The sequence below is a fragment of the Acidovorax sp. genome, assembly GCF_021287135.1.
Classification (GTDB): domain Bacteria; phylum Pseudomonadota; class Gammaproteobacteria; order Burkholderiales; family Burkholderiaceae_C; genus Acidovorax.
Window position 1 is genome coordinate 1 of sequence record NZ_JAJTBB010000085.1, and the last position, 114,288, is coordinate 114,288.

94 protein-coding genes and 1 tRNA gene (1 of these 95 only partly in view) are annotated in these 114,288 nt (G+C 68.4%); 55 read left to right on the top strand and 40 right to left on the bottom strand.

Annotated elements, in window-relative coordinates; all coding sequences use genetic code 11:
* Positions 1-350: 350 nt before the first annotated feature.
* The 4 genes from mtgA to LWW96_RS19685 form a co-directional block, all read right to left on the bottom strand.
* Positions 351-1,085, bottom strand: coding sequence for a monofunctional biosynthetic peptidoglycan transglycosylase (gene mtgA / locus LWW96_RS19670; protein ID WP_291489554.1), 735 nt, complete (start codon positions 1,083-1,085; stop codon positions 351-353).
* A gap of 144 nt (positions 1,086-1,229) precedes the next feature.
* Positions 1,230-2,078 carry a shikimate dehydrogenase gene (gene aroE / locus LWW96_RS19675; protein ID WP_291489555.1) on the bottom strand — a complete coding sequence of 283 codons (849 nt, stop codon included), beginning with the start codon at positions 2,076-2,078 and terminating at the stop codon, positions 1,230-1,232.
* Between the two features lie 76 nt (positions 2,079-2,154).
* A complete protein-coding gene (locus LWW96_RS19680; protein ID WP_291489556.1) occupies positions 2,155-3,015 on the bottom strand; it encodes a TonB family protein in 861 nt (286 codons plus the stop codon).
* Positions 3,016-3,046: 31 nt separating this feature from the next.
* Positions 3,047-5,125 carry an RNB domain-containing ribonuclease gene (locus LWW96_RS19685; RefSeq protein ID WP_291489557.1) on the bottom strand — a complete coding sequence of 693 codons (2,079 nt, stop codon included), beginning with the start codon at positions 5,123-5,125 and terminating at the stop codon, positions 3,047-3,049.
* Positions 5,126-5,221: 96 nt separating this feature from the next.
* Here LWW96_RS19685 and LWW96_RS19690 point away from each other — a divergent pair, with 96 nt between their 5' ends.
* Complete coding sequence (locus LWW96_RS19690) at positions 5,222-6,793, top strand: Wzy polymerase domain-containing protein (RefSeq protein ID WP_291489558.1); 1,572 nt, start codon at positions 5,222-5,224, stop codon at positions 6,791-6,793.
* Positions 6,794-6,833: 40 nt separating this feature from the next.
* On the opposite strand, the gene LWW96_RS19695 is transcribed toward LWW96_RS19690, so the two are convergent.
* Entirely contained in the window at positions 6,834-7,421 is a 588-nt protein-coding gene (locus tag LWW96_RS19695; protein ID WP_291489559.1) for a YqiA/YcfP family alpha/beta fold hydrolase, read from the bottom strand.
* 99 nt (positions 7,422-7,520) lie between these two features.
* Here LWW96_RS19695 and LWW96_RS19700 point away from each other — a divergent pair, with 99 nt between their 5' ends.
* The 11 genes from LWW96_RS19700 (at position 7,521) to LWW96_RS19750 (ending at position 20,144) form a co-directional block, all read left to right on the top strand.
* Positions 7,521-9,923 (top strand): serine/threonine protein kinase, encoded by a 2,403-nt coding sequence (locus LWW96_RS19700; protein WP_291489560.1) that lies wholly within the window; start codon positions 7,521-7,523, stop codon positions 9,921-9,923.
* Positions 9,924-9,971: 48 nt separating this feature from the next.
* Positions 9,972-11,144 (top strand): rod shape-determining protein RodA, encoded by a 1,173-nt coding sequence (rodA, locus tag LWW96_RS19705; protein WP_291489561.1) that lies wholly within the window; start codon positions 9,972-9,974, stop codon positions 11,142-11,144.
* Positions 11,145-11,243: 99 nt separating this feature from the next.
* Positions 11,244-12,728 (top strand): metalloprotease TldD, encoded by a 1,485-nt coding sequence (tldD, locus tag LWW96_RS19710; RefSeq protein ID WP_291489562.1) that lies wholly within the window; start codon positions 11,244-11,246, stop codon positions 12,726-12,728.
* A 94-nt stretch (positions 12,729-12,822) separates the two neighbouring features.
* Positions 12,823-14,046 carry a sialate O-acetylesterase gene (locus LWW96_RS19715; protein ID WP_291489563.1) on the top strand — a complete coding sequence of 408 codons (1,224 nt, stop codon included), beginning with the start codon at positions 12,823-12,825 and terminating at the stop codon, positions 14,044-14,046.
* A 55-nt stretch (positions 14,047-14,101) separates the two neighbouring features.
* Complete coding sequence (locus LWW96_RS19720) at positions 14,102-15,931, top strand: carbamoyltransferase (protein ID WP_291489564.1); 1,830 nt, start codon at positions 14,102-14,104, stop codon at positions 15,929-15,931.
* Positions 15,932-15,935: 4 nt separating this feature from the next.
* Complete coding sequence (locus LWW96_RS19725) at positions 15,936-16,349, top strand: SxtJ family membrane protein (RefSeq protein ID WP_291489565.1); 414 nt, start codon at positions 15,936-15,938, stop codon at positions 16,347-16,349.
* Positions 16,349-16,501, top strand: coding sequence for a DUF5989 family protein (locus LWW96_RS19730; RefSeq protein ID WP_291489566.1), 153 nt, complete (start codon positions 16,349-16,351; stop codon positions 16,499-16,501). The genes LWW96_RS19725 and LWW96_RS19730 overlap by 1 nt, the downstream gene beginning before the upstream one ends.
* Before the next feature lie 4 nt (positions 16,502-16,505).
* On the top strand, positions 16,506-17,654 hold the full coding sequence (locus LWW96_RS19735; protein ID WP_291489567.1) for an SGNH/GDSL hydrolase family protein: 1,149 nt from the start codon (positions 16,506-16,508) through the stop codon (positions 17,652-17,654).
* A gap of 91 nt (positions 17,655-17,745) precedes the next feature.
* Positions 17,746-18,297, top strand: coding sequence for a hypothetical protein (locus tag LWW96_RS19740; protein ID WP_291489568.1), 552 nt, complete (start codon positions 17,746-17,748; stop codon positions 18,295-18,297).
* A 298-nt stretch (positions 18,298-18,595) separates the two neighbouring features.
* Positions 18,596-19,717, top strand: coding sequence for a 3-deoxy-7-phosphoheptulonate synthase (locus tag LWW96_RS19745; protein WP_291489569.1), 1,122 nt, complete (start codon positions 18,596-18,598; stop codon positions 19,715-19,717).
* 115 nt (positions 19,718-19,832) lie between these two features.
* A complete protein-coding gene (locus LWW96_RS19750; protein WP_291489570.1) occupies positions 19,833-20,144 on the top strand; it encodes a hypothetical protein in 312 nt (103 codons plus the stop codon).
* A 52-nt stretch (positions 20,145-20,196) separates the two neighbouring features.
* Here the strand turns inward: LWW96_RS19750 and mpl are convergent, their stop codons facing one another.
* Positions 20,197-21,621: a UDP-N-acetylmuramate:L-alanyl-gamma-D-glutamyl-meso-diaminopimelate ligase gene (gene mpl / locus LWW96_RS19755; RefSeq protein WP_291489571.1), complete on the bottom strand. Its 1,425-nt coding sequence runs from the start codon at positions 21,619-21,621 to the stop codon at positions 20,197-20,199.
* 171 nt (positions 21,622-21,792) lie between these two features.
* Here mpl and LWW96_RS19760 point away from each other — a divergent pair, with 171 nt between their 5' ends.
* From LWW96_RS19760 to LWW96_RS19790, 7 genes are all read left to right on the top strand, one after another.
* Positions 21,793-22,392 carry a hypothetical protein gene (locus LWW96_RS19760; RefSeq protein ID WP_291489572.1) on the top strand — a complete coding sequence of 200 codons (600 nt, stop codon included), beginning with the start codon at positions 21,793-21,795 and terminating at the stop codon, positions 22,390-22,392.
* Positions 22,389-22,979: a TlpA disulfide reductase family protein gene (locus LWW96_RS19765; RefSeq protein WP_291489573.1), complete on the top strand. Its 591-nt coding sequence runs from the start codon at positions 22,389-22,391 to the stop codon at positions 22,977-22,979. The genes LWW96_RS19760 and LWW96_RS19765 overlap by 4 nt, the downstream gene beginning before the upstream one ends.
* Before the next feature lie 148 nt (positions 22,980-23,127).
* Positions 23,128-23,589 carry an acetyl-CoA carboxylase biotin carboxyl carrier protein gene (gene accB, locus LWW96_RS19770; RefSeq protein ID WP_291489574.1) on the top strand — a complete coding sequence of 154 codons (462 nt, stop codon included), beginning with the start codon at positions 23,128-23,130 and terminating at the stop codon, positions 23,587-23,589.
* A 168-nt stretch (positions 23,590-23,757) separates the two neighbouring features.
* Positions 23,758-25,107 (top strand): acetyl-CoA carboxylase biotin carboxylase subunit, encoded by a 1,350-nt coding sequence (accC, locus tag LWW96_RS19775; RefSeq protein WP_291489575.1) that lies wholly within the window; start codon positions 23,758-23,760, stop codon positions 25,105-25,107.
* Between the two features lie 147 nt (positions 25,108-25,254).
* A complete protein-coding gene (gene prmA / locus LWW96_RS19780) occupies positions 25,255-26,166 on the top strand; it encodes a 50S ribosomal protein L11 methyltransferase (RefSeq protein ID WP_291489576.1) in 912 nt (303 codons plus the stop codon).
* 174 nt (positions 26,167-26,340) lie between these two features.
* Complete coding sequence (locus LWW96_RS19785; protein ID WP_291489577.1) at positions 26,341-27,939, top strand: DUF3426 domain-containing protein; 1,599 nt, start codon at positions 26,341-26,343, stop codon at positions 27,937-27,939.
* A gap of 47 nt (positions 27,940-27,986) precedes the next feature.
* On the top strand, positions 27,987-28,883 hold the full coding sequence (locus tag LWW96_RS19790) for a carbohydrate kinase family protein (protein ID WP_291489578.1): 897 nt from the start codon (positions 27,987-27,989) through the stop codon (positions 28,881-28,883).
* Positions 28,884-29,072: 189 nt separating this feature from the next.
* Here LWW96_RS19790 and LWW96_RS19795 read toward each other — a convergent pair whose 3' ends face one another.
* The 8 genes from LWW96_RS19795 to ccsA form a co-directional block, all read right to left on the bottom strand.
* A complete protein-coding gene (locus LWW96_RS19795) occupies positions 29,073-29,594 on the bottom strand; it encodes a histone (RefSeq protein ID WP_291489579.1) in 522 nt (173 codons plus the stop codon).
* A 185-nt stretch (positions 29,595-29,779) separates the two neighbouring features.
* Positions 29,780-30,976, bottom strand: a complete 1,197-nt coding sequence (locus LWW96_RS19800) for a ribonucleotide-diphosphate reductase subunit beta (RefSeq protein ID WP_291489580.1) — start codon at positions 30,974-30,976, stop codon at positions 29,780-29,782.
* 135 nt (positions 30,977-31,111) lie between these two features.
* Complete coding sequence (locus tag LWW96_RS19805; RefSeq protein WP_291489581.1) at positions 31,112-34,057, bottom strand: ribonucleoside-diphosphate reductase subunit alpha; 2,946 nt, start codon at positions 34,055-34,057, stop codon at positions 31,112-31,114.
* A 418-nt stretch (positions 34,058-34,475) separates the two neighbouring features.
* On the bottom strand, positions 34,476-35,117 hold the full coding sequence (ampD, locus tag LWW96_RS19810) for a 1,6-anhydro-N-acetylmuramyl-L-alanine amidase AmpD (RefSeq protein ID WP_291489582.1): 642 nt from the start codon (positions 35,115-35,117) through the stop codon (positions 34,476-34,478).
* A complete protein-coding gene (locus tag LWW96_RS19815) occupies positions 35,101-36,639 on the bottom strand; it encodes a sigma-54 dependent transcriptional regulator (RefSeq protein WP_291489583.1) in 1,539 nt (512 codons plus the stop codon). Before LWW96_RS19815 ends, ampD begins: the two co-directional genes overlap by 17 nt.
* An 11-nt stretch (positions 36,640-36,650) precedes the next feature.
* On the bottom strand, positions 36,651-38,327 hold the full coding sequence (locus LWW96_RS19820; RefSeq protein WP_291489584.1) for a HAMP domain-containing sensor histidine kinase: 1,677 nt from the start codon (positions 38,325-38,327) through the stop codon (positions 36,651-36,653).
* A 69-nt stretch (positions 38,328-38,396) separates the two neighbouring features.
* Positions 38,397-38,624, bottom strand: coding sequence for a PP0621 family protein (locus LWW96_RS19825; protein ID WP_291489585.1), 228 nt, complete (start codon positions 38,622-38,624; stop codon positions 38,397-38,399).
* Positions 38,621-39,418, bottom strand: coding sequence for a cytochrome c biogenesis protein CcsA (gene ccsA / locus LWW96_RS19830; RefSeq protein ID WP_291489586.1), 798 nt, complete (start codon positions 39,416-39,418; stop codon positions 38,621-38,623). The genes LWW96_RS19825 and ccsA overlap by 4 nt, the downstream gene beginning before the upstream one ends.
* Before the next feature lie 99 nt (positions 39,419-39,517).
* Here ccsA and ffh point away from each other — a divergent pair, with 99 nt between their 5' ends.
* Positions 39,518-40,897 carry a signal recognition particle protein gene (gene ffh, locus LWW96_RS19835; RefSeq protein WP_291489587.1) on the top strand — a complete coding sequence of 460 codons (1,380 nt, stop codon included), beginning with the start codon at positions 39,518-39,520 and terminating at the stop codon, positions 40,895-40,897.
* Between the two features lie 140 nt (positions 40,898-41,037).
* Here the strand turns inward: ffh and mdoH are convergent, their stop codons facing one another.
* The 12 genes from mdoH to LWW96_RS19895 form a co-directional block, all read right to left on the bottom strand.
* Positions 41,038-43,041 (bottom strand): glucans biosynthesis glucosyltransferase MdoH, encoded by a 2,004-nt coding sequence (mdoH, locus tag LWW96_RS19840; RefSeq protein ID WP_291489588.1) that lies wholly within the window; start codon positions 43,039-43,041, stop codon positions 41,038-41,040.
* Complete coding sequence (locus tag LWW96_RS19845) at positions 43,014-44,585, bottom strand: glucan biosynthesis protein G (RefSeq protein ID WP_291489589.1); 1,572 nt, start codon at positions 44,583-44,585, stop codon at positions 43,014-43,016. The genes mdoH and LWW96_RS19845 overlap by 28 nt, the downstream gene beginning before the upstream one ends.
* A 182-nt stretch (positions 44,586-44,767) precedes the next feature.
* Positions 44,768-46,183: a sigma 54-interacting transcriptional regulator gene (locus tag LWW96_RS19850; protein ID WP_291489590.1), complete on the bottom strand. Its 1,416-nt coding sequence runs from the start codon at positions 46,181-46,183 to the stop codon at positions 44,768-44,770.
* A gap of 34 nt (positions 46,184-46,217) precedes the next feature.
* Entirely contained in the window at positions 46,218-46,934 is a 717-nt protein-coding gene (locus tag LWW96_RS19855) for a hypothetical protein (protein WP_291489591.1), read from the bottom strand.
* On the bottom strand, positions 46,924-48,384 hold the full coding sequence (locus LWW96_RS19860) for an ATP-binding protein (RefSeq protein WP_291489592.1): 1,461 nt from the start codon (positions 48,382-48,384) through the stop codon (positions 46,924-46,926). Before LWW96_RS19860 ends, LWW96_RS19855 begins: the two co-directional genes overlap by 11 nt.
* A gap of 56 nt (positions 48,385-48,440) precedes the next feature.
* Positions 48,441-49,799 (bottom strand): tRNA (N6-isopentenyl adenosine(37)-C2)-methylthiotransferase MiaB, encoded by a 1,359-nt coding sequence (gene miaB, locus LWW96_RS19865; protein ID WP_291489593.1) that lies wholly within the window; start codon positions 49,797-49,799, stop codon positions 48,441-48,443.
* 118 nt (positions 49,800-49,917) lie between these two features.
* Positions 49,918-50,361, bottom strand: coding sequence for a hypothetical protein (locus LWW96_RS19870; RefSeq protein ID WP_291489594.1), 444 nt, complete (start codon positions 50,359-50,361; stop codon positions 49,918-49,920).
* Between the two features lie 221 nt (positions 50,362-50,582).
* Positions 50,583-50,659: transfer RNA gene (locus tag LWW96_RS19875), tRNA-Met, on the bottom strand.
* A gap of 25 nt (positions 50,660-50,684) precedes the next feature.
* On the bottom strand, positions 50,685-51,464 hold the full coding sequence (locus tag LWW96_RS19880; protein ID WP_291489595.1) for an enoyl-CoA hydratase: 780 nt from the start codon (positions 51,462-51,464) through the stop codon (positions 50,685-50,687).
* Positions 51,465-51,622: 158 nt separating this feature from the next.
* On the bottom strand, positions 51,623-53,485 hold the full coding sequence (locus LWW96_RS19885; protein ID WP_291489596.1) for a peptidase M61: 1,863 nt from the start codon (positions 53,483-53,485) through the stop codon (positions 51,623-51,625).
* Between the two features lie 93 nt (positions 53,486-53,578).
* Positions 53,579-54,313 carry a DsbC family protein gene (locus LWW96_RS19890; RefSeq protein WP_291489597.1) on the bottom strand — a complete coding sequence of 245 codons (735 nt, stop codon included), beginning with the start codon at positions 54,311-54,313 and terminating at the stop codon, positions 53,579-53,581.
* Between the two features lie 48 nt (positions 54,314-54,361).
* Positions 54,362-55,498 carry an FAD-dependent monooxygenase gene (locus LWW96_RS19895; protein ID WP_291489598.1) on the bottom strand — a complete coding sequence of 379 codons (1,137 nt, stop codon included), beginning with the start codon at positions 55,496-55,498 and terminating at the stop codon, positions 54,362-54,364.
* A 103-nt stretch (positions 55,499-55,601) separates the two neighbouring features.
* Here LWW96_RS19895 and LWW96_RS19900 point away from each other — a divergent pair, with 103 nt between their 5' ends.
* The 3 genes from LWW96_RS19900 to LWW96_RS19910 all read left to right on the top strand — a co-directional run bounded on the left by LWW96_RS19900 (position 55,602) and on the right by LWW96_RS19910 (position 59,224).
* Positions 55,602-56,471: an MOSC N-terminal beta barrel domain-containing protein gene (locus LWW96_RS19900; protein ID WP_291489599.1), complete on the top strand. Its 870-nt coding sequence runs from the start codon at positions 55,602-55,604 to the stop codon at positions 56,469-56,471.
* An 81-nt stretch (positions 56,472-56,552) separates the two neighbouring features.
* Complete coding sequence (ychF, locus tag LWW96_RS19905) at positions 56,553-57,647, top strand: redox-regulated ATPase YchF (protein WP_291489600.1); 1,095 nt, start codon at positions 56,553-56,555, stop codon at positions 57,645-57,647.
* Positions 57,648-57,997: 350 nt separating this feature from the next.
* Positions 57,998-59,224, top strand: coding sequence for a GGDEF domain-containing protein (locus LWW96_RS19910; RefSeq protein WP_291489601.1), 1,227 nt, complete (start codon positions 57,998-58,000; stop codon positions 59,222-59,224).
* Between the two features lie 19 nt (positions 59,225-59,243).
* On the opposite strand, the gene LWW96_RS19915 is transcribed toward LWW96_RS19910, so the two are convergent.
* Positions 59,244-59,726 carry a YqaA family protein gene (locus tag LWW96_RS19915; RefSeq protein WP_291489602.1) on the bottom strand — a complete coding sequence of 161 codons (483 nt, stop codon included), beginning with the start codon at positions 59,724-59,726 and terminating at the stop codon, positions 59,244-59,246.
* 180 nt (positions 59,727-59,906) lie between these two features.
* Between LWW96_RS19915 and LWW96_RS19920 the strand changes: the two genes are divergently transcribed.
* The 4 genes from LWW96_RS19920 (at position 59,907) to purH (ending at position 63,648) form a co-directional block, all read left to right on the top strand.
* Positions 59,907-60,479, top strand: coding sequence for a D-Ala-D-Ala dipeptidase (locus tag LWW96_RS19920; RefSeq protein ID WP_291489603.1), 573 nt, complete (start codon positions 59,907-59,909; stop codon positions 60,477-60,479).
* Between the two features lie 190 nt (positions 60,480-60,669).
* Positions 60,670-61,716, top strand: coding sequence for a tRNA dihydrouridine synthase DusB (dusB, locus tag LWW96_RS19925; protein ID WP_291489604.1), 1,047 nt, complete (start codon positions 60,670-60,672; stop codon positions 61,714-61,716).
* Positions 61,713-61,946: a Fis family transcriptional regulator gene (locus tag LWW96_RS19930; RefSeq protein WP_015015597.1), complete on the top strand. Its 234-nt coding sequence runs from the start codon at positions 61,713-61,715 to the stop codon at positions 61,944-61,946. The genes dusB and LWW96_RS19930 overlap by 4 nt, the downstream gene beginning before the upstream one ends.
* A gap of 97 nt (positions 61,947-62,043) precedes the next feature.
* Positions 62,044-63,648 (top strand): bifunctional phosphoribosylaminoimidazolecarboxamide formyltransferase/IMP cyclohydrolase, encoded by a 1,605-nt coding sequence (gene purH / locus LWW96_RS19935; RefSeq protein ID WP_291489605.1) that lies wholly within the window; start codon positions 62,044-62,046, stop codon positions 63,646-63,648.
* A gap of 308 nt (positions 63,649-63,956) precedes the next feature.
* Here the strand turns inward: purH and pobA are convergent, their stop codons facing one another.
* Positions 63,957-65,141, bottom strand: a complete 1,185-nt coding sequence (gene pobA, locus LWW96_RS19940; RefSeq protein ID WP_291489606.1) for a 4-hydroxybenzoate 3-monooxygenase — start codon at positions 65,139-65,141, stop codon at positions 63,957-63,959.
* 218 nt (positions 65,142-65,359) lie between these two features.
* On the opposite strand from pobA, the gene LWW96_RS19945 reads away from it, so the two are divergent.
* Positions 65,360-66,139: an IclR family transcriptional regulator C-terminal domain-containing protein gene (locus LWW96_RS19945; RefSeq protein ID WP_291489607.1), complete on the top strand. Its 780-nt coding sequence runs from the start codon at positions 65,360-65,362 to the stop codon at positions 66,137-66,139.
* A gap of 48 nt (positions 66,140-66,187) precedes the next feature.
* On the opposite strand, the gene LWW96_RS19950 is transcribed toward LWW96_RS19945, so the two are convergent.
* From LWW96_RS19950 to LWW96_RS19960, 3 genes are all read right to left on the bottom strand, one after another.
* Positions 66,188-67,936 (bottom strand): alkaline phosphatase D family protein, encoded by a 1,749-nt coding sequence (locus LWW96_RS19950; protein WP_291489608.1) that lies wholly within the window; start codon positions 67,934-67,936, stop codon positions 66,188-66,190.
* Positions 67,937-68,086: 150 nt separating this feature from the next.
* On the bottom strand, positions 68,087-69,397 hold the full coding sequence (gene hemL / locus LWW96_RS19955) for a glutamate-1-semialdehyde 2,1-aminomutase (protein ID WP_291489609.1): 1,311 nt from the start codon (positions 69,395-69,397) through the stop codon (positions 68,087-68,089).
* The gene (locus LWW96_RS19960) at positions 69,381-70,337 is read right to left on the bottom strand and encodes a bifunctional hydroxymethylpyrimidine kinase/phosphomethylpyrimidine kinase (protein WP_291489610.1); all 957 of its coding nucleotides are present in this window, start codon (positions 70,335-70,337) and stop codon (positions 69,381-69,383) included. Before LWW96_RS19960 ends, hemL begins: the two co-directional genes overlap by 17 nt.
* Positions 70,338-70,431: 94 nt before the next feature.
* On the opposite strand from LWW96_RS19960, the gene LWW96_RS19965 reads away from it, so the two are divergent.
* The 7 genes from LWW96_RS19965 to LWW96_RS19995 all read left to right on the top strand — a co-directional run bounded on the left by LWW96_RS19965 (position 70,432) and on the right by LWW96_RS19995 (position 81,905).
* Positions 70,432-70,605 carry a rubredoxin gene (locus LWW96_RS19965; protein WP_291489611.1) on the top strand — a complete coding sequence of 58 codons (174 nt, stop codon included), beginning with the start codon at positions 70,432-70,434 and terminating at the stop codon, positions 70,603-70,605.
* 65 nt (positions 70,606-70,670) lie between these two features.
* The gene (locus tag LWW96_RS19970; protein WP_005796099.1) at positions 70,671-71,069 is read left to right on the top strand and encodes a response regulator; all 399 of its coding nucleotides are present in this window, start codon (positions 70,671-70,673) and stop codon (positions 71,067-71,069) included.
* Entirely contained in the window at positions 71,069-71,434 is a 366-nt protein-coding gene (locus LWW96_RS19975; protein ID WP_291489612.1) for a response regulator, read from the top strand. The genes LWW96_RS19970 and LWW96_RS19975 overlap by 1 nt, the downstream gene beginning before the upstream one ends.
* Positions 71,435-71,449: 15 nt before the next feature.
* Positions 71,450-71,977: a chemotaxis protein CheW gene (locus LWW96_RS19980; RefSeq protein ID WP_291489613.1), complete on the top strand. Its 528-nt coding sequence runs from the start codon at positions 71,450-71,452 to the stop codon at positions 71,975-71,977.
* A gap of 21 nt (positions 71,978-71,998) precedes the next feature.
* Positions 71,999-74,278 (top strand): methyl-accepting chemotaxis protein, encoded by a 2,280-nt coding sequence (locus tag LWW96_RS19985; RefSeq protein WP_291489614.1) that lies wholly within the window; start codon positions 71,999-72,001, stop codon positions 74,276-74,278.
* 46 nt (positions 74,279-74,324) lie between these two features.
* Positions 74,325-80,624: an Hpt domain-containing protein gene (locus tag LWW96_RS19990; RefSeq protein ID WP_291489615.1), complete on the top strand. Its 6,300-nt coding sequence runs from the start codon at positions 74,325-74,327 to the stop codon at positions 80,622-80,624.
* Positions 80,625-80,732: 108 nt separating this feature from the next.
* Positions 80,733-81,905 carry a PilT/PilU family type 4a pilus ATPase gene (locus LWW96_RS19995; RefSeq protein ID WP_291489616.1) on the top strand — a complete coding sequence of 391 codons (1,173 nt, stop codon included), beginning with the start codon at positions 80,733-80,735 and terminating at the stop codon, positions 81,903-81,905.
* 54 nt (positions 81,906-81,959) lie between these two features.
* Here LWW96_RS19995 and LWW96_RS20000 read toward each other — a convergent pair whose 3' ends face one another.
* The gene (locus LWW96_RS20000; RefSeq protein ID WP_291489617.1) at positions 81,960-83,444 is read right to left on the bottom strand and encodes a deoxyribodipyrimidine photo-lyase; all 1,485 of its coding nucleotides are present in this window, start codon (positions 83,442-83,444) and stop codon (positions 81,960-81,962) included.
* Between the two features lie 21 nt (positions 83,445-83,465).
* On the opposite strand from LWW96_RS20000, the gene LWW96_RS20005 reads away from it, so the two are divergent.
* The 7 genes from LWW96_RS20005 to LWW96_RS20035 all read left to right on the top strand — a co-directional run bounded on the left by LWW96_RS20005 (position 83,466) and on the right by LWW96_RS20035 (position 89,856).
* Positions 83,466-84,065: a YqgE/AlgH family protein gene (locus tag LWW96_RS20005; RefSeq protein WP_291489618.1), complete on the top strand. Its 600-nt coding sequence runs from the start codon at positions 83,466-83,468 to the stop codon at positions 84,063-84,065.
* Positions 84,062-84,496 carry a Holliday junction resolvase RuvX gene (gene ruvX, locus LWW96_RS20010; protein ID WP_291489619.1) on the top strand — a complete coding sequence of 145 codons (435 nt, stop codon included), beginning with the start codon at positions 84,062-84,064 and terminating at the stop codon, positions 84,494-84,496. Before LWW96_RS20005 ends, ruvX begins: the two co-directional genes overlap by 4 nt.
* On the top strand, positions 84,493-85,023 hold the full coding sequence (pyrR, locus tag LWW96_RS20015) for a bifunctional pyr operon transcriptional regulator/uracil phosphoribosyltransferase PyrR (RefSeq protein WP_291489620.1): 531 nt from the start codon (positions 84,493-84,495) through the stop codon (positions 85,021-85,023). The genes ruvX and pyrR overlap by 4 nt, the downstream gene beginning before the upstream one ends.
* Before the next feature lie 12 nt (positions 85,024-85,035).
* On the top strand, positions 85,036-85,998 hold the full coding sequence (locus tag LWW96_RS20020; RefSeq protein ID WP_291489621.1) for an aspartate carbamoyltransferase catalytic subunit: 963 nt from the start codon (positions 85,036-85,038) through the stop codon (positions 85,996-85,998).
* Between the two features lie 274 nt (positions 85,999-86,272).
* Positions 86,273-87,568: a dihydroorotase gene (locus tag LWW96_RS20025; protein WP_291489622.1), complete on the top strand. Its 1,296-nt coding sequence runs from the start codon at positions 86,273-86,275 to the stop codon at positions 87,566-87,568.
* Positions 87,569-87,601: 33 nt separating this feature from the next.
* Positions 87,602-88,339 (top strand): lysophospholipid acyltransferase family protein, encoded by a 738-nt coding sequence (locus tag LWW96_RS20030; protein ID WP_291489871.1) that lies wholly within the window; start codon positions 87,602-87,604, stop codon positions 88,337-88,339.
* A gap of 284 nt (positions 88,340-88,623) precedes the next feature.
* Entirely contained in the window at positions 88,624-89,856 is a 1,233-nt protein-coding gene (locus LWW96_RS20035) for a Yip1 family protein (protein ID WP_291489623.1), read from the top strand.
* An 85-nt stretch (positions 89,857-89,941) separates the two neighbouring features.
* On the opposite strand, the gene LWW96_RS20040 is transcribed toward LWW96_RS20035, so the two are convergent.
* Entirely contained in the window at positions 89,942-91,009 is a 1,068-nt protein-coding gene (locus tag LWW96_RS20040) for an ABC transporter ATP-binding protein (RefSeq protein WP_291489624.1), read from the bottom strand.
* Between the two features lie 118 nt (positions 91,010-91,127).
* Between LWW96_RS20040 and LWW96_RS20045 the strand changes: the two genes are divergently transcribed.
* Positions 91,128-92,753: an iron ABC transporter permease gene (locus LWW96_RS20045; RefSeq protein WP_291489625.1), complete on the top strand. Its 1,626-nt coding sequence runs from the start codon at positions 91,128-91,130 to the stop codon at positions 92,751-92,753.
* Between the two features lie 43 nt (positions 92,754-92,796).
* Here LWW96_RS20045 and LWW96_RS20050 read toward each other — a convergent pair whose 3' ends face one another.
* From LWW96_RS20050 to LWW96_RS20075, 6 genes are all read right to left on the bottom strand, one after another.
* On the bottom strand, positions 92,797-94,377 hold the full coding sequence (locus tag LWW96_RS20050; protein ID WP_291489626.1) for a PepSY domain-containing protein: 1,581 nt from the start codon (positions 94,375-94,377) through the stop codon (positions 92,797-92,799).
* A gap of 19 nt (positions 94,378-94,396) precedes the next feature.
* Complete coding sequence (locus LWW96_RS20055) at positions 94,397-96,664, bottom strand: TonB-dependent receptor (protein WP_291489627.1); 2,268 nt, start codon at positions 96,662-96,664, stop codon at positions 94,397-94,399.
* Positions 96,665-96,805: 141 nt separating this feature from the next.
* On the bottom strand, positions 96,806-97,165 hold the full coding sequence (locus LWW96_RS20060; protein WP_291489628.1) for a DUF2946 family protein: 360 nt from the start codon (positions 97,163-97,165) through the stop codon (positions 96,806-96,808).
* Positions 97,166-97,361: 196 nt separating this feature from the next.
* Entirely contained in the window at positions 97,362-98,801 is a 1,440-nt protein-coding gene (locus tag LWW96_RS20065) for an aldehyde dehydrogenase family protein (protein ID WP_291489629.1), read from the bottom strand.
* Between the two features lie 72 nt (positions 98,802-98,873).
* Complete coding sequence (locus tag LWW96_RS20070; RefSeq protein WP_291489630.1) at positions 98,874-99,824, bottom strand: 2-hydroxyacid dehydrogenase; 951 nt, start codon at positions 99,822-99,824, stop codon at positions 98,874-98,876.
* A gap of 152 nt (positions 99,825-99,976) precedes the next feature.
* Positions 99,977-100,711 carry a FadR/GntR family transcriptional regulator gene (locus tag LWW96_RS20075; RefSeq protein ID WP_291489631.1) on the bottom strand — a complete coding sequence of 245 codons (735 nt, stop codon included), beginning with the start codon at positions 100,709-100,711 and terminating at the stop codon, positions 99,977-99,979.
* 121 nt (positions 100,712-100,832) lie between these two features.
* Here LWW96_RS20075 and LWW96_RS20080 point away from each other — a divergent pair, with 121 nt between their 5' ends.
* The 7 genes from LWW96_RS20080 (at position 100,833) to LWW96_RS20110 (ending at position 108,242) form a co-directional block, all read left to right on the top strand.
* A complete protein-coding gene (locus LWW96_RS20080; protein WP_291489632.1) occupies positions 100,833-101,651 on the top strand; it encodes an NAD(P)-dependent oxidoreductase in 819 nt (272 codons plus the stop codon).
* 73 nt (positions 101,652-101,724) lie between these two features.
* On the top strand, positions 101,725-102,714 hold the full coding sequence (locus LWW96_RS20085) for a TRAP transporter substrate-binding protein (protein ID WP_291489633.1): 990 nt from the start codon (positions 101,725-101,727) through the stop codon (positions 102,712-102,714).
* A gap of 78 nt (positions 102,715-102,792) precedes the next feature.
* Positions 102,793-103,311: a TRAP transporter small permease gene (locus LWW96_RS20090; protein ID WP_291489634.1), complete on the top strand. Its 519-nt coding sequence runs from the start codon at positions 102,793-102,795 to the stop codon at positions 103,309-103,311.
* 2 nt (positions 103,312-103,313) lie between these two features.
* The gene (locus LWW96_RS20095; protein WP_291489635.1) at positions 103,314-104,597 is read left to right on the top strand and encodes a TRAP transporter large permease; all 1,284 of its coding nucleotides are present in this window, start codon (positions 103,314-103,316) and stop codon (positions 104,595-104,597) included.
* 6 nt (positions 104,598-104,603) lie between these two features.
* Complete coding sequence (locus LWW96_RS20100) at positions 104,604-105,632, top strand: lactonase family protein (protein ID WP_291489636.1); 1,029 nt, start codon at positions 104,604-104,606, stop codon at positions 105,630-105,632.
* Positions 105,633-105,648: 16 nt separating this feature from the next.
* Positions 105,649-107,226 carry a galactarate dehydratase gene (garD, locus tag LWW96_RS20105; RefSeq protein ID WP_291489637.1) on the top strand — a complete coding sequence of 526 codons (1,578 nt, stop codon included), beginning with the start codon at positions 105,649-105,651 and terminating at the stop codon, positions 107,224-107,226.
* Positions 107,227-107,309: 83 nt separating this feature from the next.
* A complete protein-coding gene (locus LWW96_RS20110; RefSeq protein ID WP_291489638.1) occupies positions 107,310-108,242 on the top strand; it encodes a DMT family transporter in 933 nt (310 codons plus the stop codon).
* Between the two features lie 90 nt (positions 108,243-108,332).
* On the opposite strand, the gene LWW96_RS20115 is transcribed toward LWW96_RS20110, so the two are convergent.
* Positions 108,333-109,265: a LysR family transcriptional regulator gene (locus LWW96_RS20115; RefSeq protein WP_291489639.1), complete on the bottom strand. Its 933-nt coding sequence runs from the start codon at positions 109,263-109,265 to the stop codon at positions 108,333-108,335.
* A 127-nt stretch (positions 109,266-109,392) separates the two neighbouring features.
* On the opposite strand from LWW96_RS20115, the gene LWW96_RS20120 reads away from it, so the two are divergent.
* From LWW96_RS20120 to LWW96_RS20140, 5 genes are all read left to right on the top strand, one after another.
* Positions 109,393-110,184, top strand: coding sequence for an SDR family oxidoreductase (locus tag LWW96_RS20120; RefSeq protein ID WP_291489640.1), 792 nt, complete (start codon positions 109,393-109,395; stop codon positions 110,182-110,184).
* A gap of 92 nt (positions 110,185-110,276) precedes the next feature.
* The gene (locus LWW96_RS20125; protein WP_291489641.1) at positions 110,277-111,821 is read left to right on the top strand and encodes a DegQ family serine endoprotease; all 1,545 of its coding nucleotides are present in this window, start codon (positions 110,277-110,279) and stop codon (positions 111,819-111,821) included.
* A gap of 122 nt (positions 111,822-111,943) precedes the next feature.
* Positions 111,944-112,603, top strand: a complete 660-nt coding sequence (locus LWW96_RS20130) for a response regulator transcription factor (protein WP_291489642.1) — start codon at positions 111,944-111,946, stop codon at positions 112,601-112,603.
* Complete coding sequence (locus LWW96_RS20135; RefSeq protein WP_291489643.1) at positions 112,603-113,976, top strand: ATP-binding protein; 1,374 nt, start codon at positions 112,603-112,605, stop codon at positions 113,974-113,976. Before LWW96_RS20130 ends, LWW96_RS20135 begins: the two co-directional genes overlap by 1 nt.
* A gap of 164 nt (positions 113,977-114,140) precedes the next feature.
* On the top strand, positions 114,141-114,288 hold the start of the coding sequence (locus LWW96_RS20140) for a 2-dehydropantoate 2-reductase (protein WP_291489644.1). 845 nt of this gene lie beyond the right edge of the window; only the first 148 of its 993 coding nucleotides appear in the window; the start codon lies at positions 114,141-114,143; the stop codon falls past the right edge of the window.

Here is a 114,288-nt window from a genome sequence, read left to right on the forward strand (position 1 = left end):
GCCGTGTGCATCTGCGGTCTCGGGCAGTCTGCTGCGTTGCAAATCCTCGCAATAGCTGCGGCTATTGCTGCGTTTTGCGCCTTGCAGCCCCTCCCGATCCGCAGCGCACACTTGCCGCTCGATTTGTGCAGAGGATCCCTAAGAGCCTGTTCACAATCTCGCAGGGGTCGCGTTGAAGCGCAATCGGGACGAGTGGGTGCTGCGGATGCGCCGCATGGGCTCATGCTCCTGCAAGCAGCCGGGGCGTTCAGTCGCCCGATTTCGCTCCAACCCTTCGGGCAGCGACTCCTGGGAGATTGTGAACAGGCTCTCACGGCGACCCCGGTGGGCGGTCTGCCGCGTCGATGCCGTCAGGGCAGCTCCGCGCTTCCCATGCGGCCCAGGATCGTCCGCGTGCGCCCCGCCAGATACGCCGACCCCGGCGCCTTCTCGAACCGCTTGGGGGCGGGCAGCATGACGGCCAGGCGGGCAGCCTCGGCCGGGCCGAGTTTGCCGGCGCTCTTGCGGAAGTAGTGCTGCGCTGCGGCCTCGGCGCCAAAGACGCCTTCGCCCCATTCGACGTTGTTCAGGTAGATCTCCAGGATGCGCTCCTTGGAGAGCAGCTGCTCCAGGGCCAGGGTCAGCACGAATTCCTGCCCCTTGCGCAGCAGGGTGCGCTCGCCTGAGAGCAGCAGGTTCTTGGCGAGCTGCTGGGTGATGGTGGAGCCGCCGCGGATCTTGGGGGCGCGCTGGGGCCGGTCGGGGGCGCGCGCCAGGGCCTTGGTGGCCTGCGCTTCGGCCTTGGCGTTGCGTTCCCAGGCCTTCTCGATGGCGTTCCAGTCCACGCCGTCGTGGTTGACGAAACCATCGTCCTCCGAGGCGATCACGGCCCGCTTGAGGTGGTCGGAGATCTCGGCATAGGGCACCCATTGCTGGCGCCAGGGCACATGGCCCGTGCCGGACAGCAGCGTCCAGGCCTCGGAGCGCTGGAAGGTGGTGGACTGCGGGTTGACCACCACCATGGCCGCGATGCGCAGCACAAAGAACAGCTGCAGCGCCACCAGGGCGAGCACCACCAGTCCCAGCCAACGCAGCACGGCTTTCATGGCGGCGTGTCTCCCCTTGTTTGGTTTTGTGTCTGGGCCGGCATGAACCCACTAGAACCGTTCACGCTGAGCCTGCCGAAGCGCGGCGCGGGGCTTCGACAGGCTCAGCCCGAACGGTTTTGCAGCTTCATGCTCGCGCATGGTTCAGGCGCCCTGCCGCATTTCCTGCAGCACCTGGCCCGAGGGCGGGCGCACGCCGCGCCACAGCAGGAAGGCTTCCGCGGCCTGTTCCACCAGCATGCCCAGGCCGTCGCGCGGCACGGCGCCATGCCGGCGGGCCCAGTCCAGAAAGCCCTGGGCCGCGGGGCCGTACATCATGTCGTAGGCCAGGCTGCCGGGCCGCAGAACGTGGGCGGGCACGGGGGCTTCAGCGCCCGCCAAACTGCTGGCCGTGGCGTTGATGATCACATCAAAATCAGCCTCCAGCGCTTGTGGGGAAAGCGCAAGCAGCTCTGCTTTTTGTAGCGCAGCCAGGGCGCTGTGCGATTGCACCAGGGCCTGGGCCTTGGCCAGCGTGCGGTTGGCCACGGTCACATGGACGGCCCCGGCCTGGAGCACCGGCCCCAGCACCCCGGCGGCCGCGCCGCCCGCCCCCACCAGCAGCACCCGCGCGCCTTGCAGGGGCACGCCGGCGTTGCGGGTGATGTCGGCCACCAGGCCCAGGCCGTCGGTGTTGTCGGCCTGGATGCTGCCGTCCGGCTGGAAGCGCAGGGTGTTGGCGGCCCCGGCCAGATGCACGCGCTCGCTGCAGGTGGTGGCCAGGGCCTGCGCCTCGAACTTGAAGGGCACGGTGATGTTGCAGCCGCGGCCGCCCTCGGCCCTGAAGTCGCGCACGGCCTGCGCAAAGCCGTCCAGCGCCACCAGGCGGCGCTCGTAGCGCAGGCGCTGGCCGGTCAGTTCGGCAAAGCGGGCATGGATGGCGGGCGAGCGGCTGTGGGCCACGGGGTTGCCCATCACGCAGTACAGGTCGGTGGCAGAAGGCGAAGAGGTCATGGGAAGGGGTGAGGCCGGCGCCGCCGCGGAACTGGGGGCCCCCTGAGGGAAGGCGCCGCAGGCGACTCAGAGGGGGTTACCGCACACTGGTTTCAAGGGTCTGTTCGCGGGTGAACTTGAAGCGCGCCACCATGGCGATCTGGTCGGCCTTCTTGCGCATGTCCGGGGAAAAGGTGCCAAACGGACCGGCGGCGCGTGCGATGGCCTGGGCGCGGCGGTCCAGCGTGGCGTTGCCGGAACCCTGCACGACTTCGGTGTCCAGCACGCGCCCGTCGTGGTTCACAGTGACGATCATGGTCAGCTCGCCGTAGAGCTTCTTGCCGCCCTGCTCGGGGAAATTCTCCGTGCCCTTGTCTTCCACCTTGTGGCGCAGCGCGTCGTAGTACAGGGCATAGGCCTCTTCACGCGTGGCGGGGCTGATGTAGCGCTTCTTGGGCCGCGAGTTTTCTTCGTTGATGCGCTTTTCAATCTCGGCCAGCAGCTTGACCAGCTGGCGGCGCTTTTCCTGCTCGCTGGCCTGCTCGGCGCTCTGGGCGGCCTGGCGCGGGTCGGGCACCGGCATGGTGGCCAGCTGCTTGCGCAGCTGCGCGAGCAGCTGGGCCTGCTGCTCCTGCATCGCATCCATCTTGCGCTGCGCTTCCTCGAAATCATCGCCGAGGGTCGTGAGCGCCGTGTACGGCAGCGGACTGGTGGCGCGGCCCTTGTCGGCATCGCCGCCGCCGGCCAGATTGGCCTGGGCAATGGCCTGGGCCTTGTCCGGCCGGTCGTTCGACTTGGCGTTGACCAGGATGACCTCCAGCGGCGTGTCCTGGAACACGCGGTTGAAGCCCTCGGGGTCGATGAAGCGCACGGAGATGAGCGCGGCATGCACTGCCACCGAGACGCCCAGCGCCAGTTGCAGCGTGCTGAAGGTGCGGAGGAAGGCAGGAAGTTTCATCGGCCGCGATTATCAGGGGGGATCCGGGGGCTCAGGCGGCGTTGGCAGCGGCCGCGGCGTCGGCAGCCGGCGCTTCGTTCACATCCACCGCAATGGCGATGGGGCCGGCCACGGTGTCGTCGTCCTCGGCATCGTCCACCGGGCCATCGTCGCTGGCGTCCTGCGGGTCGTCCAGGCGCTCGATCACGGTGCCGTGGATGTCCAGCGTGATCTCGTCCACCTCGCCCAGCTTGACCAGGAGGCGCGCGCCGCGCGGCAGGTTCTGCGCGCCCAGCACGGGGAAGACCAGCGGAATGTCATCCGCCCGCACCAGGAAGCTGCCGCCAGGCCCTTCCTTGAAGACGGTGGCGTTCAGCTCGGTGATGCCGTTCTGCTCCACGTACTTCAGCGTCCAGAAGCGCTCCATGCCGGCCTGGTAGCCGTTGTAGGCGCTGTAGGCCGCGTCAAAGCTGCTGATGATGGAGAACAGGTCGGCGTCCTTGGGCTTGAACGGCGCGGCCAGCGCGGCGGTTTTGCCGTGGCGGGCGCAGGCAATGATCTGCCACTGGTTGACCAGGTCGGTGTAGCGGCGCAGGGGCGAGGTGGCCCACGAATAGGCTTTGACGCCGATGCCCGCATGCGGCAGCGCCTTGGTGCCCATGCGCACCTTCACGCCCGGCGCCATGCTGGCCTGGCTGCGGTAGATGCCGGGCACGCCCAGCTCGGCCATCCAGCTGCCCCAGGTGCTGTTGGCCACGATCATGGCCTCGGCCACGATCAAATCGAGCGGCGCACCGCGCTGGCGCACGCTGATCTGCACTTGCTCGTTGCCGGTGGGCTCGGCGCCATCATTGCCGACCAGGCGGAAGTTGTAGTCGGGCCGGTTGAAGTTCTCGGGCTTGCCGCGCACCACCTCGCGGCGGGCCTTGAGGTCCCTGGCGAGGCGGTATAAAAAGGATAGCTGCCCGCGCAGGTCTGACAAGCGCTGCGGGTCGTTTTGGTGCTCAAACGCCGGGTTGGTGAGCCATTCTTCCGTCACCACGCTGTCGAGCTGGTCGTGGCGCAGGTTGGCGGCCACGTGCACGCGCTCGAGCCGGGTCTCGGAGCCCTTGAACTCCAGCGTCGCTTCGTCGATGGTCACGTACAGCGACACGGCCGGGTTGGCGCGGCCTTCGTCCAGCGTGTAGGTCTGCACCACGTCGTCGGGCAGCATGGTGATTTTGTAGCCCGGCATGTACACCGTGGACAGGCGCGCGCGGCCGAGCTGGTCGATGGCACTGCCGGGCTGGATGGCCAGCCCCGGCGCCGCGATGTGGATGCCCAGCACCACGGTGCCGGTGCCCAGGCCCTGCACGGACAGGGCATCGTCGATTTCGGTGGTTTGCGAATCGTCGATGGAATACGCCTGCGCGGGCGACAGCGGCAGCTCGTCCGCAATGGCGGGTGCCGTGAGCGCGGGGAAGCCCGTGCCCTTGGGGAAGTTCTCGAACAAGAACCGCTTCCAGTGGAACTGGTAGGCCGAGTCGATGGCCCCGGCCTTTTGCAGCAGATCGAGTGGCGCGGTGTGCGTGGCGCGGCTGGCCTCGACCACGGCCTTGTACTCGGGCGCGTTCTTGTCGGGCTTGAACAAAATCTTGTAGAGCTGCTCGCGGATGGGCTGCGGGCATTCGCCCCGGCCCAGCTGTGCGGCCCATTCGTCGATTTGCGCGAGGAGGGCCTTTTTCTTCTCGATGGCGGCCAGCGCCTGCTGCAGGATCTCGGCCGACGCCTTCTTGAAGCGGCCCTTGCCCGCGCGGCGGAAGTAGTGCGGCGCGTCGTAGAGGCGCAGCAGCGCACCGGCCTGCTGGGCCAGGGTGGCGTTCTCGGAGAAATAGTCGCGCGCCAGGTCGGCAAAGCCGAACTCGTCCTCGGGCGCGAATTCCCAGGCCAGGTCCAGCTCGATGGTCTCGGCCACGGCCTGGGCCTGGGCGATGAGTTCTGCCGGGGCGGGTTTTTCGAATTTCAGCAGGATATTGGCGGCCTTGACCTTGACCCGCTTGCCGGAATCGAGCTCCACCTGGGCGGAGGTGTCGGCTTCCGACAGGATACGGCCGGCCAGGAACTTGCCGGCTTCTTCAAACAATGCATGCATGGCGCGGATTCTCCCATGGGTAGGCACGCTGGCCGGTGCGCCGCTGGCCAGCACCTATGATCCAGGGCTTTGCCCGAAGCGCCGCAGGAAAGCCCCATGTTGTTTGATGCCATTGCCGCGCCGCTGGCCCTGCTGGCGGTGGCTCTGCCGTTTCTTTTCGCGGTCACGGACGCGCCCATGTCCAATTTCTGGCCGCTGGTGGCCTCATGGACCTGCGTGGCCGTGTTGCTGCTGCTGGGGGCGGCGTCGGTGCACCCGGCGCCGGGGCGCACGCGCCGGGACGCGCGCTGGTGGGCGCTGGTGCTGGCCGGCGGGCTGGGCGGGGCTGCGGTGCTGGCCAGCGGGATCGGGCTGGTCCAGTACGGGGTGGGCGACGTGGGGCTGGGGCCGTGGATCCACGCCTCGGTGCCCGGGCAGGCGGTGGGCAACCTGCGCCAGCGCAACCAGCAGGGCACCCTGCTGAGCCTGGGCGCCTGGGCCTGGCTGTGGTGGACGCTGCATGCCCGGCCGCTGCACGGCCAGGACCTGGGCAGGGCCGGCGGGCCGGCGCGGGGCCTTCCCCGGGCCTGGAGCGTGGCCGCCGCCGTGGCGCTGGCCTGGCTGGCCGTGGGCGCGGCGGCCACGGCGTCGCGCACGGTGGCGCTGCAGTGGGCGCTGCTGCTGGGGCTGGTGGCCCTGTGGCCCGGGGCGGGCAAAAGCGCCGCGCTGCGCTGGGCCGCCGTGGGGCTGGCGCTGTTCCTCCTGGCGGCCTGGACGCTGCCCGAGGCGCTGTGGCGCTGGCAGGGCGTGCGCGCGGATGCGCTGTTCCACCGCTTTGCCGACGGCTCCCGCGCGTGCACGAGCCGCCGGGTGCTGTGGTCCAACATGCTGACCCTCATCGCCCAGAAGCCCTGGCTGGGCTGGGGCTGGGGCGAGCTGGACTACGCGCACTACGTCACCCTGTTTCCCGGCGAGCGGTTCTGCGTGCTGCTGGACAACGCCCACAACCTGCCGCTGCACCTGGCGGTGGAGCTGGGCCTGCCCACGGCGCTGGTGCTGTGCGGTGGCGCGCTGGCCCTGTGCGTGTGGGCGCGGCCCTGGCGCGAAACCCAGCCCGCACGCCAGCTGGCCTGGGGGGCGCTGGCCTTCATCGGGCTGCACAGCCTGCTGGAGTACCCGCTGTGGTACGGGCCGTTCCAGCTGGTGGCGCTGTTTTGTCTGGTGATCCTGGCCTGGCCGCGGCAGGGGGGGCTGCGTGTGCCAGCGGCCGTGCTGGCGGGCGCTGTGCTGATGGTGGCGGGCGCCTGTGCCGTGGCCGCGTGGGACTACCACCGCGTCAGCCAGATCTTCAAGCCCGCCGCACAGCGGGCCGCAGCCTACCGCGAGAACACGCAGGCCAAGGTGTCGCGGTCGCTGCTGTTTTCCAGCACCCTCGACTTTGCCCGGCTGACGACCACCGGCCTGACCCGCGAGAACGCCGCGGAGCTGAACGCCCTGGCCCGGCAACTGCTCCACTATTCGCCCGAGCCGCGTGTCATCGAGCTGCTCATTGAAAGCGCGGTGATGCTGGGCCGGGACGACGAGGCGGCCTTCCACCTGCAGCGCTACCGCATCGCCTACCCCGACGACTACCGCCGCTGGAAGGCAGCGGGCGGGGCGCCGCCCGCGCGGGGGGCTTCCGGCCCTTGATGCGCGGGAAGCCGGCCGGTCGCACGCCCTCGGCCGGGGATCAGCGCGCCAGTTCCAGGAAGGCGGCCACCTGGGGCAGGTAGTCGGCGAAATTCGACAGGGCGTGGTCCCCGCCCGCCTGCACCACCTGCCGGGCCTGCGGGTAGCGGGCCGCCATCTCGCGCCAGTCCAGCACCTCGTCGCCCTGGGCGATAAGCGCCAGCTCCGGGCCCGCGGCGGGCTGGCCCGAGACGTCCAGCGCCCGCAGTTCCTCAATGAACTCGGGCCGGAAGAAGAAGCGCTCGGCGGGATCGTGCCAGGCCGTCTGCTCGCCGATGTAGCGCGCCAGGTCGCGCGCCGGGTGCACGGCCGGATTGATGAGCACGCTGGCGCACCCCTTGCGCTGCGCCACCCAGCTGGCATAAAAGCCGCCCAGCGACGAGCCAACCACCGCCATCGCAGCATCCGGCCACCCGGCAATGCCCTGCGCGACCCTCTCCATGGCCTCCCGCGGCGAGGGCGGCAGCTGCGGGCACCAGAAGGTGACGGCCGGGTGGTGCTGCGCCACGAAGGCCGCCGTCTGCCGGGCCTTGGCCGACTGGGGGGACGAGCGAAAGCCGTGCAGGTACAGAAGGTGGGTGGTGGTCATGGGGCAGGGGAATCACCGCTATGGAAGGGGCTGGGCGGGGCATAAGATGGGGCACGCGCCCTGTATCCCGGGGCTGAGCCTGATCCTCGATCCCCCGCCATGACCGATTTTGCCCCGCTTTCCGCCGCCAAACGCTGGGCCCTGGGATCCACCACCGACAAGCCTCCCGCCTCCGTGGGGCGATTCATATTGCAGCGCCAGCTGGGCCGCAGCGCGCAGGCCAGGGTGTGGCTGGCGCGCGATCCGCGCCTGGAGCGCGACGTGGTCATCAAGCTGCTGCCGCCCCTGCCGCAAGAAGATCCGCTGCTGCTGGCGCAGTGGCTGCGCGAGGCGCGCCATGTGGGGCGGCTGGCACACCCCTTCATCGTGCCGGTCTTCGAGGCCGATGTGCAGGGCCGCCAGCCCTTCCTCGTCTTCGAGTACGTGCCGGGCTGCACGCTGGCCGAGCACCTGGCGCAGCAAGGCCGCTGCGCCCCGCACGACGCCGTGGCTCTGCTGGTGGACGTGCTCGACGGCCTGCAGGCCGCGCATCAGGCGGGCATCGTGCACCGCGACCTCAAGCCCTCCCACATCATGATCGACGCCCAGCGCCATGCCCGGGTGATGGATTTCGGCATGGCCGGGCCGGTGGCTCCGGCGGCGTCTGCCGGCACGCCCGCCTACCAGGCGCCCGAGGCGGCCGCCGGGGCTGTGTCCACGCCTGCCATGGACGTGTATTCCGCCGCGCTGGTGCTGCTGGAGATGCTCACCGGCCAGCCGCCGGCCCCGGCGGGGCGCCAGGAGGCGCCGGGGCCCGCGGCCGATCTGGGGCCGGGCGCGGACGACGGGTTGCGGGCCATCGTGCAGCGGGCGCTGGCGCGCGAGCCCGGCGGCCGGTACGCGTCGGCGGCGGAGTTCCGCGACGCCCTGCGCGCCTGGGCCGCGCCCGCCAGCGCGCCCACGGCCGCCAGCAACGCGACGCTGGATTTTCTGCTGCGCCGCATGCGGCACAAGAGCGACTTTCCGGCGCTGTCGGACTCGGTGGCGCGCATCCAGCGCGTGGCCACGTCTGAAGACGACAGCATCAGCGACCTCACGCACGAAATCCTCAAGGACGTGGCCCTGACCCACAAGCTGCTGCGCCTGGTCAACAGCGTGCACTACGCCCACGCGAGCCGGGGAACCATCAGCACCGTCTCGCGCGCCGTGAGCCTGGTGGGGTTCAACGCCGTGCGGAACATGGCGCTGAGCCTGGTGCTGCTGGACCACATGCAGGACAAGGCGCATGCCAGCCAGATGCGCGAGGAGTTCCTGCGGGCCATGATGGCCGGCTCGGTGGCGGCGGAGCTGTGCGCCACGGCCCAGGCGGCCGAGGAGGCGTTCATCGGCGCCATGTTCCAGAACCTGGGCCGCATGCTGTGCGAGTTCTACTTCCCCGAAGAGGCGCGGCAGGTGCGCGCCTTGCTGGCGTCTGGCCGGGTGCAGGGTGAAGAGTCGGCGGCGCTGCAGGTGCTGGGCCTGGGGTTTGAGGACCTGGGCGTGGGCGTGGCCCGCGTCTGGGGGCTGCCCGAGAGCCTGCAGCGCTGCATGCGCAAGCCGCTGGGCTCGCCCACGCAGCGGCCGCCGGAGCAGGGCGCCGAGCGGCTGCGGTGGGTGGCGCTGGCTGCCAACGAGGTCGCCGGCACGCTGCTGGCGAACGATCCTGCGCGGGTGGCGCCCCTGCTGGGCCAGATCGGCACCCGCTATGCGCGCACCCTGGGCCTGTCCGCCGAGGCGATCGGGGAGGCCACCCTGCGCGCGCGCCACAAGCTGGTGGCCCTGGCCGACGCGCTGGAGCTGCGGGTGGAGCCCGGGTCGGCGGCGGCCCGGCTGCTGCAGCTCCCGGCGGCGGCGCAGGACGGGGCGCTGGCGCCGGACGACGGGCTCGAACCCCTGGAGCTGCGCGCCAGCACCGCCCCGGCGCTGCCCACGGTGCTGCAGCCGCAGGCCGGTGGCGCCGTGTCGCTGGCGCAGGTCCACGACGTGCTGACCGCCGGCATCCAGGATGTGACCAACGCCATGGTCGAGACCTTTCAGCTCAACGACGTGCTGCGCATGATCCTGGAAACCATGTTCCGCGCCCTGGGCGTGCGGCGCATGGTGTTCTGCCTGCGCGAAACCCGCAGCGAGACGCTGACCGGGCGCTTCGGCCTGGGCGAAGGCAGCGAAGCCGCGGTGCGGGCCATGAAGATTCCCCTGCGGGCCGCGGGCGACCTGTTCGCCACCGTGTGCCTGCGCGGCGCGGATACGCTGATCAACGACGCGGCCGACCCGCGCATGCAAGCCCGTTTGCCGCCGTGGTACCGCGCGGGGCTCAACGCGCCGTCGTTCCTGCTGCTGCCGCTGCAGATCAAGGGGCAGACCTTCGCGCTGATCTACGCCGACCAGGCCGTGCCCGGGGGCATCGTGGTCGATGACAGGGCCCTGGGCCTGCTGCGGACCTTGCGCAACCAGGCCGTGATGGCCTTTCGCCAGGCCGGCTGAGGCCGGCCGGGCGGGGGCTGTGCGGTGCGCGCCCCCGATAATTGCGCCATGGCCGTCGTTTTTGATAAACCCACGCTCGCCCAGCGTTTTGTCCCGCTGTTCCGCGGGTTCGATCTTCCCCTCATCCTGGTCGTGCTGCTGTTGGCCTGCGCCGGGCTGCTGGCCATGTATTCCTCCGGCTACGACCACGGCACGCGCTTTGTGGACCACGGGCGCAACATGCTCATTGCCGCGGCCATCCTGTTCATGGTGGCCCAGGTGCCGCCCCAGAAGCTGATGGCGCTGGCCGTGCCGCTGTATGCGGCGGGCGTGGCCTTGCTGGTGGCGGTGGCGCTGTTTGGCATCACCAAGAAAGGGGCGCAGCGCTGGATCAATGTCGGGGTGGTGATCCAGCCCAGCGAGATTCTCAAGATCGCCATGCCGCTGATGCTGGCCTGGTGGTTCCAGAAGCGCGAAGGCACGCTGCGCCCGCTGGACTTTGCTGCCGCCGGCCTGCTGCTGGCCATGCCCGTCGGGCTCATCATGAAGCAGCCGGACCTGGGCACCTCGCTGCTGGTGCTGGCGGCGGGGCTGTCGGTCATCTTCTTTGCCGGCCTGTCCTGGAAACTGGTGCTCCCGCCCGTGCTCATCGGCGGAGCCGGGGCCCTGGCGCTGGTGCTGCTGGGCGACCAGCTGTGCGCCGACGGCGTGCGCTGGGTGGTGCTGCACGACTACCAGCAGCAGCGCATCTGCACGCTGCTGGACCCCACGCGCGACCCGCTGGGCAAGGGCTTTCACATCATCCAGGGCATGATCGCCATCGGCTCGGGCGGCCTGTGGGGCAAGGGTTTCATGGCCGGCACCCAGACGCACCTGGAGTTCATTCCCGAGCGCACCACGGACTTCATCTTCGCCGCGTTCTCCGAGGAGTTCGGCCTGGCGGGCAACCTGTTCCTGATCGTGTGCTTCCTGCTGCTGGTCTGGCGCGGGCTGGCCATTGCGGCGGGCGCCACCACGCTGTTCAGCCGGCTCATGGCCGGCGCCGTATCGATGATCTTTTTCACCTACGCCTTTGTGAACATGGGCATGGTCAGCGGCATCCTGCCCGTGGTGGGCGTGCCCCTGCCATTCATCAGCTATGGCGGCACGGCCATGGTGACGCTGGGCCTGGCCCTGGGCATCCTGATGTCGGTGGCCCGCGCGCAGAAGCAGGAGCCGCAGGAGGCGCCGCCCGCGCTGTAAAGCGCTTGGCCCCGTGGAACCGTGCGCGCAGGCGGCACAGGGCATAGGGGTATCGCCTGCGCGGGCCGGGGGCACAGGCCCCGCCTCTAAAATGCCCGCATGACTTCCCGCTCCCCCCTTGCCGCGCCGCAGCGCGCAGCCACCAGCCAGCGCATCGACATTGCCCGTGAACTCCTGCTGACGCCTTTCGGGCTCGACGAGAGCCACCTGGCCCGGGCGCTGGCCGAGATTCGCGCCCACCGGGTGGACGACGCCGACCTGTACTTCCAGTACACGCGCAGCGAGGGCTGGAGCCTGGAAGAGGGCATCGTGAAGACGGGCTCCTTCAGCATCGACCAGGGCGTGGGCGTGCGCGCGGTGAGCGGCGAGAAGACGGCCTTCGCCTATTCCGACGACATCTCCGAGGCCTCGCTGCTGGATGCCGCCCGCACGGTGCGGTCAATTTCGGCTGCAGCCCAGGGTGGTAAAGCGCGAGTAGCTCCTAAAAAGATAGCTGCAGCGCGCAGCCTCTACCCCGGTCTGGACCCTATCGCCTCGCTGGACAGCACCGCCAAGGTGGCGCTGCTGGAAAAGCTGGAGCGTCGGGCCCGCGCCAAGGACCCGCGCGTCGTCCAGGTGATGGCGGGCCTGGCCAGCGAATACGACGTGGTGCTGGTGGCGCGGGCGGACGGCACGCTGGCCGCCGACGTGCGTCCGCTGGTGCGCCTGTCGGTGACGGTGATCGCCGAACAGAATGGCCGGCGCGAGATGGGCTCGGCCGGCGGTGGCGGCCGCTTCGGCCTGGCGTATTTTGATGACGAGCAGATGGGCCGCTACGTGGACGAGGCGGTGAACGCTGCCCTGGTGAACCTGGAGTCGCGCCCCGCCCCTGCGGGAGAGATGACCGTGGTGCTGGGCTCGGGCTGGCCCGGCATCCTGCTGCACGAAGCCGTGGGCCATGGGCTGGAGGGCGACTTCAACCGCAAGGGCTCCAGTGCCTTCAGCGGCATGATCGGCCAGCGCGTGGCGGCTAAGGGCGTCACGGTGCTGGACGATGGCACCATCGCCGACCGCCGGGGCTCGCTCAATGTGGACGACGAAGGCCATGCAAGCCAGCGCAACGTACTGATCGAGGACGGCATCCTCAAGGGCTATATCCAGGACGCGCTGAACGCGCGCCTGATGGGCGTGGCGCCCACCGGCAACGGCCGGCGCGAAAGCTATGCCCACATCCCCATGCCGCGCATGACCAACACCTACATGCTGGGCGGCGACAAGGACCCGCAGGAAATCATCGCCAGCATCCAGAAGGGCCTGTACGCCAGCAACTTCGGCGGCGGGCAGGTGGACATCACCTCCGGCAAATTCGTGTTCTCCGCCAGCGAAGCCTACTGGGTGGAAAACGGCAAAATCCAATACCCCGTCAAGGGCGCCACCATCGTCGGCAGCGGCCCCGAGTCGCTCAAGAAGGTGACGATGATCGGCAACGACATGCGCCTGGACAGTGGCGTGGGCACCTGCGGCAAGGAGGGCCAGAGCGTGCCCGTTGGCGTGGGCCAGCCCACTTTGCGCATCGAGGGGCTGACGGTGGGGGGCACGGCTTGAGCGGGGTGCTCTGCCCGCAGGGAGCCGCGCGCGATGCCACGCAGCCGGTCTGCGTGGCACCGGCCGGCTTCCGGGTGGATTAGGTGGCCGCCGAATGCAGCGCCCTGACCTGGCTGGCAGTCGACAAATGAAACCAAGCGGGAGTTCCAAAAGCGCTCGTCGTGGAGGGGCGTCCTTTTGCCTGGCCTTTCTGGTGGCCGGTGGCGCGGCGCATGCACAGGCGTGCTACCCGGCTCCCGCCGGTGGAAAAAACGTGCCGGTACGCAGCCTGTATGTCATCGCGGGACAGTCAAATGCCGTGGGGCTTGCCACTGTCAAGGATTTTGTGTCCGGGAAATTCGATCAGGTCCGCAGTGGCGTAGCGTACCAAAATGTGAAGATTTACGGCGTACGCGGCGCGCCCATCGGCGTTGCGGGCAATGACGATGAGAGAAAATCAGCGCGTGTCCGCTGGAGCGAGTACGCGCAATGGCATGTCGCCCAGGCCGGATTTGGATACAAGAATTTTTCGGAAAATGCACGTTACTTCCCCTTCGGAGTGAGCGCGGGAGATTTTTTTGGCCCCGAGCTTTCGCTGGCATCCATGCTGAACAATAAGCCTCCGCAGGATAGCTATATTGCCAAGCTGGCGGTGTCGAACACGTCGCTGCACTTTGACCCGGCCGCAGACAGCTGGAGTCCTTCGGGGCGGCTTTACGCTGAGTTGCTGAGATTGATTGCCGAGGCTCACAATTCGAAAAGAAAGAGTGTGCGTCTGAATGTCGCCGGGATATTTTTCATGCAGGGAGAAACAGATGCCCTGCATGAGGCGTGGGCGAAGGAATACAAGAGCAATATTCAAGAGTTTGTGAGGAAAATCCGGGGGGATCTTTATCGCATGGGGTGTACTGAAGATCCCGATGTGCCGCTGGTTGTCGGCAGGATCCAGGACAACAAATTGTGGACGCATCGGAAATACGTTCGCTCTGCGCAAAATGAATTGGCCCGATCTTTCAGCAAGGTTGAGGTCATTGACACGGATGAGTTTTCGGATCACCTGGTCGTTGGCGGGGTGCACTTCGATGAATATGCGCAATTTACCCTTGGAAAGAAGGTGTTCCAAGCCTTCGAAAGGCTGGGCGCGCAAAAGAGCAGAGATTCTGGCCCTCGAGCGAATAGGGAGACGGATGCCCAGCGGGCCGCGATGATCGATGGCATCTGGGAATTTCATTGCTGCGATGCAGAAGCCGGGCGGCGCTGGCTCACTCAGGGTGCACTCCCCGTGACTTATCGATACGATGGCGTTTGCAAGAGTGCTTCGTGCGCGGTCATTTGGTAGGTCTTGCTGGTGTGCTGGCAAGTGCACCCGGATGAATTTGAATAAGGCGTAAGCTGTGAATATATTGGGGATTTCTTCGTATTACCACGATAGCGCTGCTGCGCTGCTGCGTTCGGGTGAGATCATCGCAGCCGCGCAGGAAGAGCGATTCACGAGAAAGAAGCACGATGCGGGGTTTCCCAGCAATGCGGTCCAATATTGCCTTCAGGAAGCAGGGGTTGATGTACGGTCCCTGGATTCGATTGTCTTCTATGACAAGCCTATTTTGAAATTCGAGCGGCTGCTGGATACCTATCTCAGCTATGCGCCGCGGGGATTCAAGTCGTTCGTCACCGCATTGCCGGTGTGGCTCAAGGAAAAGCTCTATCTGAAGCGGACGCTCCAGAAGGAGCTTGCGGCCCTGCTGGAGTGTCAGGAGGCCGATCTGCCTCCCATTCTTTTCTGCGAGCACCATGAGTCCCATGCTGCATCGGCTTTCTACCCCAGCCCGTACGAGAACGCAGCAGTGTTGTGCCTGGATGGCGTGGGGGAATGGGCAACCACCTCGGCATGGATGGGGCAAGGGGCGGAGCTGAAGCCGTTGTGGCAACTGGATTTTCCGCACTCTCTGGGGTTGCTTTATTCTGCTTTTACGTATTACCTAGGGTTCAAGGTGAATTCTGGGGAATACAAGCTGATGGGGCTGGCGCCATACGGCAAGCCGGTTCATGCTCAACTGATACGAGAAAATCTTCTGGATCTCAAAGACGATGGTTCATTTCGCCTGAATCTGGATTATTTTGACTATTGCACCGGTCTGCAAATGACAAATCAGAAGTTTGCTGATTTGTTCGGCGCGCCTCCCCGCGGCCCGGAAAGCGTGCCCACGCAACGGGATATGGACCTGGCTGCCTCTATCCAGGTGGTCACGGAGGAGGTGGTCCTCAAGCTGGCCCGGCAACTCAGAAAAGAGACAGGCGCGGACTACCTCTGCATGGCGGGTGGTGTGGCGCTCAATTGCGTCGCCAACGGTCGTTTGTTGCGAGAAGGGATTTTCAAGGACATCTGGATCCAGCCCGCGGCGGGGGATGCGGGGGGGGCGTTGGGCGCTGCCTATGCCGCGTACCACACCTATCACAAGAAGGAACGGGCTTACGTGCCCGGGGGCGACCGCATGCAGGGATCGCTGCTGGGCCCGCGCTACACCGAGCAGGACGTCGTCTCAACCCTTGACAAGCTGGGGGCCCGCTACTCGGTGATGGAGATGGACGAGCTGTATGACGTCGTCGCGGGCCTGCTGGCGGAGGAAAATGTCGTGGGCTGGTTCCAGAACCGGATGGAGTTTGGCCCTCGCGCCCTGGGGGCGCGGTCCATCCTTGCGGACCCCCGCTCCAGTGCCATGCAGTCGCAGTTGAACTTGAAAATCAAGTTTCGCGAGTCTTTCAGGCCTTTTGCCCCAGCGGTCAAAGAGGAGGCGGTCGGGCAGTATTTCCACTTGGACAGACCGAGCCCCTATATGCTTCTGGTGGCACAGGTCCACGATACCATCCGGCACGAGCCGAACGAGCAGTTGCAGGGGCTGGAGCAGCTTTACCAGACCCGCTCGAGCATTCCCGCGGTGACCCACGTTGACTACTCTGCACGGGTGCAAACCGTGAACGAGCAAAGCAATCCGGAGTTTTATCGGTTGTTGAGCGCTTTTGAGCGAAAGACGGGGTGTCCTGTCTTGGTCAACACCTCCTTCAATGTGCGCGGAGAGCCCATCGTGGGGTCTCCAGAGGACGCTTTCCGTTGTTTCATGGGTACGGACATGGACTATCTGGTGCTCGGAAATGTCCTCCTGAAAAAGGCGGAGCAGGCAGATCTGAAAATTGCCCCCCGCACAGGGGCGTTGGCCCTGGACTGACGAAATGGTGAAGATGGCAAATAAAGATGTCGTTGAGAGGGCGGAGCTGCGCAAGTTCGGCTATGTCATGGCCGGATTTTTCGGCCTGGTGGTCGGTGCGCTTCTGCCGTGGTGGTGGTCGCTCAAGTGGGCCTATTGGCCATGGCTTGTGGCAGCATTTTTTTTGGTCCTTGCCGTTCTCTGGCCTTCTGCACTGGGCGGCGTGCACCGGTATTGGATGCGCTTTGCGCGGTTTCTGGAATGGATCAATACACGGATTGTCCTGGGGGTAGTGTTTTTCCTGGTGTTTACCCCCCTGGGTTTTGTGATGCGGTTGTTGGGCCGGGATACCCTCAAAAAGTCGTGGGACCGCGGGGCGAGCACCTACCGGACGGACCGGCAATCAAGAAAAGAAAATCATATGGAAAGGCAATTCTGATGTTGGAACTTGTGAAGGAGCTTTTCCTTTTTTTCCGCGAGCACAAGAGGTACGTCTTGATTCCCATCTTGCTCGTCCTGCTGTTGCTGGGGACCTTGATTGTCTTTGGCCATGGCTCGGTTTTTGCGCCGTTTATCTACACTTTGTTCTGATCGAATGAAAAAGATTGCTTACATACTGCTGCCCTCGCTGGTTTTGTGCGGACTGGTGGCGGCGGGGTATGGGGTAGGCCGTTATGTGGCGGGTGAGCGATTCAGAAACGTCGTCATGTGGGTGGAAAAGGGCGAGAACCTTGCGAGCGTCTTGGCCGTCACGCCGTTGAATGATGAGCAGCGCAAAAACTACGCAAAAGCGTACACGGCCGCTTCTGTCGACGCGGGTGCCATCAGTTGGTCGGTTCCGAACCAACCCACCCCCTTTGTCGGAACGGCGCCTTCGCCGGGGCACCATCTCAACGCTTACATCAACTCCTGGCAAATGCGAAACAAGCAGGAGTTGCAAATGCCAAAACAGAAAGGCGTTTACCGCATCTTTTTGACGGGTGGCTCCACGGCGTATGGCTCGGGCGCGCCCAGCCAGGAGTCGACGATCGGCAGCTTGTTGGAAAAACGGCTGAATGATGAGCTTTCCCAGAAAAGAAACCTGCATTACGAAGTCTTCACGTTTGCGAATCCTGCCTGGGCTTCCACGCAAGAGCGGATTGCTATTGAGAACTATCTTTCGGAGTTGCAACCAGATCTGATTTTGTCTCTCTCGGGGAACAACGATGTTTTCTGGGGGGATGCGGGCCGCAATGTGCTATGGTTCAGCGCCTTTGCCGATGACTACTACCGGACATTGGCCAACGAGGGCCTGCGGATGGCCGGCCGCAAGGAGTTGGCGGATCTGCCGCAGGCGAAGCCTGTTGAGGGGCCGGTGCCGTCGGATATGGTTGCGTATCGATTGGAAAAGAATACGCGGTTGGGCGCGCACGCGTTGAAAGACAAGGGCGTGCCATGGGTTTTCTTCCTGCAGCCAACGCTTTCCGTGACAAAAAAGCCTCTTACGCCGAGGGAGCGGGACTTCTTGTCCAAATCCAAGGCGTACTATGAAGAGTGCTATCAAGCCATCGTTAAAAGACTTTCCTTGGTGGATGCCCGCAATTTCAAGTTTGTGAATTTGGCGGGAGTTTTTGATCAGTACGGTTCTGCGGAAGACATGTTCCTGGATCAATTTCATTTCGGGGACAAGGGTAATGCTGTGATTGCCGGTGCGATGTTCACGGCGCTCCTTCCCCGGCTGAGCAGCACCCCGCAGGCCGATTGAGGGAACCAGGAGGGCGCGGGCACCCCGCCTCCTCGAGGGGGTGGCCGGCGGAGGTTTTCAACGGCAGCACATTCCCGCGCAAAATGGCGCCATGCCCGCCACGCGCCCCAGTAGCCAGCTGCTGACGATTCAGTCGTTCGGCGACATCAGCCGCTTCCTGCGCGAAGGGGTGGCCGATGAAGAATCGCGGCAGTTGCGCGACAGCCTGGGGGCGCTGTCGGTGCATATCGACGAGGCAGTGCGCGCACGCCGCACCAGCCAGGACACGCAGACCATCACACGCCGCGTTGCGGCTTTGTCGCAGTGTGCCCGGGAGCACCAGCTGTTCCTGACCGGTCTGGGTTCTGCGTGGCATGCGCTCTACGAGTTTGGTGCCTACCAGCGGGCGCTGCGCGAACTGCGCCAGGCCATTGCAAGCTGGCAGCAGATGCTGGAGCACCGCAGCGCCAAGGAACGCGCGAGCTTTGACCAGTTCGAGCTGCTGGCTTGGCGCACCCTGGGCGAGGCTTTGCTGTTGGTCGACATGTACGAGCACCAGAGCAATCCCCAGAGCGATCTGCCGCAAGGTGCCGAGCCGGCGGCGCAGCCGCGGTCGGCGCTGCAGCGCGTGCGCGCGTGGTGGAAGCGCTGGCGCCGCAGCTGACCACGCGCGTGCCGCGCGGGGAGGGCCGTGTCGCGCAATCGCAACATGCCGGACTTGCTGCAGTGCGGTACTCCTGTGCTACATTGGCTGCCATGCAAGTTCGCAGCGCGTTTTACTTTTGGTTTTTTATCTCGGTCCCCGGCGGATGAGAGGAAAACGCGCAAGCCAACACAAGCTCCCCTTACCAACCGCCGACGCTGCAAAGCCCGGCGGTTTTTGTTTTTCTGGCCCCCTCATTCCGTTTTTCTTTTTCATCGTTCCACCCACCTCCAACACAACTCCAAGAGGAAGCAACACCATGACCGCAGCCACCACCCCCCCCAGCGATGCCTGGTACCGCAGCGTCGAGAAAACCAGCCAGACCGACGACGAACGTATCCAGGACATCACCGTGTTGCCTCCTCCAGAACATTTGATCCGCTTTTTCCCGATCCGCGGCACGGCGGTCGAGGCGCTGATCACGCAGACCCGCAAGAACATCCACAACATCATGGCGGGCAAGGACGACCGGCTGCTGGTCGTCATCGGGCCTTGCTCCATTCACGACCCCGCAGCGGCGCTGGAATATGCACGTCGCCTGAAGGCGGCGCGTGAGCAATACAAGGACACGCTGGAGATCGTGATGCGCGTGTACTTCGAAAAGCCACGCACCACGGTCGGCTGGAAGGGCCTCATCAATGACCCCTACCTGGACGAAAGCTACCGCATTGACGAGGGGCTGCGCATTGCCCGCCAGCTGCTCATCGAGATCAACCGCCTGGGCATGCCGGCCGGCAGCGAGTTCCTGGACGTGATTTCTCCCCAGTACATCGGCGATCTGATCAGCTGGGGCGCCATTGGCGCGCGCACCACCGAAAGCCAGGTGCACCGCGAGCTCGCCTCCGGCATCTCGGCACCCATCGGGTTCAAGAACGGCACGGACGGCAACATCCGCATTGCCACCGACGCGATCCAGTCGGCCAGCCGCGGCCACCATTTCCTGTCGGTGCACAAGAACGGCCAGGTGGCCATCGTCAACACCAAGGGCAACAAGGACTGCCACGTGATCCTGCGCGGCGGCAAGGCGCCCAACTACGATGCGGCCAGCGTGGCTGCCGCGTGCAAGGACCTGGAAGCCGCCAAGCTGCCCGCGACGCTGATGGTGGACTGCAGCCATGCCAACAGCAGCAAGCAGCACGAGAAGCAGCTGGACGTGGCACGCGACATTGCCGCCCAGATTGCGGGCGGCTCGCGCAGCGTGTTCGGGCTCATGATCGAAAGCCACCTCACGGCGGGAGCGCAAAAGTTCACGCCCGGCAAGGACCAGCCCGCAGCGCTGGAGTATGGCAAGAGCATCACCGACGCCTGCTTGGGCTGGGATGCTTCCCTCGCCGCGCTGGCAGAACTGTCGCAGGCTGTGGTGGCCCGGCGCGCGCGCTGACCGCACCGCAGCACGCTGGCCGCCCGCGCGGCCGGCGTTGCCCTAAACTCCAGGCCACACACCGCCTGCTGTCCGGTCATGGCGCGGGCACGGCATCGAAGAAAGGAAAAACACCATGCACAGCGAAGTGTCGGTCCAACTGGCTGCGAACCAGGAATTCCGTTTCGACCTGGAAGGCGCCGAGCCCATGGGCCACGAGGCTGGCAGGCGCTGGCTGGATGAGCAATTCACCGCGCTTGACTGCGAGCCGCTGCGCGCCAGCGGCAAGGTGCTGCTGGCCGACAAGGTGCTGACCGTCGCCCGCGCCGCGGGCCCCCAGTTGCTGGCCGATCCGGCCTGGTCCCGCGACTTTGCGCGTGCCGCCAGCGCCGCGCTGGCCAAGCCCGTGGTGCGCGTGGACGTGCCCGGGATGGCCGTGACGTTCTAAGTTCTTTTCAAGCCAAAATAGGCTCTTGCGCTTGTCTGGCAAGCGCAAGCAGCTATATTTTTTGTAGTGCACTGAGCAGCTTGGCGTGGATGCCGCCAAAGCCGCCGTTGCTCATGCAAACGATGTGGTCGCCGGCGCGCGCCACCTGCACCACCTGCTGCACCAGCGTGTCGATATCGCCAGCGGTCTGTGCCCGCTGGCCGGGCCCGACGCCCAGCGGGGCCAGTGCCTGGGCGGCGTCCCAGTCCAGCCCCGCCGTGTGGCAGAACGCCAGATCGGCCGGCTCCAGCGCCCAGGGCAGCTGCGACTTCATGGCGCCGAGCTTCATGGTGTTGCTGCGGGGCTCGAACACGGCCAGGATGCGGGCGCCGGGGCCCAGGCTGCGGCGCAGCCCGTCCAGCGTGGTCCGCAGCGCGGTAGGGTGGTGTGCAAAATCGTCGTACACCGCGATGCCCCGCACCGTGCCGCGCAGCTCCATGCGCCGCTTCACGTTCTGAAAGCGGGCCAGCGCGGCGGCGGACTCCGCCGGGTCGACCCCCACGTGGTGGGCGGCGGCAATCGCGGCCAGCGCGTTGAGCTGGTTGTGCAGCCCCGTCAGGGTCCATTCCACCCGTGCCACCGTGCGCCCCCGGTGCAGCACGTCGAACGCCTGGGGTTCGCCCTGGGCCGAAAAATCGCCGGTCACGTCGCCAAAGCGGGTCACCTCGCTCCAGCAGCCGGCGTGCAGCACCCGGGCCAGGCTTTCCTCCAGGCCGTTCACCACCACGCGGCCCGACGGCGGAACCGTGCGGACCAGGTGGTGGAACTGCCGCTCAATGGCGGCCAGGTCGTCGAAGATGTCCGCGTGATCGAATTCCAGGTTGTTCAGCACCGCCGTGCGCGGCCGGTAGTGCACGAACTTGCTGCGCTTGTCGAAAAAGGCCGTGTCGTACTCGTCCGCTTCAATGACGAACAGCGGCGCCGATCCGAGCGGCGAGGAACCCGGCCGCGGCCTGCGGTCTGCTCCCAGGCGGGCCGATACCCCGAAGTTCAGGGGCACTCCGCCAATCAGGAAACCGGGCTGCTGCCCGGCGCTGTCCAGGATCCACGCGAGCATCGACGTGGTGGTGGTCTTGCCGTGCGTGCCGGCCACGGCCAGCACATGGCGCCCCTGCAGCACATGGTCGGCCAGCCACTGGGGGCCACTGGTGTAGGGCAGGCCCGCGTCGAGAATGGCCTCCATCAGCGGGAACTTGGGGGTGCCGTCGGCCAGCCGTGCGCGGCTGACCACATTGCCGACCACGAACATGTCGGGCGCCAGGCCGAGCTGCTCGGCCCCGAACCCTTCGATCAGGTCGATGCCCAGCGCCCGCAGCTGGTCGCTCATCGGGGGGTAGACGCCGGCGTCGCAGCCCGTCACCTTGTGCCCGGCTTCGCGCGCCAGCGCGGCCAGCCCTCCCATGAACGTACCGCAGATGCCGAGGATGTGTATATGCATGGGCGCAGATTCTACGGTCCAATGCAAAACGCCCTGCAGCGCTTGCCCGCCAAGCGCGAGCAGCTATGAAAATAGTAGTATCCCTTGGGCATCCTGGGATGTGGCGACCGCCCGTGGGGCCGCTGGGGCCACAATGCGGGTTTCCCCTGCACCGGTTCGCCGTTCACTGCCATGCACACCCCGCTGAGCGAAGAGATCGCCCACACCGCCGCCCGGCTGGTGGTGGAGGAAGGCCTGGAATGGGGCCCCGCCAAACGCCGGGCGGTGCGCCAGCTGGGGCTGCCCGCGCGCACGCCGCTGCCCGACAACGAGCAGCTGGACGCCGCGGTGCGGGAATACATCCAGCTGTTCTGTGCCGACACCCAGCCGCGCGAACTGCGCGCCCTGCGCCAACTGGCCCTGGTCTGGATGGAGCGGATGGCGGCGTTCCGCCCGCACCTTGCGGGCGCGGTCTGGCAGGGCACGGCAACCCGCCTGTCCGATATTTACCTGCAGTTGTTTTGCGATGACCCCAAATCTGCAGAGATCGCACTGATCGATCACCATGTCGATTACGAGCCGCGCACCGTGACGGGATTTCATGGCGAATCGGTCGAGGCGCTGAGCCTGGCCAGCAAATCGCCGGAACTCCAGGAAATGATTGGCGTGCACCTCATGATCTACGACCTGGACGACTTGCGGGGCGCGCTGCGGCCCGACGCCAAGGGCCGCGTGGCGCGCGGCGACATGACGGCGGTGCGGCGCCTGCTACAGGAAACCGAACTTCCATGACCACGCCTTCTGCTTCCCCTTCCTCTTCGTCGCCAATCACCGCTGCGGCCGGCACGCCTGCTTCCACCCCCCGCCGCCGACTTTTGATGGCCGGGGTGGCTGGCGCGGCGGCGGTGGCCGGTGCTGGCGTGGCGTGGTGGAAGTTCAGTCCGCACGCGCTGGGCCCTGGCGCCGAGCAGGCACTGTGGGCGTCGGAGTTCGAGCAGCCCGGTGGCGGCACCGTGGCGATGAAGTCCTTTCTGGGCAAGCCGTTGCTGCTGAACTTCTGGGCCACCTGGTGCCCGCCGTGCGTGGAAGAGTTGCCGCTTCTCAATGCCTTCTACCGCGAACAGGCCGCCAACGGCTGGCAAGTGGTGGGTCTGGCCATTGACCAGCCGTCGTCCGTGCGCAAATTCCTGGAGCGCATCCCCCTGGCTTTCCCTGTGGGACTGGCGGGCCTGGGTGGCACGGATCTGGGGCGGTCGCTGGGCAACCTGACCGGTGGCCTGCCTTTCACGGTGGTGCTGGGCGCGGAGGGACGGGTGCTGCACCGTAAAATGGGGCAGTTGAGCCCGCAGGATCTGGCGCTCTGGGCGCCGTTGCGCTGACCGGGCGGGGCACCCGGGCCTCACCCCCGGGGGCGCTACACGCCGTTTTGGCTGATGTAGTTCATGAAAATTGCGCGTGGAAGACCGAGATAGGCCGAAATTGGAGTAAATTCGCGCCCTATTTAGTTTTATAGCCGTTGGAGCTTCCATGGATCTGCGAAAACTCAAGACCCTGATCGACCTCGTGTCCGAGTCGAATGTGTCCGAACTCGAAATCACCGAGGCGGAGGGCAAGGTCCGCATCGTCAAGAGCATGGGCGGCGTGGTTCAGCAGTACGTTGCTGCGCCCGTCCAGGCCCCCGTGCCCGCCGCCGCTGCGCCGGCCGCAGCCCAGGTCGCCGAACTGCCCGCCCCTTCGGCGCCAGCCGCGCCTGCCGGGCATGTCGTCAAATCGCCCATGGTGGGCACGTTCTACCGCTCCGCCAGCCCCGGCGCGAAGCCGTTCGTGGAAGTGGGCAGCCAGGTCAAGGAGGGCGAGACCGTCTGCATCATCGAGGCCATGAAGATCCTCAACGAAATCGAAGCCGACAAAACCGGCACCATCACCCGCATCCTGGGTGAGAACGGCCAGGCCGTCGAATACGGCCAGCCGCTGTTTGTCATTGAATGAACGCGCGCCGCCCCCTGAGCGGCCGGGCCGCTTATCTCTCTGTCTCGGGGCTTGCGCCCGGCAGGGAGGCGCCGCCGGCGCGGGGCGATCGCCTTTGCACCGACGCCTGCGGGCGGCCGGTGCATCCGTTTCAAGCGTTGCGGGCAGCGCGCACTGTGGACAACCTATATGTTTAAAAAGATTCTGGTCGCTAACCGTGGAGAGATTGCTCTGCGCATCCAGCGTGCCTGCCATGAACTGGGCGTGAAGGCCGTCATGGTGTACTCCGAGGCGGACCGCGACGCCAAGTACGTCAAGCTGGCCGAGGAAGCCGTGTGCATCGGCCCTGCGCCGTCGCCCCTGAGCTATCTCAACATGCCGGCCATCATCTCGGCCGCCGAGGTCACCGATGCCGAAGCCATTCACCCGGGCTACGGCTTCCTGTCCGAAAACGCCGACTTTGCCGAGCGCGTGGAAAAGAGCGGCTTCCAGTTTATCGGCCCCACGCCCGAGTCCATCCGCATCATGGGGGACAAGGTGTCGGCCAAGCAGGCCATGATCCGTGCGGGCGTGCCCTGCGTGCCGGGTTCCGAGGGCGAACTGCCCGATGACCCGGTGCAGATCCGCCGCGTGGCCAAGGCCATCGGCTACCCGGTGATCATCAAGGCGGCGGGCGGTGGCGGCGGCCGCGGCATGCGCGTGGTGCACACCGAGGCGGCGCTGGTCAACGCGGTGCAGATGACCAAGGCCGAGGCCGGGGCGGCCTTTGGCAATCCGGCCGTGTACATGGAGAAGTTTCTCCAGAACCCGCGCCACATCGAGATCCAGGTGCTGGCCGACAAGTTCAAGAACGCGGTGTACCTGGGCGAGCGCGACTGTTCCATGCAGCGCCGCCACCAGAAGGTGATCGAAGAGGCGCCGGCACCCGGCATTCCGCGCAAGCTGATCGAGAAGATCGGCGAGCGCTGCGTGGCCGCCTGCAAGAAGATCGGCTACCGCGGTGCGGGCACGTTCGAGTTCCTGTACGAGAACGGCGAGTTCTACTTCATCGAGATGAACACCCGCGTGCAGGTCGAGCACCCGGTGACCGAATGGATCACGGGCGTGGACATCGTGAAGACGCAGATCATGGTGGCCGCGGGCGAGAAGCTGCCGTTCACCCAGCGGCAGATCGAGATCCGCGGCCATGCGATCGAGTGCCGCGTGAACGCGGAGGACCCCTACAAGTTCACCCCCTCGCCCGGCCGCATCACCACCTGGCACCCGCCCGGCGGCCCCGGCGTGCGGGTTGATTCGCACGCCTACACCAACTACTTCGTGCCGCCCAACTACGACTCGATGATCGGCAAGATCATCGTGCACGGCGACACCCGCGAACAGGCCCTGGCCCGCATGCGCACCGCGCTGTCCGAGACCGTGATCGAAGGCATCAACACCAACGTGCCGCTGCACCGCGAGCTGATGGTGGACGCCAAGTTCATGGCCGGCGGCACCAACATCCACTATCTGGAAGAGTGGCTGTCGCAGCACAAGCGCTGATCCGGCCCGTTGCTCGCAGGCCGCCGTGCTGCGGCGCTTTTGCGCAGGGCGGCTGCGGCGCTGAGCGGCGTCTGGCGCGGCCCATGGCTTTTGTTTCACAGGCCCCCGGCAACGGGGGCATTCATTTTTGTTGAGAGGCATTCGCCTATGTTCGAGTTGAGCCTGATGTGCCCGGAAGACCGCATTGAAGCGGTCAGCGATGCACTGGACGCGCTGGATGCGCTGTCCGTGTCGGTGGAGGATGCGGATGCACAGACCGACGCCGAGCGGGCGCTGTTCGGCGAGCCGGGCATGCCTCCACCCAAGGAGGGATGGCAGCGCAGCCGGGTGGTCGCGCTCTTCCCCTCCGAAGAGGCGGCGCGCGAGGCGCAGCAACTGCTGGCGGTCCAGGACTTTTTCGCGGGTTGCCAGGTGCTGGGCGTGTCTCACGTTCCGGAGCAGGACTGGGTGCGGCTCACACAGTCGCAGTTTGCGCCCGTGGAGATCACGCCGGACTTCTGGATCGTTCCGACCTGGCACGAACTGCCCCCCCAGGCGCTGCGCAGCATCCGCCTGGACCCGGGGCTGGCGTTCGGCACGGGCACGCACCCCACCACGCGCATGTGCCTGCGCTGGATTGCCCGCCAGGGGGGCCAAGGTATTTCGGGCGGTGGCAACAACCACCCGCTGGGCCGCGTGCTCGACTACGGCTGCGGCTCGGGCATCCTGGCCATCGGTGCGGCCAAGTTTGGCGCCACGGACGTGGATGCCGTGGACATCGACCCTGCCGCAGTGGATTCGACCGTGCTCAACGCACAGGCCAATGCCGTGCAACTGCGCGCCGGTTTGCCGGACAAGGCCGTCGGCGTGTACCAAACCGTGCTGGCGAACATCCTGGCCACGCCGCTGCGCGTGCTGGCACCCCTGTTGTGCGGCCATGTGGCGCCCGGCGGAAACCTGGTGCTGGCCGGCATTCTGGAACGCCAGGCCAGCGAGCTCCAGGAGGCCTACGCACCCTGGGTCGCGCTGGAGGTGGCGGACTCCGAGGACGGCTGGATTCTGATGACCGCCAAGCGCTGAGCCCGCTGGCACGGCTTTCGCCTGCCTGCACGCCGGCTTCTTCTGCACCGTCCCCGTGTCCGCGCTGTGCTTCCGATCCTGTGCGTGACCGCCTTCGCAAGCGTTGCGGCCTCGCTCCCTGCGGTGCAGGGTGGCCGCTGAAGCGGCATGGGGCGACCCTACAATCCACCGCTGATGAGCCAGATTACCCGCTGCCCGTCCTGCTCCACCACGTTCAAGGTCGTGGCGGACCAGTTGCGCATCTCGGAAGGGTGGGTGCGGTGCGGCCATTGCAAGGAAGTCTTTGACGCGTCGGCCCACCTGCTGGCGGTGGCGCCTGCGGCGCTGCTGCCCGATGTCTCGCTGACCGATGTGCGGCCTCCGCCCGTGCCGGTGCCCCGCACGGTAGATGCGGGCCGGGCCTGGGGCGTTCCGGCGGGCGGGCCTCCTGCCGCGCCGGCACCCTCAGGGGCGAACGCCGCACCACCGCCGTTGCCGGCATCCTCGTCTGCGCTTGCGTTTTCAGCGTTGGCACCGGCTGCCCTGAATGCTCCGAAGGAAGATGTGCCGGACAGCGGGGACACGCGCTGGGGGGCGGCACCAGACGCGGACCCTCTGCAGGAGGACGCCGTACCGGTCCTGGAGGTGCCCCAGCCCACCGTCCCCGCGTTCCTCTCCGTGCAGGGGCCTGAGGCTGCTCAGCGGCGGCACGGGCTTGAGGCGGACCTTCTGGAGGCGTTCCCATGGCGGCCCAGCGCGGTGCCCGCCGTGGTGCCATCCGGTGCCGAGAACCGGGGCCTGCGTGGCGAGGACGTTGCCCCCCTCCAGGCGACAGAAAACGCCGGGGCGTCGGATGCGGGCGCCGCGACGCCCCTGTCGCCCCTGGCGGCGGGGTACGAATTGCCTTCGGCCACGCTGCCGGATGACGAGGAGTTGGCACCGGAGCCGGAGGTTGTTGCAGACCCGTTGCCGCAGATCGATCCTCTGCACGACATGCCGGCCACCGAGGCTGCGGAACCGGAACCGGAACCGGAACCGGAACCTGTGCTCGGCGCAGGGACGCCGCAAGAGCCGCCGGCCGCAGCCGTTGCGCAAGGCGCTTCCACGCCTTTGCCTCCGGTGGATTTTGTGCCTGCCCCGCCGGCTCCCGCGCCGGAGGCTCTGGCGCTGGTCGAGGAGCGCACGCCGGCCCGTGTACTGCGCCCCCGTTCTGCCAATGCAGAGGACGCGTCGCTGGGCGAAGACAACAGCGCCGAGGACGAAGCGCCGGCCGATCACGAAGAGGTCAGCTTTGTCGTGGCGGCGCGGCGCAAGGCGTTCTGGCGCAAGCCGCTGGTGCGCGGGGTTCTGGTGCTGCTGGTCCTGGCGTCGCTGGCGGGGTTGGGCCTGCAGGTCGCGGTGCAAGAGCGCGACCGGCTGGCCGCCATGCATGTGCGCTTGCGGCCCTGGCTGTTGGCGCTGTGCGAGCCGCTGGGTTGCGAGGTCGCGCCGTACCGGCAGATCGCGGACGTGGTCATTGACAGCTCATCGTTCAACAAGGCCCGGGGCGACAGCTACCAGTTGGCGCTGACCATGAAGAACCTGGCCGCCATTCCGGTGGCCACGCCAGCGGTCGAACTGACGCTGACCGACGCCCAGGACCAGCCCGTGCTGCGCCGGGTGCTGCTGCCGGCCGACCTAGGCGCTTCCGGCGAACTGCCGGCCCGCGGCGAATGGAATGCGTCGGTGTCGGTGCTGGTGACCACCGGGGGCACGCGCGTGGCCGGCTACCGGCTGCTCGCGTTCTATCCCTGAGCCGCCCTCCCTCTCGCTTTTTCTTTTGACCTACTTGTCCTTCTGATATGGCAGCCCTTATTTGCGGTTCTCTCGCGTTCGACACCATCATGACTTTCGAGGGACGCTTTGCCGAGCAGATCCTGCCCGACCAGTTGCACATCCTGAATGTCTCTTTCCTGGTTCCTTCGCTGCGGCGCGACTTCGGCGGATGCGCCGGCAACATTGCCTACAGCCTCAAGCTGCTGGGCGGGGAGCCCCTGCCCATGGCCATGCTGGGCAGCGATGGTGCGGACTACCTGCAGCGGCTGGAGTCGTTGGGCATCAGCACGCGCCATGTGGGCCAAGTGCCAGAGACCTACACCGCCCAGGCCATGATCATGACCGACCGGGACAACAACCAGATCACGGCCTTCCACCCGGGCGCGATGATGCAGGCGCACCGCAACCGCATCGAAGCAGGTGGCGGCGTGCAGGTCGGCATCATTGCGCCCGATGGCCGCGATGCCATGCTGGAGCACGCGGCGCAGTTTGCCGCTGCCGGGATTCCCTTTGTGTTCGATCCGGGCCAAGGGCTGCCCATGTTCAACGGCGAGGAACTGGCCCGGTTCGTGGAACAGGCCGCCTGGGTCACCGTGAACGACTACGAGGGAAAAATGCTGTGCGACCGCACAGGCTGGACTCTGGCAGAGATCTCGCGCAAGGTGCGCGGACTGGTGGTGACGTTGGGCGCCCAAGGCTGCGAGGTCTGGGTGGAGGGGGAGAAGACCCATGTACCGGCCGTAGCGCCAGCTGCCGTGGTCGACCCGACGGGGTGTGGTGATGCGTGGCGCGGCGCGCTGCTGTTCGGCCTGGAAAAAGGCTGGCCGCTGGTGCGTTGCGCCGAGCTCGGCAACCGGGTGGGCGCGCTGAAGATCGCGCAGCGCGGGCCGCAGAACTACACGCTGGATTTCGTGCCCCAGTAGCGCTGCCAACCGCGGGTCGCATCGCGGGCTTTTTGCTGCCGGTGGAGGAGATCGATCCGGCCCGAAGCGGGCAGCAACCGGGCGCAGATACCCGGGCACCGGGGGCGCAGGGCGAGCGCCAGGCCATCTGGCGCAGAAACAAAAAACCCGGCGCTGGCGCCGGGTTGGGGAACGCGCGGGGCGTTCGTCTTAGGGCTTGTTGCCCGTAGGGAAAGGCCAGGCTGCCTGGGGGTTCAGCGTGGTCTGGGCTGCGGGAGCCGCAGCAGGGGCAGGGGCAGGCGCCTTGGCGGCCTTCTTGGCCGGTGCTGCCTTCTTGGCGGGAGCCTTGGCAGGAGCAGCCTTCTTCGCTGCGGCAGGGGCCTTCTTTGCAGGTGCTGCAGCCTTCTTGGCAGGAGCGGCCTTCTTCGCTGCTACGGCCTTCTTGGCAGGAGCAGCTTTCTTGGCGGGTGCTGCTGCCTTTTTGGCGGGAGCGGCCTTCTTTGCTGCTACGGCCTTCTTGGCAGGAGCGGCTTTCTTGGTGGGTGCTGCAGCCTTCTTGGCGGGAGCGGCCTTCTTTGCTGCTACGGCCTTCTTGGCAGGAGCGGCCTTCTTGGCGGGTGCTGCTGCCTTTTTGGCGGGAGCAGCCTTCTTTGCTGCGGCTGGCTTGGCAGCGGTTGCAGCTTTCTTCGCGGGGGCTGCCTTCTTGGCGGCCGGTTTTTTCGCAGTTGCCATCATGTTCTCCTTGGGTCAATTTGCAAAGAGCACTCCCTGTCTGCTATGGGCAGGAAGCGATCCATGGAGATGGAGACTGGGTCCATCCCCATGAACACGGAAACGCCCCACAGGGCCGCGCCATGCGGCGCTGGCGGTGTGGGGCGTGGTGTGCAAGCCATGGTGGTGTGATGCGGAAAAAGGCGCTAGTCCCAGGACAGCGCACCACCGGACTGGTATTCGATCACGCGGGTCTCGAAGAAGTTACGTTCCTTCTTCAGATCAATCATCTCGCTCATCCAGGGGAACGGGTTCTCTTCATTGGGGAACAGCGTTTCCAGCCCGATCTGCGTGGCCCGGCGGTTGGCGATGTAGCGCAGGTAGCCTTTGAACATGGACGCATTGAGCCCCAGCACGCCGCGGGGCATGGTGTCCTCGGCGTAGCGATACTCCAGCTCCACCGCCTTGAGGAACAGGGCCTTGATCTCGGCCTTGAATTCGGCGGTCCACAGGTGCGGGTTCTCCAGCTTGAGCTGGTTGATCAGGTCGATGCCGAAATTGCAGTGCATCGATTCGTCGCGCAGGATGTACTGGTACTGCTCGGCAGCGCCCGTCATCTTGTTCTGGCGGCCCAGGGCGAGGATCTGCGTGAAGCCGACGTAGAAGAACAGGCCTTCCATCAGGCAGGCGAAGACGATGAGCGACTTGAGCAGCGTCTGGTCGTTCTCGGGCGTGCCGGTCTTGAAGTTGGGGTCCATGATCGCGTCGATGAACGGGATCAGGAATTCATCCTTGTCGCGGATGGACGCGACCTCGTTGTACGCGTTGAAGATCTCGCCCTCGTCCAGGCCCAGCGACTCCACGATGTACTGGTACGCGTGGGTGTGGATCGCTTCTTCAAAGGCCTGGCGCAGCAGGAACTGGCGGCATTCCGGGGCCGTGATATGGCGGTAGGTGCCCAGCACGATGTTGTTGGCCGCCAGGGAGTCCGCGGTGACGAAGAAGCCGAGGTTGCGCTTGATGATGCGGCGCTCGTCTTCGGACAGGCCGTTCGGGTCCTTCCACAACGCGATGTCGCGCGTCATGTTCACCTCTTGCGGCATCCAGTGGTTCGCGCACGTGGCCAGGTATTTTTCCCAGGCCCACTTGTACTTGAACGGCACCAGCTGGTTGACGTCGGTCTGGCCGTTGATGATGCGCTTGTCGGCCGCGTTCACACGGCGGTGCGCAGCGGCCGATGCGGAGGCCTGCGCGCTGGAAGCGGGTGTTGCGGTGGTGGCCACGGGCTGCAACGAGGGGGTCTGGAAAGACAGGGGCGGTTGCCCCGCCTGGCGGTTGTTTTGCAGACCGCCGTCCAGTTGATTTTGCGATGAGGGCTTGACTTCTTCGTCCCAGGTCAACATAGATTTTCCAGTGTTCGGATTATGAAAGCAGTGCTGCGAAAAGAAAAGCACCGAAGCGTTGCGCAGCAACGATTTGTTGCTTCACAGCACCGTTGCGACGCACCAGGAGCACCCGGTGCGTCGCGGGCGAAACCTTTATTGGCAAGCTTCGCAGGTGGGGTCGTCGATGGCGCAGAACTTGATGTCGGTGGCGGGCAGTGCCGCAGCTTGCGCTGCTGCCGCCGCAGCCGCGGCTTCCAGAGCGCTGGGCTGGGCCTGGGCCGGCGCTGCGGCCTGTGCTGCCGCGCCGCCGTCGTGGCCCGAGGAGACCGCGTTGAGCTGGCGCGTGTTTACCGTGCTCATCTCCACGTGGGTGGCGCTTTGCGTGCGCAGGTAGTAGGTGGTCTTCAGGCCGCGCACCCAGGCCAGCTTGTAGGTGTCGTCAAGCTTCTTGCCCGATGCGCCGGCCATGTAGATGTTCAGGCTTTGGGCCTGGTCGATCCACTTCTGGCGGCGCGATGCGGCCTCGACCAGCCAGCGGGGCTCCACCTCGAAGGCGGTCGAGTACAGGGCCTTGACGTCCTGGGGAACGCGGTCGATGGAGTGCAGCGAGCCCTTGAAGTGCTTCAGGTCCATGATCATCACGTCATCCCACAGGCCCAGGCGCTTGAGGTCGCGCACCAGGCAACCGTTGATCACGGTGAACTCGCCCGACAGGTTCGACTTCACGGACAGGTTGCCGAACGAGGGCTCGATCGACGCGTCCACGCCAATGATGTTGGAGATCGTGGCGGTGGGCGCAATGGCCACGCAGTTGGAGTTGCGCATGCCGTCCTGGGCGATCTTCTTGCGCAGGGCATCCCAGTCGAGCGTGGCGGAGCGGTCCACTTCCACATAGCCGCCGCGGGCTTGCGCCAGCAGGTCGAGCGTGTCCAGCGGGAGGATGCCGCGGTCCCACAGCGAGCCCTTGTAGCTGGAGTACTGGCCCCGTTCGCGGGCCAGTTCGGTGGAAGCCCAGTAGGCGTAGTAGCAGATGGCTTCCATCGAGCGGTCGGCAAATTCGACGGCCTCTTGCGACGCGTAAGGGATGCGCAGTTCGTACAGGCTGTCCTGGAAGGCCATGAGGCCCAGGCCCACCGGGCGGTGGCGCAGATTGGAGTCTCGGGCCTTGTTGACTGCGTAGTAATTGATGTCGATGACGTTGTCGAGCATGCGCATCGCCACCGTCACGGTCTTCTTGAGCTTCTCGTGGTCGATCTGGCCGTTCTTCAGGTGCTGCAGCAGGTTGACCGAGCCGAGGTTGCACACGGCGGTTTCGGTGTCGCTGGTGTTCAGCGTGATCTCGGTGCACAGGTTGGAGGAGTGCACCACGCCGGCGTGCTGCTGGGGCGAGCGCACGTTGCAGGCGTCCTTGTACGTGATCCAGGGGTGCCCGGTCTCGAACAGCATGGTCAGCATCTTGCGCCACAGGTCCGTGGCCTGCACGGTCTTGGACGGCTTGATCTCGCCCCGGGCGGCCTTCTCTTCATAGGCCACGTAGGCCTTCTCGAACTCGGCGCCGAACAGGTCGTGCAGGTCGGGCACGTTGGAGGGGGAGAACAGCGTCCAGGTGCCCTTTTCCATCACGCGGCGCATGAACAGGTCGGGGATCCAGTTGGCCGTGTTCATGTCGTGCGTGCGGCGGCGGTCGTCGCCGGTGTTCTTGCGCAGCTCCAGGAACTCCTCAATGTCCAGGTGCCAGGTTTCCAGGTACGTGCAGACGGCGCCCTTGCGCTTGCCGCCCTGGTTCACGGCCACGGCCGTGTCGTTGACGACCTTGAGGAAGGGCACCACGCCCTGCGATTCGCCGTTGGTGCCCTTGATGTGCGAGCCCAGGGCGCGCACGCGGGTCCAGTCGTTGCCCAGGCCGCCCGCGAACTTGGACAGCAGCGCGTTCTCCTTGATGGACTCGTAGATGCCGTCCAGGTCGTCCGGCACGGTGGTCAGGTAGCAGCTGGACAGCTGGGAGCGCAAGGTGCCGCTGTTGAACAGCGTGGGTGTGCTGGACATGAAGTCGAACGACGACAGGACTTCGTAGAACTCGATGGCGCGGCCTTCGCGGTCGCTCTCGTTCAGGGCCAGGCCCATGGCCACGCGCATGAAGAACGCCTGGGGCAGTTCGATGCGGGTCTTCTTGACGTGCAGGAAGTAGCGGTCGTACAGCGTTTGCAGGCCCAGGTAGTCAAACTTCAGGTCACGGTCGGCCTTCAGGGCCGCGCCCAGGCGCTGCAGGTCGTACTGCAGCAAGCGCTTGTCCAGCAGCTCGTTGTCCACGCCCTTCTGGATGAACTCGGGGAAATAGCTGACATAGGCCTCGCCCATGGCGGCCTGGGGCACTTCACGGCCGAGCACCTCGCGCACGATGGTGTGCAGCAGCAGCCGGGCCGTGGCGTAGGTGTAGTCCGGGTCCTTTTCGATCAGCGTGCGCGCCGCGAGGATGGAGGCCTTGTAGACCTCTTCCATGGGCACGCCGTCGTACAGGTTGCGCATGGTCTCGGCCACGATGGGCTCGGCCTTGACGTCTGCGCCCAGGTTCACGCAGGCCGACTCGATCAGCGTCTGCAGGCGCTGGGGGTCCAGTGCGACGCGCTGGCCGCCGTCGAGCACATGCAGCTGGGGGGCGGACTGCGCCTGCGCCTGTTGCTCCACCTGGCGTGCACGTTCCTGGGTACGGCGCTCCCGGTACAGCACGTATGCGCGGGCCACCTCATGGTGTTCGCCGCGCATCAGGCCCAGCTCCACCTGGTCCTGCACGTCTTCGATATGGAACGTGCCGCCTGCGGGCCGCGAGCGGACCAGGGCACGCACCACGTTGTGGGTCAGCAGGTCCACGACTTCCCGCACGCTGGCGGACGCAGCACCCTGGGTTCCATGCACTGCCAGGAAGGCCTTCATCAGGGCCACCGCAATTTTTTGCGGCTCAAAGGGCACCACCGCGCCGTTGCGCCGAATGATCTGGTAATGCGCCAGGGAGTTGGCTGCGGTGGACGCGTCGGAGGGCGCGGCGGGCGCCTCCGTGGGGGTGGCATGGGCGGTGGAAGGCGTGTTCAAACCAGCTTGCATGGGGAGTCCTCTTCTTTGGGCTGTCTGGGGGAAGTGCGCGCGGACTGCGGGCCGCCATGCCGCGGTGGGCTGCGGCGAGCGGTGGTCTGGCGCACACTATATATGGTGTGTCCGATGCATTCAAGACACTACCGGTAGTGTACCGCCCCCGGCACCCCGAAAAAGCGAAACAGCTTGTACCAGGCGCCTGAAGGGCGCCGCCGGGCCGTGCGCCAGGCCGCGGCACGACTGAAAAATCGCCGCCCGACCCGCGCCAGCACAGGCTTTGCCGGCGTGTTTGCCCTGCCAAGCGGCGTGCCATCTGGACGCAGCGTTTTGTGCGGTTGCACAAAGAAAAAATCCGGAGCGCGGCGCGGGCGCGACACCCGGCGCGACGATTCGTGCGGAGGATCCCGAGGGTCCCGAGTTGGAGTTTCGTTTAGTGCTGTGCCGGGAAGAAGGGCCGGACCGTGGCAGGAAAGCGGTGGGCCGGCCACTGCAGGGCCGCTTGCAGCCGCGCCCAGTCGAAGCCGGGGCCGGGGTCCTGCTTGCGGCCCGGGGCAATGTGCTCGTGGCCGGCGATGTGCGCGATGGGGTAGCGCTGCTGGATGTCCTGGCACAGGCGGGCCAGGGCCTGGTACTGGGCGGGCTCGAACGGGCCGCCTTCCAGTCCCTCCAGTTCGATGCCGATTGAATCGTCATTGCACTGGCTGCGCCCGCGGTACGAGGACTGGCCGGCGTGCCAGGCCCGCAGGTCGCAATCCACGAACTGCCACACAGCCCCCGAGCGTTCGATGAAAAAATGGGCAGAGACCTGGAGCCCGCGGATGCCCTGGTAGTACGGATGGGCGTCCCAGTCCAGGGTGTTGGTGAACAATTGTTGTACCGCGCCGGTTCCGTATTCGCCGGGCGGCAGGCTGATGGAATGGACCACGATGAGGTCGACGGCAGAGGCTGCAGCCACGGGGCGGGTGCCGTGGTTGGGGGAGTCGAGCCGGGTGGCGCCGCGGAGCCATCCGCCCTGCCAACCACTGTGCCATGGCCTCGCGGCGGGCATCGCTGCGTCAGCCGGCGTCGTCATGCGCATCCTGGTCGTTGGGGACGGCGATGTTCAGCCGCGCGATGCGGTAGCGGATCTGCCGCAGGCTGATGCCCAGGCGCGCCGCCGTGGCGGTCCGGTTGAAGCCCGACTCGCGCAGGGCGCGCACCAGGATGTCGCGCTCCTGATGGTCCAGCCAGGCCTGCAAATCGTTGGGCAGCGGCACCGTGCTGCCGGGGTTGCTGGCCGCCACTGCGGCGGGCAGGCCGGGTGGCAGCTCGGCCGGGTACGGCAGGGGCGGCGCGTTCACCGCCATCCCGGCGGGGGAGCGCGGCTCGGCGGGCTCGGCCGTCCCCGTCCCGCTCGGCCAGTCGATGTGCAGTTCGTCGCCATCGCTCAGGGCAACGGCGCGGTGCAGCAGGTTTTCCAGCTCCCGCACGTTGCCGGTGAGCGGGTGGGCCGCCAGGGCCCGCAGGGCCTGGTCGGACAGCGCGGGAACGGGCACGCCGGACTCGTGGGCAATGCGCGCGAGCAAGGCGGCGCACAGCACCGGCAAGTCTTCGCGGCGCTCGCGCAAGGGGGGAATCACGATCTCGATGACGTTGAGCCGGTAGTACAGATCCTGGCGGAAACGGCCCGCCTGCACGTCGGCCGCGAGGTCGCGGTGCGTGGCGCTGACGATGCGCACGTCCACCGTCTCCTCCTGGGTGGAGCCCAGGGGGCGCACGCTGCGCTCCTGGATGGCCCGCAGCAGCTTGGACTGCATCGCCAACGGCAGGTCGCCGATTTCGTCGAGGAACAGCGTGCCGCCACGGGCCGCCTGGAAGTAGCCGTCGCGGTCCTGGGTGGCCCCGGTGTAGGAGCCCTTGCGCGCGCCGAAGAACTCGGCCTCCAGGAGATTTTCTGGAATGGCGCCGCAGTTCACGGCGATCAGCGGGCCATCGGCCCGCTGGCTGCTCGCGTGCAGCGCCTGGGCCACCAGTTCCTTGCCGGTGCCCGACTCGCCGTGGATCAGCACGGGCGCCATGCCGCGGGCCACCTTGGCCACGCGCTGCTTGACGTTGAGGATGGCTTCGGAGGTGCCCACCAGCCGGTCCAGGGCGGTGCCGGCCGCGGGTGACTCCACCGCAGCACTGGCCTGCCGCCCCTGCATGCCGCCGGTGCGGGCCGCCCGCGGTGGGGGCACGCCCCCGGTGCCCTGCACGGCGGACGCGACCACCGAGCGGAACTGCTTGAGGTCGACCGGCTTGGTCAGGTAGTCGAAGGCGCCGGAGCGCAAGGCCTCCACCGCGTTCTCCGCCGATCCGTAGGCCGTCATGACCACGCAGCGCTCGCGGCGCTGCTGCTCGCGCAGGTCCTGCAGCAGTTCCATGCCGAATCCGTCGGGCAGGCGCATGTCGGTGATGACCGCGTCGAAACGCTGGGCCTGCAGCTGGTCGCGCGCTTCCTGCAGGTTGGACGCGGTCTCCACGCGGTAGCCCTCGCGCAGGAGCGTCAGTTCGTACAGGGTGCGCAGATCGGGTTCGTCGTCCACGACGAGGATGGAGGCGGCTGGTGCGTTCATGGCAAAAGGTTTCAGACCACGATGGTGTCAAACAGCGTGGCGGCGTCGGTGGGACGGGTCGTGCGGCGAAAGCCCACCGTGAAGGCGTTGCCCCCGATGTCGCCGCGCGGGGTGCTCAAGGTCAGCCGCTGGTAGCTGATGGAGGCCCCGTGGCGCTGGCACAGCTCCCGGCAGATGTACAGGCCCAGGCCGCTGGAGCGGCTTTCGGATGAGAAGAAGGGCTCGAAAAGGTGGCGCTCCACCGATTTATCCATGGGGGCGCCGTCGCTCCAGACCTGCAGGCTGGCCTGGCCCGACGCCGAGGTGCGGGTGGTCACCCGCAGGGAGTCCGGCTCCTGGCCCATGTAGCGCAATGCGTTGTCCAGCAGGTTCACGAGCACGCGCCGCAGGTGCTCCGTGTCGAACTCGACCTGGACCCCGCTCGCGTCCAGGCTCACCACGGCGCGGCGGCGCGCGGGGTCTTGCGCCTGCCAGTCGTTCCAGACCAGGGCCACGGCCTCGTCCAACGCCAGGGTGGAGGCGGGCGCATGGCTGATCTGGTGCTGCACGCGGGCGATGTCCAGCACTTCTTCGGCAATGCGCGCCAGGCGGTCCGCGTTCTGCTGCACCATGTGGGTCAGGCGCTTCTGCCCCGGGTCCTGCAGGTCTTCCTCCAGCAGGGCATTGGCCTGCACGATGGCCGCCAGCGGGTTGCGGATCTCGTGCGCCACGGCCGCCGACATGCGGCCCATGGCGGCGAGCTTTTCCGTGCGCAGCCGCGCTTCCATCTCGCGCAGGTCGTGCAGGAACATGACGCACAGCCGTTCGGTCCGGGCTTGGCGCGCGGCCTCGCGGGTGGAGGTGAGCCAGGTCCGCACATGCAGGCCGGTCGGGCTTTGTCCCGGGTGCAGCAGGTCGATGTCCGCGGTCTGTGGCTGCTCCTGCCGGAACGTGCGGCGCGCCAGGATGACCAGAGGCTGCCAGGGGGCTTGCGCCACCAGGGAGAGAGGCAGCTCGGGCGCGGACCCGGCAGCAAGCAGCTGCAGCCCTGCCGGGTTGGCGATGCGCACGGTATCGCTTTCGTCCACCACCAGCACACCATCGGTCAGGTTCTGGATCACCAGCGCGCTGACCTGCGCCTGCACGCGGGCGGCCATCTGGCTTTGCTGGGCCAGTTCCTGCTCCCGCGCCAGCCGGCTGGCCAGCTGGTGCACCAGGTAGCTCACGATGAAATAGCCGGTGCCGGTCAGCGCGCTTTGCAGGTAGCGGGGCGCATCGTCGCCGGTGGAACCGGTGGCCAGCCAGGCGGCCCAGCCCAGCAGCAGCAGGGTGACCGCCGCCGTGGTGCCCAGGGCCAGCGTCAGCGAGCCCAGCACGGCTGCCATGAGGATGGGCAGGCCGAACAGCGGCGTGTAGTTCATGCTGCCCGCGTGCAGCAACTGCAGCGCGGAGATGGCCGCCAGATCCACCCCGATGGAGAGCAGCCAGTGCGGGCCGGTGTGCGGCGCGGGCGGACGGTTGCGCCCCAGCACGCGCAGCACGACCGTGGCCCCGAGGTAGGCCACGCACACGCCCAGCACGGCAGGCTCGGTGGCCTGGTTGACGGCCTGGCCCACGCCCTGCAGCACCACCAGCGCCAGCGCCACCATCACGCGGCCGGTCAGGAACCCGCGCCACAGCCGCAAGAAAGGGGTGTCTGCCAGAGGCATAGGAGCGCGAAGCTGGAAAGAGGAGGAGAAAAAGCTCGGTGGAGGGCGGCGCCGGTTCCAGGCCCGGGCTCAGGCGGGTCCGCGCGCGCGGTGCTCCGCGCAGCAGTAGGGGCGGTTGCCGGCCATCAGGGCGTCGGCCTGGGGAATGTGCACGCCGCAGTGTGCGCAGGCCAGCATGGCCTGGGGCAGCGCCGGGGCCGGCGGCCGGGCGCGCTGCACGGGCGCATCCTTGGCGCGGCGGTTGCGCCACAGGCCATAGGCCACGGCCAGCACCGCCAGCAGCACCAGGTATTTCATGCGCTGCGCCCCAGGACGACTTCCAGCACAAAGCGCGAGCCCACGTAGGCCAGCAGCAGGAGCGCCGAGCCGGTGTACAGCACCCGCACGGCGCTGCGCCCGCGCCAGCCGAACCGCGCGCGCCCCAGGAGCAGGCCCGCGAACGTGATCCACGAGAGCAGGGAGAACACGGCCTTGTGGTCCCAGCGCCAGGCCTTTCCGTACAGCGTTTCTCCAAACAGCCATCCGGCCAGCAGGGTGGCGGTCAGAAGGATGAAGCCCGCGGTCACGAAGCGGAAGGTCAGGCGTTCCAGCGTGAGCAGGGGAATGCCGCTGTGCGGGTCTTCGGCGTGGCGGATGCGCTGCTCCGCGCGGGTCATGAGCCAAGCGTGCACGACGGCGGCGGCAAACAGCCCGTAGCAGGCAATCCCCAGGGCCAGGTGCAGCGGCAGCCAGGCCGAGGCGCTCACATGCAGCGGCTGGCCGGGGAACAGCAGGGCCAGCACGATGGCCAGCGCGCCCAGCGACGCCAGGACCCAGCGGGACTGCATCTGCGGGAACAGCTGCCGCTCCACCGCGTAGACCGTCAGCACGAGCCAGGCCGTCATCGACAGCGCGGGGGCAAAACCAAAGCGGGGCGCCTCGCCCCACAGGCCCCATACCAGCACGGCGCCGTGCAGCACCCAGGCCACCAGCAGCGCATTGCGCGCGGCTGCCGCGCCCAGCTGCCGGGCGGCCGCGGCGGGCACGGCATATGCCAGGGCAGCGGCCAGGGCCAACAGCCAGCTGATGGGAGAGCTACTCGGTAAAATCATGGCTGACAGTTTAGCCTTTCAGCCCCACCGCCAGCCCTTGGCGGCCTGCGCCCGCAACCGCCGCGTTGACGCTGCGCAGGCAACACCGGAACTCTCTTTATGGCCTCCGCCCTTACCGACAAACTCACGCGCCTCGTCAAGGAGATGCGCGGCCAGGCCCGCATCACCGAGTCCAACGTGCAGGACATGCTGCGCGAGGTGCGCATGGCCTTGCTGGAGGCGGACGTGGCGCTGCCCGTGGTGCGCGATTTCATCGCCCGCGTCAAGGACAAGGCGTTGGGCCAGGAGGTGCTGGGCTCGCTCAAGCCGGGGCAGACGCTGGTGTCCATCGTCAACCGCGAGCTGGCCGCGACCATGGGCGAGGGCATTTCGGACATCAACCTGGCGGCGCAGCCGCCGGCGGTGATCCTGATGGCGGGCTTGCAGGGGGCGGGCAAGACCACCACCACGGCCAAGCTGGCCAAGCACCTGATTGAAAAGCGCAAGAAGAAGGTGCTCACGGTGTCCGGCGACGTCTACCGCCCCGCCGCCATCGAGCAGCTCAAGACCGTGACCCGGCAGGCCGGCGCCGAGTGGTTCCCCAGCACCCCGGACCAGAAGCCGCTGGACATCGCCCAGGCCGCCCTCGACTACGCGCGCAAGCACTATTTCGACGTGCTGCTGGTCGACACGGCCGGCCGCCTGGCCATCGACGAAGCCTTGATGAAGGAAATCAAGGACCTGCACGCCGCGCTGAACCCGGTGGAGACCCTGTTCGTGGTGGACGCCATGCAGGGCCAGGACGCCATCAACACCGCCCGTGCCTTCAAGGAGGCGCTGCCCCTCACCGGCATCGTGCTGACCAAGCTCGACGGCGACTCACGCGGCGGTGCGGCGCTGTCGGTGCGGCAGATCACCGGCGCGCCCATCAAGTTTGCGGGCGTGTCCGAGAAGATCGACGGGCTGGAAGTGTTCGACGCCGAGCGCCACGCCGGCCGCATCCTGGGCATGGGCGACATCGTGGCCCTGGTGGAGCAGGTCACGGCCGGGGTGGACCTGGAGGCCGCCCAGAAGCTGGCGGCCAAGGTCAAAAGCGGAGATGGCTTTGACCTGAACGACTTCCTGGCCCAGATCCAGCAGATGAAGCAGATGGGCGGGCTGTCCAGCCTGATGGACAAGCTCCCGGCGCAGCTCACGGCCAAGGCCGGCGCCGTGGACATGGACAAGGCCGAGAAGGACATCCGCCGCAAGGAAGGCATCATCCAGAGCATGACGCCGCTGGAGCGCCGCAAGCCCGAGCTCATCAAGGCCACCCGCAAAAAGCGCATCGCCAGTGGTGCGGGCGTGCAGGTGCAGGAGGTCAACCGCCTGCTCAAGGAATTCGAGCAGATGCAGGGCATGATGAAGAAGATGAAGGGCGGCGGCCTCATGAAGATGATGAAGCGCATGGGCGGCATGAAAGGCCTGGGCGGCGGCGGCATGCCCAAGATGCCGTTCTGAATATTTCAAGCCTTTTTGGCATCTAGCGCCCGTCGAATAAGCGCTAGCAGCTATCAAAATATGAGCAAAAAAGAGCCGGCATGTGCCGGCTCTTTTGCATGGTGCGCGGGGCGTGCCCGCCGGCTGGCCCGTGCTTGGGGTCACGCCGCCTTCAGCGCCGGGGCCGCGAACCGGCTCGCGTGGAGCCAGGCGCGGCGCAGCACCGGGGGCGACCAGGACTCTTCGGGGATCAGCAGCAGCCGCCGCGCGCGCAGCGACTGGCCCAGCGCGATCTGGCTGGTGAGCACGGCCAGCGGAATGGCCAGGGCCAGCGGCAGGCCCACGGGCATGAGCCACAGCAGCGCGCTGCTGTCGATGGCGGCCACGCCCAGGGCCAGCAGGCCGATGACGGCGCTCATGGGGGCCAGCTGGCGCACGGCGTGGCGCCAGGGCACCGCCTGCGCTTCGCGCGGGGGCGACTTCCATTCCAGCTTCAGGCCCGTGAGGGCGATCAGCACGAACAGCGAGTGCGCCAGCATGCGGATCGGCGCCTGCAGGATGGCCAGCACGCTTTCCAGCGCGGCGCTCTTGAGCAGGCTGAAGCCGCCGCCGTACTGCTGCTGCTCGCGGCGCATGAACACGGCGGCCACGCCCAGCGCGCGGGGCAGGAACAACAGGCACAGCGTCCAGGCCCACAGCGACAGCAGCTCGGCCGGCAGCACATGCCAGTCGGCCACCAGCCGCGCGCCCGAAAGCCACAGCGCCGTGCCCAGCGTGAGGAACGCGAGCCACAGCGGGGCCGACAGGTAGGCCATGGCGCCGGTCAGGAACATGGTGCGGTGCACGGCATGGATGCCGGGCTCGGCCACCAGCTGGGCGTTTTGCAGGTTGCCCTGGCACCAGCGGCGGTCGCGTTGCAGTTCGGCCAGCAGGTCGGGCGGCTGCTGTTCGTAGCTGCCCACCAGGTCGGCCGCCAGCCACACGTGGTAGCCCGCGCGGCGCATGAGCGCGGCTTCGACGAAATCGTGCGACAGGATGCCGCCCGCGAGGCCCCCCTTGCCCTGGATGGGCGCCAGCGCGCAGTGCTGCATGAACGGCGCCACGCGGATGATCGCGTTGTGGCCCCAGTAGTGGGACTCGCCCAGCTGCCAGTACTGCATGCCCAGCGTGAACAGGCGCCCGGTCACGCGCGAGGCGAACTGCTGCGCCCGCGCGTGCAGGGTGACGTGGCCGATGGCCTGGGTGGCCGTCTGGATGATGCCGGCGGTGGGGTGCGCTTCCATCAGCTTGGCCATGGAGACGATGCAGTCGCCGCTCATCACGCTGTCGGCATCCAGCACCACCATGTAGCGGTAGTCCTTTCCCCAGCGGCGGCAGAAGTCGGCCACGTTGCCCGCCTTGCGGTGCGTGCGGCGCGCGCGCAGCCGGTAGTACACCTGCACCTGCGGCTGCTGCGCGTGCTGCGCCAGCGCGGTGCGCAGCGCCTCCCAGGCCGCGCGCTCGGCGCGAACGATGGCGGGGTCGTAGCTGTCGGACAGCACGAACACGTCGAACGTGGCGCCGTGGCCGGTGGAGGCCACCGATTCGCAGGTGGCCCGCAGGCCCGCGAAGACCGTGGCCACGTCTTCGTTGCAGATCGGCATGATGATGGCGGTGCGCGCGTCCGCGGGCAGCTCGTGCTCCAACACGCTGCGCGCTGTCAGGGCGTGCCGGTCGCCCCGCAGCATCACCCAGAACCCCATCAGCCCGGTGAGGAAGCCGGTGACGACCCAGGCCGACAGCAGCGCGAACAGGGCCACCTGGCCGTAGCCCAGCCAGGCGTTGTCGTAGTCGGGCTGGACTGCGGCAAACAAGGTGCTGGCCAGCGCCGTGGCTAGCACCGTGAGCAGCGCAAACGTCCACCGGCGCTGCCGTGCGGCGCGCTGCCAGGGTTCGGCGGGCGCAGCGGCGGCGGCCGAGGCGCCGTCTGCGCCAGTGCGGCGGCCCGTGAGCCGCAGCAGCACGGCCGTGCCCAGGCTGTTCCAGAAGCCGCGCCATGGCACGGGGACCATGGAGCCGCGGTGCAGCGGCGGGGCGGTCACGGAGTTGGGGTGGCGCTCCTCGCGCAAGGCGCTGCGCCGGCCCGTGGAGGCGGAGCTCACTCGGGAAGAAGGATGTGTGTCCATGTTTCGCTCACAGCGTGGTTGTTGTGTTGAAGAAAGGCGCGCAGCTCGACCGGCCGGTCGGCCTTGAGACGCTGCACACGAACGGTCATGCGCCACTGCCCGGTGGCGGCGTTGCGGTAGGCGATGCTCTCCAGCACCTTGCCGTTGGCATCGCTGCTCACCACCGCCTGCACGGGGGCGTTCTCCGGCAGGGCCTTGAGCGCGGGGCCGTCGAAATCGATCACGTACTGCGCCTGCTGGCGCAGGGCGTCGGGGCTCTGCTTGGTGTAGCCCATGCCGCGGCGCGACTGCGTGGTCCAGGCGCCAGGCGGGCGCTGCTGCTCATCGCCCTGCCAGCTCAGCTCGTAGGCAAACTCCAGCGGCTGGCCGGGGGCCGGCAGTTGGGCGGGCACCCAGTACGCGACGATGTTGTCGTGGGTTTCATCGGGCGTGTTCAGCTGCACCAGTTCCACCCGGCCCGCACCCCAGTCGTGCAGCGGCCGCACCCAGGCGCTGGGCCGGCGTTCGTACCGGGCTTCCACGTCCTCGTAGCTGGACCACTGGCGGTCGCGCTGCATCAGCCCGAAGCCCTTGGGGTTCTTGGTGGCGAACGAGGTCACCAGCGTCTGCTGCGGATTTTGCAGCGGGCGCCACAGCCACTCGCCCTCGCCCGTGGCCACCATCAGGCCGTCGGAGTCGTGCACCTCCGGCCGGAAATCCTCCTTGCGCGGCTGGTTCTCGCCAAAGAAGAACATGCTGGTCAGCGGCGCGATGCCCAGGGTGGCAATGGGTTTGCCGGCGCCCGGGCGCACGAAGATCCGGCTGCGCACCGTGGTGGTGGTGTGCACGCCCGGCTGGATGTCGAAGCGGAAGGCGCCGGTGGCGCGGGGAGAGTCCAGCAGCGCGTACACCGTCACCTGGGTGGCCAGCGGCTCCGGGCGCACCAGCCAGAACTCCGTGAAGCGCGGAAACTCTTCGCCGCGGCCGCCCACGGTGTCGATGGCCAGGCCCCGCGCCGACAGCCCGTATTGCTGGCCCTTGCCCAGGGCACGGAAATAGCTGGCGCCCTGAAAAACCACCAGCTCGTCCTTGTACGCGCTGGTGTTGAGGTGGTTGTGCAGGCGGAACCCCGCAAAGCCCAGGTCGCCCCAGGCCTTGGGGTTCAGCGTGTTCTTGCCGTAGTCGAAGTCGGCCCGGTCGTAGGCGACGTGGCGCACGCCCTGGGGCGTGACTTCGTTGATCAGCACCGGCTCCTTCTGGTACAGGCCCAGGTGGAAGAACATGGCCTCGAAGGGCAGCTTCTCGGCGCGCCACAGCGCCCGTTCGGGCCGCCAGCGGATGTCGCGTACGCCGTCGTAGTCCAGCCGCGCCAGGTCGGCCGGCAGTTTGTCGCTGGCTGCGCGGTACGGCTGGGCCGCACGCTCGCGGGCCAGGCGCGTGACGCTCTCGAAATCAAAGCCCTGCGCATGGGCCGTGGCGCCGGTCCACAGCACCAGGGCCACCGCCCAGGCGGGCCGTGCCAGCAGGCGCCGCGGGCGCAGGAGACGGGAGAAAACAGCTTGCATGCCTGACCCAGGGCAAACCCTGTGCCAGGTTCAAAAAGCGCTTTGAAATCAATCGGTTAGCGCTGGCTCTGCATGTAAGCAGTTGTGCGGCGCGCTCCCGGGCGTCTGCGGGGGCGGTTTTTGTCGTGGTTCAGCGACAGGCGGTCAGTCGCGGACAAAAAAACCCCAGCTAAATCAACGGCTTAGTCGTGTCGCTCGGTGGCGACATCGTCGCCGTCGCCCGCGTCGGCCTTGAAATGGCCGGGCGTCAGCGCGTGCTTTTGCAGCAGGCGGTAGAACTCGGTGCGGTTGCGTTGCGCCAGCCGCGCGGCGTCGGCCACATTGCCGTCGGTCATCTTGAGCAGCCCCACCAGGTAGTCGCGCTCAAAGCGCTGGCGCGCCTCCGCAAAGCTGAGGACCTGCGTGGACGGCGTGCGCAGCGCGCGCTGCACCAGCGTCAGGGGCACCAGCGGCGTGGTGGACAGGGCACACACCTGCTCCACCACGTTGTAGAGCTGGCGCACATTGCCGGGCCAGGCTGCGGTCGTCAGGGCCTTGAGCGCCTCGGGCGCAAAGCCCGACAGGCGCTTGTCGTACTTGCGCGCGAGCTTGTCCAGGAAATGGTTCGCCAGCAGGGCGATGTCTTCACGCCGGTCCGCCAGCGGGGGCAGCGCCAGCGTGACCACGTTGAGCCGGTAGTACAGGTCTTCGCGGAACTGGGCGGCTGCCATGGCCGCCTCCAGGTCGCGGTGGGTGGCCGAGATGATGCGCACGTTCACGGGGATGGACTGGCTGGCGCCCACGGGCCGCACGGCCCGCTCCTGCAGCACCCGCAGCAGCTTGACCTGCAGCGCCGGGGGCATGTCCCCGATCTCATCCAGCAGCAGCGTGCCGCCGTCGGCGGCCTGGAACAGCCCCTTGTGGTTGCTCACGGCGTCGGTAAAGGCTCCCTTGACGTGGCCGAACAGCTCGGATTCAAGCAAGGTCTCGGGGATGGCACCGCAGTTCACGGCCACAAACGGGTGGCGCGCGCGCGGGCTGGCCCGGTGGATGGCCTGGGCCAGCAGTTCCTTGCCGGTTCCGCTGTCGCCCAGCAGCAGCACGCTGGCATCGGACTGGGCGACCATGTAGGCCTCGGCCAGCAGGTCGGTCATGCGGGTGGAACGGCTCACGATGTCAGCGCGCCAGGCTTCGTTGGCCTGGGCGTGGGTGACCGCCGGGGCGCTCAGGGCCAGCGCCTGCGCGATTTTCTCCAGCAGGTCCTTGCCGTCGTAGGGCTTGGTCAGGTAGGTGAACACCCCGCGCGACGTGGCTTCCACCGCATCGGGAATGGTGCCGTGGGCGGTGAGCAGGATGACCGGCAGGGACGGGTGCCGCGACCGCACCTCGTCAAACAGCGCCAGCCCGTCGCGGCCCGGCAGGCGCACGTCGCTCAGCACCAGCTGCGGGCGGGCGATGTCGAGCTGGGCCAGGGCCGCCTCGGCCGAACCCACGGCCACTACCTCGTACCCCGCCGCCTGCAGGCGCAGCGACAGCAGGCGGAGCATGTCCGCATCGTCGTCCACCACCAGGATGCGGGCCGAGGGCGTTGCGCGGGAGGGAGCGTGGGCTGCGGGCATGGGTCTGGGCGTCGGGCAGGTGGCTGGGCGGTCGTCAGGGCGCGGGGCGCTGCGGGCTGCTGCCCGCGGGTGCGGGCGGGGTGGCCGGCAGCGCCGCAGGGCGGGTGGTCAGGCTGCGTTCGATGGCGCGCACGGCCTCCAGGCGTTCGTTGAGCTGGTCGTTGCGCCGCTGGGCATCGCGCAGCTGCTGGGTTTGGCGCTCCAGCTGGTCTTCCAGGCGGCGCTGCTGCAGCAGGCGCGCTTCCATCAGCCGTGCCAGCGGGTGCAGGGCTTGCGCGGGCGCGGTGCTGTTGCCGAGCACGCGCTGCACCAGGCCGAGCGCACGCGCCGTGTCCACCGGCTGGCGGGTCTGCGCGAGCGCGGTGGCCAGCAGCAGCGGGGTGTCGGGCGCTGCGTCCTCGGCCTCGCCCAGGCGGGCCACTTCGCGGGCCAGCTCTGCCGGCGGCAGGCGCAGGACGCGGTCGCTGTAGGCCAGCACCTGTTCCACCGCGGTCCCGGCCTGCGGGGCCGGCGCCGCGGGCGGGCGGGCGGCGTCGGGGGCCGGTGCAGCCGCAGGCTCGGCCGTCGCAGCGGCGGCGGTTCCCTGTGCGGCCGGTTCGGCCGTGGCGGCCGGCGCGGGCGCGGGCACGGGTGGCGCCGCACGGGGGGCCGTGGCATGGCAGCCCGCGAGCAGCAGGGCGGCTGCCAGCAGCAGGCCCCGGCCGGGGCCGGCCGGCGTGGCCGCGTGGGGTGGAAGGCAATCAGGCGGCATGCGGTAGTTCCATGCGAAAGAAGGAGTGCACGCCCTCTTCGACCAGCCGCACGCGGCCGCCGTGGGCGACAACGTACTCCTGGACGATGGACAGCCCGATGCCGGTGCCACGCACCGCGCCCTCGGGTTGGCGCACGCCCCGGTAAAAGGGCTCGAAGACGCGGTCGCGGTCGGCCTGGGCCACGCCCGGGCCCTGGTCCGATACGTCCACGAACACCCAGTCATTGTGGCGCGAGAGGGTCAGCCGCACCGTTCCCCCCTTGGGGGAGAAACGGATAGCGTTGGACAGCAGGTTGCTCACGGCGGAGGCGATTTTCTCGGCATCGATCTGCAGGGTCACCGGCGTGCCTTCCACCAGCACCCGCAGCCCCCGCGCCTGCCACTGCAGCCGCTGCGCCTCGACCTGGGCTTCGAGCAGGGCCAGCAGGTCGGTGTCCTGGCGCCGCAGCTGCCGGGCTTCGAAGGCCGCGGCGTTGAACCGCAGCAGGGCCTCGATCTCCTCCTGCAGCACCAGCGTGTTGTGGTGCAGGATCTGCGCCACCTCGCGCTGCCCGGCGTTGAGCTCGCCCGTCACCCCGTCCTGCAGCAGTGCCACGCCCTCGCGCAGCGCGGCCAGCGGGGTCTTGAGTTCGTGCGACACATGGCGCAGGAAACGGGCCTTGTCCGCGTCCAGCTCCAGCAGCCGCAGGCGCAGCCACTCCAGCTGCTGGCCCACGCGCCGCACGTCGTCCGGGCCGTAGATGGCCACGGGCGCCTCCAGCTGGTTCTCGCCCAGGCGGCGTATGGCGCGTTCCAGCCGCTTGAACGGGCGGGCCAGCCAGATGCCCAGCGCCAGGGCCAGCACCAGCGCCAGCACGATCACGCCCACCACCTGGTGCGTCACGCTGCGACGGCTGGCTTCCAGCCGGTCCTGCAGCTCGCGGATGCGCTGGGTGTTCAGCTCCTGCACCGACTGGGCGATGGCCGCATGCAGCGCTTCCAGCGACACGAACTCCTCCGCAACCCGCTGTTCGTTCTCCAGCGCACGGTCGGGCGCGGCGTCCAGCAGCGCCTTGACGGCGTCGAGATGGGTGTGCCACGCGGCGGACTGGTCCTGCGCCAGCCCGCCCTTGCGCAACTGCTCCAGCAGGCCCGCGGCCTCCACCGCCATCTCGTCGAAGCTGCGGCGCAGTGGCGCGTCGCGCAGCACCAGGGACTGCCGGGCCGCGCGCTCCAGGGCCTGGCCGCGCTGGCTGAGCGCCTGGGCCGCGCTGCTGAGCGCGGTGGCCTGCGCGGCGCCCAGGCGGCTTTGCAGCATGAGCTGTTCCAGCGTGTACAAGGCGCGCAGCGAACTCACGCCCAGCAGCCCCGCAATCAGCAGGAAGGCCAGCAGCAGCAACTGCTGGAAGGACAAGCCATGCAGCCACCCTTCGGGGCGCGTGCGGGGCGGGGTGGGCGGGGACGTCTCCACAGGGCGGCGCTGAAGGGAGAGGGGCGGCGGCTGCTGTTGCTGCTGCGGCGGCGTGCTCAGCCCGCCAGGGCGGCGGCGTCGCCCTGCGCGTGCGGCTGCACCACGTCACCGCGCAGCGTGTAGGCCTTGGCTTCGGTGATGTGCACGTCCACCATCTGGCCCACCAGGCGCGGGTGGCCCGCAAAGTTGACCACGCGGTTGCACTCCGTGCGGCCCATGAGTTCGTGGGCGTCGCGCTTGGACGTGCCTTCCACCAGGATGCGCTGCACGGTGCCCACGCGGCTTTCGCTGATGGCCTTGATGTTGGCGTTGATGACCGCCTGCAGCTCCTGCAGGCGGCGCAGCTTCACGTCGTGCGGCGTGTCGTCGTACAGGCCCGCCGCGGGCGTACCGGGGCGCGGGCTGAAGATGAAGCTGAAGCTGTTGTCGAAGTGGATGTCGTCGATCAGCTTCATCATCTTGCGGAAGTCGTCCTCGGTCTCGCCGGGGAAGCCGACGATGAAGTCGCTGCTCATGGCCAGGTCGGGGCGGATGGCGCGCAGCTTGCGCACCGTGCTCTTGTATTCCATGGCGGTGTAGCCGCGCTTCATGGCCATCAGGATGCGGTCGCTGCCGTGCTGCACGGGCAGGTGCAGGTGGCTGGCGAGCTTGGGAATCCGGGCGTAGGCGTCAATGAGCCGGGGCGTGAACTCGTTGGGGTGGCTGGTGGTGTAGCGGATGCGCTCGATGCCCGGAATGTCCGCCACGTACTCCAGCAGCAGGGCGAAGTCGGCCACCTCGGCGGTGCCGCCCATCTTGCCCAGGTAGGCGTTCACGTTCTGGCCCAGCAGGGTGACTTCCTTCACGCCCTGGTCGGCCAGGCCCGCCACCTCCACCAGCACGTCGTCAAACGGGCGGCTCACCTCTTCGCCGCGGGTGTAGGGCACCACGCAGTAGCTGCAGTACTTGCTGCAGCCTTCCATGATGGAGACAAAGGCGCTGGCGCCCTCCACGCGCGCCGGCGGCAGGTGGTCGAACTTCTCGATCTCCGGGAAGCTGATGTCCACTTGCGGCTTGTCCTGCTGCTCGCGCTGGTTCAGCATCTCCGGCAGGCGGTGCAGCGTTTGCGGGCCGAACACCACGTCCACATACGGCGCGCGCTTGATGATCTCCGCGCCCTCCTGGCTGGCCACGCAGCCCCCCACCCCGATCTTCACGCCGCGCGCCTTCAGGTGCTTGATGCGGCCCAGGTCGCTGAACACCTTTTCCTGCGCCTTTTCGCGCACGGAGCAGGTGTTGAAGAGGATCAGGTCGGCCTCGTCCACGTTCTGCGTGGGCTCGTAGCCCTGGGCCGCGCCCAGCACGTCGGCCATCTTGTCCGAGTCGTACTCGTTCATCTGGCAGCCGAAGGTTTTGATGAAGACTTTTTTGGCCATGGCGGGCTCGCAATCGGGCAATCGGAAAGAAACAACAGGACGGCACGCCGCAGCGCACCGCCGGTACGGGGCCGCCCGCGCGCCCGTGGGCGGGGCGCGGCGGCTGCGCGGTCGGGGCTTACTTCTGGACGGGGTCGGACTCGGCGCGGAAGTTCCGCTCGACCGTGTCGCTGCCCTTGCGGGGCTGTTCGGCTTCGCCCTGCGTGAGGATCCACGCGGTCAGCAGCATGCCGGTGCTGTTTTCGATGACGTAGTTCACCTTGTAGCTCTGGCCCAGCACGGAGTGGATCATCACCAGCGTGTTCTGGGGGCTCAGCAGGCGCATGCCGGGGGCCATGCGGATGGTGCGGCCGTTGAGCGTGGCTTCGGTCGCCGAATTGAGGGTCAGGTTGCCGCGCAGGGCCGCATCCGGGAACGTGCGCACGCCGCCAAGCCCGGGCTGGACCTGGGCGGCCGCGGGCAGGGCGCACAGGGCGAGCGCGCAAGCCAGCCCGGCGAGAAGCCCGCGGGACTGGGGAGCGAGGGAAAGGACGGGGCGCGAGGTCGTGGTGCAGCGGTTCATGGTGTACATCCAGGGGCTGAAGCAGCGATTCTAAGAGGGGGCGCGGCGGCGGGCGGAGGCCGGGGTAGGGTCAAAAAAGATAGCGGCTTGCGCTTGACTGGAGCCGGACTCAAGGCCTTTTTGTGCCAGAAACCAGCGTCAACAAGCGGCAGCCGCTCTTCTTTTTGAAGCAGCGCCCCAAGAAAAAAACCCACAGTGCGCAGGCACTGTGGGTTGGTATGTGGTGGTGGTACCGGGACTTGAACCTGGGACATCAGCATTATGAATGCTGCGCTCTAACCAACTGAGCTATACCACCGAAGCCGCAAATTATAGAACAGAATTTATTGGTGCGTAAAGTTCGCTGCGCGCTTATTCATGAAGGCGTCCATGCCTTCCTTCTGGTCCTGGGTGGCGAACAGGGCGTGGAAGAGGCGGCGCTCGAACATCACGCCGTCGGAGAGGGTGCCTTCGAAGGCGCGGTTCACCGATTCCTTGGCGGCCATCACGGCGATCTGGGAGAACCCGGCAATCGCCAGGGCGGCGCCCAGCGCCTCGTCCATGAGCTTGTCGTAGGGCACGACCCGGCTGACCAGCCCGGCGCGCTCGGCCTCGGCCGCGTCCATCATGCGGCCCGTCAGGGCCATGTCCATGGCCTTGGCCTTGCCCACCGCGCGCGGCAGGCGCTGCGTGCCGCCGGCACCGGGAATCACGCCCAGCTTGATCTCGGGCTGGCCGAACCGGGCGTTGTCCGCGGCGATGATGAAGTCGCACATCATCGCCAGCTCGCAGCCGCCGCCCAGGGCAAAGCCGCTCACCGCGGCGATCACGGGCTTGCGGATGGAGCGGATGGTCTCCCAGTTGCGGGTGATGTAGTCGCCCTTGTACGTGTCCGCAAAGGTGTACTTGGCCATGGCGCCGATGTCCGCGCCGGCGGCAAACGCCTTTTCGCTGCCGGTGAGGATGGTGCAGCCGATCTTTTCGTCCGCATCGAAGGCCTGGAGCGCCGCGCCCAGCTCGTTCATCAGCTGGTCGTTCAGTGCATTCAGCTGTTTGGGGCGGTTGAGCGTGATGACGCCGACCTTGTCCGCTTCGACGCGGACCTCGATGGTTTCGTAGGCCATGGGATCTCCTGGGTTTATAGGGGTTGTGACAGCCGAACGACTATACCCAAGGCCGGCCGGCCGCCCCCGGCGTAGGTAGAACACCGTAGGGCACCGGCGGTGCCGTGCGCCGCTGCCGGAACGGGACCGGCGCAGCGGCGAACGCAAGCGCCTGCGCCTCAGCCCAGCCAGCGCTGCAGGGCGGCGGTGTCGCTGACCGACAGGCTGACGGTGTCGGGCGTGTTCGGCGCGGCCGCGGTGGTGGTCGCCTTGGCGGCCTTGGCCGTCTTGGCGGCGCTGCGCTGGGGCTTTCGCGCAGCGGCCTGGGGGCCGTGGCCGGGCAGTTCCAGCGCCAGGCGCAGCAGCCGCCCGTCGCGGGCCACCAGGGCGGTCACGGTGGCTGCCGTGCCGGCATAGAAGGCCACGTCGTCCAGCTTGCTGATGCGCCATCCCTGGCCGTCGGCCTCCAGCCCCAGCCACTCGTCGCCGGGCACCATGCCGGCCTTTTCGGCCAGCCCGCCGCGCAGCACGGTCTTGATGTGCACGCTGTGGGTTTCCGACACCCGCAGCCCCAGGCGCTGCGCCCACTGCGGCGCCTCGGCCTTGAGCTGCACGCCGTGCGCCTGCAGCAGCTCGGCCAGGGGCAGTTCGGCGGTGCTGTGCACCCATTGGTCCAGTTCCGCATCGAACGGCCGGCCTGCCAGGTCTTGCAGCACGGCCCGCAGGTCGGCCTCGGTCACGGGGCCGCCCCGGCTGCGCGTCCACAGCATCCGCAGGGCTTCGTCCAGGCTGGCCCGGCCGCCGGCACCGCCGCTGCTGCGCAGCGCCAGGTCCAGGCACAGGGCCACCAGCGAACCCTTGGTGTAGTAGCTCACCGTCGCGTTCGGGGTGTTCTCGTCCTGGCGGTAGTACTTGACCCAGGCGTCGAAACTGGCCTGCGCCACCGTCTGCACGAAGCGGCCGGGGGTCTGCAGCACCTGGTTGACCGTCTTGGTGATGAGCCGCAGGTAGGTTGCGTCGTCGATCAGGCCGGCGCGGCGCAGCAGCAGGTCGTCGTAGTAGCTCGTGAAGCCCTCGAAAAACCACAGCAGCCCGGTGTAGTTCTCGCGCGCATAGTCGTAGGTGGCGAACTCGGCCGGACGCAGGCGCTTGACGTTCCAGGTGTGGAAATACTCGTGGCTGATCAGCCCCAGCAGCGTGGTGTAGCCCTCGCTGGCGCGGGCTTCGCCCACGCGCGGCAGGTCGCGCCGGCCGCAGATCAGCGCGGTGGAGTTGCGGTGCTCCAGGCCGCCATAGCCGTCGCCCACGGCATTGAGCAGGAACAGGTAGTTCTTGAACGGCGGCTTGCCCTCGCCGTGCCAGAAGCGGATGGCGGTCTCGCAGACCTTGCGCGCGTCGTCCAGCAGGCGCTTGCCGTCAAACGACGGCGCCGCGCCGGCCACCACGAAGCGGTGGGGCACGCCGCACGCGGTGAAGCGTCCCACCCAGAACGTCCCCATTTCCACCGGGCAGTCGACCAGCTCGTCATAGTTCGCCGCGGCATACAGGCCGAAGCCCTTGCGGTCCACCTGCAGCGCGGACAGGCCGGTGGCCGCGGACCATTCGGCCGTGGCGGGCGTGCGGGCGATCTCCAGCGTGTGGCGCAGGGCTTCCTGCCCGTGCACGCGCAGGCACAGGCTGGTGCCGTTGAAGAACCCGCGCGATGCATCGAGCCAGGCCGTGCGCACCGAGGTGTCGTAGGCGCAGACCGCATAGGTCAGCACCAAGGGGGCGCCGGCCGTGCAGTCGGCCTGCCAGCGGTGCTTGTCCAGCTGGGTCAGCCGCACGGCGGCCCGGCCCTGGGTGGCCCGCAGCTCCTGCAGGTTCTTGGAAAACTCCCGCACCAGATAGCTGCCCGGAATCCAGACCGGCAGCGAAACTTCCTGCCCCGGCGCGGGCCGCGCGATGGTCAGCGTGATGCGGAACAGGTGGGCCAGGACATCCGAGGGCTCCACACGGTAGTGAACGCCGGCGGGGGCTTTGGGCGGGCGGGAAGTAGGCATGCGGAGGCGGCGGTTCGGGCGGGCCGGCCGAAGCGGACGGCCGGAGGGCGGGCAAGGACCGCAGGCGGCGCGTGTGCCGCGGTCCGCGCTGGATCAGTTGGTGGCGGTCGGCTCGGTGCCTGCGCCGGCTTCTGCGAGCCGCTTTTCCACGTCCTTGGCGCCGATGGCGCCGGGCACGCGGGCTCCGTTGGCAAAAATCAGGGTCGGCGTTCCGGTAATCTTGTGCTTGCGGCCCAGGGCCAGATTGCGCTGCAGCGCGCCGGTGTCGCAGCTCGCGGCGGGCGCGGCCTTGTCGCGCACCATCTGGTCCTGCCAGGCGGTCACCGGGTCTTTGGAGCACCAGATGTTGCGCGATTTCTCGGCGGAGTCCGGGCTCAGGATGGGGTACAGGAACAGGTACACCGTCACGTTGTCCACGTTCTGCAGGTCGCGCTCAAAGCGCTTGCAGTAGCCGCAGTTGGGGTCTTCAAACACAGCCACCTTGCGCTTGCCGTCGCCGCGCACGATGGTGATCGCGTCCTTGAAGGGCAGCGCGGCAAAGTTGATGGCGGTGAGCTTGGTGATGCGGTCTTCGGTCAGGTTGCGGCGCACCTTGGTGTCGATCAGCTCGCCCTGGATCACGTAGTCGCCCTTGGCGTCGGTATAGAACAGATCCGTCCCGATGCGCACTTCGTACAGGCCCTTCATGGCCGTCGGGCGCACCTCGTCGATCTTGTCCATCTGGGGAATGCGCTCGGCGAGCGCCTTGCGGATGTCCGCTTCTTGCGCGGAAGCGGCAAAACCGCAAGCCAGGGTGGCGGCGGCGATCAGGGAGGGGATCAGTTTCATGGAGTTCTCATTCAACGTTGGGGGCTCTGCAGGGAGTCCGCCGAGGGATCAATAGTTTCCCATGGCCTGCCGGGCCACGAAATTCTTCAGGAGGCTGCTGCGCTCGAAACCCTTCATGCCCCAGTTGCGCAGCGATTGCAGCGCGCCTTCGGGCCGGGAGAAAAGCTGCTGCAGGCCGTCCGTGGCCAGCCCCATGGGCACCAGGGCCGCCTTGCGCTCCCGCTCGTACTGCCGCAGCAGGCGCAGATCGGCCACGCTGCGCCAGTAATCCCTGCCGTGCAGCGTGCGGGCGAGTGCGCGGGCATCGGCCAAGCCCAGGTTCAGGCCCTGGCCGGCCAGCGGATGCACATTGTGCGCGGCGTCGCCGGCCAACACCCAGCTGCGCGCGGCCTTGCCGCCCGCCGGGGGCAGGCTGCCGCACCAGCGGTCGGCGCGGGCCAGCTGCAGGGGCCAGGCGGCGCGTTCGGCGCTCAGCGCCAGCGTGCCGAGGGCATGCTGGCTGGCCTCGCCCAGCCGCTGGGCGAAGTCCTCGGGCGACAGCGCCAGCAGCGGCGCGGCCTCGCCTTGCGGCACGGACCAGACGACGGCCACCGAATGCCCCTGCGGCCCGCCCAGGGGCAGGAACGCCAGGATCCCGTCGGGCAGGAACCACTGCCGGGCTACCTGCCCGTGCGGGCGCTCGCACTGCAGCCGGGTGGCGATGGCGTGCTGCGGATACGGCGTGACGTGGAAGGTGGCGCCAAATTCTTCGCGGGTGCTGCTGGCGCGCCCTTCGCACACCACCGTCAGCGCGGCCGGCACCGGGGCCGCCACCACTTCCACCTGGGGCTGGTAGCGCACGGCTTCGGCCAGGCGGGCCTCCAGGGCCGGGACATCCACGATCCAGGTCAGGGCGTCCACCCCCTGCGTGGCGGCGTCAAAGTGCACGGCGCCGTCCTGATCACCCTGCACGTGCATGGACCGCACGGCGGTGGCATGTTCGGCGTCTGGCCAGCTGCGCAGCGATTCGAGCAGCTGCCGCGACGCCGCATTCAGCGCATAGGCCCGGACGTCCGACAGGGCCGGGCCCGCGGCGCCGGGCACCGCCACCAGGGCCACTTTCAGCCGCTCGCGGGCCAGCAGCAGGGCCAGGGTCTTGCCCACAATGCCGCCGCCGCGAATACAGATATCAAAGGTTTGGGCCATGGGCGCATTGTAGGAGGGGCCTTCGCGCGGCGGTGGCAGAGCACAATCGGGCTCCGTCCCCCGCGAGGACGGCTGTGTGTAGAGCGTAGAGGAGCCACGCCGCGTGACCTTTCCCACCGATTCCGACCTGTCCGGCACCATTGCCCGCCTGTTCGTGTACCCCGTCAAATCCTGCGCCGGCATTGAGGTGCAGGAAGCCTTGCTCACCGAAACCGGGCTGGACCTGGACCGTGCCTGGATGGTGGTGGATGCCGAAGGCAATTTCCTGACGCAGCGCGCGCTGCCCCGCATGGCCCTGGTCCGGCCGCAGCTCAAGAGCGACGAGATGGTGTTGCGTGCCCCGGGCATGCTGGCCTTGCATGTGGCGCTCGACGCCGTGGAGGCGCCCGCCACCGTGACCGTGTGGCGCGACACCGTCCCCGCCTGGGACATGGGCGCCGTGGCGGCCCAGTGGTTCACGGACTTTCTGGGGCAGCCCTGCCGGCTGGTGCGCTTTGATCCCGAGCACCGGCGGCTGTCCAGCCTGGAGTGGACCGGCGGCATCGAGGCGCCCAACCAGTTTGCGGACGGGTTTCCGCTGCTGGTGGCGAGCGAGGCGTCGATGGACGAGCTCAATGCGCGCCTGCAGGCCGCGGGGCATGCCCCGGTGGGCATCGAGCGGTTCCGGCCCAACGTGGTGCTGGGCGGGGTGGATGCCCATGATGAAGACCGGGTGGACCTGCTGCGCCTGGACGATGCCGCTGGCGAAGTCCACCTGCAGCCGGTGAAGCCCTGTTCGCGCTGCCCCATTCCAGACATTGATCCCGCCACGGCCGAACGCTCGGCCAGCGTGGGCGCCACCTTGCGCACCTACCGGCAGGACAAGCGGCTGGACGGCGCCATCACCTTCGGCATGAACGCCATCGTGCGGCAGGGCGCGGGCCAGGTGCTGCGGGTGGGCCAGCGCGTGGCGGCGGACCTGCGTTTCGAGTAGCGGGCGGGCCACGCCAACGGGTGGGACATGCCGGCCCCGTAAAATCAGCGGTTTGTCCCCGAATTCCCAGAAAGCCACGCCATGAGCCTCCAATGCGGCATCGTGGGCCTGCCCAATGTTGGCAAGTCCACCCTTTTCAATGCGCTGACCAAGGCCGGCATCGCCGCCGAAAACTACCCCTTCTGCACCATTGAGCCCAACACCGGCGTGGTGGAGGTGCCGGATCCGCGCCTGCAGCAGCTGGCCGAAATCATCCACCCCGAGCGCATCGTCCCCGCCATCGTCGAGTTCGTGGACATCGCGGGCCTGGTCGCGGGCGCTTCCAAGGGTGAAGGCCTGGGCAACCAGTTCCTGGCGCACATCCGCGAGACCGACGCCATCGTGAACGTGGTGCGTTGCTTTGAAGACCCCAACGTGATCCACGTGGCGGGCCGCGTGGACCCCATTGCCGACATCGAGGTCATCCAGACCGAGCTGTGCCTGGCCGACCTGGGCACGGTCGAGAAGGCGCTGAACCGCTACAGCAAGGCGGCCAAGTCGGGCAACGACAAGGAAGCGGCCAAGCTTGTCTCGCTGCTCACGCCCATCCAGGCGGCGCTCAACGAAGGCAAGCCGGCCCGCAGCGTCCCGGTGAGCAAGGAGGACGCTCCGCTACTCAAGCAGTTCTGCCTGATCACCGCCAAGCCGGCGATGTTCGTGGGCAACGTGAGCGAGGACGGGTTCGACAACAACCCGCTGCTCGAGCGCCTCAAGGAATACGCCGCCGGCCAGGGCGCGCCGGTGGTGGCCATCTGCGCCAAGATCGAGGCCGAAATGGCCGAGATGAGCGACGAGGACCGCGACATGTTCCTGCAGGAAATGGGCCTGGAAGAGCCTGGCCTGAACCGCCTGATCCGCGCGGGCTTCAGCCTGCTGGGGCTGCAGACCTATTTCACGGCCGGCGTGAAGGAAGTGCGCGCCTGGACCATCCACGTGGGCGACACGGCACCGCAGGCCGCCGGGGTCATCCACGGCGACTTCGAGCGCGGCTTCATCCGGGCCCAGACCATTGCGTTCGATGACTTCATCACCTACAAGGGCGAGCAGGGCGCCAAGGACGCGGGGAAGATGCGCGCCGAAGGCAAGGAGTACGTGGTCAAGGACGGCGACGTCCTGAACTTCCTGTTCAACGTCTAGGAGTCTGCGCGGCAGAAGGCATCGAAGCGAAACGCGCGAAAACCGAGGATCGCGTGGTGCTAGCGACAAGCCCAGGGTGGCCCCCTGGGCGCAGGAGGTAGCACCGCGCGAGACCGGTTTATCGCGCGTTGCAGCCGATGCTCCTTCTGCCGAGCAGACTCCTAGCCCCCCGGCCGCCGCTGGGCGACTCGCGACCGGCCGCGGTGCCGGGACGCACTCGCAACACGGAGAAGCCCGCGCATTTTTTGCCCAAGATGCGCGGGCTTGTTTGTCAGGGGTCAACGCCGGCTGGGATGTCGCTGTGGTGAAATGCCCCTTCTACGAACTGGGGCTTGTGCCCGCCTCTCCGCATGTTTTTTCGTCGCAAGAATCCGTTTTCGGCGACGGACGCTTTCCCGCTGTCCGAAGCTGTCATGGAGTTCGATGACTCGTCTTCCGTGGCCGTGCGGCCTGCCCGCCGGGCCATGGACGGGATGGGGCCGCAGGGCGGGCAGAGTGCCGTGCGGCAATGGCTGCAGGCGGGGGGGCTGATCAGTTTGTACGTGCTGGCGCTGGCCGGCTTTGTCGCCCTGGGGGTGGTGGAGTTGCGGGTGCTGGCGGCGCTGTGCGCGCTGGTGGCCCTGGGGTGCGGCGTGTTCTGGGTCGTGTTCAGCACCGGCCTGTACAAGAAGGTGCGCCACCGGCACCTCAAGCTGGCCATGGTGGCGACGGCCATGGCGGCCATGCTGGGCGTGGCCTACCTTGCGCCGGTCACCCAGATTCTGCTGGCGCCCTTTGCCTTCGTGGCCGTGGCCTACGGCATCTTCACGGTGCCGCGCACGGCGCTGCTGGCACTCACGGGCGGCCTGCTGGCGCTGTACGGGGTGGTGGTGGGCCTGCACGCGGTGCAGCAGCCCGGCGGTGCGCTGCTGCGCCTGGGCATGCTGCACTGGCTGGCGCTGGCCCTGTCGTTGCCGGCTTTCATCGTGCTCATGGGACGGGTGCAGCGCCTGTACCGCAGCCTTTACCACGCCAGCCGCAAGATCAAGAACATCCAGGAAGACGCGCAGCGCGACCCGCTGCTCGGGTGCTTCAACCGCCGCTACATCCTGGCGGCGCTGGAAGAGCAGAAGCAGCTGGCGGACGAGAGCGGCATTCCGCTGTGCCTGGCGGTGCTAGACCTGGATCACTTCAAGCGCATCAACGACGAGCTCGGCCACCTGGAGGGGGATGAGGTGCTGCGCGGCTTTGCCCGCATTGCGCAGCAAGGGGTGCGCGGCGGCGACGTGTTCGGCCGCTATGGGGGCGAAGAGTTCTTGCTGATCTTCCCCGCCACCACGCTGCTGCCCGCGCTCAACACCTGCGAACGCATCCGCGCCCAGGTGGAGAACCATGCCTGGAGCGGGCTGCTCAAGGGGCGCGTCACCGTCTCGGTGGGCGTCACCCAGTACGTGATGGGCGAGTCGGTGCTGGAGTTCTTCTCGCGGGCCGATACCGCCATGTACCTGGCCAAGGAGGGCGGGCGCAACCAGGTGGTGGTCGAAGAGCCCGTGGCGCGCGACGATTCGCTGCTGCCCGAAGCGGCGGGCGCCGCCTGACGGCGCGCGCAGCGGGCGCTCACACGGCCAGGTGGCCGGGCAGGGCGTACAGCAGCGCGCTGGTCATCACCAGGTAGCGGAAGAACTTGCCCACGGCCATGTAGGCCAGGCAGGGCCAGAACGGCAGCTTGAGCCAGCCGGCCACCGCGCACAGCGGGTCCCCCACCACCGGCAGCCAGCTCAGCAGGCAGGCGCGTGCGCCAAAGCGCCGCAGCCATTGCAGGGCGCGCACCTCCGTGGCGCTGCCTCGGGCCTTGTCCACCACCTTGTGGGCACCCAGGCCCATCCACCAGCTCACGGCGCCCCCCAGGGTGTTGCCGACCGTGGCCACCAGGATGGCCGGCCAGAACAGGTCCGGATTGAGCTTGATCAGGCCGAACACGGCCGGCTCGGACCCCAGCGGCAGCAGCGTGGCCGAGATGAACGACACGACGAGGACCGTGCTCAGGCCGAATTGCGGCAGGGCAAGCCATTGCAGCAGCTGGTGCATCCAGATTTCCATACGCGCCGAGTGTAGGCGGGCGCTGCCCGCGCCTGGGCACCAGGCGGCGCCGTCCTACGCCGGCTGGCGGCGAACGCGCATGCGCCGGTACAGGGCGCGTCACTATCGTGGAAGCCTGTTCCCGTGTCCCTGCCAGGGGCACGCGACCACCCCAGACGGACCGTACCAGGAGGAGGCCCCATGCACCGTGAACCCTGCCAAGGCGCCAGCACCCACCGCAGCCCGGAGAGCATGCCACCGGGCGTGCGCTGGCCTGCGGCACTGCTCGCCCTGCTGCTGGCCGCGTGCGTCCACAGCCCGCAAGCGGCGGTGCCGGCGGCGACCGGTGGCGCGTGGACGGCGGCAGAGCTGGCGGCCTGCACGCAGCAGGTAGCGCCGGTTCCGGACGGGCTGGGCGCCGCGGCCCGGGAGCTGGCGCAGCAGGGTATGACCCTGGAGGCCATCTGCGCCGGGACGGGCTGGGCCGTGCGGGTGCGCGTGGTGGACGGCATGAAGGCGAGCAAGGTCGTGCGCGGCCCGCTGGCGGATGGGCAGGTGGTCGATATGGGCACGCCCGCCGGGGTGTTGCAACCGGGGGCGGAACGCGCCGCCCAGGGCTTCTCGCCCGACGTGCTTTACAACCGCGAGTGGCTGCGCGCCCTGATGGCGCGCCACCAGTGGGACGGCGCGGCCGAGGCCTGGTGGCGGTTTGCCCGGCGCGCCCCGGCAGCGGTGCCTGCTGCCGCGGCCGAAACGGACCTGGCCGCCCGCTGAGGCGCGCGCTCCGCACACCGCGGCGCAGCCCCGGCGGGGTGCGCACCGGCGGCCTCCACCGGGGGCTGAGAGCCTGTCTGCACTGGAAGCCGAGCGGATCGTTCCATCATTTCATTTGCTGAAATTTTGAGCAGGTACAATCCTGCCTCCTTTTTCAGCATTCGCTGCTGCCCCCACCCATCCCCGCCCCATGCAGATCGGCCACATTCCCCTGGCGAACCGGCTGTTCGTCGCCCCGATGGCGGGCGTCACCGACCGGCCCTTCCGCCAGCTGTGCAAGGCGCTGGGCGCGGGGTACGCGGTGAGCGAGATGGTGACCTCGCGCAGGGACTTGTGGAACAGCCTCAAGACCTCGCGCCGGGCCAACCATGAAGGGGAGCCGGGCCCCATTGCCGTGCAGATCGCCGGCACCGATGCGCCGATGATGGCCGAGGCCGCGGTCTACAACGTGGAACGCGGCGCGCAGATCATCGACATCAACATGGGCTGCCCGGCCAAGAAGGTCTGCAACAAGTGGGCGGGTTCCGCCCTGATGCAGAACGAGGCGCTGGCGGTGGAGATCGCTGCCGCAGTGGTCGAGGCCTGCGCGCCTTTCAACGTGCCCGTCACGCTGAAGATGCGCACGGGCTGGTGCCAGCAGCACAAGAACGCCGTCACGCTGGCGCGGCAGTTCGAGTCCGTGGGCATCCAGATGCTCACGGTGCACGGCCGCACGCGCGAGCAAGGCTACAAGGGCCAGGCCGAGTACGACACCATCGCGGCGGTGAAGGCCGCGGTGAAGGTGCCCGTGGTGGCCAACGGCGACATCACCTCGCCTGAGAAGGCGCGCGATGTACTCGCCATCACCGGGGCCGACGCGGTCATGATCGGCCGCGCCGCCCAGGGCCGGCCGTGGATCTTCCGCGAGATCGGCCACTTCCTGGCCACGGGCGAACACCTGGCGCCACCGCTGGTGGCCGAGGTGCGCCGCCTGCTGCTGGACCACCTGCAAGACCACTACCACCTGTACGGCGAGCAGACCGGCGTGCGCAGTGCGCGCAAGCACATTGCCTGGTACCTGCGCGCGCTGCCGGGTGGCGAGGCCTTGCGGCAACACATCAACACCATTGAAGACTGCGCCACGCAGTGGCAGGCCGTGGCCGACTATCTGGATGCCCTTGCGCAGCAGATGGACCGGCTGCCCGCCGCCACCGCCGCGGACGCCGACACAGAAGAACAAGAGGGATTGGCTGCATGAGCAAGAAACACATCGAGGAATGCGTGCGCGAGAGCCTGCAGGGCTACTTCCGCGACCTGGGCGGCGAGACGCCCGATGGCATGTACGACATGCTGGTGCGCGTGGTCGAGCGCCCGCTGCTGGAAGTCGTGATGCAGCAGGCCGACAACAACCAGTCGCGCGCGGCCGAATGGCTGGGCCTGAACCGCAACACGCTGCGCAAGAAGCTGGTCGAGCACAAGCTGCTGTGAGCCGGATGTCAGGCATTTTACTATTGATTTGATAGCTGTTTGCGCTTGATACATAAGCGCTGCAGCCCGTTTTTATTCAAAACTCTGCACCACCACCATGAACGCACTCCTCTCCGTCTCCGACAAGACCGGCATCGTCGAATTCGCGCAAGCGCTGCACGCGCTGGGCATCAGGCTGCTGTCCACCGGCGGCACCGCCAAGCTGCTGGCCGACAACGGCCTGCCCGTGACCGAAGTGGCCGAGGTCACGCAATTCCCCGAGATGCTCGACGGCCGCGTGAAGACGCTGCACCCCAAGGTGCACGGCGGCCTGCTGGCCCGCCGCGATGTGCCCGCCCACATGGCCGCGCTGAAGGAGCACGGCATCGACACCATCGACCTGCTGGTGGTCAACCTCTACCCGTTTGAAGCCACCGTGGCCAAGGCCGGCTGCACGCTGGCCGATGCCATCGAGAACATCGACATCGGCGGCCCCGCCATGGTGCGCAGCGCCGCCAAGAACTGGCAGGACGTGGGCGTGATCACTTCGGCCGACCAGTACGAGGCCGTGCTGGCCGAGCTGAAGGCCGGCGGCAAGCTCAGCGACAAGTTGCGCTTCGCGCTGTCGGTGGCGGCATTCAACCGCATCGCGCAGTACGACGGCGCGATCAGCGACTACCTCTCGTCCGTCACCTTCGATGAAGACAAGCTGTCGGAAACCTACGTGCCCACGCGCGCCCTGTTCCCCGGCCAGAGCAACGGCATCTTCACCAAGGTGCAGGACCTGCGCTACGGCGAAAACAGCCACCAGCAGGCCGCGCTGTACCGCGACCTGCACCCCGCGCCCGGCTCGCTGGTCACGGCCGAGCAGCTGCAGGGCAAGGAGCTGAGCTACAACAACATCGCCGACGCCGACGCGGCCTGGGAATGCGTGAAGGGCTTTGACGCCGCGGCTTGCGTGATCGTCAAGCACGCCAACCCCTGCGGCGTGGCCGTGGGCCTGGATGCGCTGGACGCCTACAGCAAGGCCTTCCAGACCGACCCGACCAGCGCGTTCGGCGGCATCATCGCCCTGAACCGCACGCTGGATGGCGCCGCCGCCGCGCAGATCAGCAAGCAGTTTGTGGAGGTGCTGATGGCGCCCGACTTCACGGCCGAAGCGCTGGAGATCTTCAAGAGCAAGGTCAACGTGCGCCTGCTCAAGATCGCGCTGCCGCCCGCCCACGGCGGCAAGACGGACTGGGAACGCGGCCGCAATGCCATGGACGCCAAGCGCATCGGCTCCGGCCTGCTGCTGCAGACGGCCGACAACCACGAGCTGTCGCTGGTGGACCTGAAGGTCGTCACGAAAAAGCAGCCCACGCTGGAAGAAATGGAAGACCTGCTGTTCGCCTGGAAGGTGGCCAAGTACGTCAAGAGCAACGCCATCGTCTTCTGCAAGGGCGGGATGACCATGGGCGTGGGCGCGGGCCAGATGAGCCGCCTGGATTCCGCCCGCATCGCCAGCATCAAAGCGGGCCACGCGGGCCTCACGTTGCAGGGCACGGCGGTGGCCAGCGATGCGTTCTTCCCGTTCCGTGACGGCCTGGACGTGGTGGTGGACGCGGGCGCGACCTGCGTGATCCAGCCCGGCGGCTCGATGCGCGACAACGAGGTGATTGATGCCGCCAACGAGCGCGGCGTGGCCATGGTCTTCAGCGGCGTGCGCCATTTCCGCCATTGAATTCGGTACATCCCCCTGAGGCGCTGCGCGCCTCGGCACCACCGCCAGAGGCGGTGGCTCTTCGGGCTCGTCCAAGCCTGCGCAGGCAGGCTTGGAGCCGCGGCCCTCAGCCCCTTCTATCGAATGGCTGCGCCATTCGGGAAGGGGGACACCGCCAGCGCGGCGGGGCGGCCTTTGCGCTGGTGCGCTGGCATGGGCCGTGCGCTTTCTGTCGGCAGAGGGGAAAACAAAAGGCGGCCTGAGCCGCCTTTTTCTTTGTGCGACGCGGCGCCAAGCCGGCGGCTTTCCAGCGCAGGTGGCGTTCCGCCTCAGGCGCCGAAGTTCATCGGCAGCCCCACATAGTTCTCCGCCAACGACACCGAGGCGGCGCGCGAGTTGACGAGGTAGTCCAGCTCCGCTTCCTGGATCTTCTGGCCGAACTCGCCGGTCTCGGGGAAGCGGTGCATCAGCGAGGTGAACCACCACGAGAAGCGCTCGGCGCGCCACACGCGGCGCAGGCAGCGGTCGGAGTAGGTGTCGATGCCCGCGGAGGATTTCTCCCGGTAGAACTCGGTCAGGGCGGTCCACAGGTAGCCCACGTCGCTGGCGGCCAGGTTCAGGCCCTTGGCGCCGGTGGGCGGAACGATGTGGGCGGCGTCGCCGGCGAGGAACAGGCGGCCAAAACGCATCGGCTCGGCCACAAAGCTGCGCAGCGGGGCGATGCTCATCTCCAGCGCCGGGCCGGTGACCAGGTTCGCGCGGGCCTCGGGGTCCAGGCGGTTGCCCAGCTCGGTCCAGAACTGGTCGATGGTCCAGTTCTCGATCTTGTCGGTGCTGGGCACCTGCACGTAGTAGCGGCTGCGGGTGGTGCTGCGCATGCTGCACAGCGCGAAGCCGCGCTCGGTGTTGGCGTAAATCAGTTCGTGCGACACGGGCGGCACATCGGCCAGCACGCCCAGCCAGCCAAAGGGGTACACGCGTTCGTAGGTCTTGAGCAGGTCGGCCGGGGCGCTGGCGCGGCACACGCCGTGGTAGCCGTCGCAGCCGGCGATGAAGTCGCAGGCCACCGTGTGCGTCTGGCCGTCCTTCTCGTAGGTCACGCGCGGCTGCTGGCCGTCGAAATCGTGCACTTGCACGTTCTGCGCTTCGTACACCGTGGTCAGGCCTTCTGTGGCGCGCGCGTCCATCAGGTCGCGGGTCACTTCGGTCTGGCCGTACACCGTCACGCGGCTGCCGCCGCTGAGCGCATGCAGGTCGATGCGGTGGCGCGCACCCTTGAACAGCAGCTCGATGCCGTCGTGCGGCAGCCCTTCGGCATGGGCGCGCGCGCCCACGCCAGCCTGGTCGAGCAGGTCCATGCTGACCTGCTCCAGCACGCCGGCGCGGATGCGGCCGAGCACGTAGTCGGGGCTGCGCTGCTCGATGATGACGGCGTCGATGCCGGACTTGAACAACAACTGGCCGAGCAGCAGGCCGGCAGGGCCTGCGCCAACGATGGCAACCTGGGTACGCATGGGAAACACCTCACAAAGCAATGGTGGGGGCACGGCGGCGGTACTGCCCCTGGGGCTGCCGCCGTGCTGATTGATGTGGATCAAGCGTAGGTTGATGCAGATCAAACGGCGAGGCCGCGCGGCGGATTGCGTGCGGTTGTTGCACTGCTTGTGCGATCATCGCGCAATCGTCGCGGTGCCCGGTACGGGCAGTCCTTTTCGCCTTTCGTCACTCACCCATGAGCAGCTTCCCCATTGCCAAGGCAGACTTCATCGAAGGCATGGCCAAGGGCCTGGCCGTGCTGGAGAGCTTTGACACCGAGCGCCAGCGCCTCAACGCCACGCTGGCCGCGCAGCGCACGGGCCTCACGCGGGCCGCGGCGCGGCGGCACCTGCTCACGTTGGCGCACCTGGGCTATCTGGAGACGGACGGCAGCTACTTCTGGCTGGCGCCCAAGGTGCTGCGCTTTTCGGGCAGCTACCTGGCCTCGGCCCGGCTGCCGCGGGTGCTGCAGCCCACGCTGAACCGGCTGGCCGCGCAAACGCAGCAGTCGTTCTCGGCCGTGGTGCTGGATGGCGACGAGGTGGTGATCGTGGCGCGCAGCGGCGTGTACGGCGCGCCTTCGCGTGTGCTGGCCTATGGCCTGCACCTGGGGGCGCGGCTGCCGGCGCACCCCACCTCCACCGGGCGGGTGCTGCTGGCCGCGCTGCCGCCCGCTGCGCTCACGGCCTGGCTCAAGGGGCGCACGCTGCAGCGGCTCACGCCCCGCACCATCACGCAGGTCGGCCCGCTGCGCCAGGTGATTGCCCAGGCGCGGCGCGACGACTACTGTGTGGCGGTGGAAGAGCACGAACTGGGCGTGCACGCCCTGGCCGTGCCGCTGCGCAACCTGCAGGGCCGCACGGTGGCGGCGCTGAACGTGGTGGCGTCGCCCAAGCAGATCGACGAAGGCAGCCTGCAGCGCGACCTGCTGCCACTGCTGCAGGATGCCGCGCGGGAGCTGCGCGGGCTGCTGTAGTGGCGCTGCTGTAGTGGCGCTGCGCGGAGGGCGGCTGCCCCCGCTGCGTCAGGCGGCGACGATGTGGCCCGCGCCTGCCGCGCCGGCCACCACCTTGAGCGACTTGTCCGTGCTGGCGGTGTAGCTGCGGCTGGTGATGGTGCTGACGTACACCCAGTCCGCACGGCATTCGCTGGCCGTGGCCGTGAGCACCATGTAGCCGCGGCGCGCGGTGTCGCAGTATTTCAGCGGGGCAATCATCTGCTGCAGCGCGCCGGCCAGCATGGCGGGGTTTTCGTTGGGCAGGTATTCCTCAAAGCCCGGCGACGTGACGGACGACGTGGCGAATTCCACGCCCACCGCATTGCCGTTGCGGTCCTGCAGTTCGTTGGCCCAGGCGTTGTGCGTGTCGCCCGACAGCACGACCAGGTTCTTGCCCAGGCTGCGCGAGGTGGCGAGCACCGTCTCGCGCGCCGCCTGGTAGCCGTCCCAGGCGTCCAGGTTGTAGGGAATGGCGGGCTGGGCCAGGATGGCCTGCTCGGTGGGTGTGAGGCTGCCGGGGTTGGTGCGCGCACGGGCCGCCAGCGCGGCATATTGGCCGAAGGAAAGCCCCGAGCCGGGCTGCACGGTTTCCATGAGGATGGGCGCGGGAATGTTCATGCGGCCCATCAGCACCTGCTGGCCCAGCACCTGCCAGGTGGCGGTGGAGGCCGCCATCTGCTGCTGCAGCCACTGGGTCTGGGCCGTGCCCATCAACTGGCGGCTGGCGTTGCCCACGGCCGCCGTGAAGCCGGCCGCGTCAAAGCCGCTGGCGGTGAAGAACTCGCCATAGCTCAGCTGCTCGTCGCGCGCGATGACCCGGGTGTCCAGCATGTGCAAGGCCACCAGGTTGCCGAAGGCGAAACTGCGGTAGATCAGCTCCGGCTGCGCGTTGCGGGTGGGCATCCACTCGTGGTAGGCCTGCATGGCGGCGGCCTTGCGCGCGCCGAAGCTGCCTTCGGTGGCGCTTTGGTGGTTTTCCGCACCGTCGCGCCAGGTGTCGTTGGCGATTTCGTGGTCGTCCCACACGGCGATCATGGGCGCTGCGGCGTGCAGGGCCTGCAGGTCGGGGTCCGTCTTGTACTGCGCGTGGCGCTGGCGGTAGTCGGCCAGGCTCACGATTTCGTTGGCGGGTGCCGAGAGGCGGCCCAGGGCGCCCGCGTGGCTCGAGGCATAGCCGCCCTGGCCGTATTCGTAGATGTAGTCGCCCAGGTGCACGGTGGCATCCAGGTCGTTGCGCCGGGCTGCGTCGGCATACACGTTGAAGTACCCGGCGGGGTAGTTGGCGCACGAGAAGACCGCCAGCTTCACCTGGGCCACGCTGCCCGTGGGCAGCGTGCGGGTGCGTCCCGTGGCGGAGGTGGCCGCGTACGCGCGGAAGCGGTAGTAGTACACCGTGGCGGGTTTGAGGCCCGTGGCATCCACCTTCACGGTGAAATCCTTGCCTGCGGCAGCCGTGCCCTGGCCGTGCGCAACCAGCGCGGCGAAGGCACTGTCGGCCGCCACCTCCCAATCCACGGGGATGTCGCCGGTATGGCCCGCGGGTGGCGTGACCCGGGTCCACAGCATCACGCGGTCCGCCAGCGGGTCGCCACTGGCAATGCCGTGCGCAAACTGGACGGCGGGCGCGTCATCGCCACCGCCGCACGCGGTCAGCGGCAGCGTGCCCAGGGCGGCGGCCGCCACGCCCAGTTGGCGCACAAAGCGGCGCCGGCCGGGGTCTGCCGCAGCGGCGTCGCGAATCGGATGGGAGGAAGAGGGAAGGAGAGGGTGGGTCATGGGGCCGTGTCGGTGGAACAAACACCCCAGCGTGCACGCACCCGATGACGGCCGTATGAAACAACGGCGCGCGCTGCGGAGCGAAGGCGCGCCGCAGCACTTTTGAGTCAAATAGCAGCCTAGCGCTTGATGGACAAGCGCAAGCAGCTATTATTTTTGTAGCGTTTTGAACACTTCTCGCGCGGCGGCGACGGTGGTGGCAATGTCCTCGGCCGTGTGGGCTGCGCTCACAAAGCCGGCCTCGTACAACGCGGGGGCGATGTAGACGCCGCGGTCCAGCAGGCCGTGGAACAGCGTGTTGAAGCGCGCGCCGTCCGTCTTGAGCACCTGGGCGTAGTTCTGCGGCAGCTCGGGCAGCAGGAAGAAGCCGAACATGCCGCCTTCGCAGTCGGCGCTGAAGGGCACGCCTTCGTCTTTGGCCGCTTGGGAGAGGCCATCGACCAGCGAGCGGGTGCGGGCCGCCAGCGCATCGAAGAAGCCGGGCTTCCGGATCTCGCGCAGCGTGGTCAGCCCGCAGGCCGTGGCCACCGGGTTGCCCGACAGCGTGCCCGCCTGGTACACCGCGCCCAGCGGGGCCAAGTGTTCCATGATGGCGCGCGGGCCGCCAAACGCCGCCAGCGGCATGCCGCCGCCAATCACCTTGCCCAGCACGGTGAGGTCGGGCTTGAAGCCGGGAATGCTCTGGGCGTACACACTTTGGGCGCTGCCCAGGGCCACGCGGAACCCCGTCATCACTTCATCGAGCACCAGCAGCGCGCCGTACTCAGTACACAGCTCGCGGCAGCGCTTCATGAAAGGGACGCTCGCGCGCACGAAGTTCATGTTGCCGGCGATGGGCTCAATCATCACGCAGGCCAGTTCCTTGCCGTGCAGGGCAAAGGCCTCTTCCAGCTGGGCAACGTTGTTGTATTCGAGCACGATGGTGTGCTGCACCACCTCGGGCGGCACGCCGGCGCTGGTGGCGTTGCCGAAGGTGGCGAGCCCTGACCCCGCCTTGACCAGCAGCGAGTCGGCATGGCCGTGGTAGCAGCCCTCGAACTTGATGAACTTGCTGCGGCCGGTGGCGCCACGCGCCAGCCGGATGGCGCTCATGCCGGCTTCGGTGCCCGAGCTGACGAGGCGGATCATTTCCATCGAAGGCACGAGGCTCAGAATTTCCTCGGCCAGTTCGACCTCGCGCTCGGTGGGTGCGCCAAAGCTGAAGCCCTCCAGCGCAGCCTTCTGCACGGCCTCCAGCACGGCCGGGTGGCCGTGGCCCAGGATCATGGGACCCCAGGAGCCGATGTAATCGATGAAACGCTGGTCGTTGGCGTCCCAGAAATAGGCGCCCTGCGCACGCTTGACGAAGCGCGGCGTGCCGCCCACGGCCTTGAAGGCCCGCACGGGCGAGTTCACGCCGCCGGGGATGAGCGCCTTGGCGCGTTCGAACAGGGGAATGTTGAGGTCAGTGCTTGGTGTCATGGGGGGGCATCACAAAGCCTTCGAGGGCCTGTGCTTCATCAATGGCGGTCTCTTCTTCTTCGGTGTCGCTGTCGTCGTCGGGCTGGGCCCAGAACATGCGGTCGGGCACGATGTGCCCCATGCCCGGGCGAAAGCCCGCGTCCAGGCAGCGGTCGAGGTAGCTCAAGGCTTCGCTGGTGGCCTCGCCCAGGTCGTTGCCGGCGGCCACCAGCGCCGTGAGCGCTGCGGACAGGGTATCGCCCGCCCCCGAAAAGGTGGCGTCGAACAGCTCGAACTTCCCCGTGCCCAGCACCATCTGCGGCGACGCCAGCACGTTCTCCACGAACTGCTCGGGCAACGGGATGCCGGTGACCAGGGTGTAGGGCACGCCCATGTCCGAGGCAGCACGGGCCAGGTCCCGCGCCGTGGGACTGCGGTCGCTGTTCCAGTCCGGAAGCAGCCAGCGCCACAGCGTGCTGTGGTTTCCAACCAACACCGACGTCTGCGGCAGTAACAATTCCCGGAACGCGTCGAGGTACTCGTCGATCAGCTCCTCGCGCCACCAGGACAGGTTGGGCATGTACGCGATGACCGGCACCTCGTCGTAGTCGGTGGTGATCTCCGCGACGGCGCTCACGTTTTCCGCGCTGCCCAGGAAGCCGACCTTGATGGCCTGCACGGGCAGGTCTTCCAGCACGGCGCGCGCCTGCTCGGTCACCGCCTCGTCATCGAAGCTGAAGTGGTCAAAAATCTGCGCGGTATCGCGGGCATAGGCGCCGCAGGCCACGGCCACCGGGTGCCCGCCCACCGATGCGATGGTGGTGATGTCCGCGGTCAGTCCGCCGGCGCCGCTGGGGTCGTTGGCGTTGAAAACCAGTACGCAGGCGGGGGTCGCTTCCTCCGAACCGTCATCTTCGCCGTCTATGATTTCCGAGGGGGGGAGGGAGGCTTTGTCGGTCATGGACCAGATCCTGCAAGCGGGGTGGCACCAATGCCGTGGCCCATGGAGATGACTAGATACAATCGTTGCATTCTATGTGAAGGCCCTTTAAGCTGTGACCGACTCTAAAACTTGGATGTGTCTGATTTGCGGTTGGATTTATGACGAAGCAGCGGGTTCACCAGAGCACGGCATTGCGCCCAATACGCCCTGGGACCAGGTTCCCATGAACTGGACCTGTCCCGAATGCGGGGCTCGCAAGGAAGACTTCGAGATGGTTCAGATCTGAGACGCAGCAGCATCCTCCATCATGGACTGCTGCGTTGTTTATTTTTCCCTCGGGAGCGGTAACAATTGACTACAACAGGCGCATCTTTCAAAGTGCTCGTGGTGGATGACAGCAATACCATCCGTCGAAGCGCCGAGATTTTTCTCAAGCAGGGGGGGCACGAAGTCTTGTTGGCAGACGACGGCTTTGATGCTTTGGCCAAGGTCAATGATTACCAGCCCCAGCTGATTTTCTGCGACATCCTCATGCCCAAGCTCGACGGGTACCAGACCTGCGCGATTATCAAGCGCAACGCCCGTTTTGCAGATACTCCGGTGGTGATGCTGTCCTCCAAGGACGGCGTGTTCGACAAGGCGCGCGGGCGTATGGTCGGCTGCCAGGAATATCTCACCAAACCGTTTACCAAAGACCAGCTGCTGCAGGCTGTGCAGCAGTTTGGCAATTCCCAACAAGGAGCGATGTAATGCCCATCCAGAAAGTATTGGTCGTCGACGACTCGAAGACCGAGTTGATGTTCCTGACTGACCTGCTCCAGAAAAAAGGCATGCAGGTGCGCACGGCAGAAAATGCCGACGAAGCGTTCCGCCGCCTGGCCGAAGAAAAGCCCGACCTGATCCTGATGGACGTGGTCATGCCCGGCCAGAATGGTTTTCAGCTCACCCGTGCCATCACGCGGGACCCCGCCTACGCCGACGTGCCGATCATCATGTGCACCAGCAAGAACCAGGAGACCGATCGCGTCTGGGGAATGCGGCAGGGAGCGCGGGGCTACATCACCAAGCCCGTGGACCCCGCTGAACTCCAGGCCAAGATTGACGCCCTGAACTGAGGCTGCTGCGCGTTCATGGCCAACCGCGAAGCCCTGCGAGAGCTCCAGACCCGGCTTGCCAGCCGCCTTCAGGCTGCAAGAACCGAAGGAACCTCTGTGTCGTCCTGGCTGGCGGTCGAGTCCGCCGGGAATTTCTATTTGCTGCCGCTGGGCCAGTCCGGGGAAATTTTCCCCTGGGTGCCGGTCCAGGCGGTCCCCTACACCCAACGCTGGTTCCTGGGCGTTGCCAACCTGCGCGGCGGCCTGGTGGGGGTGGTGGATCTGGCGGGCCTGCTGGGCTCCGAGGTGGCGCGTACGGAGCAGGGGCTGGCCGAGGCCAGCCTGCTGGCGTTCAACGCCGCCCTGGACGTGAATGCCGCCTTGCTGGTGGACCGGCTCGCGGGGTTGCGCGGGACCGAGGCCTTCGTCGGGTCCGAGCCCCCGGCTGAAGATGCGCCCGCCTTCTTCGGGTCCACCTACCTCGATTCCAGCGGCACGCGCTGGCAGGAGCTGAACCTGCAGATCCTGTCCCAACATCCTGCTTTCCTGAGCATCAGTGCTTGAGTTTTTCTGTAAGGCTGCACCATGTCCGTCGTCAATCAATTTGGAAAACTGTTCAACCGGAAACCTGCCACGCCGGACGCCGGCGCGGTGGCTGGCGCCGCTGACGACGGGCAGGACCCGCTTGCCGCGGGTGCAAGCGCATTGCGCGAGACCTACCAGGCAGAGGCCCTGAACAGCGTCCAGGGCGACCCGGACGGCTACCCTTCGGAGCTGTCCGCGCCCGAAACCGAGGAAGACCTCATTGCCCTGCCCCTCCTGGGGCGTGCCACCGCGGCGGCGCACCAGCGGCGCCTGCTGGGGCTGCTGGGCGTGGGCGTGGTGGTGCTGGCGCTGATCGCCGCCTGGGTGCTGCGCCAGGCCGACCGCTCGGCGCAGCAGCTCGCTGCTACCGGCCAGTCGCTCATGCAGTCGCAGCGCCTGGCCAAGTCGGTGTCGCAGGCGCTGGTGGGCAGCCCGCAGGCATTCCCTGACGTGGTGGAAAGCTCCGGCGTGCTGGCGCGCAACGTGCGCGCCCTGAACGGGGGCGACGAAGAGCTGGGCGTGCAATCCCTGGGCGAGCCCTACAAGCCCGACCTGGAAGCCGTGAACCCCCTGATGGAGCGCGCCGAGCGCAACGCCAGCGTGGTGATGGGCCAGCAAAAGATCCTGACCCAGGTGGGTGACGCGCTGCGGACCATCAACCGCCAGTCGTCCGACCTGCTGGAAATCGCAGAAACCGTCTCGTCGCTCAAGCTGCAGCAAAACGCACCGGCGGCCGAAATTTCCGCGGCAGGCCAGCTGGTGATGCTGACGCAGCGGATCGGCAAGTCGGCCAACGAATTCCAGACCATGGAAGGCGTGAGCCCTGAGGCCGTGTTCCTGCTGGGCAAGGACTTGAACTCGTTCAAGGAGATTGCCCAGGGCCTGCTGGACGGCAGCCCCGAACTGCGCCTGACGGCCACCAAGGACGCCCAGACCCGCGAACAACTCGAAGCGCTCGTGAAGCTGTACGAGCAGACCCGCACCCAGGCCAGCGCCATTCTGGGCAACCTGCAGGGCTTGGTGTCGGCCCGCGAAGCACAGTCCGCCATCATTGCCGACAGCGAACCGCTGCGCCGCCAGCTGGAAAACCTGCAGACCAAGCTGTCGGCCCAGACGGGCGTGGGCGGCGGGCAACTGGCAGCCCTGGCGCTCGCCGGCCTGTTCTTGATTCTTTGCGGCGTGGGCATTTCCCGCGTGCAGCTGCTGGACAGCCGTGGCCGCCAGGCGGCTGCTGAAATGCAGCAGCGCGATGCCAAGCGCCAGGAGCAGGAAGCCAAGCGCGTCAACGACGCCAACCAGGCGGCCATTTTGCGTTTGATGAACGAACTGCAGGCGGTTGCCGAGGGTGACCTGACCCAGGAAGCCACCGTGACGGAAGACATCACCGGCGCCATCGCCGACTCGGTGAACTACACGGTGGAAGAGCTGCGCCAGCTGGTGGGCAGCGTGCAGAACACGGCCACCCGCGTGGCGCAGACGACCGCGCAGGTGGACAACACCTCCACGGAACTGCTGGCCGCCTCGACCGAACAGCTGCGCGAGATCCGCGAAACCGGCCGCTCCGTTCTGGACATGGCGACCCGAATCAACGAGGTGTCCACCCAGGCGCAAGAGTCCGCTACCGTGGCCCGCCAATCGCTGCAAGCGGCCGACTCCGGCCTGCAGGCCGTGCAGAACGCCATTGGCGGCATGAACTCCATCCGCGACCAGATCCAGGACACCTCCAAGCGGATCAAGCGCCTGGGCGAATCGTCGCAGGAGATCGGTGAAATCACTGAACTGATTTCCGACATTACCGAGCAGACGAACGTGCTGGCCCTGAACGCCGCCATCCAGGCTGCGTCCGCCGGTGAAGCGGGCCGCGGCTTCTCGGTGGTGGCGGAAGAAGTGCAGCGCCTCGCTGAACGTTCCGCAGACGCCACGCGCCAGATCTCGGCGCTGGTGAAGGCCATTCAGACCGACACCCAGGATGCCGTGGCCGCTATGGAGCGCTCCACGCAAGGGGTGGTGGAAGGGGCGCGCCTGTCCGACAGCGCCGGTACCGCCCTGACCGAAATCGACCGCGTGTCGCGCCGTCTGGCAGAACTGATTGAACAGATCTCGTCGTCCACATCGCGCGAAGCCGTGCTGGCCAACGAGGTGGCGGACAACATCCAGCACATCTTTGCGGTGACCGAGCAGACGGGCGAGGGCACGCGCACCACGGCGCAGCAGGTGCGTGAGCTTTCTCACATGGCCGAGGAACTGCGCCAGTCGGTGGCCCGGTTCAAGATTGCCTGACGCTTAGTCTTCAACCATCTGGCTCGAAGCAGCCGGGGACGAATCCATGTCATCTATTGATGTCAATATTGCACCGGCTGTGGATGGCGCTCAGGGGGATCAGGACCTCGGCCCCCTGGCGTGGGTGCTTGACGAATTGCGCAAATCCCTTGACGGAGCCGTCAAGGCCATGCGCCGCTTTGTTCGCGACGCAGAAGCGGCCCGCGAATCTGACCTGGCCGCGCTGGACGCCGGCCCCCTGCGCATCGCGCGCCAGCAGTTGCATCAGGCCTGCGGCGCTCTGGAAATGGTGGGCATGGGCCCGCCCGCGCTGGTTCTGCGGGCCATGGAGTCGGCCGTGCAGAAGTTTGTGCAGCGGCCCGAAAGCTGCAGCGACGAAGCCGCTGCTGTCATTGAGCGGGCCAGCTTCGCGCTGATCGAATACCTCGAAACTGTGCTGGCCGGCAAGCCGGCCTCCCCGGTGGCGCTGTTTCCCCAGTACCGCGATGCCCAGGCGCTGGCCGGTGCGGACCGGGTGCACCCGGCCGACCTGTGGCCCGTGGAGCGGCGTTTCCGCGAGCCCGAGGGTGTGGTCGCGGCCGCGCCGCTGGCCTATGGCCCGCAGGCGCGCGGGCGCCTCGACTCGGCCGTGCTGCGCATCGTCAAATCGGGCGATCCCAAGGCCGCCCTGAGCCTGCGGGACACCTGCCTGGGGTTCGTGGCCGCCCAGCAAGACCGGCAGTCCCGGGCGTTCTGGAAGATCTGCGCCGGCTTCTTTGAAGCGTTTGGCACCGGCCTGCTGCCTGCGGACGTCTACGTCAAGCGGGTGGCGTCCCGGGTGCTGATGCAATACGCAACCCTGGCCAAGGGCGACGCGACGATTGCCGACCGGCTGGTCCAGGACCTGCTCTTTTTCTGCTCGCAAGCCAAGCCGGCCGATCCGGCGGCCCAGGACGTGCCCGCCCTGCGGGCGGTCCGGCAGGCCTTTGCGCTGGACCGGTTCAAGCCGGTGGACTACGAGTCGGCCCGTTTCGGCCGGTTTGACCCGGCCTTGCTGGCCCAGGCGCGCAAGCGGATTGCCGCGGCCACGGAAACCTGGTCGGCGCTGGCGGGCGGCGACCGCAACAAGCTCAAGCCGGCGGCGGACCAGTTCAGCCTGGTGTGTGATTCGCTGCGCAAGCTGCAGCCTGGCAGCGAGAGCCTGGCCCAGGCGCTGACGCGTGCGCTGGATGCAACCACCCGCTCCGGTGAACCGCCTTCGGCCGCGCTGGCCATGGAAGTGGCCACCTCGGTGCTGTACCTGCAGGCTGCTTTCGAAGAGCTGGATGCCGCGGACGACCAGATGGAAGCCCGTGCCGGCCGGCTGGCCGAACGCCTGGATGCTGTGCGGGCGGGCGCCGAGCCGGAACCGCTGGAGCCGTGGATGGAAGAGCTGTACCGCAGGGTCAGCGACAACCAGACCATGGGCAGCGTGGTGGACGAACTGCGGGCGACCCTGGCCGAGGCCGAAAAGGCGATGGACCAGTTCTTCCGCAATCCCCAGGACACGGCGGTGCTGGCCACCGTCCCGGGCCACCTTGCGCAGATGCGGGGTGTGCTGTCCGTGCTGGGGCTGGACCAGGCCTCGCTGGCTGTGGTCCGCATGCGGGACACGGTGGAGCGGCTGCTCATCAACGAAGTGCCTGAAGCCGACCGGCAGGGCGTGTTTGAAAAGCTGGGCAACAGCCTCGGAGCGCTGGGGTTCCTGATCGACATGCTCAGCTATCAGCGCACGATGGCGCGCAAGCTGTTCGTGTACGACGAAGAGCTGGGCGAGCTGCGCATCCTGATGGGCAAGACCCGGCGGCGCGCCTCGGACGCCGCGGAAGACACGCCGCCCCCGCTGGAAGAGCGCGCTGCCATCCCGGTGCCGGATGTGCTGCCCCGTTTCCCGGTGCAGGAGCCCGTGAGCGCGCCCACCGATTTCGGGTCGCTGCCGTTCCTGGCGGATATACCGCCCGCGCCCGCCAGCTCCCCTGTGGAGCCGGTGGCGGCCGACGCGCTCGCGCCGGACATCTCTTTTGATCTGGAGCTGCCTGCCCCGGCGGACGCAGCGCCCGCCGCGCCAGCGGCCGAGGTGCCAGTACCCGCGCCCGTGGCGCCGGTTGTCGCCGCGCAGGAGCCCGAGGTCGAGGACGAGCTGCTCGACGTCTTCCTGGAAGAAGCGCGGGAAGTGGTGGGCAACGGCCTGGCCGCCATCGAAACCCTGCGCAGCGAGCCGGCGGACCTCAGCGAGCAGACCACGCTGCGCCGCGCTTTCCACACGCTCAAGGGCAGCTCGCGGATGGTGGGGCTGAACGACTTTGGCGAGGCAGCCTGGTCCATGGAGCAGGTGCTCAATGCCTGGCTGGCAGAGCAGAAGCCCATGCAGCCCGGCTTGCTGCAGCTGTCGTCCGACGCGCTGCAAGCCTTTGGCCGCTGGGCCGACGATATCGCTGCGGGTACCGCGTCCGGATGGACGCCGGAGGCGTTCCGCAAGTCTGCAGATGCCATGCGCCTGCAGGGCACGCTGGTGCCGCTGTCGCTGGCGCCCGCCGGTGCAGAATCTGCCGAGCCGGCGGCGGCCGCAGCGCCGGCCGAGCCGCTGGTGGCAGAGGTTGCGCCCCAGGAACTGCCCGAGGTGGCGGTGGTTGCGGCGGAGGCACTAGCACCCGCCGAGTCCGAAGACCTGGGAGTCCAGGACTTCGCGGCCACCGAGATTCCCGAAGAAGGTGCCGCTGGCACGGAGCCCGCACCCGAGGTTACCGAGGACATCGATTTCTCCGAGTTCGAGGCCGCCCTGGACAACACGCCAGCCGAGCCGGAGCCCGCAGAGGCCTTGGGCGCCGATTTTGTGCTGGACCTCGAGCTGCCCGACCTGGAGCCCGCTGCGGTGGCCGCGCCGCCGCAGGACGAAGCGCCGGCACTGGCCGATCTGACGCCAGCGGAAGAGGGCGTGGCCGAGGCCGCTGCGGCCGAGGCGCTGGACCTGCCGTCGCTGGAATCCGCCGAGCTGTCCCCGCTGGAGGCGCTGCTGCCGGGCGAAATGCCTGCCGCGGCGGCACCCGCGCCGCAGCCGCTTCTCGCCGACGACGACATGCTGGCCGCCCTGGCCGAAGAAGCGCTGCCCGAAGTGACGCAGGAGCCCGAGCAGGCCGTGGAGGCCCCGGCGCTGGCGACGTTCGAAGAGCCCGCACCGGCGCCGGTGGAAGCGCCTGCGCCCGTGGCGGCCGAAGCCCTGCCGCCCGAGGAGCAGGATGGCGGCGATGAGGCGGTGAAGGTGATCGACACCTTGCGCATCGGCATCCCGCTGTACAACGTGTACCTCAACGAGGCCGACGAGTGGTCCCGTCGCCTGGCGACCTGCCTCCAGGAATGGTCGCTGGAACTGCACGAGCCCCTGCCCGACACGGCCGTGGCACTGGCCCATTCGCTGGCCGGCGCCTCCGCCACCGTGGGCTTCACGGCCCTGTCCGAGCTGGCGCGCGTGCTGGAGCACGCGCTGCAGCACGTGACCCTGCAGTCCGGTGGCACGCAGGAACAGGCTCAGGCATTCATGGCGGCTGCCGAAGACATCCGGCGCCTGCTGCACCAGTTTGCGGCCGGCTTCCTCAAGGAGCCGAGCCAGGACGTTCTGGAGCAACTGCGGCAGATCCTGGAAACCGAGGTGGACAACACCTTGTCTCCGCCCGAAGAGGATGCCGCCGCCGAGGCGCTCCTCGCACCCGAGGAGGCGGCCAGCAGCGTTGCACCCGCGGCCACCGAGATGCCGCTGGAACCCCTGGCAGAGGAGCCGGCCCCCGTGGCCGTCTCCCCGCGCGCGGTGGCGCCAGCGCTGTCGGCCCATGTGCCCGACCACGACGATCGCGTGGACCAGGCCATCGCCCAGGCCGTTGCGCGCGCCTCGGATGTGGACGATGACATCGATGCCATCGACGTCATCGACCCCGACCTGTTCCCCATCTTTGAGGAAGAGGCGGCCGAACTGTTGCCGCAGCTGGGCGGCGCCTTGCGGCAATGGGCTGCGCGCCCGGACAACCTCGGGGCCCGCAACGAAGTGCTGCGGGCACTGCACACGCTCAAGGGCAGCTCGCGGCTGGCCGGCGCCATGCGGCTGGGAGAAATGGCCCACCGGCTGGAGTCCGCCATCGAGCAGCTGGATGCCGAAACGGTGACGGCAGACGAGATCGAGCCTTTGCAGGCGAGTTTTGACGCGCTGCAGGCGGGCTTTGATGCGCTGCGCGCCATTGGGCAGAGCCCCGCCGAGGCCGCCATGGTGGCGCCGGTGGAAGACGCCCCCATCCACCCGGTGGCGGCCCCCGAGACTTCGCAGGCCGCTGCGGCGGCATCCGCGCCAGCAGCGCGTGCTCCCGCGGTGTCCGGCACGGGCGCACCCGCACCTGCGGCGCTGCGGGCACCCGTGACGTCGCAGCTGGCCCCGCTCCGCGCGGCAGCCAGCCAGTCGGTGCGCGTGCGTGCACAGCTGCTGGACCGTCTGGTGAACCAGGCGGGCGAAGTGATGATCAGCCGCTCGCGGCTGGATGCACGGATGGGCCAGTTCCGCAGTTCGCTGGCCGATCTGTCCGGCAACCTGGACCGCTTGCGCCAGCAGCTGCGCGACATCGAAGTGCAGGCCGAGACGCAGATGCAGTCGCGCCTGGCACTGTCCAAGGATTCCGCAGCCGGCTTCGATCCGCTGGAGTTCGACCGCTTCACGCGGGTGCAGGAACTCACGCGCATGATGGCCGAGTCGGTGAACGACGTGGCCACGGTGCAGCGCAACCTGCAGCGGGCGATGGAAGGTGCGGAAGACGACCTCATCGCCCAGGGCCGTCAGGCGCGTGAACTGCAGCGCGATCTGCTGCGCACCCGCATGGTGGAGTTCGAAGGCATTGCGGAGCGCCTGTATGCGGTGGTGCGCCAGTCGTCGAAGGAAATGGGCAAGCAGATCAAGCTCGACATCACGGGCGGCTCGATTGAGATGGACCGCGGCGTGCTGGACCGCATGACGCCTGCGTTCGAACACCTGCTGCGCAATTGCGTGGCCCACGGTATCGAAAGCCCCGAAGACCGCGTTGCGGCCGGCAAGCCCGCGTCGGGCACCATCACGGTGGATCTGCGCTACGAGGGCAACGACGTGTCGGTGGAGTTCCGCGACGACGGTGCCGGCCTGAACGTTCCGCGCATCCGCGAGAAGGCGGTGGCGCAGGGCCTCATCGCTCCCGATGCCGAACTGAGCGATGCGGAAGCGGGCAGCCTGATCTTCATGCCGGGCTTCTCCACCGCCACGGAAGTGACGGGCCTGGCGGGGCGCGGCATCGGGATGGACGTGGTCCGCTCGGAAATCAACGCACTGGGCGGTCGCATCGAGACCTCCACCCAGGCCGGCAAGGGCGCTGCCTTCCGCATGGTGCTGCCGCTGACCACGGCCGTCACGCAGGTGGTGATGCTGCGTTCGGGCGATCTGGCCATCGGCGTTCCGGCCAACGTGGTCGAGATCGTGCGCCGCACGTCGGGGCCGGAGCTGGAAGAGGCGTACCGCACCGGCCTGTTCGACGATGGCATGGAAAAGCTGCCGTTCTTCTGGTCGGGTGCGCTGCTGCAGGCGTCTGCGCGCAGCAACGAGCCGGCGGGCAAGACGCGTCCGGTCGTGATCCTGCGCAGCGCGTCACAGCGCATCGCCATGCACGTGGACGAAGTGCTGGGCAACCAGGAAGTGGTGGTGAAGAATCTGGGGCCGCAGCTGTCCCGGCTGCCTGGCCTGGCCGGCATGTCGGTGCTGGCATCGGGCGCCGTGGTGCTGATCTACAACCCGGTGGCCCTGGCCACGGTGTACGGCGACCAGGTGCGTGCCGCCACGGCGGGCCTGCCGCCGGTGCTGGAGGCCGGTGCCGAAGGGGCCGCGGTCGCGGGCGGCGGCAAGCCGGTGGTGTCGCCGCAGCTGGCGGGTCCGAGCCAGGTGCCGCTGGTCCTGGTGGTGGACGACTCCATCACCGTGCGCCGGGTCACGCAGCGCTTGCTGCAGCGCGAAGGCTACCGCGTCGCGCTGGCGGCCGACGGCCTGCAGGCGCTGGAACGCCTGCAGGAGGAGCGCCCCACCGTCGTGCTGTCCGATATCGAAATGCCCCGCATGGACGGTTTCGACCTGGCGCGCAACATCCGCGCCGACGGTGCCCTGCGCGACCTGCCCATCATCATGATCACCTCGCGGATCGCCGAAAAGCACCGCGAACATGCCATGGAGCTGGGCGTCAACCACTACCTGGGCAAGCCGTACTCCGACGAGGAGCTGCTGAGCCTGATCCAGCACTACGCCCGGGCAGCTGCCACTGCAGCGGCCGAGGCCTGACACCATGCAGGCCCGCTCCCGACCCTGCGAGTCCGCCTGGGTCGGGAGTGCTCTTGGGCTGCCTTGCCTTGAGCCCTGTGCACGGGCAAGGCGGGCCGAGTCACGGTGATGGACCCGCTGGCACCATCTCCGCCCCCCGATCCCCGGCTGCTGTCCTGCCTGGCCCTGGTGGCGCGCGAGCGGGCCTCGGACCTGTTCTTGCTGGCGGGTGCTGCGCCCACCATCAAGCGGCAGGGGGCCTTCATCCCCATAGCGCAGCAAGTTCTCGCGGCCGACGATGTGCGGCAAATGGCCTATTCCATTCTGCGGGAGGCCCAGCGCAAGGAGTTTGAGGCCACGATGGAGTACGACCTCTCGTTGCAGACCGCCGACGGCGAGCGTTTTCGCGTGAACGTGCACAGGCAGCGGGGGCAGGTCGGCATGGTGATCCGCCATGTGATTGCGCGCATCCCGACGCTGGAAGCGCTGGGGTTGCCGCCCGTGCTCCAGCGGCTGGCGTTTCTCAAAGGGGGGCTGGTCTTGACGGTGGGCTCGGCAGGCTCGGGCAAGACGACCACGCTGGCCGCACTGCTGGACCATCGCAACACGCACACCGGCGGGCACATCCTCACGGTGGAAGACCCTATCGAATACCTGCACAGCCACAAAAAGTCCCTGGTGACGCAGCGCGAGGTGGGGCTCGATACCCTGTCCTACGACGAGGCGCTGCGCCGTGCCATGCGCGAGGCGCCCAATGTGATCATGATCGGCGAGATCCGTGACCGGGCCACCATGCAGCACGCGCTGCACTACGCTGAATCCGGCCACTTGTGCGTGTCCACCCTGCACGCCAACAACGCCAACCAGGCGGTGCAGCGCATCCTGAATTTTTTCCCCGAGGAGGCGCACCGCCAGTTGCTCATGGACCTGTCGCTCAACCTGCGCGCCGTGATTGCGCAGCGACTGGTCCAGGGCCTTGCCGGCCAGTTGATGCCCGCGACCGAGATCATGCTGCTGACACCCTATGTGGCCGAGCTGATCCAGAAGGGGCAGATCGACGAACTCAAGACCGCCATCACCCGCAGTGGCGAGCAGGGCATGTGGAGCTTTGACCAGTCGCTGCTGGGCATGGTGGAGGCGGGTGCGATATCGCCCGAAGAAGCCATTGCCAACGCAGACAACCGCACCGATGTGCGCTTGCGGCTGCGGCTGGCCGCGGGGGCTTCGCTGGGCGGCGACGGCATGCAGATGACGCCGGAAGAACCCCCGCCAGCTGATCCGCCACCGCCGGGGCATCGCTGACCTCCCCAGGTCCGGGCTTTGGCCGCGGGGCTCTACCCCGGGCGCTGTGTGGTGTCAGCCTGCAGCGGTCTTGACCACCGCATACCGCTCCAGCGTGCGCTGCCGCGCCACGTCGTGCTCCACCACGGGCAGGGGGTAGGTGCCGCCCAGGCGGACGCCCGCTTCCTGCAGCTCCAGCGGGCGCGCCAGCCAGGGAGCGTGGAGTGCCTTGGTGGGAAGCGCTGCGAGCTGGGGCAGGTAGCGGCGGATGAACTTGCCCTCCGGGTCGAACTTCTCGCTCTGGCTCACCGGGTTGAAGATGCGGAAGTAGGGCTGCGCGTCGCACCCGCTGGAGCTGGCCCATTGCCAGCCGCCGTTGTTGGCAGCCAGGTCGAAATCGTTGAGCTGCCGGGCAAAGTAGGCTTCGCCCCAGCGCCAGTCCACCCCCAGGTCTTTCACCAGGAAGCTCGCGGTCACCATGCGCAGGCGGTTGTGCATGTAGCCCGTCTGGTTGAGCTGGGCCATGGCCGCATCCACCAGCGGGTAGCCGGTGCGCCCCTCGCACCAGGCGGCAAACAGGGCCTCGGCCTGCGGGCCGGATTCCCAGCGGATCGCGTCGTAGGCGGGCTTGAAGCTGTGGCCGACCACGTGGGGGTGGTGGTGCAGGATCTGAAAGTAGAAGTCCCGCCAGATCAGCTCGCTCAGCCACACGGCGGCGCCGGGGCTGCCCTCCTGCATGCGCTGGTGGGCCGTGCGGGCGAGAAGGCGCGGGGAGATGGTGCCGAAACGCAGGTGCACGCTCAGGTAGCTGGGGCCCTTGACGGCGGGGAAGTCGCGGGTCTGCCCGTAGCGGTCGATGCGCCCCAGGAAGTCGTCGAACAGCTGCCGCGCGCCCCCGGCGCCGCCGGGTAGCCGCACCGCGGGTGCGTCCGCGGCCTGGAAGCCCAGTGACGTCAGCGAGGGCACCGGGTGGCGGCAGTCCAGCGGCCGGGGCGCCAGGCGGTGGGCATGGCGCTGCACCGGGTAGGCGCTGAGCTGGAAGGCGTCGATGCGCTTCAGCCAAGCGTTCTTGTAGGGCGTGAACACGCTGTAGGGCTGGCCTGCCTGGGTGAGCACCTCGCTGCGCTCCAGCACCGTGTGGTCCTTGAAGGTTTGGAACGCCCGCCCTGCGGCCGCCAGGCGGGTGCGTACCAGACGGTCCCGCTCCAGCGCCTGGGGCTCGTCGTCGTGGTTGGCAAACACGGCGTGGGCGCCCACCGCCTGCGCCAGCGCGGGAATGGCGTCGCTGGCCGCCGCGTGCAGCACGATCAGCCCGCCGTGCGGCTGGCTGCACAGCTCGGCCAGCGCGCCGTGCAGTGCCTCCACGGCCTCCCGCAGGAACGCCACCCGCCGGTCGGCGCGGGGCAGCGGGTCGAGGATCTCGCGGTCGAACACGAAGGCACAGTGCACCTGTTGGCACTGGGTCAGGGCCCGGTACAGCGCGGCCTGGTCGTCGGCGCGCAGATCGCGGCGGAACCAGACGAGGCCGCAGGGGTAGGAAGGCTCGGAGGGGGGCGCCATGTTCACCGTTAAAATTGGCAGATGTCTTTTGATTCTGCGCCCATCAACCTGACGCATCACTTCCTGATCGCGATGCCCGGTCTGGAAGATGCGTCTTTTGCGCGCAGTGTGGTCTACCTGTGCGAGCACAGCGAACGCGGTGCGCTGGGCCTCATCATCAACAAGCCCTCCGACATCACCCTCAAGAGCCTGTTCGACAAGGTGGACCTGTCCCTACGGCGCGAGGACCTGAGCCGGGAGCCCGTGTTCCAGGGCGGGCCGGTGCAGACCGAGCGCGGGTTCGTGCTGCACGAGCCGATCCTGGTGGACCAGGCCGAGGCCGACGAGCCCGTGTACGCCTCCACCATGACCATTCCGGGCGGGCTGGAGATGACCACGTCCAAGGACGTGCTGGAAGCCCTTTCCACCGGGGCCGGGCCGCGCCGCGTGCTGATCACGCTGGGCTACTCGTCGTGGGGCGAGGGCCAGCTCGAATCGGAGCTGGCCGAGAACGCCTGGCTCACCGTGGCGGCCGACCTGTCCGTGATCTTCGACACCCCCGTGCCCGAGCGCTACGACCGGGCGCTGTCGCTGCTGGGCCTGCAGGCCTGGATGCTGTCGCCGGAGGCGGGGCACGCATGACCGGCTTGCCGCCCGTTCAGCCGACCCCGCAGCCTGCCGTTCCCGCGCATTTCCAGACTTTTCTTGCTTTTGACTTCGGCTTGAAGCGCACGGGCGTGGCCACGGGCAACCGCATGCTCCGGAGCGCCACGCCGCAGCGCACCATCCAGGCCGAGGGCGACGCCCGCTTTGCCCAGGTGGCCGAGCGCATCAAGGAGTGGCAGCCCGACGCCCTGGTGATCGGCGTGCCCTACCACCCCGACGGCGCGAGCCACGAGAACACCGCACGCGCCCTCAAGTTCGGGCGCCAGCTGCGCGGCCGCTTTGGCTTGCAGGTGTTTGAAGTGGACGAACGCTACAGCACCACCGAAGCCCTCGCGGGAGGCGCCAAGGATGCGGATGCTGCGTCGGCCTGCATCATCCTGGAACAGTTTTTGAGGAATCTTCCATGAGCCAACCTTCCCATCCGGCATCCAGCGTGGGGGCGCTGGCCCTCGACGCCGAAGCGCTGTACCGCGAACTGCTGCGCGGCGTGCGCAGCATGCTCACCCCCACCACGCGCCTGGCCGGCATTGCCTCCGGCGGCGCCTGGCTGGCCGAGCGGCTGCAGAAAGACCTGGGCCTGGAGGGCCCTGCGGGCGTGCTGTCTTCGGTAATGCACCGCGACGACTTTGCCCAGCGCGGCCTGTCGGCCAGCGCGCAAACCGCGCTGCCCTTTGACGTGAACGGCGCCGACGTGCTGGTGCTCGACGACGTGCTCTATACCGGCCGCACCATTCGCGCCGTGCTCAACGAGCTGTTCGACTACGGCCGCCCCGCCAGCGTGCGCCTGGCCGTGCTGGTGGACCGGGGCGGGCGCGAGCTGCCCGTGCAGGCCGATTTTGCGGCGGCGCGCGTGGCCCTGCCGGCGGTGCAGTCGCTGGCGCTGGCGCGCGATGACAGCGGCAACTTCCAATTCCAAGTCCAAGACAAAGACTAAAGAGGCCTGACCGTGCTGCACAAGCGCAACCCCCAACTCAACCAGAACGGCGAGCTGATTCACCTGCTGTCCATCGAAGGGCTGCCGCGCGACATCGTCACGCACATCCTGGACACGGCCGCCAACTTCGTGTCGGTGAACGACCGCGAGGTGAAGAAGGTGCCGCTCTTGCGCGGCAAGAGCGTGTTCAACCTGTTTTTCGAGAACAGCACGCGCACGCGCACCACATTCGAGATCGCGGCCAAGCGCCTGTCGGCCGACGTGATCAACCTGGACATTGCGCGCAGCTCGGCCAGCAAGGGTGAATCGCTGCTGGACACCATCGCCAACCTGAGCGCGATGGCGGCCGACCTCTTTGTGGTGCGGCACAGCGAATCCGGCGCGCCGTACCTGATCGCGCAGCACGTGGCGCCCCATGTGCACGTGATCAATGCGGGCGACGGCCGGCATGCCCACCCCACGCAGGGGCTGCTGGACATGTACACCATCCGCCACTACAAGAAGGACTTTTCCAACCTCACCGTGGCCATCGTGGGCGACGTGCTGCACTCGCGCGTGGCGCGCTCGGACATCCACGGCCTCACCACCCTGGGCTGCGCCGAGGTGCGCGTGGTGGGCCCGCGCACGCTGGTGCCGGGCGACATGGCGCAGATGGGTGTGCGCGTGTGCCACACGCTCGAAGAGGGCATCAAGGATGCCGACGTGGTCATCATGCTGCGCCTGCAGAACGAGCGCATGAGCGGCGCGCTGCTGCCGTCCAGCCAGGAATATTTCAAGAGCTTCGGCCTCACGCAGGAAAAGCTGCAGCTGGCCAAGCCCGACGCCATCGTCATGCACCCCGGCCCCATCAACCGCGGCGTGGAGATCGACTCCGCCGTGGTCGATGGCAAGCAGAGCGTGATCCTGCCGCAGGTGACCTTCGGCATCGCGGTGCGCATGGCGGTCATGTCCATCGTTGCCGGGAATGAAGCGTGACCCCCCTGAGCCGCTTCGCGTCACGGTGCCCCCGCCGGAAGCGGTGGCCCTTCGAGGCAGTCCAGGCCTGCGCAGGCAGGCCCGGAGCCGCTGCCTCTCAGCCCCCAAGGGGGACGCCACCCGTGGCCCGGCGAAGCCGGTTCCACGGTGGCTCTCGCATGGAGTCTGCTGCGGTGCGAACGGCGGGCAACAAGTTGAGTGAAGTGTTTGCTACGTTTTTCATAGCTGTTTGCGCTTGTCCAATAAGCGCTGGCGGCCCATTTGGCTTGAAATCATGAAAATCCTGATCCAGAACGGCCGTGTCATCGACCCCGCCTCGGGCTTTGATCAGACCTGCGACATCGCCATCGCTGCGGGCCGCATCGTCGGCGTGAACCGTGTGCCGCCCGACTTTGCGCCCACCCGCACCGTCGATGCCGCGGGCTGCATCGTGCTGCCCGGCCTGGTGGACCTGGCTGCGCGGCTGCGCGAGCCCGGGCACGAGCACGAGGGCATGCTCGAATCCGAGATGGCGGCGGCCGTGGCCGGCGGCGTGACCAGCCTGGTCTGCCCGCCCGACACCGACCCGGTGCTGGACGAACCGGGGCTGGTGGAGATGCTCAAGTTCCGCGCCGAGAAGCTGCACCAGTCGCGCCTGTTCCCGCTGGGCGCGCTCACCCGCGGGCTGGAGGGCGAGGTGCTGACCGAGATGGCCGAGCTGACCGAGTCCGGCTGCGTGGGCTTCAGCCAGGCCGACGTGCCGCTGGCCAGCACCCAGGTGCTGCAGCGCGCGCTGCAGTACGCCGCCACCTTCGGCTACACCGTGTGGCTGCGCCCGCAGGAGATGCACCTGGGCAAGGGCGTGGCCGCCAGCGGCCCGCTGGCCACGCGCCTGGGCCTGTCGGGCGTGCCCGTGGCGGCCGAGACCATCGCGCTGCACACCATCTTCGAGCTGCTCAAGACCACGGGCGCCCGCGTGCACCTGTGCCGCCTGTCCAGCGCTGCGGGCGTAGAGCTGGTGCGCCGCGCCAAGGCCGAGGGCCTGAAGGTGACGGCCGACGTGAGCATCAACTCGCTGCACCTCACCGACGTGGACATCGGCTTCTTTGACAGCCGCGCCCGCCTGTCGCCCCCGCTGCGCCAGCAGCGCGACCGTGACGCCCTGAACGCCGCGCTGGCCGACGGCACGCTGGACGCGCTGGTGTCCGACCACACCCCGGTGGACGAAGACGCCAAGACCCTGCCCTTTGCCGAGGCCGAGCCCGGCGCCACGGGGTTGGAGCTGCTGCTGTCGCTGGCGCTCAAATGGTCGCAGGACAGCGGCGTGCCGCTGGCGCGCGCGCTGGCCACGGTCACCAGCGAGCCGGCCCGCGTGCTGGGCGGCGCCCTGGGCACGCTGCAGGCCAGCGTGGGCCAGATCGTGGAAGGCGGCGTGGGCGACCTGTGCATCTTCGACCCCCAAGCGGCCTGGACGGTGCAGGCCGACGCGCTGCGCAGCCAGGGCAAGCACACGCCGTTCTCGGGCTACGAACTGCCGGGCCGCGTGCGCACCACGCTGGTGGGTGGCCAGGTCGCCTTTGACCGAGGCTGACGCGGCGCACGCGCCGCTGCCCGGTTCTTCATGATGCGATCCCTGCGTGCCTGCTGGCGCCTGCTGCGCATGCTGGGCCACATCGCCCGGGGCCTGGCGATCGTGGCGCTGCGCTTTCCCGCGCTCTCGCCCGACCGGCAGCACGCGCACGTGCAGGCGTGGTCGCTGCAGCTGCTGGCGCATGCGGGCATCCACCTGCGCATCCTGGGCACGCCGCCCGTGGCCGGCCCGGTGATGCTGGTGGCCAACCACCTGTCGTGGCTCGACATCCCGGTGATGCATGCGGCCCGGCACTGCCGCTTTGTCTCCAAATCCGACGTGCAGGGCTGGCCCCTGATCGGCACGCTGGCCACGGCGGCCGGCACGCTGTACATCGAGCGCGCCTCGCGCCGCGATGCGCTGCGCATGGTGCGCACCATGCAGGAGGCGCTGCAGCGCGGCGAGGTGCTGGCCGTGTTCCCGGAGGGCACCACGGGCGACGGCCGGGCCATGCTGCCCTTTCACGCCAACCTGCTGCAGGCGGCCGTGGTGGCCGAAGCCCCGGTGCAGCCCGTGGGCCTGCGCTTTGCCGACCGGGCCACGGGCGCCACCAGCTTTGCGCCCAGCTACATCGGCGACGAGACGCTGGTCGGCTCCATCTGGCGCACGCTGTGCGCGCCGCCCATCGAGGCCATCGTGCACTACGGCACGCCCGAGCAGGCCGACGGCCGCGACCGCCGCGCCTGGACCCAGCACCTGCACGACACGGTGGACCGGCTGCGCCAGACCTGAGAGCCGTCGCCGTGATGGCGTGGCCGAAAGCGTGCATATTCCACGCTTTCGGGCGCAGTGTGCGGCGCTCCGCGTGGCAAATCCGGCCACTGCGCGTATCGTCCCGGGCTTCGGCCTGGCGGGGTGTATGGATGCGTCGGCGGGCCACTTTTCAGGATCCGCATCCGCCACCCTCCGTCCGTTCACGCTGAGCCTGTCGAAGCGCTGCGCGAGGCCTCGACAAGCTCAGCCCGAACGGATGGCAAGGGCTTCCGCGCGGATCCCCACCCATTGCCGGAGGACCCATGAACCTGATCGAGCGCGTGCAGCGCATTCTTTTGCAACCCAAGGACGCCTGGCGCGACATCGCTGCGGAGCCCACGGACACCGCCACGCTGTTCACCCAGTACGCCATGATCCTGGCGGCCATCCCGGCCGTCTGCGGCTTCATCGGCATGTCGCTGATCGGCATCGGGGGCTTTGGCTTCACCGTCCGCGTGCCGTTCGTGGCGGGCCTGGTGAACATGGGGGTGTCGTATGCACTCAGCCTGGCGGGCATCTTTGTGCTGGGCCTCATCATCGACGCGCTGGCCCCCACGTTTGGCGGGCAGAAAGATTCACAGCAGGCGCTGAAAGTCGCGGTGTACGCCAGCACGGCGGCGCTGCTGGGCGGCGTGTTCGGCCTGCTGCCGGCGCTGGCCATGCTGGGCCTGCTGGCCGCGCTGTACTCCATCTACCTGCTCTACACCGGCTTGCCGGTGCTCATGAAGAGCGCGCCCGCCAAGTCGGTGGCCTACACCGTGGTGGTCATCATCGCCGCCATCGTGGTGGGCGTGGTCATCGGCGCCGTGAGCACGCTGGTGCTGCCCGGCACGGGCGCGCTGATGGGCAGCGGCGCGGCGGTCAGTGTGAACACCCCGGGCGGCAAGGTGTCGGTGGACACGGCCGGGCTGGAAGCCGCGGGCAAGCGCATGGAAGAGGCCGCGCGCAAGATGGAGTCGGCACAGAAGAGCCAGGACCCGGCCGCCATCGCTGCGGCGACCGGCGAGGCCGCGAAGGCGGCGGCAGGTGCGCTCGGCGCCAGCGGCGGGACGATTGCCGCGCAGTCGCTCAAGGCGGCCTTGCCCGAGAAGCTGGGCGGGCTGCCGCGCACGGCGCTGGAGGTGCAGGATGGCGCCGCGCTGGGCCTGCCCACCAGCCAGGCCAGCGCGCAATACGGCAGCGACGACAAGCAGGTGCGCCTGGAGATCGTGGACCTGGGCGGCCTGGGGCAGATGGCAGCGCTGGCCATGGGCATGGCCCAGGGCGAGAAGGAGGACACGACCAGCGCCGAGAAGACCTGGCAGGAGGGCGGCCGCACGCTGCACCAGCGCTATGAAAAGGACGGCAGCCACGCCGAGTTCAAGACGGTGCTGAAGAACGGGCTGGTGGTGAGCGTCGAGGCCGACCAGCTGGGCGTGAAGGACCTGCGGGGCTTTCTCTCGCAAGTGGACCTGAACGCCCTGGAAGGCCTGCAGCGCAAGGGCGGAAAGTCCTGACCGACGCAGCGGCGGTGTATCAAAAATCATAGCTGCCAGCGCTTTCTGGATAAGCGCTAGCGGCCGATTTGGCTATGAACAAGGGCTACTGCGCGCGGGGGAACGTCACCACGTGGTCCACCTGCGCGCGGATGCCGATCCATTCGCCCAGTGCGTGGTCGTGGTGGCTGGGCACATGGGCCAGCACCGTGTGGCCGCCGGCCAGGCGCAAGGTGTACAGAAACTCCGATCCGCGGAACGACTTGCGCACGATCTGCGCCTGCACGGCGGCATGGTCGTCGTGCACGATGTCGTCGGCGCGCAGCAGCACATCGCATTCGCCCCCGGGGTAGCTGCCGGGCAGGGGGCACTCGTCCAGGTCGGTCAGCTCGCCCAGCGGCGTCTGGGCCACCACATGGTTGCCCCGCTGCACCAGCGTGGCGGGGGCAAACACGCCATGGCCGATGAAGTCGGCCACGAAGCGCGTGGCGGGGCGGTGGTACAGGGTGTACGCGTCGTCCCACTGGTGCAGCTGGCCCTCGTGCATCACGCCGATCACGTCGCCGATGGCAAAGGCCTCGAACTGGTCGTGCGTCACGAACAGGGCCGTGGCGCCGGCGGCCTTGAGGATGCCGCGCACCTCATGCGCCAGCCGCTCTCGCAGGTCCACGTCCAGGTTGGAAAACGGCTCGTCCAGCAGCATGAGCTGCGGCCGCGGCGCGAGCGCCCGGGCCAGCGCCACGCGCTGCTGTTGCCCGCCCGACAGCTCGTGCGGGTAGCGCTGCTCGCTGCCCTCCAGGCCCACCAGGCGCAGCACCTCGGCCACGCGCGCAGCCTGCTCGGCCCGGGGCAGCTGGTGGATGCCAAAGGCCACGTTGCGGCCCACGGTCAGGTGGGGGAACAGCGCGTAGTCCTGGAACACCATGCCGATGCGCCGCAGCTCGGGCGGCACGTTCAGCGTGGCGCTGCCCACCACGCTTTTGGTGAGGCGGATCTCGCCGGCCGTCACCGGCTCCAGCCCCGCCACGGCGCGCAGCAGCGTGGTCTTGCCGCAGCCGGACGGGCCGATCAGCACGCCGATGTCGCCGGCCCGCAGGCCCAGGGTGACGCCCTGCACGGCGGCCTGGGCGCGGCCGGCGTAGCGCACTTCGAGTTGGGAGACCTCAAGAAACATGCACGGATTCTAGGCGGCGTACGTAAATGCTTAAAATTCGCATTTGCATCCTGCGCGTTGCCCGGCGCCTTCGCCGGGCCGGTGTGCGCCCCGTTACTTACCGCTCAGCCCCTCTGCCTTGCGCCGCACGCCCTTCGCCTTTCGCACCCTTCCCCTGGTCCTGTTCGCAGGCTTTCTGGCGCTGCCCGTGCTGGCGGTGCTGGCCGCGTGGCTGCCGGTGGGGCCGGACGGCGCGCAGGCCGGCGCCATCTTGCGCGAGATGGCGGCCACCGTGCTGCCCGGCTACGTGGGCACCACGCTGTGGCTGAGCGTGCTGGTGGCGCTGGGTGCGGCCGTGGTGGGCACGGGGGCCGCCGCCACCGTCACGCTGTTCGACTTTCCGGGCCGCCGCACGTTCGAGTGGCTGCTGCTGCTGCCGCTGGCCATGCCGGCCTACGTCACCGCGTATGCGTACACCGACTTCCTGCAGTTCAGCGGCCCGCTGCAGGTGGGCCTGCGCAACGCCTTCGGTCTGGAGGGCCGCCTGCTGCCCGAGGTGCGCAGCCTGGGCGGCGCGGTGTGGGTGTTCATCTTTTCGCTGTACCCCTATGTGTACCTGCTGGCGCGCACGGCGCTGGGCGAGCGCGCCGCGCACCTGATGGAGGCCGCCCGGCTGCTGGGCGCGCCGCTGCCGCGCCGCATCGCGGTGGTGGCGCTGCCGCTGGCGCGCCCCGCCGTGGCGGCGGGCGTGGCGCTGGTGCTCATGGAGACGCTGGCCGACTTCGGCGTGTCCGCCTATTTCGGCATTCAGACCTTCACCACGGGCATCTACAAGGCCTGGCTGTCCATGGACAACCGCCTGGCCGCCGCCCAGCTGGCCACCATGCTGCTGGCGCTGGTGCTGCTGCTGCTGCACCTGGAGCACCGGGCCCAGCGGCGCATGCGCTTTGCCGCCGGGGGCGGCCGCGCCGGATCGGCCGAAGCGCAGCCGCAGGTGCTGCGGGGCGCGCGCCGCTGGGCGGCCTGGGGCGTGTGCACCGTGCCGGTGGTCATGGGGTTTGCCGCGCCGGTGGCGTTCATGCTGCGCCCGCTGGCGGCCGACTGGTCCGTCCTGCCCTGGGAGCGCTTTCTGGAATGGGGCTGGCACAGCGTGCGGCTGGGCGGCATCACCGCGGCCCTGGCCGTGGCAGCCGCCCTGGCGCTGGCGTTCGGGGTGCGGCGCCATCCGGACGCGGTGACGCGCGGCGTGGTGCAGCTGGCCAGCGTGGGCTATGCCGTGCCGGGCGCGGTGATTGTGGTGGGCCTGCTGCTGCCGGTGGGCTGGCTGCAGGCCGTGGCGCCGCAGTGGGGCGTGGGCGGGCTGGTCACGGCCACCGCCTTCGGCATTGTGTGGGCCTACCTGGTGCGCTTTTGCGCCGTGGCGCTGCAGTCGGTGCAAAGCGGCTATGCGCGCATTCCGCCCAGCCTGGACGATTCGGCGCGCATGCTGGGCGTGGGCAGCGCCGGGCTGCTGGCGCGCGTGCACTGGCCGCTGCTCAAGCGCTCCACCGCCGCCGCCGCGCTGCTGGTGTTTGTGGACGTGATGAAGGAGCTGCCCGCCACCATGGTGCTGCGCCCCTTCAACAGCGACACGCTGGCCGTGGTGGCCTATCAGCTCGCGCGCGACGAGCGCCTGGGCGAAGCGGCGCTGCCCTCGCTGGCGCTGGTGGCCGTGGGGCTGGTGCCAGTGATCCTGCTCAGCCGCACGCTGCGCAGCAGGGGCTGAGGAGGGGCCTGCTGCGCCAGGCAAAACCTCGCAACAGCACCCGCTATGGCTGCGGTTCGCGCCTTGCAGCCCATCCCGAGCCGCGGTGCCCACCGACCGCTCGACTCCTGCGGAACATCCCCAGCCTGCGCCAGCCGATCACCACGCCGGTCAGGCTCAGCGCCGCGCCGCCCAGGCTCAGCCCGATGAGCACGATGTCCCACAGCGGCCGGCGCTCCAGCAGCGGCCGCCAGTCCCAGCTGTGCAGCATGGCAAACAGCCAGCGGCTGGCGCGGCGGTGCCGGTCCGTGCGGCCCAGCACGGCGCCGGTGTGGGGGTCGATGTGGACCCAGGTGGCGTGCGGGTCGTCGAACACCACGCGCAGCACGGGCAGGGGCTTGTCGGCGCCGCCCGACATGGTGTGCGGCGCGCGGTCGTAGTAGTGCAGGTCATACGCCTGCAGCGTCTCCGTGCGGGCCACCGGGTAGGGCAGCAGCCGCGCTGCCGCCTGCAGCAGCGCGCCCTCGCCCCAGGCGTAGGGCTGAGCGGTGGCCGCCTCCAGCACCTGAGGGGCGCCTGCCGGGCCGTGGGCCAGCACCAGGGTGCGGCCGGCGGTGCGCGCCCACTGCAGCTCGCGGGTGTTGGGCGAGGCCGCGGCCAGCAGGGCCTGCACCGTGGCCGGCTGCGGCGGCAGCGCCAGGGCGCCTTCGTGCATGGCCTGCAGGCGCAGCGGCGGGGCGCCGCCGTCCAGCACCTTCCAGGGGTTCATCGACATCAGGCCGCTGAAGATCCAGGTGGTGGTGGTCAGCGCAAACAGCAGGCCCAGCACATGGTGCCAGCGCATCATGCCCCCGCGGTACGGGCTGCGCGAGCCGCTTTGGTAGCGCCCCGCAAAGCGCCAGCGCAGCACGCCCACCACCGTGCCCGCCAGCGCCGCGGCGATGCCGGCGATGGACAGCCAGTTCACCACATCGGCCCAGTAGGCGTCGAACACGCCACCCCGCAGCGGGTACAGCCAATGCAGCCACGCCCCCGCGTAGTTCCACACGCGTTCGGTGCGGGTGGCATCGCGCACCACTTCGCCCGTGGTGCCCGAGACATACACCACCGTGCCGTCCCGGTCGCCCAGGCGCAGCCGGTGCAGCGGCCGGTGCGGGTCGAGCGCGCGCGAGTGGGTGAAGGCGTCTTCGCCGACCACGTCCAGGTACGCCACGCCCTCGCCGCCGCCCGGCGCAAAGGCTTGGGCCGACGCGACGGCATGGGCCCGGTCCACGCGGCGCAGCACCGCGCCGGTGTTCGCGTCGATCACGGTGGCGGCGCGGCTTTTGCGTTTGCGCGGCACACCGGCTTCGTCCGGCGCGGCGGGCGTGGCCAGGTAGACGGCCCGGCCGCCGCTGGCCTGGGCCAGGCGCAGGTCTTGCAGCGGGCCTTCGAGCCCCGCGCGGGCCAGGGCCTGCGCGGGCTCCAGCCCTACGGCCGCCGGGCGCAGGGGCGGCAGGTGGGCCAGGCGCTCGGCCGGCGTGAGCTTGGGGTAGCCCACGTACATCATCACCACCCCCGAGACGAACCACAGGGCAAAGAAGGCGCACAGCAGCACGCCCAGCCAGCGGTGGAAGAGAAAGAGCCAACGTTTGGCGTGTGGCATGGCGTGCTCCTTCGCGGCCTCAGAACGCCATCTGCAGCGTGATGTCCAGCGTGCGCGGCGCGCCCAGGTAGAGCTGGCCGCTGCGCGCATCGGCCGCGTAGAGGCGGTCCGTGGCGTTGCGCAGGCGCCCCGTGAGGGTGGCGCTGCGCGTGGCCTTCCAGGCCAGCCCCAGGTCGAGCAGCGTGTAGCCCGGCCGGTACTGCGTGTTGGCCGCGTCGGCATACACCTTGCCCACATGGCGCAGGCCGGCGCTGGCCGTGAGGCTGGGCGCCAGCGCGTACGACAGCCACACGTTGGCTACCGTCTGCGGCGTGGACGTGGGCACCTTGCCCGCCAGTGACACGCCGCCCTGCACGAAGTTCTCGTAGCGCGCGCGGGTGTGCATGAGGTTGCCTTGCACCTGCCAGCGTGCCGTGGGGCGCAGGCCCGCCGCCAGCTCCACGCCGCGCGAGGACTGCTCGCCCACCAGAATCGTCACGCCGGGGTTGTTCGGGTCTTGCGAGGCGATATTGCGCCGGCGGATCTCGAACGCCGCCAGCGTGGCCGTGCCCTTGCCGTCCCAGAAGTCGAGCTTGCTGCCCACCTCGACCTGGCGGCCCGTGGTCAGCTCGCTGTTGTTGCGCACATCGCCAAACGTGGCCGTGGAGAGCGAGCCCGACGGTGGGTCGGCCGCCGTGGAAAGCTGGGCGTACAGGTTGGCGCCGGGCACCACGTCCCACACCACGCCCAGCCGGCCGGTGGTGGGCCGGTAGCCGCGGCTGAAGCCGGCCGGGTTGGCGGCCGTGACTTCGCGGCGGTTCACCAGGTCCAGATCAATGCGCTCGTGCCGCAGCGCGGTGACCAGGTTCACGCCGGGGCGCAGCGCCGTGCGGTTTTCCAGGTAGAGCGCGGTGGTGGTTACCTTGTTGTCCCGGTCGGGCCGGAAGCCCGGCGCCATGCCGGGAATGTCGAAGAAGTTCTCGGGCGTGAACTGGTACGGATCAACCGTGCTCACCGTCAGGCCCAGGCTGTTCGGAAAGCGCGTCTGCCGGTTCACGCTCACATCCAGGCCAAAGGCCCAGTCGCTGCGCCGGCCCGCCAGCGTGCCCTGGTAGGTGCCCTCCACCCGGTCGCCCACCACCGTGTGGTCGTGGCGCTGCAGCAGCACGCCGCTGCGGGCCACCGCGGTGTTGCCGGCGTTGAAGCGGTAGGTCTCCACGTTGCGATAGTCGCGCAGCGCGTCGTACACGTAGAAGGTGTTGCGCCACTGCAGCGCGTCCGAGGCGCGCCACTGCGCCACCGACCGCAGCCACTGCACGCGCTGGGCGTACAGGCCGTCGGCGCTGTTGTAGTTCTGAAAGCGCGTGCGTTCGTCCACGCGCAGCAGGCCGGCCGCCGGGTTGAGCACGGGCGTGCCCCAGTAGGGGCGGTCCACGTGCTCGTGCTGGTACTCATAGGCCAGCATGTGCGTGAGGCCGCCGCCCAGGTCGGACAGCAGCGAGGCGACCAGCTGCGTGGCCTGCGTGCGCGTGCCCACGGTCCAGCTGCCGGCGTCGCGGTGGTTCAGGTCCAGCCGCACGAAGTGCGCGTTGCCGGGCGCATCCGCCGCGCCCGCGATGCGCCGGTTCAGGCCCACGGAGGCTTCCTTCAGGTCGTAGGAGCCCAGGCGCAGGCGCGCCTCGGTGAAGTCGCTGCGCTCGGCGGTCTTGGTGATGTAGTTCAGCGAGCCGCCCACGCCGCCCGAGCCGTACAGAAAGCTCGACGCGCCGCCGATGGCCTCCACCCGGTCGTAGATCCAGCTGTCCACCGCGCGGGAGGCGATGACGTAGTGGACGGTGATGCCGTTGTAGAGCTGCGTGACCGAGCCGCCGCCAAAGCCCCGGTAGCTGGTGCCGATGGAGCCCGGCGCGTTGTGCGCGGTGACGCCAGGCACGGACTGCAGGATCTCTTGCGTGTCCTGCGCGCCGCGTGCCTCGATGGTGGCGCGGTCCACCACGGTGACGGAGGCCGGCGTCTCGCGCGGCGTCAGGCCCAGGCGGCTGCCGGTCTCGGCCGGGGTGTCCAGGTTGAGCTTGCCGTTGGGGCTGGGCGCGGGCTCCACGACATCGACGGGGTGCAGCGTGGGGTCGCCGGCGCTGCCCGCGCTCGCTTGGGCATGGCCTGGCGGCGCCGCCACCAGGCTGGCGAAGGCAGCCAGCAGGCTGGCGTACAGGGGAGGCCGTGGAAACCGTGGCAGGGCAGAGGATCGTGCCGGGGCGGCGCAAGCTGGCGCGGCCGCGGCAGTGCGGCAAGAAAGGACAGGGAACATGATGACAACGCTCGTGAAAGCAACGGCGCCGCCGCCGTGCCCGGACGGGCCAGCGGCAGCGGCAGTGCCGCTGCAGAACCGACAAGGAAAAGAAAGCGCAGCACCCGCCCACCAGGTCCGGGTGCCGCGCAAGGCGTCAGTTCAAGAGCGTGCTGGCGGCCCGCGCGCGGGCAGCGGCGCGGCCGTGGCGGCCGCGATGCGGGCCGCCTCCACAGGCTGCAGCGCATGGGCCAGCGGCTGGGGTGGTGCCAGTGGCAGCGCAGGCACCGGCGGGGGCGCGCTGGCCGTGGAGCACAGCGGGCAGTCCATGCCCATGGCCCCCATTTCCACCGTGCCGTCGTCGGTTTGCACCAGCAGCTTGAAGGTGCCGGCCCCCGAGCAGATGACTTCGATGGACTGGGGGTGCACAAGCGGTGACGCGACGGCCACCCCCAACGACGCCACGAACCACGCCAGCACCCACAGGCGCAGGGCAGAGAAGGTTCGTCGGGCGGCGGTCATGGGGCGCGATGATACTGCGCACGTCCGGGCGCGTGCACAGGGTGCTGCTAATTTTGTAGCTGCTCGCGCTTGTTGGACGGGCGATAGGGGCGGATTTCTTTAAAAATTCCGCGAGGCCGACCGTGCCCGGCATCCGAAGGGGCGCCGGGGCCCGGCCTCTGCGTCATGCCGGCATCACGCCTGCATCACGCCTGCATCACGCCTGCGTGTACGCCGTCTTCACCGTGGTGTAGAACTCGGCCGCATACCGCCCCTGTTCGCGCGGCCCGTAGCTGCTGCCCTTGCGGCCGCCAAACGGCACGTGATAGTCCACACCCGCCGTGGGCAGGTTCACCATCACCATGCCGGCCTGCGCATGGCGCTTGAAGTGCGTGGCGTGCCGGAGGCTGGTGGTGGCGATGCCGCTGGCCAGGCCGAAGGGCGTGTCGTTGGCCAGGGCCAGGGCTTCTTCGTAGTTCTTGGCGCGCAGCACGCTGACCACGGGGCCAAAGATTTCTTCGCGGTTGATGCGCATGCCGGGCGTGGTCTCGGTGAAGAGGGCGGGGCGCAGGTAGTAGCCGGGCGCGCCATCCGCGTTTTTCTCCAGCGCTTCGCCGCCGTGGGCGAGCTGGGCGCCTTCCTGCTGGCCGATGGCGATGTACTCCAGGTCTTGCGCCAGCTGGCGGTCGTCCACCACGGGGCCGATGTCGGTGCCGGCCTTGCGGGCGTCATCCACCTTCAGGGTCTTCATCTTTTCGACCATGGCGGCCACGAAGCGGTCGTGGATGCCTTCGGTCACGATCACGCGGCTGCTGGCGGTGCAGCGCTGGCCGGTGGAGAAGAAGCCGCTATTGATGGCCGCGCCCACGGCCACGTTCAGGTCGGCGTCGTCCAGCACCACGAAGGGGTTCTTGCCACCCATCTCCAGCTGCACCTTGGCGCCGCGCGGCACGCAGGCGGCGGCCACGCGCTGGCCGGTGCCGACGGAGCCGGTGAAGCTCACGCCCGCGATGCGCTCATCCTCCAGCAGCACGGCGCCCACTTCGGAGCCCCGGCCCATCACCAGGTTGAACACGCCGGCGGGCAGGCCCGCGCGGTGCAGGATGTCGGCCAGCGCCCAGGCGGAGCCCGGCACCAGCTCGGCGGGCTTGAACACCACGCAGTTGCCGTAGGCCAGGGCCGGGGCGATCTTCCATGCGGGGATGGCGATGGGGAAGTTCCACGGGGTGATGAGCCCGATCACGCCCAGCGGCTCGCGTGTGATCTCGATGCCCACGCCGGGCCGCACGGACGGGACCAGCTCGCCGCCGGGGCGCAGCGCCTCGCCCGCAAAGAACTTGAAGATGGCGGCGGCACGGCCCACCTCGCCGATGGCTTCGGGCAGGGTCTTGCCCTCCTCGCGCGCCAGCAGGTCGCCCAGCTCGGCCTTGCGGGCAATGATTTCGTTGCCCACGGCATCGAGGATGTCAAAGCGCTGCTGGGGCGTGGAAACGCTCCAGGCCGGGAAGGCCGCGTGCGCGGCGGCCACGGCCTCCAGCGCCTGCTCGCGGCTGGCCACGGCGTAGTCGCCGATCACGTCGCGCGTGTCAGACGGGTTGGTGTTGCGGTAGGTGCGGACGCCTTCGGTCCAGGTGCCGCCGATCAGGTTGTGCTTCATCGTCAGGGTTCCGTTCAACAGACTAAAAAAGGGGAAGGGTGCATGCCGGGCCGGGCGCGGCGGTCTGCCAGCTCATGCAGCGCTGACCAACCCCGTGCCCGCCGCAAAGCCGGCCAGGTTGTCCAGCACGCGCTGGGCCATGGCCTGCCGGGTTTCGTGGGTGGCGCTGGCAATGTGCGGCAACAGCACCACGTTGTCCAGCCCCCGCAGGGCTTCGGGCACGTGGGGCTCGTTGGCAAACACGTCCAGGCCCGCGCCGGCGATGCGCTGGTGGATCAGGGCATCCACCAGGGCCTGCTCGTCCACCACCGATCCCCGCGCCACATTGATGAGAAAACCCTGCGGCCCCAGGGCCTGCAGCACGTCGGCGCCGATCAGGTGGTGGGTGGCGGGCCCGCCGGACGTGATCACCACCAAAAAGTCGCACCAGGCAGCCAGCGCCGCCAGCGAGGGTTCGTGCGTCCACGGAACGCCCGCCACGGGCCGCCGCGTGTGGTAGCGCACCGGCATGTCGAACCCCGAGGCCCGGCGCGCGATGGTTTGCCCGATGCGCCCCAGGCCCACCACGCCCAGGCGGGCTCCGCTGACCTTGCGCCCCAGCCCGAAGCTGTTGCCGCCAGCCCGCGCCCAGTGGCCGGCGCGCACGAAGCGGTCGGCTTCCGAGGTTCGGCGGGCCACGTCCAGCAGCAGTGCGAAGGCGGTGTCCGCCACGCAATCGTTGAGCACATCGGGCGTGTAGCCCACGGCAATGCCGCGCTGACGCGCGGCCTCCACCGGGAGCTTGTCCAACCCCACGCCGAAGCTTGAGATGACCTGCACGGCCGGCAGGGCGGCAAGCTGCGCCGCGCTCAGGCCGACGGCGGCGCTGGTGACCACTGCGTCGAAACGGGCGCCCTGCTCGGCCAGGAAGGCGGCGGCATCGGGAGCGTCGCTCAGCCGCTGCACGGCATAGCGCTCGCGCAGGGCCTGTTCCAGGCTGGGAAGCAACTTGCCGACTTGCAGAAGGTGGTGGATGGAAGGCATGCGAGGGAGGCAGGGGGGAAGAGGGCAGGGCCAGGGGCCTTGCGGCGCCCGGCCTGCAATGGTATCAACTGTTGTATGTCATCGTACAACAAAACGGCGACTGGGCCCAGCGTACCCCCGCCAGCGGGGGAGGCGCACCGGCCGATGCGCTGCTACGTGGCGCCCGTTTCGCTCTGCGCGCGGCGGCGGCGCTCGCGGCTGTTGGCCAGGTGGGTGCGCATGGCCGCCCGGGCGGCCTCCGGGTCCTGGCCCACGATGGCGTCGTAGATGCTCTCGTGCTCGCCGTTCACGCGGCGCAGGTACTGGCGGCGTTCGTCGTTCAGCGCGTCGCTGGCGTCCAGCCGCGCGCGGGGAATGATCATGCTGCCCAGCGTGCCCATGAGCTCCGAGAAGTGGCTGTTCTGTGTGGCGCGCGCGATCTCCAGGTGGAACTGGAAGTCCGCGGCCACCGCGTCCCGGCCGGCATCCACCGCGCTGGCCACCGCGTCCAGCGCGGACCGCATGGCGCGGACGTTGGCTTCGGTCCGGCGCTGGGCTGCCAGGGCCGCGGCCTCGGTCTCCAGGCCGATGCGCAACTCCAGCACCGCGATCACGTCGCGCAGCGTGCTGAACTGCTCGGGCGTGATCTTGAAGCCCGGCGCCTGGCCCAGCCCCAGCACGAAGGTGCCGATGCCATGGCGCGTCTCCACCAGGCCCGAAGCCTGCAGCTTGGAGATGGCCTCGCGCACCACCGTGCGGCTGACGTTGAACTCGGCCATGATCGCCGCCTCGGTGGGCAGCTTGTCGCCCAGCGCCAGGCGCCCGTCGCGGATGCGGTCTCCCAGGGATTCAACCACCTCCAGGGCGAGGGTGCGGGGCTTGCGGCGGAGCGGGGTGTCGGTGGTCATTTCTTGGTGTTATCCCTATGCGGCCGGGGGGCGGAAGCCGCTACATTGCCGATTGTTGTACGACAACTGATGACGTGCAACAGGCTGTGTCACCACTGTACCAAGAAGCTCCGCGATTGCCATGCCCTGCCATCCGACCCCTCTGCGGTTTTCCCGCCTGCTGCTGACCGGCGCCGCCGGCGGCCTGGGCGCCGAGCTGCGCACCCGCCTCAAGGCCTATTGCGATGTGCTGCGGTTGTCCGACATTGCGGACCTGGGCGCGCCGCGCGCCGGCGAAGAGCTGCGGCCCGCCCGGCTGGAAGACGCGGCCGCGGTGCACGCGTTGCTCGACGGCGTGGAGGCCGTGGTGCACCTGGGGGGCGTGTCCACCGAGCAGCCGTGGGAGCCCATCCTGCAGGCCAACATCATCGGCGTGTACCACCTGTACGAGGCCGCCCGCAAGCAGGCCGTGCGGCGCGTGGTGTTTGCCAGTTCCAACCACGTCACCGGCTTCTACCGCCAGGACGAGGTGGTGAGCCCGCGCGACCCTGCGCGGCCCGACGGGCTGTACGGCGTCTCCAAGGCCTTTGGCGAGGACCTCTCGCGCTTTTACTTCGACCGCTACGGCATCGAGACGGTGTGCCTGCGCATCGGCTCGTCCTTTCCCGCGCCCCGCAACCGCCGCATGCTGGCCACCTGGATGAGCTACGACGACCTGGAGCGCCTGGTGGTGGCCAGCCTCACGGCCCCCGTGGTGGGCCACAGCATCCTCTACGGCATGGGCGACAACACCACCACCTGGTGGGACAACACGCCCGCGCGCCACATCGGCTACCGCCCGCAGGACAGCTCCGAGCCCTTCCGGGCGCAGGTCGAGGCGGCCGACCCCCATCCGGACCTGACCGATCCCGCCACCCTCTACCAAGGGGGGCCGTTCGTGCGCACCGGTCCTTTTGAGTGAGCCGGGCGCGGCGCCCCCGGCTGCTGCGTTTGTGCCGACGAATCCTCACGACAACACCTACCGGAGACACCCCATGATCTTTCGCCGTTCCCTTCTGACCGCCTGCGCTGCCGTCCTGGCGGCAGGGACCTTGTTGGCGCAAGGCGCCCAGGCCCAGACCCTGGTCCTGAAGGCGGCCGATGTCCACCCTGCGGGCTACCCCAACGTGGTGGCCGTGGAGAGCATGGGCAAGAAGCTGGAAGCCGCCACCAACGGCCGCCTCAAGATCCAGACCTTCCCCGGCGGTGTGCTGGGCGGCGAGAAGGAAATGATCGAGCAGACGCAGGTCGGCGCCATCAACATCCTGCGCACGTCGCTGGGGCCGGTGGGCACCGTGGTGCCCGAGGTGAACGTGTTCAACATGCCCTTCGTGTTCCGCAGCCAGGACCACATGCGCGCCGTCATCGATGGCCCCATTGGCGATGAACTGCTGGCCAAGATCAGCGCCTCGCCCGCCAGGCTGGTCGCCATCGGGTGGATGGATGGGGGCTCGCGCAGCCTGTACACCAAGAAGCCCGTGCGGTCCCCCGCGGACCTCAAGGGCCAGAAGATCCGCATGATGGGCAACCCGCTGTTCGTGGACACCATGAACGCCATGGGCGGCAACGGCATCTCCATGGGCTATGGCGAAGTGTTCACCGCGCTGCAGACGGGCGTGGTGGATGGCGCCGAGAACAACGCGCCCAGCTTCTTCAGCAGCAACCACTACAACACCGGCGCCAAGTACTACACGCAGACCAACCACCTGATCATTCCCGAGCTGCTGGTGGTCTCCAAGGTCACGTGGGACAAGCTCTCCAAGGACGACCAGGCCCTGCTGAGGAAACTGGGCCGCGAGGCGCAGCTGGAGCAGCGCGCACTGTGGGACAAGAGCGTGGCGGACTACACCGCCAAGCTCAAGGCGGCGGGGGTGGAGTTCATCAACGTGGACACCAAGTCCTTCTACGACGCTACAGCCCCCGTGCGCGCCAAGTACGGGGCCAACTATGCGGAGCTGATGAAGCGCATCGAGGCGGTGAAGTAGGCCCCCCGGGATTTGCGGCTTGCGCGGGTGCGTTTTTGGCGGGCCTGCGCTTCTTCCTGGCTTTTCACACCCGTTTGTATGGACCACCCCTTTCTGCGATGGATGGACCGGATCTACCTGGCCACCATCTGGGCCGCCGGCGCGGCCATCTTCTTCATGTCGCTCATCATTCCCTGGGGCGTGTTCAGCCGCTACGTGCTGGGCACCGGCTCGCAGTGGCCCGAGCCCATTGCCATCCTGCTGATGATGGTGTTCACCTTTGTCGGCGCCGCGGCGGCCTACCGCGCGGGCGGGCACATCGCCGTCAACATGCTGACCGAGAAGCTGCCGCCGCCCCTGCAGCAGCTGCTGGCGGTGGCGGTGGACCTGCTCATGCTGGCCATCTGCGGGTTCGTGGCGTGGTATGGCACCAACCTGTGCATCGAAACCTGGGGGCAGGGCATTGCCGAGCTGCCCTGGCTGCCGGTGGGCGCCACCTATGCATCGCTGCCCCTGGGCGCAGCCATCACGCTGCTGTTCGTGCTGGAGAAGATGGTCTTCGGGCCTCAGCACCACCGGCGCATCGTGCGCTTTGAAGAACTCGCTGACGGAGCCTGATCGTGGACACCCTTGTCTTGCTGGGCACGTTCTTCGTGCTGATGATGATCGGCGTGCCGATCGCGTATGCGCTGGGCCTGTCGGCACTGGCGGGTGCGCTGTGGATCGACCTGCCGCTGGACGCCGTGATGATCCAGGTGGCTTCGGGCGTCAACAAGTTTTCGCTGCTCGCCATTCCCTTCTTCGTGCTGGCCGGCGCCATCATGGCCGAAGGCGGCATGGCGCGGCGGCTGGTGGCCTTTGCGGGCGTGCTGGTGGGCTTCATCCGCGGCGGGCTGTCGCTGGTCAACATCCTGGCGTCCACCTTCTTCGGCGCCATCTCGGGCTCCTCGGTGGCGGACACCGCCTCCATCGGCTCGGTGCTGATCCCTGAGATGGAAAAGAAGGGCTATCCGCGCCCCTTTGCCACGGCCGTCACCGTGAGCGGCTCGGTGCAGGCCATCCTGATCCCGCCCAGCCACAACGCGGTGCTGTACTCGCTGGCGGCCGGCGGCACGGTGTCGATTGCCGCGCTGTTCATGGCCGGCGTGCTGCCGGGGCTGATCATGGGCCTCACGCTGGCGGTGCTGTGCCTGCTCACGGCGCGGCGCGAGGGCTACCCCAAGGGCGAGGTCATCCCGCTCCGGCAGGCGCTCAAGATCTGTGGCGAGGCCCTGTGGGGCCTGATGACCATGGTCATCATCCTGGGAGGCATCTTGTCGGGCGTGTTCACGGCCAACGAGTCCGCCTCGATCGCCGTGGTCTGGGCGTTCTTCGTGACGATGTTCATCTACCGCGACTACCAGTGGCGCGACCTGCCCAAGCTCGTGCACCGCACGGTGAAGACGGTCACGGTGGTCATGATCCTCATCGGCTTTGCGGCGGCGTTTGGCTACCTGATGACGATGATGATGATCCCCATGAAGGTCACGGCCTTCCTCACCAGCCTGTCGAGCAACAAGTACGCCGTGCTGGCCATGATCAACATCATGCTGCTGCTCCTGGGCTGCCTGATGGACATGTCGCCGCTCATCCTCATCCTCACGCCCATCCTGCTGCCCGTGGTCAAGCTGCTGGGCGTGGACCCGGTGCACTTCGGCATGATCATGATGGTGAACCTGGGCATCGGCCTCATCACGCCGCCCGTGGGCACCGTGCTGTTCACCGGCGCCGCTGTCGCCAAGCTGCCGCTGGGCATCGTCACCAAGGCCATGATGCCGTTCTTCGTGGCGCTGTTCGTGGTGCTGATGATGGTCACTTATGTGCCCGCCATCTCGCTGTGGCTGCCGCGAGCGATGGGCCTCTGAACGGGTATGGAAGACGCTCTGGTTTTCGTCTCCTGCGCCGACAGTGGTGAATTGCACCTGCTGCGCCTGACCTCGGACACGGGGCAGCTGCATACCGAGCAAGTCCTGGCGCTGGGCGGGCAGCTCATGCCCATGGCGCTGAGCCCGGACCGCACCCGCCTGTATGTGGCGCGCCGCAGCGATCCGCTGGCCGTGGTCACCCTGGCGGTGGACGCCACTGCGCGCCGTGCCGATGTGCTGGGCGAAGCCTCTTTGCCTGCGAGCATGGCCTACCTGGCCACCGACGGCACGGGGCGCTGGCTGCTGAGCGCGTCCTACGGCGCCGACCTGGTGGCGGTGCAGCCCATCGGCGCCCAAGGTGCCGTGGCGCCGGGCGGCGCAGCCGCCGTCTACCCCACGGGCCGCCATGCACACAGCGCGCTGGCCAGTCCGGACAACCGCTTTGTGCTGGCCGCGTCCCTGGGCGGCGGCCAGCTGCACCGCTACCGGTTCGATGCGGACACGGGCGCGCTGCAACCGGCTGAGCCTGCCGTGTTCCCCCTGCCCACGGGCACCGGGCCGCGGCACCTGCGCTTCAACGCCGCGGGCAACCGCATCTACCTGCTGGACGAGCTGGACGCCGCCGTGCACGTGCTGGCCTGGGACGCTGCAACGGGCGCGCTGCAGCTGCTGCAAAGCCTGCCCACGCTGCCGCCCGGCTTCACCGGCACGCCCTGGGCTGCCGACCTGCACCTGAGCCCGGACGGCCGCTGGCTTTACACCAGCGAACGCAACAGCCACACGCTGGCCGGGTTCGCCGTGCACGCCGCCACGGGTGAACTCACGCCCATCGGCCACTGGCCCACCCAGGCCCAGCCTCGGGGCTTTGCCATCACGCCCGACGGGCGCCACCTGCTGGCCGCAGGCCAGCTCAGCCACCGCGTGGGCGTGCATGCCGTGGACAGCGTGAGCGGTGCGCTCACTCGGGTGGGCGAGCACGCCGTGGGCTTGAACCCGAACTGGATCACCGTGCTGCCCATGGCGGCGCAGCCTTGACGAAACCTTTTCACCGATGACCCGCCCCCCGCTCACCATCCGCATGCACGCGCAAGACAACGTCGCCATCGTCGCCAACGACGGCGGCCTGCCCGCCGGCACGGTGCTGCCCCAGGGCGTTCCCGGCGCGGACCTTGCGTTGCGCGACAAGGTGCCGCAGGGCCACAAGGTGGCGCTGGCGGACATCCCCCAAGGCGGCGTGGTGCGCCGCTACAACGTGCCCATCGGCTATGCGCTCAAAGACATCCCGGCCGGCAGCTGGGTGCACGAGCGCCTGCTGCAGATGCCCTCCGCCCGCGCGCTCGAAGGCCTGCCCCTGGCCACGGTGAAGCCGCCGGTGCTGGAACCGCTCACGGGCTATACCTTCGAGGGCTACCGCAACGCCGACGGCTCGGTGGGCACGCGCAACATCCTCGCCATCACCACCACGGTGCAGTGCGTGGCCGGGGTGGTGGCGCAGGCCGTGCGGCGCATCAAGACCGAGCTGCTGCCGCAGTACCCGCACGTGGACGACGTGATCGGCCTGGAGCACACCTACGGCTGCGGCGTGGCCATCGACGCGCCGGATGCGGTCATCCCCATCCGCACGCTCCAGCACATCAGCCTCAATCCCAACTTCGGCGGAGAGGTGATGGTGGTGAGCCTGGGCTGCGAGAAGCTGCAGCCCGACCGCCTGCTGCCGCCGGGCAGCTTCCCCATCGTGGACGAGCGCGACCCGGCCCTCGGCCCCGAGACGGTGTGCCTGCAGGCCGATCATCACGTGGGCTTCATGTCGATGCTGGACGACATCGTGCAAAGCGCGAAGCCGCACCTGGAACGCCTGAACGCCCGCCGCCGCGAGACCATCCCGGCCAGCGAACTGGTGGTGGGCGTGCAGTGCGGCGGCAGCGACGCGTTCTCAGGCGTCACCGCCAACCCGGCCGTGGGCTTTTGCGCCGACCTGCTGGTGCGCGCCGGCGCCACCGTGATGTTCAGCGAGAACACCGAGGTGCGCGACGCCGTGGAGCAGCTCACCAGCCGCGCCGCCACGCCCGCAGTGGCCCAAGCCATCGTGCGCGAGCTGGGCTGGTACGACCGCTACCTGGACCGCGGCCGCGTGGACCGTGCGGCCAACACCACGCCTGGCAACAAGGCGGGCGGGCTGTCGAACATCGCCGAGAAGGCCATGGGCTCCATCATCAAGAGCGGCACCGCGCCCATCGCGCACGTGCTGGCCCCGGGCCAAAAGCTGCGGCGCGACCAGCGCGGCCTGGTGTACGCCGCCACGCCCGCCAGCGACTTCATCTGCGGCACGCTGCAGCTGGCCGCGGGCATGAACCTGCACGTGTTCACCACCGGGCGGGGAACACCTTACGGCTTGGCCGAATGCCCGGTGGTCAAGGTGGCCACGCGCACCGATCTGGCGCGCCGCTGGCATGACCTCATGGACATCAACGCCGGAAAGATCGCTGACGGCGAGGCCACCATCGAAGAAACCGGCTGGGAGCTGTTCCGCCTGCTGCTCGACGTGGCCAGCGGGCGCAGGAAGACCTGGGCGGAGCAGTGGAAGCTGCACAACGCGCTGGTGCTGTTCAACCCGGCGCCGGTGACCTGAAATTTGCGGGGCGACAGCCCCTTGTGTTTCCCCTCCAACAGCCCTTGCCTGCAAGGGCTGTTGTCCTTGAAAGACCGCATCTCATGGGGCATTCCCGATTTTCTGACCGCAAGGTCGTCGTAGCGCTTGCGCTGCTGTGCTGTCTGCTCTGGGGCAGCTCCTACCCCGCCATCAAGACGGGCTACGCCTGGTTTGGCATTGCGCGCAGCGACATCCCCACGCAGCTGGTGTTTGCGGGCTGGCGCTTTCTGGGCGCGGGGCTGATCCTGCTGGCCTGGGCTGCGATCATGCGCAAGGCCATCTGGGGGCTGGGCTTTGCGGGTGGGCGGCAACTGGTGGTGCTGGGCCTGACGCAGACCACGCTGCAATACGTTTTCTTCTACGTGGGCCTGGCCCACACCACGGGCGTGAAGGGGTCGATCATGAACGCCACGGGCACCTTCTTCAGCGTGCTGCTGGCGCACTGGGTCTACCACAACGACCGGCTCAGCCACGCCAAGCTCTGGGGCTGCGGGGTGGGCTTTGCCGGTGTGATGGTGGTCAACCTGGGGCGCGGCGCGCTGGACCTGGACTTCACGCTGCTGGGCGAAGGCTTCGTGGTGATTGCGGCCTTCGTGCTGGCAGCGGCCAGCATCTACGGCAAGCAGGTGTCGCAGCGCATGGATTCGGTGGTGATGACGGGCTGGCAGCTGGCCATTGGCGGCGCGGCGCTGCTGGCGGTCGGCGGGGCGCTGGGCGGATCGCTCACGGGCTTCACGGGCGGCTCGGTGGCGCTGCTGGCGTACCTGGCGCTGCTGTCCTCGGCCGCGTTCTCGCTGTGGAGCCTCTTGCTCAAGCACAACCGGGTGAGCCAGGTCACGGTGTTCAACTTCACCGTGCCGATTTTTGGCGCTGCGCTGTCGGCGCTGTTCCTGGGCGAGGCGCTGCTTGCGTGGAAGAACCTGCTGGCCCTGGTGCTGGTGTGCGCAGGCATCTGGCTGGTGACGCGCGAGGCCCGCGCCGGGAGCCCGCGGTAGCCGGCGGCAGACCTGGCACCGTTGCGGGGTACAAGCATTTTTGGGCTCTGGCGCTTGCTGGTAAAGCGCAGGAAGCTATTGTTTTGATAGCTATGGGGGCTCTGCGACAGCTGCTTCGCTGCGCAGGTGCTCCTGCACCACGCCGGCCAGCCAGTCCATCACCACCCGCACGCGCTGAGGCAGGTGCCTGCGGTGGGCGTACAGCAGCGTCACCGGCATGGGCGGCGCGGGGTGGTCTGGCAGCACCTCCACCAGCAGGCCCCGGTCGATCAGCTCGCGCACGCCCAGCAGGGGCGCCTGGATCAGCCCCAGCCCGGCGGCGCAGGCGCCCAGGTAGGCTTCGGCGCTGTTGACGGTCACGCGCCCGGCCATGGCATGGAAGCAGGCGTTGCCGCTGCCGTCCTGGGTTTCAAACCCGGCCGAGCGGGTGCCCAGCGTGCTCACGTAGTGCACCAGCGCGTGCTGCGCCAGGTCGTCCAGGCTGCGCGGCGTGCCCATGCGCGCCAGGTAGCCGGGGCTGGCGCACGTGGCCACGCGCACCCAGCCCAGCGGGCGCGCCACCAGCCCGGGCTCGGCCACCGGGCCCACGCGGATCACGCAGTCAAACCCCTCGCGCACCAGGTCCACGCGGCGGTCGGTGCTGCTCAGCTCCACCTCCAGCAGGGCGTGCCGCTGCAGCAGTTCGGGCAGGCGCGGCAGCACCAGCTGGCGTGCAATGCCGGTGGACATGTCGATGCGCACGCGCCCGCGCAGGGCGGCGCCCTCGGGCTGGGCGAAGAGGGTCTGCAGCTCCTCCACATCGTCCAGCAAGTCCTTGCAGCGCTCGTAGTACACCTGCCCGTCCTGCGTGAGCTGCACGCGCCGCGTCGTGCGGTGCAGCAGGCGCGTGCCCAGTTGCGCCTCCAGCTGCTGCACCGCCAGCGAGGCGTTGGCCTTGGGAATGCCCAGCACCTGGGCCGCCTGCGTGAAGCTGGCCAGCTCGGCCACGCGGGCAAAGATCTGCATGCGGTCCAGAGGGTTCATTGGTTGTTTTGGCTGAACAATCAATCCAATTTTGCCTGGTTTATGGATTGTCTACCGCTCAATAAAGTCCTGCCCATGCCTGCCGCAGGGTGCAGCGGGCGCCCAACCCCAACCCAGGAGCTTTGCCATGACCGCATCCCTTCCCACGCCCGTTCCCGCTTCCTCGGCCCCCATCGTGCTCATCACCGGCGGCAGCCGGGGCCTGGGCCGCAGTGCCGCGCTGGCTGCCGCGCGCGCTGGCATCGACGTGGTGCTCACCTACCGCCAGCAGGCCGCCGAGGCCCAGGCCGTGGCCGCCGAGATTGAATCCCTGGGCCGCCGCGCCGTGGCGCTGCCGCTGGACGTGGGCGATGTCCGCAGCTTTGGCGCCTTTGCGGCCCAGCTGACGCAGGTGCTGCAGGCCACCTGGCAGCGCGAGCGCTTCGACTTCCTGGTCAACAACGCCGGCATGGGCGTGCACGCGCCCTTTGCCGAGACCACCGAGGCGCAGTTCGATGCACTGGTCAACGTGCACCTGAAGGGCGTGTTCTTCCTCACGCAGCGCCTGCTGCCGCTGATGAACGACGGCGGCCGCATCCTCAACCTGTCGTCCGGGCTGGCCCGCTTTGCCCTGCCGGGCTATGCGGCCTATGCGGCGATGAAGGGCGCGATCGAGGTGCTCAGCCGCTACCTGGCCAAGGAGCTGGGCCCGCGCGGCATTGCCGTGAACGTGGTGGCCCCGGGCGCCATCGAGACCGACTTTGGCGGCGGCGCCGTGCGCGACAACGCGCAGCTCAATGCCTTCATCGCCAGCCAGACGGCCCTGGGCCGCGTGGGCGTGTCCGAGGACATCGGCCCGCTGGTGGCCGCCCTGCTGCAGCCCTCTGCACGGTGGGTGAACGCGCAGCGCATCGAGGCCTCGGGCGGGATGTTCTTGTGAGGGCCGGCGCCTGGAGTGGCGCCTAAGCCTCGTCTAAGTCTGCCCTCCCACACTGCCTTCCATCGCAATCAGCCAAGGAAAGGCACACCACCATGAACACCGTTGCAATCACCCCCCGCCGCCTTCTCCTGGCCCTGGTGGCCGCGGGCGTCATCGGCGGCACGGGCGCGGGGATCGTCGTGGGGCACCACGCGCAGGCCAACCCGGCGCCGGTCGCCCTCGCCACGCCCGCCATCCAGGCGGCTGCGCCCGGCGCTGCTGCCCTGCCCAGCTTTGCGCAGATCACCGCTCAGAACGGCCCCGCCGTGGTCAACATCAGCGTGACCGGCAGCACCAAGACGGCCATGGCGGACGACGGGGAGGACGACGACGACCCGCAGCCCGCAGCCCGCCAGCACGGCGGGCCGCGCATGGACCCGAACGACCCGTTCTACGAATTCTTCCGCCAGTTCGGCATTCCCGCGCCCGGCATGCAGCAGGCGCCGCGCAATGTGCCCACGCACGGCCTGGGCTCGGGCTTCATCGTGAGCCCCGACGGGCTGGTGCTGACCAATGCGCACGTGGTCAAGGGCGCCAGCGAAGTGGTGGTCAAGCTCACCGACCGGCGCGAGTTCCGCGCCAAGGTGCTGGGGGCCGACGCCAAGACCGATGTGGCCGTGCTCAAGATCAACGCCAAGAACCTGCCCACCGTGCGCCTGGGCAATACGCGCGACCTGCAGGTGGGCGAATGGGTCCTGGCCATCGGCTCGCCCTTCGGCTTTGAAAACAGCGTGACCGCCGGCGTGGTCAGCGCCAAGGGCCGCTCGCTGCCCGACGACAGCCTGGTGCCCTTCATCCAGACCGACGTGGCGGTGAACCCCGGCAATTCGGGCGGGCCGCTGTTCAATGCGCGCGGCGAGGTGGTGGGCATCAACTCGCAAATCTACAGCCGCTCGGGCGGCTACCAGGGCGTGTCGTTCTCCATCCCCATCGAGCTGGCCAGCAAGATCAAGGACCAGATCGTGGCCACCGGCAAGGTGCGCCATGCGCAGCTGGGCGTGGCCGTGCAGGAGGTGAACCAGGCGTTTGCCGAATCCTTCGCCCTGGACAAGCCCGAAGGCGCGCTCGTGGCCAGCGTGAGCCCCGGCAGTCCCGCAGAAAAGGCCGGCCTGCAGCCGGGCGACGTGATCCGCCAGATGGACGGCCAGCCCATCGTGGCCTCGGGCGACCTGCCGGCCTGGGTGGGCCAGGCACAGCCCGGCCAGCAGGCCAAACTGTCGGTGTGGCGCCAAGGCAAGCCCGTGGAGCTGACGGCCACGCTGGGCGATGCCAGCGACAAGTCGTCCGCCAAGCAGGCGCGCAACGACGATGCGGTGGGCAAGGGCCGGCTGGGCCTGTCGCTGCGCCCGCTGGAGCCGCAGGAACGCCGTGAAATGAGCGCGAATGGGGGTGTTGCCGACGGCCTGGTGATCGAGCAGGCGCGCGGCCCCGCCGCAGCCGCCGGCGTGCAGCCCGGTGACGTGCTGCTGGCCATCAACGGCGCGCCCGCCAAGAACATCGAACAGGTGCGCGCGGCCATGGCCAAGGCGGGCAAGTCGGTGGCGCTGCTGATCGAGCGCGACGGCAACAAGATCTTTGTGCCGGTGCGCCTGGGTTGACCGGGCGGGGCGGGCGCGTCGCGGCGGTTCGGTGCTGCGCCACGCCGCACACCACCCGTTCGGGCTGAGCCCGTCGAAGCCAGGGCGCAGCCCTTCGCCCCGCCATTGGCTATGCTTGCCCCATGCGCCTGCTGCTTGTAGAAGACGACCCCATGATCGGTGAAGCCGTGCAGGACCTGCTGCGCGCCGAGCAGTACGCCGTGGACTGGGCCCGCGACGGCGACGCCGCCGACACGGCCCTGCGCACCCAGGCCTACGACCTGGTGCTGCTGGACCTGGGCCTGCCGCACCGCGACGGCCTGACTGTGCTGCGCGACCTGCGCACCCGCAAGGACCGCACCCCCGTGCTGGTGGCCACCGCCCGCGACGCCGTGGCCCAGCGCATCGAGGGGCTGGATGCGGGGGCTGACGACTACGTGCTCAAGCCCTACGACCTGCACGAGCTGCTGGCCCGCATCCGCGCCCTGCTGCGCCGCGCGGCCGGCCGCGCCGAGCCGGTGTACGAACACCAGGGCGTCAGCATCAACCCCGCCACGCGCGAGGTGACGGTGCGCGGCACGCCCGTGGTCCTGTCGGGCCGCGAATGGGCGGTGCTGGAGCCGCTGATCGCCCGGCCCGGCATGGTGCTGTCGCGCCAGCAGCTTGAAGACAAGCTCTACGGCTGGGGCGACGAGGTGAGCAGCAACGCGGTGGAGGTCTACATCCACGGCCTGCGCAAGAAGCTGGGGCCGGAGCTGGTGCTCAATGTGCGTGGCGTCGGCTATTTGGTACCGAAGATGTGATGGCGAAAATCTCGCGCACCGTGCAGGGCCTGCTTCCGCGCTCCTTGCGCATGCGGCTGCTGATGTTCCTGCTGGCCGCCGTCGTGCTGGCCGGCGCCGTGCAAGCCGCGCTGGCCTACCGCAGCGCGCTGGACGAGGCCGACGCGCTGTTCGACTACCACATGCAGCAGACCGCGTTGGCCCTGCGCTCGGGCCTGCCGGTGGACGCCCAGGGCCTGGGCCCGGGGCTGGACCCGCAGGACGAGAACCACGAATTCATCGTGCAGGTGTGGACCAACGAGGGCCTGCGCATCTTTGAATCCGCCGTGGGCGCGGCCCTGCCGCAGATTGCGGTGCTCGGCTTCACCAACGTGCAGGCGCGCGGCGGCACCTACCGCGTGTTCTCGATGCAGACGCGCTCGCAGGTCATCCAGGTGGCGCAGAACATGGCCGCGCGCCAGGGCATGGCGCGCAGCCTGGCGCTGCGCACCCTGGCGCCGCTGGCCTTCATGGCGCCGCTTCTGGTGCTGGCGGTGTGGTGGGGCGTGAGCCGTTCGCTGGCGCCGGTGGAGCGCGTGCGCCGCCAGCTCGCCCAGCGCCAGGCCGACGACCTTTCGCCCGTGAGCGACGCGCAGCTGCCCGACGAAGTGCAGCCCCTGGTGAGCGAACTCAACCTGCTGTTCGAGCGCGTGCAACGCGCCTTCGAGGCCCAGCAGCACTTTGTGGCCGATGCCGCGCACGAGCTGCGCTCGCCCCTGGCGGCGCTGCACCTGCAGCTGCAGGTCCTGCAGCGTGCGGGCCAGGACGACGCCGCACGCGCTGCGGCGGCCGAGCGGCTGTCCGCCGGCATCGACCGCGCGACCCGCCTGGTGGAACAGCTGCTGGCCCTGGCCCGGCAAGAGGCCGCGGCCCCCCCCGCCGAACCCGTGGACCTGCGCGCGGTGGCGCAACTGGCGCTGGCCGACGTGGCCCCCGCCGCCCAGGCCCGGGGCACGGACGCGGGCCTGCTCGACTCCGACGCCACCACCGGACCTGTGACCGTGCGGGGTAGCGCCGAGGCGCTGCGGATGCTGGTGCGCAACCTGCTCGACAACGCCATCAAGTACACACCGCCCGGCGGCCAGGTGGATGTGCAGGTGCGTGCGCTTGTTGAGGAGCAGGCCGTGCTGCTCACCGTGGAAGACAGCGGCCCCGGCATTGACCCCGCACACCGCGACCGCGCCCTGCAGCGCTTTGTGCGCGTGGGCCGCGACAGCAGCGCCGCCACCACCGGCAGCGGCCTGGGCCTGGCCATCGTGCAGGCCATCGCGCAGCGGCACGGTGCCGTCGTGGAGCTGGGCGCTTCCGACCGCCTGGGGGGACTGCGTGTGGGGGTGCGGTTTGCTATTCAATAGATAGCTGCTTGCGCTTGCTGGATAAGCGCCAGAGGCCAAAAAGGCTTGAAATCCTGTAGAACGGAGCCGAGCGTCGCCTGGGCGCCAGCCCGCGGATGGCCGCATCTGCACAATGCGCGGCAGACTCTTTGCAACGGCCCTTTGGGGCGAAGGACAGCTCCACCATGCATTTCATCGTTCTCGGCGCTGGCGCCATCGGCTGCTATGTGGGCGGCCGCCTTGCGGCCCACGGCCAGGCCGTCACGCTGGTGGGCCGCGCCCACGCCCTGCAGCCCATCGCTGCGCAAGGCCTGCGCGTGACCGACCTGGACG

Bases quoted from the DNA above. Each gene is read 5' to 3' on its own strand.
- mtgA (WP_291489554.1), bottom strand. From the start codon at position 1,085: ATGAAAGCCGTGCTGCGTTGGCTGGGACTGGTGGTGCTCGCCCTGGTG.
- aroE (WP_291489555.1), bottom strand. From the start codon at position 2,078: ATGACCTCTTCGCCTTCTGCCACCGACCTGTACTGCGTGATGGGCAAC.
- LWW96_RS19680 (WP_291489556.1), bottom strand. From the start codon at position 3,015: ATGAAACTTCCTGCCTTCCTCCGCACCTTCAGCACGCTGCAACTGGCG.
- LWW96_RS19685 (WP_291489557.1), bottom strand. From the start codon at position 5,125: ATGCATGCATTGTTTGAAGAAGCCGGCAAGTTCCTGGCCGGCCGTATC.
- LWW96_RS19690 (WP_291489558.1), top strand. From the start codon at position 5,222: ATGTTGTTTGATGCCATTGCCGCGCCGCTGGCCCTGCTGGCGGTGGCT.
- LWW96_RS19695 (WP_291489559.1), bottom strand. From the start codon at position 7,421: ATGACCACCACCCACCTTCTGTACCTGCACGGCTTTCGCTCGTCCCCC.
- LWW96_RS19700 (WP_291489560.1), top strand. From the start codon at position 7,521: ATGACCGATTTTGCCCCGCTTTCCGCCGCCAAACGCTGGGCCCTGGGA.
- rodA (WP_291489561.1), top strand. From the start codon at position 9,972: ATGGCCGTCGTTTTTGATAAACCCACGCTCGCCCAGCGTTTTGTCCCG.
- tldD (WP_291489562.1), top strand. From the start codon at position 11,244: ATGACTTCCCGCTCCCCCCTTGCCGCGCCGCAGCGCGCAGCCACCAGC.
- LWW96_RS19715 (WP_291489563.1), top strand. From the start codon at position 12,823: ATGCAGCGCCCTGACCTGGCTGGCAGTCGACAAATGAAACCAAGCGGG.
- LWW96_RS19725 (WP_291489565.1), top strand. From the start codon at position 15,936: ATGGTGAAGATGGCAAATAAAGATGTCGTTGAGAGGGCGGAGCTGCGC.
- LWW96_RS19730 (WP_291489566.1), top strand. From the start codon at position 16,349: ATGTTGGAACTTGTGAAGGAGCTTTTCCTTTTTTTCCGCGAGCACAAG.
- LWW96_RS19735 (WP_291489567.1), top strand. From the start codon at position 16,506: ATGAAAAAGATTGCTTACATACTGCTGCCCTCGCTGGTTTTGTGCGGA.
- LWW96_RS19740 (WP_291489568.1), top strand. From the start codon at position 17,746: ATGCCCGCCACGCGCCCCAGTAGCCAGCTGCTGACGATTCAGTCGTTC.
- LWW96_RS19745 (WP_291489569.1), top strand. From the start codon at position 18,596: ATGACCGCAGCCACCACCCCCCCCAGCGATGCCTGGTACCGCAGCGTC.
- LWW96_RS19750 (WP_291489570.1), top strand. From the start codon at position 19,833: ATGCACAGCGAAGTGTCGGTCCAACTGGCTGCGAACCAGGAATTCCGT.
- mpl (WP_291489571.1), bottom strand. From the start codon at position 21,621: ATGCATATACACATCCTCGGCATCTGCGGTACGTTCATGGGAGGGCTG.
- LWW96_RS19760 (WP_291489572.1), top strand. From the start codon at position 21,793: ATGCACACCCCGCTGAGCGAAGAGATCGCCCACACCGCCGCCCGGCTG.
- LWW96_RS19765 (WP_291489573.1), top strand. From the start codon at position 22,389: ATGACCACGCCTTCTGCTTCCCCTTCCTCTTCGTCGCCAATCACCGCT.
- accB (WP_291489574.1), top strand. From the start codon at position 23,128: ATGGATCTGCGAAAACTCAAGACCCTGATCGACCTCGTGTCCGAGTCG.
- accC (WP_291489575.1), top strand. From the start codon at position 23,758: ATGTTTAAAAAGATTCTGGTCGCTAACCGTGGAGAGATTGCTCTGCGC.
- prmA (WP_291489576.1), top strand. From the start codon at position 25,255: ATGTTCGAGTTGAGCCTGATGTGCCCGGAAGACCGCATTGAAGCGGTC.
- LWW96_RS19785 (WP_291489577.1), top strand. From the start codon at position 26,341: ATGAGCCAGATTACCCGCTGCCCGTCCTGCTCCACCACGTTCAAGGTC.
- LWW96_RS19790 (WP_291489578.1), top strand. From the start codon at position 27,987: ATGGCAGCCCTTATTTGCGGTTCTCTCGCGTTCGACACCATCATGACT.
- LWW96_RS19795 (WP_291489579.1), bottom strand. From the start codon at position 29,594: ATGGCAACTGCGAAAAAACCGGCCGCCAAGAAGGCAGCCCCCGCGAAG.
- LWW96_RS19800 (WP_291489580.1), bottom strand. From the start codon at position 30,976: ATGTTGACCTGGGACGAAGAAGTCAAGCCCTCATCGCAAAATCAACTG.
- LWW96_RS19805 (WP_291489581.1), bottom strand. From the start codon at position 34,057: ATGCAAGCTGGTTTGAACACGCCTTCCACCGCCCATGCCACCCCCACG.
- ampD (WP_291489582.1), bottom strand. From the start codon at position 35,117: ATGACGACGCCGGCTGACGCAGCGATGCCCGCCGCGAGGCCATGGCAC.
- LWW96_RS19815 (WP_291489583.1), bottom strand. From the start codon at position 36,639: ATGAACGCACCAGCCGCCTCCATCCTCGTCGTGGACGACGAACCCGAT.
- LWW96_RS19820 (WP_291489584.1), bottom strand. From the start codon at position 38,327: ATGCCTCTGGCAGACACCCCTTTCTTGCGGCTGTGGCGCGGGTTCCTG.
- LWW96_RS19825 (WP_291489585.1), bottom strand. From the start codon at position 38,624: ATGAAATACCTGGTGCTGCTGGCGGTGCTGGCCGTGGCCTATGGCCTG.
- ccsA (WP_291489586.1), bottom strand. From the start codon at position 39,418: ATGATTTTACCGAGTAGCTCTCCCATCAGCTGGCTGTTGGCCCTGGCC.
- ffh (WP_291489587.1), top strand. From the start codon at position 39,518: ATGGCCTCCGCCCTTACCGACAAACTCACGCGCCTCGTCAAGGAGATG.
- mdoH (WP_291489588.1), bottom strand. From the start codon at position 43,041: ATGGACACACATCCTTCTTCCCGAGTGAGCTCCGCCTCCACGGGCCGG.
- LWW96_RS19845 (WP_291489589.1), bottom strand. From the start codon at position 44,585: ATGCAAGCTGTTTTCTCCCGTCTCCTGCGCCCGCGGCGCCTGCTGGCA.
- LWW96_RS19850 (WP_291489590.1), bottom strand. From the start codon at position 46,183: ATGCCCGCAGCCCACGCTCCCTCCCGCGCAACGCCCTCGGCCCGCATC.
- LWW96_RS19855 (WP_291489591.1), bottom strand. From the start codon at position 46,934: ATGCCGCCTGATTGCCTTCCACCCCACGCGGCCACGCCGGCCGGCCCC.
- miaB (WP_291489593.1), bottom strand. From the start codon at position 49,799: ATGGCCAAAAAAGTCTTCATCAAAACCTTCGGCTGCCAGATGAACGAG.
- LWW96_RS19870 (WP_291489594.1), bottom strand. From the start codon at position 50,361: ATGAACCGCTGCACCACGACCTCGCGCCCCGTCCTTTCCCTCGCTCCC.
- LWW96_RS19880 (WP_291489595.1), bottom strand. From the start codon at position 51,464: ATGGCCTACGAAACCATCGAGGTCCGCGTCGAAGCGGACAAGGTCGGC.
- LWW96_RS19885 (WP_291489596.1), bottom strand. From the start codon at position 53,485: ATGCCTACTTCCCGCCCGCCCAAAGCCCCCGCCGGCGTTCACTACCGT.
- LWW96_RS19890 (WP_291489597.1), bottom strand. From the start codon at position 54,313: ATGAAACTGATCCCCTCCCTGATCGCCGCCGCCACCCTGGCTTGCGGT.
- LWW96_RS19895 (WP_291489598.1), bottom strand. From the start codon at position 55,498: ATGGCCCAAACCTTTGATATCTGTATTCGCGGCGGCGGCATTGTGGGC.
- ychF (WP_291489600.1), top strand. From the start codon at position 56,553: ATGAGCCTCCAATGCGGCATCGTGGGCCTGCCCAATGTTGGCAAGTCC.
- LWW96_RS19910 (WP_291489601.1), top strand. From the start codon at position 57,998: ATGTTTTTTCGTCGCAAGAATCCGTTTTCGGCGACGGACGCTTTCCCG.
- LWW96_RS19915 (WP_291489602.1), bottom strand. From the start codon at position 59,726: ATGGAAATCTGGATGCACCAGCTGCTGCAATGGCTTGCCCTGCCGCAA.
- LWW96_RS19920 (WP_291489603.1), top strand. From the start codon at position 59,907: ATGCACCGTGAACCCTGCCAAGGCGCCAGCACCCACCGCAGCCCGGAG.
- dusB (WP_291489604.1), top strand. From the start codon at position 60,670: ATGCAGATCGGCCACATTCCCCTGGCGAACCGGCTGTTCGTCGCCCCG.
- LWW96_RS19930 (WP_015015597.1), top strand. From the start codon at position 61,713: ATGAGCAAGAAACACATCGAGGAATGCGTGCGCGAGAGCCTGCAGGGC.
- purH (WP_291489605.1), top strand. From the start codon at position 62,044: ATGAACGCACTCCTCTCCGTCTCCGACAAGACCGGCATCGTCGAATTC.
- pobA (WP_291489606.1), bottom strand. From the start codon at position 65,141: ATGCGTACCCAGGTTGCCATCGTTGGCGCAGGCCCTGCCGGCCTGCTG.
- LWW96_RS19945 (WP_291489607.1), top strand. From the start codon at position 65,360: ATGAGCAGCTTCCCCATTGCCAAGGCAGACTTCATCGAAGGCATGGCC.
- LWW96_RS19950 (WP_291489608.1), bottom strand. From the start codon at position 67,936: ATGACCCACCCTCTCCTTCCCTCTTCCTCCCATCCGATTCGCGACGCC.
- hemL (WP_291489609.1), bottom strand. From the start codon at position 69,397: ATGACACCAAGCACTGACCTCAACATTCCCCTGTTCGAACGCGCCAAG.
- LWW96_RS19960 (WP_291489610.1), bottom strand. From the start codon at position 70,337: ATGACCGACAAAGCCTCCCTCCCCCCCTCGGAAATCATAGACGGCGAA.
- LWW96_RS19975 (WP_291489612.1), top strand. From the start codon at position 71,069: ATGCCCATCCAGAAAGTATTGGTCGTCGACGACTCGAAGACCGAGTTG.
- LWW96_RS19980 (WP_291489613.1), top strand. From the start codon at position 71,450: ATGGCCAACCGCGAAGCCCTGCGAGAGCTCCAGACCCGGCTTGCCAGC.
- LWW96_RS19985 (WP_291489614.1), top strand. From the start codon at position 71,999: ATGTCCGTCGTCAATCAATTTGGAAAACTGTTCAACCGGAAACCTGCC.
- LWW96_RS19990 (WP_291489615.1), top strand. From the start codon at position 74,325: ATGTCATCTATTGATGTCAATATTGCACCGGCTGTGGATGGCGCTCAG.
- LWW96_RS19995 (WP_291489616.1), top strand. From the start codon at position 80,733: ATGGACCCGCTGGCACCATCTCCGCCCCCCGATCCCCGGCTGCTGTCC.
- LWW96_RS20000 (WP_291489617.1), bottom strand. From the start codon at position 83,444: ATGGCGCCCCCCTCCGAGCCTTCCTACCCCTGCGGCCTCGTCTGGTTC.
- LWW96_RS20005 (WP_291489618.1), top strand. From the start codon at position 83,466: ATGTCTTTTGATTCTGCGCCCATCAACCTGACGCATCACTTCCTGATC.
- ruvX (WP_291489619.1), top strand. From the start codon at position 84,062: ATGACCGGCTTGCCGCCCGTTCAGCCGACCCCGCAGCCTGCCGTTCCC.
- pyrR (WP_291489620.1), top strand. From the start codon at position 84,493: ATGAGCCAACCTTCCCATCCGGCATCCAGCGTGGGGGCGCTGGCCCTC.
- LWW96_RS20025 (WP_291489622.1), top strand. From the start codon at position 86,273: ATGAAAATCCTGATCCAGAACGGCCGTGTCATCGACCCCGCCTCGGGC.
- LWW96_RS20030 (WP_291489871.1), top strand. From the start codon at position 87,602: ATGCGATCCCTGCGTGCCTGCTGGCGCCTGCTGCGCATGCTGGGCCAC.
- LWW96_RS20035 (WP_291489623.1), top strand. From the start codon at position 88,624: ATGAACCTGATCGAGCGCGTGCAGCGCATTCTTTTGCAACCCAAGGAC.
- LWW96_RS20040 (WP_291489624.1), bottom strand. From the start codon at position 91,009: ATGTTTCTTGAGGTCTCCCAACTCGAAGTGCGCTACGCCGGCCGCGCC.
- LWW96_RS20050 (WP_291489626.1), bottom strand. From the start codon at position 94,377: ATGCCACACGCCAAACGTTGGCTCTTTCTCTTCCACCGCTGGCTGGGC.
- LWW96_RS20055 (WP_291489627.1), bottom strand. From the start codon at position 96,664: ATGTTCCCTGTCCTTTCTTGCCGCACTGCCGCGGCCGCGCCAGCTTGC.
- LWW96_RS20060 (WP_291489628.1), bottom strand. From the start codon at position 97,165: ATGACCGCCGCCCGACGAACCTTCTCTGCCCTGCGCCTGTGGGTGCTG.
- LWW96_RS20065 (WP_291489629.1), bottom strand. From the start codon at position 98,801: ATGAAGCACAACCTGATCGGCGGCACCTGGACCGAAGGCGTCCGCACC.
- LWW96_RS20070 (WP_291489630.1), bottom strand. From the start codon at position 99,824: ATGCCTTCCATCCACCACCTTCTGCAAGTCGGCAAGTTGCTTCCCAGC.
- LWW96_RS20075 (WP_291489631.1), bottom strand. From the start codon at position 100,711: ATGACCACCGACACCCCGCTCCGCCGCAAGCCCCGCACCCTCGCCCTG.
- LWW96_RS20080 (WP_291489632.1), top strand. From the start codon at position 100,833: ATGCCCTGCCATCCGACCCCTCTGCGGTTTTCCCGCCTGCTGCTGACC.
- LWW96_RS20085 (WP_291489633.1), top strand. From the start codon at position 101,725: ATGATCTTTCGCCGTTCCCTTCTGACCGCCTGCGCTGCCGTCCTGGCG.
- LWW96_RS20090 (WP_291489634.1), top strand. From the start codon at position 102,793: ATGGACCACCCCTTTCTGCGATGGATGGACCGGATCTACCTGGCCACC.
- LWW96_RS20100 (WP_291489636.1), top strand. From the start codon at position 104,604: ATGGAAGACGCTCTGGTTTTCGTCTCCTGCGCCGACAGTGGTGAATTG.
- garD (WP_291489637.1), top strand. From the start codon at position 105,649: ATGACCCGCCCCCCGCTCACCATCCGCATGCACGCGCAAGACAACGTC.
- LWW96_RS20110 (WP_291489638.1), top strand. From the start codon at position 107,310: ATGGGGCATTCCCGATTTTCTGACCGCAAGGTCGTCGTAGCGCTTGCG.
- LWW96_RS20115 (WP_291489639.1), bottom strand. From the start codon at position 109,265: ATGAACCCTCTGGACCGCATGCAGATCTTTGCCCGCGTGGCCGAGCTG.
- LWW96_RS20120 (WP_291489640.1), top strand. From the start codon at position 109,393: ATGACCGCATCCCTTCCCACGCCCGTTCCCGCTTCCTCGGCCCCCATC.
- LWW96_RS20125 (WP_291489641.1), top strand. From the start codon at position 110,277: ATGAACACCGTTGCAATCACCCCCCGCCGCCTTCTCCTGGCCCTGGTG.
- LWW96_RS20130 (WP_291489642.1), top strand. From the start codon at position 111,944: ATGCGCCTGCTGCTTGTAGAAGACGACCCCATGATCGGTGAAGCCGTG.
- LWW96_RS20135 (WP_291489643.1), top strand. From the start codon at position 112,603: ATGGCGAAAATCTCGCGCACCGTGCAGGGCCTGCTTCCGCGCTCCTTG.